This is a genomic window from Bacillus sp. FJAT-49711 (assembly GCF_018343715.1).
Taxonomy (GTDB): Bacteria; Bacillota; Bacilli; order Bacillales; family Bacillaceae_C; genus Lederbergia.
On record NZ_JAGYPL010000003.1, the window covers coordinates 317,784 to 433,126 of the forward strand.

At 37.6% G+C, this 115,343-nt stretch carries 118 protein-coding genes and 1 tRNA gene (1 of these 119 only partly in view); 52 read left to right on the plus strand and 67 right to left on the minus strand.

Annotated elements, in window-relative coordinates; all coding sequences use genetic code 11:
• Positions 1-92 precede the first annotated feature (92 nt).
• The 3 genes from istA to KHA96_RS15575 are packed head-to-tail and all read left to right on the plus strand — an operon-like array spanning position 93 to position 2,461.
• Positions 93-1,382, plus strand: a complete 1,290-nt coding sequence (istA, locus tag KHA96_RS15565; protein WP_213130067.1) for an IS21 family transposase — start codon at positions 93-95, stop codon at positions 1,380-1,382.
• Positions 1,375-2,157, plus strand: coding sequence for an IS21-like element helper ATPase IstB (gene istB, locus KHA96_RS15570; protein WP_213130068.1), 783 nt, complete (start codon positions 1,375-1,377; stop codon positions 2,155-2,157). The genes istA and istB overlap by 8 nt, the downstream gene beginning before the upstream one ends.
• Entirely contained in the window at positions 2,150-2,461 is a 312-nt protein-coding gene (locus tag KHA96_RS15575; RefSeq protein WP_213130069.1) for a hypothetical protein, read from the plus strand. The genes istB and KHA96_RS15575 overlap by 8 nt, the downstream gene beginning before the upstream one ends.
• A 370-nt stretch (positions 2,462-2,831) precedes the next feature.
• Here the strand turns inward: KHA96_RS15575 and KHA96_RS15580 are convergent, their stop codons facing one another.
• Genes KHA96_RS15580 through KHA96_RS15590 form a run of 3 tightly spaced genes read right to left on the minus strand, consistent with a single transcriptional unit; the run spans position 2,832 to position 5,483 of the window.
• Positions 2,832-3,593 (minus strand): iron ABC transporter ATP-binding protein, encoded by a 762-nt coding sequence (locus KHA96_RS15580; RefSeq protein WP_213130237.1) that lies wholly within the window; start codon positions 3,591-3,593, stop codon positions 2,832-2,834.
• On the minus strand, positions 3,590-4,540 hold the full coding sequence (locus tag KHA96_RS15585) for an iron chelate uptake ABC transporter family permease subunit (RefSeq protein WP_213130238.1): 951 nt from the start codon (positions 4,538-4,540) through the stop codon (positions 3,590-3,592). The genes KHA96_RS15580 and KHA96_RS15585 overlap by 4 nt, the downstream gene beginning before the upstream one ends.
• Entirely contained in the window at positions 4,533-5,483 is a 951-nt protein-coding gene (locus KHA96_RS15590) for an ABC transporter permease (RefSeq protein ID WP_213130239.1), read from the minus strand. The genes KHA96_RS15585 and KHA96_RS15590 overlap by 8 nt, the downstream gene beginning before the upstream one ends.
• A 220-nt stretch (positions 5,484-5,703) precedes the next feature.
• Between KHA96_RS15590 and KHA96_RS15595 the strand changes: the two genes are divergently transcribed.
• On the plus strand, positions 5,704-7,161 hold the full coding sequence (locus KHA96_RS15595) for a carbon starvation CstA family protein (protein WP_213130240.1): 1,458 nt from the start codon (positions 5,704-5,706) through the stop codon (positions 7,159-7,161).
• A gap of 224 nt (positions 7,162-7,385) precedes the next feature.
• Positions 7,386-7,766, plus strand: coding sequence for a hypothetical protein (locus tag KHA96_RS15600; protein WP_213130241.1), 381 nt, complete (start codon positions 7,386-7,388; stop codon positions 7,764-7,766).
• Between the two features lie 61 nt (positions 7,767-7,827).
• Here the strand turns inward: KHA96_RS15600 and KHA96_RS15605 are convergent, their stop codons facing one another.
• Genes KHA96_RS15605 through KHA96_RS15625 form a run of 5 tightly spaced genes read right to left on the minus strand, consistent with a single transcriptional unit; the run spans position 7,828 to position 12,571 of the window.
• Positions 7,828-8,301 (minus strand): (2Fe-2S)-binding protein, encoded by a 474-nt coding sequence (locus tag KHA96_RS15605; RefSeq protein ID WP_213130640.1) that lies wholly within the window; start codon positions 8,299-8,301, stop codon positions 7,828-7,830.
• Positions 8,301-9,137, minus strand: a complete 837-nt coding sequence (locus tag KHA96_RS15610; RefSeq protein WP_213130242.1) for an FAD binding domain-containing protein — start codon at positions 9,135-9,137, stop codon at positions 8,301-8,303. Before KHA96_RS15610 ends, KHA96_RS15605 begins: the two co-directional genes overlap by 1 nt.
• Positions 9,134-11,461 carry a xanthine dehydrogenase family protein molybdopterin-binding subunit gene (locus KHA96_RS15615; protein ID WP_213130641.1) on the minus strand — a complete coding sequence of 776 codons (2,328 nt, stop codon included), beginning with the start codon at positions 11,459-11,461 and terminating at the stop codon, positions 9,134-9,136. The genes KHA96_RS15610 and KHA96_RS15615 overlap by 4 nt, the downstream gene beginning before the upstream one ends.
• A 24-nt stretch (positions 11,462-11,485) precedes the next feature.
• Positions 11,486-11,680 carry a capping complex subunit for YIEGIA gene (locus KHA96_RS15620; RefSeq protein ID WP_213130243.1) on the minus strand — a complete coding sequence of 65 codons (195 nt, stop codon included), beginning with the start codon at positions 11,678-11,680 and terminating at the stop codon, positions 11,486-11,488.
• Positions 11,681-11,695: 15 nt separating this feature from the next.
• Entirely contained in the window at positions 11,696-12,571 is an 876-nt protein-coding gene (locus KHA96_RS15625) for a YIEGIA family protein (RefSeq protein WP_213130244.1), read from the minus strand.
• Positions 12,572-12,791: 220 nt separating this feature from the next.
• Here KHA96_RS15625 and KHA96_RS15630 point away from each other — a divergent pair, with 220 nt between their 5' ends.
• The 3 genes from KHA96_RS15630 (at position 12,792) to KHA96_RS15640 (ending at position 15,975) form a co-directional block, all read left to right on the plus strand.
• The gene (locus KHA96_RS15630) at positions 12,792-13,775 is read left to right on the plus strand and encodes an XdhC family protein (RefSeq protein ID WP_213130245.1); all 984 of its coding nucleotides are present in this window, start codon (positions 12,792-12,794) and stop codon (positions 13,773-13,775) included.
• Positions 13,772-14,371, plus strand: coding sequence for a nucleotidyltransferase family protein (locus tag KHA96_RS15635; RefSeq protein WP_213130246.1), 600 nt, complete (start codon positions 13,772-13,774; stop codon positions 14,369-14,371). Before KHA96_RS15630 ends, KHA96_RS15635 begins: the two co-directional genes overlap by 4 nt.
• Positions 14,372-14,454: 83 nt before the next feature.
• Entirely contained in the window at positions 14,455-15,975 is a 1,521-nt protein-coding gene (locus KHA96_RS15640; RefSeq protein WP_213130247.1) for a glycine betaine uptake BCCT transporter, read from the plus strand.
• A 265-nt stretch (positions 15,976-16,240) separates the two neighbouring features.
• On the opposite strand, the gene KHA96_RS15645 is transcribed toward KHA96_RS15640, so the two are convergent.
• Positions 16,241-16,699, minus strand: a complete 459-nt coding sequence (locus tag KHA96_RS15645; RefSeq protein WP_213130248.1) for a flavin reductase family protein — start codon at positions 16,697-16,699, stop codon at positions 16,241-16,243.
• A 136-nt stretch (positions 16,700-16,835) separates the two neighbouring features.
• The gene (locus KHA96_RS15650; RefSeq protein ID WP_213130249.1) at positions 16,836-18,170 is read right to left on the minus strand and encodes a hemolysin family protein; all 1,335 of its coding nucleotides are present in this window, start codon (positions 18,168-18,170) and stop codon (positions 16,836-16,838) included.
• 350 nt (positions 18,171-18,520) lie between these two features.
• On the opposite strand from KHA96_RS15650, the gene KHA96_RS15655 reads away from it, so the two are divergent.
• A complete protein-coding gene (locus KHA96_RS15655; RefSeq protein WP_213130642.1) occupies positions 18,521-19,372 on the plus strand; it encodes an undecaprenyl-diphosphate phosphatase in 852 nt (283 codons plus the stop codon).
• 266 nt (positions 19,373-19,638) lie between these two features.
• Here the strand turns inward: KHA96_RS15655 and KHA96_RS15660 are convergent, their stop codons facing one another.
• Entirely contained in the window at positions 19,639-20,544 is a 906-nt protein-coding gene (locus tag KHA96_RS15660) for a dienelactone hydrolase family protein (protein WP_213130250.1), read from the minus strand.
• Positions 20,545-20,640: 96 nt separating this feature from the next.
• Between KHA96_RS15660 and pxpB the strand changes: the two genes are divergently transcribed.
• From pxpB to KHA96_RS15685, 5 genes are all read left to right on the plus strand, one after another.
• Complete coding sequence (gene pxpB / locus KHA96_RS15665; protein ID WP_213130251.1) at positions 20,641-21,339, plus strand: 5-oxoprolinase subunit PxpB; 699 nt, start codon at positions 20,641-20,643, stop codon at positions 21,337-21,339.
• Positions 21,336-22,286 carry a 5-oxoprolinase subunit C family protein gene (locus KHA96_RS15670; RefSeq protein WP_213130252.1) on the plus strand — a complete coding sequence of 317 codons (951 nt, stop codon included), beginning with the start codon at positions 21,336-21,338 and terminating at the stop codon, positions 22,284-22,286. Before pxpB ends, KHA96_RS15670 begins: the two co-directional genes overlap by 4 nt.
• A gap of 1 nt (position 22,287) precedes the next feature.
• Positions 22,288-23,052 carry a LamB/YcsF family protein gene (locus KHA96_RS15675; protein ID WP_213130253.1) on the plus strand — a complete coding sequence of 255 codons (765 nt, stop codon included), beginning with the start codon at positions 22,288-22,290 and terminating at the stop codon, positions 23,050-23,052.
• 102 nt (positions 23,053-23,154) lie between these two features.
• Positions 23,155-24,561 (plus strand): glycoside hydrolase family 18 protein, encoded by a 1,407-nt coding sequence (locus KHA96_RS15680; RefSeq protein WP_213130254.1) that lies wholly within the window; start codon positions 23,155-23,157, stop codon positions 24,559-24,561.
• Positions 24,562-24,641: 80 nt separating this feature from the next.
• Positions 24,642-25,244, plus strand: a complete 603-nt coding sequence (locus KHA96_RS15685) for an alpha/beta hydrolase (protein WP_213130255.1) — start codon at positions 24,642-24,644, stop codon at positions 25,242-25,244.
• 518 nt (positions 25,245-25,762) lie between these two features.
• Here the strand turns inward: KHA96_RS15685 and ltaS are convergent.
• Positions 25,763-27,688 (minus strand): lipoteichoic acid synthase, encoded by a 1,926-nt coding sequence (ltaS, locus tag KHA96_RS15690; protein ID WP_213130256.1) that lies wholly within the window; start codon positions 27,686-27,688, stop codon positions 25,763-25,765.
• A gap of 259 nt (positions 27,689-27,947) precedes the next feature.
• On the opposite strand from ltaS, the gene KHA96_RS15695 reads away from it, so the two are divergent.
• The 10 genes from KHA96_RS15695 (at position 27,948) to KHA96_RS15740 (ending at position 39,464) form a co-directional block, all read left to right on the plus strand.
• Positions 27,948-28,157 (plus strand): heavy-metal-associated domain-containing protein, encoded by a 210-nt coding sequence (locus KHA96_RS15695; RefSeq protein WP_213130257.1) that lies wholly within the window; start codon positions 27,948-27,950, stop codon positions 28,155-28,157.
• Positions 28,158-28,168: 11 nt separating this feature from the next.
• Positions 28,169-30,091: a heavy metal translocating P-type ATPase gene (locus tag KHA96_RS15700; protein ID WP_213130258.1), complete on the plus strand. Its 1,923-nt coding sequence runs from the start codon at positions 28,169-28,171 to the stop codon at positions 30,089-30,091.
• 113 nt (positions 30,092-30,204) lie between these two features.
• Positions 30,205-30,903 carry a Crp/Fnr family transcriptional regulator gene (locus KHA96_RS15705; RefSeq protein WP_249315646.1) on the plus strand — a complete coding sequence of 233 codons (699 nt, stop codon included), beginning with the start codon at positions 30,205-30,207 and terminating at the stop codon, positions 30,901-30,903.
• Positions 30,904-31,010: 107 nt separating this feature from the next.
• Positions 31,011-32,360, plus strand: a complete 1,350-nt coding sequence (locus tag KHA96_RS15710; protein ID WP_213130259.1) for a spore germination protein — start codon at positions 31,011-31,013, stop codon at positions 32,358-32,360.
• Between the two features lie 71 nt (positions 32,361-32,431).
• On the plus strand, positions 32,432-33,529 hold the full coding sequence (locus tag KHA96_RS15715) for a GerAB/ArcD/ProY family transporter (protein ID WP_213130260.1): 1,098 nt from the start codon (positions 32,432-32,434) through the stop codon (positions 33,527-33,529).
• Positions 33,526-34,641, plus strand: coding sequence for a Ger(x)C family spore germination protein (locus tag KHA96_RS15720; protein ID WP_213130261.1), 1,116 nt, complete (start codon positions 33,526-33,528; stop codon positions 34,639-34,641). Before KHA96_RS15715 ends, KHA96_RS15720 begins: the two co-directional genes overlap by 4 nt.
• Positions 34,642-34,766: 125 nt before the next feature.
• Positions 34,767-35,270 (plus strand): sigma-70 family RNA polymerase sigma factor, encoded by a 504-nt coding sequence (locus KHA96_RS15725; RefSeq protein WP_213130262.1) that lies wholly within the window; start codon positions 34,767-34,769, stop codon positions 35,268-35,270.
• A gap of 186 nt (positions 35,271-35,456) precedes the next feature.
• Positions 35,457-36,161 carry a response regulator transcription factor gene (locus KHA96_RS15730; protein ID WP_213130263.1) on the plus strand — a complete coding sequence of 235 codons (705 nt, stop codon included), beginning with the start codon at positions 35,457-35,459 and terminating at the stop codon, positions 36,159-36,161.
• Entirely contained in the window at positions 36,158-37,543 is a 1,386-nt protein-coding gene (locus KHA96_RS15735) for a sensor histidine kinase (protein WP_213130264.1), read from the plus strand. Before KHA96_RS15730 ends, KHA96_RS15735 begins: the two co-directional genes overlap by 4 nt.
• A 220-nt stretch (positions 37,544-37,763) precedes the next feature.
• Positions 37,764-39,464 carry a DL-endopeptidase inhibitor IseA family protein gene (locus KHA96_RS15740; RefSeq protein ID WP_213130265.1) on the plus strand — a complete coding sequence of 567 codons (1,701 nt, stop codon included), beginning with the start codon at positions 37,764-37,766 and terminating at the stop codon, positions 39,462-39,464.
• 210 nt (positions 39,465-39,674) lie between these two features.
• On the opposite strand, the gene KHA96_RS23100 is transcribed toward KHA96_RS15740, so the two are convergent.
• Positions 39,675-40,043 carry a hypothetical protein gene (locus KHA96_RS23100; protein WP_249315647.1) on the minus strand — a complete coding sequence of 123 codons (369 nt, stop codon included), beginning with the start codon at positions 40,041-40,043 and terminating at the stop codon, positions 39,675-39,677.
• Complete coding sequence (locus KHA96_RS15745) at positions 40,015-41,067, minus strand: VWA domain-containing protein (protein WP_249315648.1); 1,053 nt, start codon at positions 41,065-41,067, stop codon at positions 40,015-40,017. Before KHA96_RS15745 ends, KHA96_RS23100 begins: the two co-directional genes overlap by 29 nt.
• A 272-nt stretch (positions 41,068-41,339) precedes the next feature.
• On the opposite strand from KHA96_RS15745, the gene KHA96_RS15750 reads away from it, so the two are divergent.
• Entirely contained in the window at positions 41,340-42,197 is an 858-nt protein-coding gene (locus KHA96_RS15750) for an MBL fold metallo-hydrolase (protein ID WP_213130266.1), read from the plus strand.
• Between the two features lie 320 nt (positions 42,198-42,517).
• A complete protein-coding gene (locus tag KHA96_RS15755; protein ID WP_213130267.1) occupies positions 42,518-43,207 on the plus strand; it encodes a DUF421 domain-containing protein in 690 nt (229 codons plus the stop codon).
• 166 nt (positions 43,208-43,373) lie between these two features.
• On the opposite strand, the gene KHA96_RS15760 is transcribed toward KHA96_RS15755, so the two are convergent.
• Positions 43,374-44,387 carry a DUF3231 family protein gene (locus KHA96_RS15760; protein WP_213130644.1) on the minus strand — a complete coding sequence of 338 codons (1,014 nt, stop codon included), beginning with the start codon at positions 44,385-44,387 and terminating at the stop codon, positions 43,374-43,376.
• A gap of 105 nt (positions 44,388-44,492) precedes the next feature.
• On the opposite strand from KHA96_RS15760, the gene KHA96_RS15765 reads away from it, so the two are divergent.
• Together KHA96_RS15765 and KHA96_RS15770 are read left to right on the plus strand one after the other, a co-directional pair.
• Positions 44,493-45,497, plus strand: a complete 1,005-nt coding sequence (locus KHA96_RS15765) for a DUF3231 family protein (protein WP_213130268.1) — start codon at positions 44,493-44,495, stop codon at positions 45,495-45,497.
• 6 nt (positions 45,498-45,503) lie between these two features.
• Positions 45,504-45,953, plus strand: coding sequence for a hypothetical protein (locus KHA96_RS15770; protein WP_213130269.1), 450 nt, complete (start codon positions 45,504-45,506; stop codon positions 45,951-45,953).
• 15 nt (positions 45,954-45,968) lie between these two features.
• Here the strand turns inward: KHA96_RS15770 and KHA96_RS15775 are convergent, their stop codons facing one another.
• Positions 45,969-46,193 (minus strand): YczF family membrane protein, encoded by a 225-nt coding sequence (locus KHA96_RS15775; RefSeq protein ID WP_213130270.1) that lies wholly within the window; start codon positions 46,191-46,193, stop codon positions 45,969-45,971.
• Positions 46,194-46,353: 160 nt separating this feature from the next.
• On the opposite strand from KHA96_RS15775, the gene KHA96_RS15780 reads away from it, so the two are divergent.
• A complete protein-coding gene (locus KHA96_RS15780; protein WP_213130271.1) occupies positions 46,354-47,436 on the plus strand; it encodes a GerAB/ArcD/ProY family transporter in 1,083 nt (360 codons plus the stop codon).
• Between the two features lie 36 nt (positions 47,437-47,472).
• On the opposite strand, the gene KHA96_RS15785 is transcribed toward KHA96_RS15780, so the two are convergent.
• Together KHA96_RS15785 and KHA96_RS15790 are read right to left on the minus strand one after the other, a co-directional pair.
• On the minus strand, positions 47,473-48,681 hold the full coding sequence (locus KHA96_RS15785) for a Ger(x)C family spore germination protein (RefSeq protein ID WP_213130272.1): 1,209 nt from the start codon (positions 48,679-48,681) through the stop codon (positions 47,473-47,475).
• Positions 48,671-50,287 (minus strand): spore germination protein, encoded by a 1,617-nt coding sequence (locus KHA96_RS15790; protein ID WP_213130273.1) that lies wholly within the window; start codon positions 50,285-50,287, stop codon positions 48,671-48,673. Before KHA96_RS15790 ends, KHA96_RS15785 begins: the two co-directional genes overlap by 11 nt.
• A gap of 214 nt (positions 50,288-50,501) precedes the next feature.
• On the opposite strand from KHA96_RS15790, the gene KHA96_RS15795 reads away from it, so the two are divergent.
• Positions 50,502-51,593, plus strand: a complete 1,092-nt coding sequence (locus tag KHA96_RS15795) for a hypothetical protein (protein WP_213130274.1) — start codon at positions 50,502-50,504, stop codon at positions 51,591-51,593.
• Here the strand turns inward: KHA96_RS15795 and KHA96_RS15800 are convergent.
• From KHA96_RS15800 to KHA96_RS15865, 14 genes are all read right to left on the minus strand, one after another.
• Entirely contained in the window at positions 51,581-52,321 is a 741-nt protein-coding gene (locus KHA96_RS15800; RefSeq protein WP_213130275.1) for a hypothetical protein, read from the minus strand. The two genes, KHA96_RS15795 and KHA96_RS15800, sit on opposite strands and share 13 nt — an antisense overlap.
• Before the next feature lie 271 nt (positions 52,322-52,592).
• Positions 52,593-53,480 carry a foldase protein PrsA gene (locus KHA96_RS15805; protein WP_213130276.1) on the minus strand — a complete coding sequence of 296 codons (888 nt, stop codon included), beginning with the start codon at positions 53,478-53,480 and terminating at the stop codon, positions 52,593-52,595.
• A gap of 115 nt (positions 53,481-53,595) precedes the next feature.
• On the minus strand, positions 53,596-54,999 hold the full coding sequence (locus KHA96_RS15810) for a sensor histidine kinase (protein ID WP_213130277.1): 1,404 nt from the start codon (positions 54,997-54,999) through the stop codon (positions 53,596-53,598).
• A complete protein-coding gene (locus KHA96_RS15815; RefSeq protein ID WP_213130278.1) occupies positions 54,996-55,697 on the minus strand; it encodes a response regulator transcription factor in 702 nt (233 codons plus the stop codon). Before KHA96_RS15815 ends, KHA96_RS15810 begins: the two co-directional genes overlap by 4 nt.
• A gap of 252 nt (positions 55,698-55,949) precedes the next feature.
• Positions 55,950-57,176, minus strand: coding sequence for a S1C family serine protease (locus KHA96_RS15820; RefSeq protein ID WP_213130279.1), 1,227 nt, complete (start codon positions 57,174-57,176; stop codon positions 55,950-55,952).
• A gap of 92 nt (positions 57,177-57,268) precedes the next feature.
• Positions 57,269-57,871: a VanZ family protein gene (locus KHA96_RS15825; RefSeq protein WP_213130280.1), complete on the minus strand. Its 603-nt coding sequence runs from the start codon at positions 57,869-57,871 to the stop codon at positions 57,269-57,271.
• Positions 57,872-57,874: 3 nt separating this feature from the next.
• The gene (locus tag KHA96_RS15830) at positions 57,875-59,218 is read right to left on the minus strand and encodes an MATE family efflux transporter (RefSeq protein ID WP_213130281.1); all 1,344 of its coding nucleotides are present in this window, start codon (positions 59,216-59,218) and stop codon (positions 57,875-57,877) included.
• A 269-nt stretch (positions 59,219-59,487) separates the two neighbouring features.
• Positions 59,488-60,651 carry a Gfo/Idh/MocA family protein gene (locus KHA96_RS15835; protein ID WP_213130282.1) on the minus strand — a complete coding sequence of 388 codons (1,164 nt, stop codon included), beginning with the start codon at positions 60,649-60,651 and terminating at the stop codon, positions 59,488-59,490.
• 14 nt (positions 60,652-60,665) lie between these two features.
• Positions 60,666-61,421: a sugar phosphate isomerase/epimerase family protein gene (locus KHA96_RS15840; protein WP_213130283.1), complete on the minus strand. Its 756-nt coding sequence runs from the start codon at positions 61,419-61,421 to the stop codon at positions 60,666-60,668.
• 231 nt (positions 61,422-61,652) lie between these two features.
• On the minus strand, positions 61,653-62,597 hold the full coding sequence (locus KHA96_RS15845; protein WP_213130284.1) for an aldo/keto reductase family protein: 945 nt from the start codon (positions 62,595-62,597) through the stop codon (positions 61,653-61,655).
• Positions 62,598-62,800: 203 nt separating this feature from the next.
• Positions 62,801-63,871 (minus strand): Gfo/Idh/MocA family protein, encoded by a 1,071-nt coding sequence (locus tag KHA96_RS15850; protein ID WP_213130285.1) that lies wholly within the window; start codon positions 63,869-63,871, stop codon positions 62,801-62,803.
• Positions 63,872-64,011: 140 nt separating this feature from the next.
• The gene (locus tag KHA96_RS15855) at positions 64,012-64,968 is read right to left on the minus strand and encodes a nucleoside hydrolase (RefSeq protein ID WP_349305791.1); all 957 of its coding nucleotides are present in this window, start codon (positions 64,966-64,968) and stop codon (positions 64,012-64,014) included.
• Positions 64,969-65,147: 179 nt separating this feature from the next.
• Entirely contained in the window at positions 65,148-66,461 is a 1,314-nt protein-coding gene (locus KHA96_RS15860) for a 6-phospho-beta-glucosidase (protein ID WP_213130287.1), read from the minus strand.
• Positions 66,458-67,444: an N-acetylglucosamine kinase gene (locus KHA96_RS15865; protein ID WP_213130288.1), complete on the minus strand. Its 987-nt coding sequence runs from the start codon at positions 67,442-67,444 to the stop codon at positions 66,458-66,460. The genes KHA96_RS15860 and KHA96_RS15865 overlap by 4 nt, the downstream gene beginning before the upstream one ends.
• Before the next feature lie 274 nt (positions 67,445-67,718).
• Here KHA96_RS15865 and KHA96_RS15870 point away from each other — a divergent pair, with 274 nt between their 5' ends.
• From KHA96_RS15870 to KHA96_RS15885, 4 genes are all read left to right on the plus strand, one after another.
• Positions 67,719-68,465, plus strand: coding sequence for a GntR family transcriptional regulator (locus KHA96_RS15870; protein ID WP_213130289.1), 747 nt, complete (start codon positions 67,719-67,721; stop codon positions 68,463-68,465).
• 213 nt (positions 68,466-68,678) lie between these two features.
• Entirely contained in the window at positions 68,679-69,422 is a 744-nt protein-coding gene (locus KHA96_RS15875; protein WP_349305793.1) for a transporter substrate-binding domain-containing protein, read from the plus strand.
• Positions 69,423-69,458: 36 nt separating this feature from the next.
• Entirely contained in the window at positions 69,459-70,121 is a 663-nt protein-coding gene (locus tag KHA96_RS15880) for an amino acid ABC transporter permease (protein ID WP_213130290.1), read from the plus strand.
• 1 nt (position 70,122) lies between these two features.
• Entirely contained in the window at positions 70,123-70,845 is a 723-nt protein-coding gene (locus KHA96_RS15885) for an amino acid ABC transporter ATP-binding protein (RefSeq protein WP_213130646.1), read from the plus strand.
• A 695-nt stretch (positions 70,846-71,540) separates the two neighbouring features.
• On the opposite strand, the gene KHA96_RS15890 is transcribed toward KHA96_RS15885, so the two are convergent.
• The 4 genes from KHA96_RS15890 to KHA96_RS15905 all read right to left on the minus strand — a co-directional run bounded on the left by KHA96_RS15890 (position 71,541) and on the right by KHA96_RS15905 (position 73,699).
• Positions 71,541-72,530, minus strand: coding sequence for a nuclease-related domain-containing protein (locus KHA96_RS15890; RefSeq protein WP_213130291.1), 990 nt, complete (start codon positions 72,528-72,530; stop codon positions 71,541-71,543).
• Positions 72,531-72,637: 107 nt separating this feature from the next.
• Positions 72,638-72,925: a hypothetical protein gene (locus KHA96_RS15895; RefSeq protein ID WP_213130292.1), complete on the minus strand. Its 288-nt coding sequence runs from the start codon at positions 72,923-72,925 to the stop codon at positions 72,638-72,640.
• Between the two features lie 5 nt (positions 72,926-72,930).
• Positions 72,931-73,323, minus strand: a complete 393-nt coding sequence (locus KHA96_RS15900; protein WP_213130293.1) for an SHOCT-like domain-containing protein — start codon at positions 73,321-73,323, stop codon at positions 72,931-72,933.
• A 13-nt stretch (positions 73,324-73,336) separates the two neighbouring features.
• Entirely contained in the window at positions 73,337-73,699 is a 363-nt protein-coding gene (locus KHA96_RS15905; protein ID WP_213130294.1) for a DUF2089 domain-containing protein, read from the minus strand.
• Positions 73,700-73,886: 187 nt separating this feature from the next.
• On the opposite strand from KHA96_RS15905, the gene KHA96_RS15910 reads away from it, so the two are divergent.
• Complete coding sequence (locus tag KHA96_RS15910) at positions 73,887-74,675, plus strand: TIGR00266 family protein (protein WP_213130295.1); 789 nt, start codon at positions 73,887-73,889, stop codon at positions 74,673-74,675.
• Positions 74,676-74,722: 47 nt separating this feature from the next.
• Here KHA96_RS15910 and KHA96_RS15915 read toward each other — a convergent pair whose 3' ends face one another.
• From KHA96_RS15915 to KHA96_RS15945, 7 genes are all read right to left on the minus strand, one after another.
• On the minus strand, positions 74,723-75,295 hold the full coding sequence (locus tag KHA96_RS15915) for a superoxide dismutase family protein (RefSeq protein ID WP_249315649.1): 573 nt from the start codon (positions 75,293-75,295) through the stop codon (positions 74,723-74,725).
• Between the two features lie 67 nt (positions 75,296-75,362).
• Positions 75,363-76,097 carry an SDR family NAD(P)-dependent oxidoreductase gene (locus KHA96_RS15920; protein WP_213130296.1) on the minus strand — a complete coding sequence of 245 codons (735 nt, stop codon included), beginning with the start codon at positions 76,095-76,097 and terminating at the stop codon, positions 75,363-75,365.
• 21 nt (positions 76,098-76,118) lie between these two features.
• Positions 76,119-76,673 (minus strand): hypothetical protein, encoded by a 555-nt coding sequence (locus tag KHA96_RS15925; protein WP_213130297.1) that lies wholly within the window; start codon positions 76,671-76,673, stop codon positions 76,119-76,121.
• A gap of 39 nt (positions 76,674-76,712) precedes the next feature.
• Positions 76,713-77,402, minus strand: coding sequence for a hypothetical protein (locus KHA96_RS15930; RefSeq protein ID WP_213130298.1), 690 nt, complete (start codon positions 77,400-77,402; stop codon positions 76,713-76,715).
• On the minus strand, positions 77,399-78,145 hold the full coding sequence (locus tag KHA96_RS15935; protein ID WP_213130299.1) for a hypothetical protein: 747 nt from the start codon (positions 78,143-78,145) through the stop codon (positions 77,399-77,401). Before KHA96_RS15935 ends, KHA96_RS15930 begins: the two co-directional genes overlap by 4 nt.
• The gene (locus tag KHA96_RS15940) at positions 78,117-79,025 is read right to left on the minus strand and encodes an ATP-binding cassette domain-containing protein (protein WP_213130300.1); all 909 of its coding nucleotides are present in this window, start codon (positions 79,023-79,025) and stop codon (positions 78,117-78,119) included. Before KHA96_RS15940 ends, KHA96_RS15935 begins: the two co-directional genes overlap by 29 nt.
• Positions 79,022-79,405 carry a GntR family transcriptional regulator gene (locus KHA96_RS15945; RefSeq protein WP_213130301.1) on the minus strand — a complete coding sequence of 128 codons (384 nt, stop codon included), beginning with the start codon at positions 79,403-79,405 and terminating at the stop codon, positions 79,022-79,024. The genes KHA96_RS15940 and KHA96_RS15945 overlap by 4 nt, the downstream gene beginning before the upstream one ends.
• A 133-nt stretch (positions 79,406-79,538) precedes the next feature.
• On the opposite strand from KHA96_RS15945, the gene KHA96_RS15950 reads away from it, so the two are divergent.
• The gene (locus KHA96_RS15950; RefSeq protein WP_213130302.1) at positions 79,539-80,282 is read left to right on the plus strand and encodes a GTP pyrophosphokinase; all 744 of its coding nucleotides are present in this window, start codon (positions 79,539-79,541) and stop codon (positions 80,280-80,282) included.
• Between the two features lie 48 nt (positions 80,283-80,330).
• Here the strand turns inward: KHA96_RS15950 and KHA96_RS15955 are convergent, their stop codons facing one another.
• The gene (locus tag KHA96_RS15955) at positions 80,331-80,867 is read right to left on the minus strand and encodes a GNAT family N-acetyltransferase (protein WP_213130303.1); all 537 of its coding nucleotides are present in this window, start codon (positions 80,865-80,867) and stop codon (positions 80,331-80,333) included.
• A 74-nt stretch (positions 80,868-80,941) separates the two neighbouring features.
• On the opposite strand from KHA96_RS15955, the gene KHA96_RS15960 reads away from it, so the two are divergent.
• Positions 80,942-81,015: transfer RNA gene (locus KHA96_RS15960), tRNA-Pro, on the plus strand.
• Between the two features lie 63 nt (positions 81,016-81,078).
• Here KHA96_RS15960 and KHA96_RS15965 read toward each other — a convergent pair.
• On the minus strand, positions 81,079-81,630 hold the full coding sequence (locus KHA96_RS15965; RefSeq protein ID WP_213130304.1) for a DUF3221 domain-containing protein: 552 nt from the start codon (positions 81,628-81,630) through the stop codon (positions 81,079-81,081).
• A gap of 229 nt (positions 81,631-81,859) precedes the next feature.
• Between KHA96_RS15965 and KHA96_RS15970 the strand changes: the two genes are divergently transcribed.
• Positions 81,860-82,750 carry a nuclease-related domain-containing protein gene (locus KHA96_RS15970; RefSeq protein ID WP_213130305.1) on the plus strand — a complete coding sequence of 297 codons (891 nt, stop codon included), beginning with the start codon at positions 81,860-81,862 and terminating at the stop codon, positions 82,748-82,750.
• Positions 82,751-83,122: 372 nt separating this feature from the next.
• On the opposite strand, the gene KHA96_RS15975 is transcribed toward KHA96_RS15970, so the two are convergent.
• The 7 genes from KHA96_RS15975 to KHA96_RS16005 all read right to left on the minus strand — a co-directional run bounded on the left by KHA96_RS15975 (position 83,123) and on the right by KHA96_RS16005 (position 90,132).
• Positions 83,123-84,349 (minus strand): ABC transporter permease, encoded by a 1,227-nt coding sequence (locus tag KHA96_RS15975; protein ID WP_213130306.1) that lies wholly within the window; start codon positions 84,347-84,349, stop codon positions 83,123-83,125.
• On the minus strand, positions 84,342-85,274 hold the full coding sequence (locus KHA96_RS15980) for an ABC transporter ATP-binding protein (RefSeq protein ID WP_213130307.1): 933 nt from the start codon (positions 85,272-85,274) through the stop codon (positions 84,342-84,344). The genes KHA96_RS15975 and KHA96_RS15980 overlap by 8 nt, the downstream gene beginning before the upstream one ends.
• 93 nt (positions 85,275-85,367) lie before the next feature.
• A complete protein-coding gene (locus tag KHA96_RS15985) occupies positions 85,368-87,242 on the minus strand; it encodes an FtsX-like permease family protein (RefSeq protein ID WP_213130308.1) in 1,875 nt (624 codons plus the stop codon).
• Entirely contained in the window at positions 87,217-87,981 is a 765-nt protein-coding gene (locus KHA96_RS15990; RefSeq protein ID WP_283248471.1) for an ABC transporter ATP-binding protein, read from the minus strand. Before KHA96_RS15990 ends, KHA96_RS15985 begins: the two co-directional genes overlap by 26 nt.
• Before the next feature lie 84 nt (positions 87,982-88,065).
• Positions 88,066-89,037, minus strand: a complete 972-nt coding sequence (locus KHA96_RS15995) for a sensor histidine kinase (RefSeq protein WP_213130310.1) — start codon at positions 89,035-89,037, stop codon at positions 88,066-88,068.
• Positions 89,034-89,735, minus strand: a complete 702-nt coding sequence (locus KHA96_RS16000) for a response regulator transcription factor (RefSeq protein ID WP_213130311.1) — start codon at positions 89,733-89,735, stop codon at positions 89,034-89,036. Before KHA96_RS16000 ends, KHA96_RS15995 begins: the two co-directional genes overlap by 4 nt.
• Before the next feature lie 79 nt (positions 89,736-89,814).
• Complete coding sequence (locus KHA96_RS16005) at positions 89,815-90,132, minus strand: cupin domain-containing protein (RefSeq protein WP_213130312.1); 318 nt, start codon at positions 90,130-90,132, stop codon at positions 89,815-89,817.
• Between the two features lie 482 nt (positions 90,133-90,614).
• Here KHA96_RS16005 and KHA96_RS16010 point away from each other — a divergent pair, with 482 nt between their 5' ends.
• Positions 90,615-90,950, plus strand: coding sequence for an MGMT family protein (locus KHA96_RS16010; RefSeq protein WP_213130313.1), 336 nt, complete (start codon positions 90,615-90,617; stop codon positions 90,948-90,950).
• A 94-nt stretch (positions 90,951-91,044) separates the two neighbouring features.
• Entirely contained in the window at positions 91,045-91,935 is an 891-nt protein-coding gene (locus KHA96_RS16015) for a DMT family transporter (protein WP_213130314.1), read from the plus strand.
• A 131-nt stretch (positions 91,936-92,066) separates the two neighbouring features.
• Here the strand turns inward: KHA96_RS16015 and KHA96_RS16020 are convergent, their stop codons facing one another.
• From KHA96_RS16020 to KHA96_RS16030, 3 genes are read right to left on the minus strand one after another with little or no spacing between them, the layout of a single operon-like run.
• Entirely contained in the window at positions 92,067-92,825 is a 759-nt protein-coding gene (locus KHA96_RS16020) for an HAAS domain-containing protein (RefSeq protein ID WP_213130315.1), read from the minus strand.
• A 1-nt stretch (position 92,826) separates the two neighbouring features.
• Complete coding sequence (locus KHA96_RS16025) at positions 92,827-93,501, minus strand: DUF1129 family protein (RefSeq protein ID WP_213130316.1); 675 nt, start codon at positions 93,499-93,501, stop codon at positions 92,827-92,829.
• Positions 93,502-93,503: 2 nt separating this feature from the next.
• Positions 93,504-93,833 carry a PadR family transcriptional regulator gene (locus KHA96_RS16030; protein ID WP_213130317.1) on the minus strand — a complete coding sequence of 110 codons (330 nt, stop codon included), beginning with the start codon at positions 93,831-93,833 and terminating at the stop codon, positions 93,504-93,506.
• 259 nt (positions 93,834-94,092) lie between these two features.
• Between KHA96_RS16030 and KHA96_RS16035 the strand changes: the two genes are divergently transcribed.
• On the plus strand, positions 94,093-95,250 hold the full coding sequence (locus KHA96_RS16035; protein WP_213130318.1) for an MFS transporter: 1,158 nt from the start codon (positions 94,093-94,095) through the stop codon (positions 95,248-95,250).
• Between the two features lie 357 nt (positions 95,251-95,607).
• On the opposite strand, the gene KHA96_RS16040 is transcribed toward KHA96_RS16035, so the two are convergent.
• Together KHA96_RS16040 and KHA96_RS16045 are read right to left on the minus strand one after the other, a co-directional pair.
• A complete protein-coding gene (locus tag KHA96_RS16040) occupies positions 95,608-96,348 on the minus strand; it encodes a ThuA domain-containing protein (protein WP_213130319.1) in 741 nt (246 codons plus the stop codon).
• A gap of 111 nt (positions 96,349-96,459) precedes the next feature.
• Positions 96,460-97,383, minus strand: coding sequence for a phosphotransferase family protein (locus tag KHA96_RS16045; protein WP_213130320.1), 924 nt, complete (start codon positions 97,381-97,383; stop codon positions 96,460-96,462).
• 159 nt (positions 97,384-97,542) lie between these two features.
• Here KHA96_RS16045 and KHA96_RS16050 point away from each other — a divergent pair, with 159 nt between their 5' ends.
• On the plus strand, positions 97,543-98,745 hold the full coding sequence (locus KHA96_RS16050; RefSeq protein WP_213130321.1) for an MFS transporter: 1,203 nt from the start codon (positions 97,543-97,545) through the stop codon (positions 98,743-98,745).
• 80 nt (positions 98,746-98,825) lie between these two features.
• Here the strand turns inward: KHA96_RS16050 and KHA96_RS16055 are convergent, their stop codons facing one another.
• From KHA96_RS16055 to KHA96_RS16065, 3 genes are read right to left on the minus strand one after another with little or no spacing between them, the layout of a single operon-like run.
• Positions 98,826-99,389, minus strand: coding sequence for a DUF4825 domain-containing protein (locus KHA96_RS16055; protein ID WP_213130322.1), 564 nt, complete (start codon positions 99,387-99,389; stop codon positions 98,826-98,828).
• Positions 99,382-100,053 (minus strand): permease prefix domain 1-containing protein, encoded by a 672-nt coding sequence (locus KHA96_RS16060; RefSeq protein WP_213130323.1) that lies wholly within the window; start codon positions 100,051-100,053, stop codon positions 99,382-99,384. Before KHA96_RS16060 ends, KHA96_RS16055 begins: the two co-directional genes overlap by 8 nt.
• Positions 100,046-100,402, minus strand: coding sequence for a PadR family transcriptional regulator (locus KHA96_RS16065; RefSeq protein ID WP_213130324.1), 357 nt, complete (start codon positions 100,400-100,402; stop codon positions 100,046-100,048). Before KHA96_RS16065 ends, KHA96_RS16060 begins: the two co-directional genes overlap by 8 nt.
• 127 nt (positions 100,403-100,529) lie before the next feature.
• Between KHA96_RS16065 and KHA96_RS16070 the strand changes: the two genes are divergently transcribed.
• A complete protein-coding gene (locus KHA96_RS16070; protein ID WP_213130325.1) occupies positions 100,530-101,441 on the plus strand; it encodes an aminoglycoside phosphotransferase family protein in 912 nt (303 codons plus the stop codon).
• 50 nt (positions 101,442-101,491) lie between these two features.
• Here the strand turns inward: KHA96_RS16070 and KHA96_RS16075 are convergent, their stop codons facing one another.
• The gene (locus KHA96_RS16075; RefSeq protein ID WP_249315650.1) at positions 101,492-102,100 is read right to left on the minus strand and encodes a Type 1 glutamine amidotransferase-like domain-containing protein; all 609 of its coding nucleotides are present in this window, start codon (positions 102,098-102,100) and stop codon (positions 101,492-101,494) included.
• A gap of 266 nt (positions 102,101-102,366) precedes the next feature.
• Between KHA96_RS16075 and KHA96_RS16080 the strand changes: the two genes are divergently transcribed.
• Entirely contained in the window at positions 102,367-102,906 is a 540-nt protein-coding gene (locus KHA96_RS16080) for a hypothetical protein (protein ID WP_213130327.1), read from the plus strand.
• A 33-nt stretch (positions 102,907-102,939) separates the two neighbouring features.
• On the opposite strand, the gene KHA96_RS16085 is transcribed toward KHA96_RS16080, so the two are convergent.
• Complete coding sequence (locus KHA96_RS16085) at positions 102,940-104,271, minus strand: (Fe-S)-binding protein (RefSeq protein WP_213130328.1); 1,332 nt, start codon at positions 104,269-104,271, stop codon at positions 102,940-102,942.
• On the minus strand, positions 104,268-105,680 hold the full coding sequence (gene glcD, locus KHA96_RS16090) for a glycolate oxidase subunit GlcD (protein WP_213130329.1): 1,413 nt from the start codon (positions 105,678-105,680) through the stop codon (positions 104,268-104,270). The genes KHA96_RS16085 and glcD overlap by 4 nt, the downstream gene beginning before the upstream one ends.
• A 176-nt stretch (positions 105,681-105,856) precedes the next feature.
• Here glcD and KHA96_RS16095 point away from each other — a divergent pair, with 176 nt between their 5' ends.
• From KHA96_RS16095 to KHA96_RS16105, 3 genes are all read left to right on the plus strand, one after another.
• The gene (locus KHA96_RS16095) at positions 105,857-106,498 is read left to right on the plus strand and encodes a DedA family protein (RefSeq protein WP_213130330.1); all 642 of its coding nucleotides are present in this window, start codon (positions 105,857-105,859) and stop codon (positions 106,496-106,498) included.
• Between the two features lie 94 nt (positions 106,499-106,592).
• Positions 106,593-107,546, plus strand: coding sequence for a C45 family autoproteolytic acyltransferase/hydrolase (locus KHA96_RS16100; protein WP_213130331.1), 954 nt, complete (start codon positions 106,593-106,595; stop codon positions 107,544-107,546).
• Positions 107,547-107,572: 26 nt separating this feature from the next.
• Complete coding sequence (locus KHA96_RS16105) at positions 107,573-108,370, plus strand: AAC(3) family N-acetyltransferase (RefSeq protein ID WP_213130332.1); 798 nt, start codon at positions 107,573-107,575, stop codon at positions 108,368-108,370.
• A 79-nt stretch (positions 108,371-108,449) separates the two neighbouring features.
• On the opposite strand, the gene KHA96_RS16110 is transcribed toward KHA96_RS16105, so the two are convergent.
• Complete coding sequence (locus KHA96_RS16110) at positions 108,450-109,211, minus strand: class I SAM-dependent methyltransferase (protein ID WP_213130333.1); 762 nt, start codon at positions 109,209-109,211, stop codon at positions 108,450-108,452.
• 256 nt (positions 109,212-109,467) lie between these two features.
• Here KHA96_RS16110 and KHA96_RS16115 point away from each other — a divergent pair, with 256 nt between their 5' ends.
• A complete protein-coding gene (locus tag KHA96_RS16115) occupies positions 109,468-109,719 on the plus strand; it encodes a transcriptional regulator SplA domain-containing protein (protein ID WP_213130334.1) in 252 nt (83 codons plus the stop codon).
• Positions 109,712-110,740, plus strand: a complete 1,029-nt coding sequence (gene splB, locus KHA96_RS16120) for a spore photoproduct lyase (RefSeq protein ID WP_213130335.1) — start codon at positions 109,712-109,714, stop codon at positions 110,738-110,740. The genes KHA96_RS16115 and splB overlap by 8 nt, the downstream gene beginning before the upstream one ends.
• Before the next feature lie 32 nt (positions 110,741-110,772).
• Here the strand turns inward: splB and KHA96_RS16125 are convergent, their stop codons facing one another.
• Positions 110,773-111,360 (minus strand): TetR/AcrR family transcriptional regulator, encoded by a 588-nt coding sequence (locus tag KHA96_RS16125; RefSeq protein WP_213130336.1) that lies wholly within the window; start codon positions 111,358-111,360, stop codon positions 110,773-110,775.
• 151 nt (positions 111,361-111,511) lie between these two features.
• On the opposite strand from KHA96_RS16125, the gene KHA96_RS16130 reads away from it, so the two are divergent.
• Genes KHA96_RS16130 through KHA96_RS16140 form a run of 3 tightly spaced genes read left to right on the plus strand, consistent with a single transcriptional unit; the run spans position 111,512 to position 114,302 of the window.
• A complete protein-coding gene (locus tag KHA96_RS16130; protein ID WP_213130648.1) occupies positions 111,512-112,399 on the plus strand; it encodes an ABC transporter ATP-binding protein in 888 nt (295 codons plus the stop codon).
• Entirely contained in the window at positions 112,399-114,003 is a 1,605-nt protein-coding gene (locus KHA96_RS16135; protein WP_213130337.1) for an ABC transporter permease, read from the plus strand. Before KHA96_RS16130 ends, KHA96_RS16135 begins: the two co-directional genes overlap by 1 nt.
• Before the next feature lie 50 nt (positions 114,004-114,053).
• Positions 114,054-114,302 carry a YkuS family protein gene (locus KHA96_RS16140; protein WP_213130649.1) on the plus strand — a complete coding sequence of 83 codons (249 nt, stop codon included), beginning with the start codon at positions 114,054-114,056 and terminating at the stop codon, positions 114,300-114,302.
• Between the two features lie 82 nt (positions 114,303-114,384).
• On the opposite strand, the gene KHA96_RS16145 is transcribed toward KHA96_RS16140, so the two are convergent.
• The gene (locus KHA96_RS16145) at positions 114,385-115,125 is read right to left on the minus strand and encodes a MerR family transcriptional regulator (protein ID WP_213130338.1); all 741 of its coding nucleotides are present in this window, start codon (positions 115,123-115,125) and stop codon (positions 114,385-114,387) included.
• 122 nt (positions 115,126-115,247) lie between these two features.
• Positions 115,248-115,343, minus strand: the 3' end of a protein-coding gene (locus KHA96_RS16150; protein ID WP_213130339.1) for a hypothetical protein. Its footprint extends 258 nt past the window's final position; 96 of the gene's 354 nt are visible here — the last part of the coding sequence; the start codon falls outside the window, past its right edge; its stop codon occupies positions 115,248-115,250.

Sequence of the window (115,343 nt, forward strand, 5' to 3'; positions counted from 1 at the left end):
TATAAATGATACGTTAAGCATGTACAAAAGTGATTGTTTAAAAATGTACAAATTCGATATTAAAACTGCATAATATTTCTGGGGTGAATATTATGCATTTACAATTAAACATAAACACAGATATTGAGATTAACAATCTTTTAGATTTACCAAAATTAAAAATGATTATGGAGAGTTTAAAGATGAAGATTAATAAAAGTAAATTGGCACGAGAGATGGGGGTGGATCGGCGGACAATTGAAAAATATCTTGAAGGTTATAAGCCGAAAAATTCCAGGGGGCGTAAATCTAATCTGGATCAGTATTATCAAACGATTTCCTTATTACTGTCTAAGGACTCTAAACAAATCTTTTATTATAAACGGGTCTTATGGCAATACCTAAAGGACAATCACGGTTTAAAGTGTGCTTCATCCACTTTTAGGGCGTACATATCAAGTAAACCGGAATTCCAAAAATACTTTGATTCCGGAAAACGAAAGAAATCCAATACTGAGGTCATTCGCTTTGAAACACCTCCAGCTGAACAGGCCCAACTGGATTGGAAAGAAAATATTCGATACATCACAAAAGATGGGGAAATTATTTATGTAAATGTTTGTGTACTCTTACTCTCTTATTCAAGGTTTCGAACCTTTCATCTTTCCCTTTCAAAGTCACAGAGCGTGCTATTATCCTTTCTTGTTGAGAGTTTTGAGGCTTTTGGGGGAGTACCGAAAACGATTGTGACGGATAATATGAAAACGATCATGGATGAATCTAGAACTGAATACTCAAAAGGGAAGGTGAATGAACGCTTTTATCAGTTTTCGAAGGATATGGGATTTGGGGTAAAGCCCTGTATAGCCGGAAGACCAAATACAAAGGCCAAGGTAGAAGCTCCAATGAAAATCATTGATGAAATTCATGCCTACCAAGGAAAATTTGATTATGAAGAACTCCATCAATTTGTACAGAATCTGTGTGATCGAATAAATCACAGTTATCATCAGGGAACAGGAAAAATACCAATACTAGCCTTTAAAAAAGAAAAAGATCTCTTATCCCCATTGCCAAATGTAAGAATAAGAGATTCCTATAAAATCGATCATATACTTGTAAAAGTAAATACTTCCAATATGATCACCTACAAGTCCAATCAGTATTCAGTTCCCGCTGGATACATAGGAAAAACCGTAGGTTTACAAGTATACGATAACCATATCTCTGTTTATTATAGCACGGATTTAATTGTCCAACATTCAATTAGCCCATTAAAAATCAATTATAAACAAGAACATTATGTAGAAACGTTGGCTAGGGGGCTTCCTCTTACAACGAACATTGAAGAACTAGCTAAGAAAAATCTTGAGGCAATTAATGAGGTGTATAAAAATGAATAGTAGTTATGCAAAACTAGTACATAATCTGGAGTATTTGAAGTTAAAGCAGATCATTACCCATCTTGATGAAACCATTGATTTTATGACCAATAATCAACTTTCCTTTGTGGATACATTGATAAAACTCACGGACTATGAAATTGATATGAAAGAAATTAACATGGTGAAGGCGATGGTGAAGGTTGGGGCTTTCCCTCACTTGAAAGAAATAAAAGATTTTGATTTTACTTTTCAACCTTCTATTAATAAGCAACAGATACTAGACTTTACAACCTTAAGATTTCTTGAGTCGCAAGAAAACATCGTTTTCTTAGGTCCTAGTGGCGTAGGAAAAACCCATTTGGCAACCGCTATTGGGATCGCAGCCGCCAAGAAAAGGACGAGTACTTATTTTATAAAATGTAATGACTTAATCATGAATTTGAAAAGGGCAAAACTTGAAAATAGGCTGGAAACCAGATTAAAACATTATGCCAAGTATAGGTTGCTTATCATCGATGAAATTGGCTATCTGCCAATTGATGCAGAAGATGCCAAGTTGTTTTTCCAGCTAATTGACATGAGATATGAAAAGAAAAGCACCATACTAACGACAAACGCCAATTTTAAAACATGGGGTGATATATTTCAGGATCCTAAGTTGGCCAATGCCATTTTGGACCGAGTCCTCCATCACGCAACAGTAGTAAATATTATTGGGGATTCTTATCGACTAAAAAATCACTTTGATAAGGAAAACGAAATGAATGAAAAAGGAGATAGACAGAATGAGTAGGTACACAGTGGAGGAAATTACTAAGTTTTTTCATTCTCATGAAGTAAAATGCCAAAGCAGTGACGTTCAAAAATGGATTAATAAAACAGGTGGCCCTAGTAACGATGAGGAACTTACGGATTGGGATATGTTTGATTTTAGTGAATGGTGGAGTTATCAAGGTACAGCATATGAAGATGGAATTGATGATAAAACAAAAATCGCAAGATTATTAGAGGAAATAGAAGATTTGAAACGTGAAAAGTACAAGCTAATGGATGAAATAAATACGCTTGAGCAACGATTAGATATTTTACCATTTTAGCTTTTTACCTCTAATTCGGGGCAAACACAATACTCAATAAGTCTTGCCCCGAAAAAACGAAAATGTACATTCTAAAACAGTCAAATATGTACATAATTTCATTGACATTTATAATGTTGACTTATCGAAGGGAAGAGGACAAGAAGTTTGCTAGTCGATGGGCGCTGAAGCTAGACATAGAAAAGCGGAAGCGCCCGTTTATCGACGTACAAACTTCAGGGACTCTACTGAGATAAAGGAAACACGAGGAGCCGATAGGACGAAGCGATGTTGACTTATCGAAGGGAAGAGGACAAGAAGTTTGCTAGTCGAGGGGCGCTTAAGCTAGACAACAAAAAAAACGACCAAGAGAATATCTCTTGGTCGGATGCTATGAATTAAAATAAACGCAAATGCGGCAGTTATTTAATTGTTGGATTGGGATATCCATATCGTAAATTTCTCTTAAAGAATCGGATTGAATGATTTCCTCCGTTGGCCCATCCTTCACGACACGTCCGTTTTTTAAAGCGACAATGCGATCAGAGTATACGGATGCAAAATTAATATCATGGAGTACAATCACTACTGTTTTTCCGAGTTCATTTACTAGTCTGCGCAAAATTTTCATAATTTGAACAGAATGCTTCATATCGAGATTATTTAATGGCTCATCAAGTAAAATATAATCTGTATCTTGAGCAATGACCATCGCAATAAAGGCACGTTGACGCTGTCCACCAGATAGTTCTTCAATATAAGCATCTTCCATATCTACCAAAGCCATATATTCAAGGGCTTCATCAACTTTCCTTTTATCCTCTTCAGTCAATCTCCCTTTGGAATATGGAAATCGTCCAAAGGAAACTAATTCGCGGATAGTCAAACGGACATTCATATAATTGGATTGCTTCAAAATCGATACTTTCTTTGAAAATTCATTAGCCTTCATCCCACGTGCATTCGTCTTATCAACAAGCACTTCTCCTGTATCTGCATCCAACAAGCGGCTCACCATTGAAAGCAAAGTTGATTTCCCCGCGCCATTTGGTCCGATAAACGAAGTAATTTGTCCTCTTTGTATATCAACTGTCACATCTTCCACGACATGTTTTTTTCCGTACAATTTTGACAAACCCCGTACTTGTATCATGTGGATCGACTCTCCTTCAGTAATAAATAGATGAAGTACACTCCACCTATGAAATTAATAATGACACTTAGCGTTGTTGAGAACGTAAAAATTCGTTCTACAACCCATTGACCACCAATCAGGGCAATTACACTCATGAGTGAGGCACCACTAATTAATATTCCGTGTTTATACGTTTTAAAAAATTGATATGATAAATTTGCTACAATTAAGCCGAAAAATGTAATCGGCCCTACAAGAGCTGTTGAAACAGAAATAAGAATAGCTGAAGTAACAAGCATTTGCTTTACAATTTTATCGTAAGCAACTCCGAGATTAATCGCTGTTTCTCTACCTAAAGACAATACATCTAAATATGGAATCGACTTCCAGCCGATAATGATGATTAATCCAATAACAAGCAACGAGAGCCAAACAAGATCTCCATTCACATTATTGAAACTTGCAAACATTCGATCTTGCACAATTTGAAACTCATTCGGATCAATTAATACTTGCAAAAAGGTTGAAATACTTTGGAAAAAGGTGCCAACGATGATTCCAATTAATAGTAAAAAGTAAATCGGACGCTGACCTTTTTTAAATAAAAACTGATACATCAGTAAAGCAAAAACAACCATTGCAAGGACGGATAGAATAAAATTGACTTGCTTATTGACAATCGTAATGTGATTAGAACCTAAAAAGAAAATAGCTAACGTTTGAATAAGTAAATAAAGTGAATCTAGTCCCATAATGCTCGGAGTTAAAATCCGATTATGTGTAATCGTCTGGAACACGACGGTTGCATAGGAAACGGCGACCCCTGTCAACACCATTGCGAGTACTTTTATTCCTCTTCTAGGCAACGCATAGTCAAAGCTTCCGTTTAACTGATGAAATAAATAAAGACCCACACAACCCGCAGCGACCAGTGCAAGTATTGTGATTTTAGTTGAATTACGCATATGCTTTCCTCCGGAACAGTAAGTAAAGGAATATACCGCTTCCGATTACCCCGACCATTAAGCTAATGGAAATTTCGTATGGATAAATGAGCACACGTCCCAAAATATCACATACTAATAAGAAGATTGCGCCCAGAAGCGCTGTATGCGGCAATGTTTTTTGTAAGTGGTCGCCTTTAAAAATAGAGACAATATTTGGAATGATCAAGCCTAAGAATGGAATCATCCCGACTGTCAATACTACGGTCGCTGTGATTAGGGCCACAAGAATTAATCCAAGATTTACAACTCGTTTATAAGCAAGGCCTAAGTTTTTGGAAAAATCCTCCCCCATCCCCGCTACGGTAAACCGGTTTGCATATAAATAAGCAATCAGAAGAACAGGAATGCTAATATATAGAAGTTCATAACGCCCTTTCATAATCATAGAAAAATCTCCTTGCAGCCAGGCAGACATATTTTGAATAATGTCAGCACGATACGCAAAGAATGTCGTAACCGAAGATAATATATTCCCAAACATTAAACCAACGAGTGGAATGAAAATGGCATCTTTAAACTTGATCCTGTCCAATATTTGCATAAAAAGCAATGTTCCACCAAGAGCAAAAGCAAAAGCAACAACCATTTTTTCTAAAGTTGAAGCATTTGCAAATAAAAGCATAGAAACGAGAATTCCGAGCCTAGTAGCATCTAAAGTCCCAGCTGTTGTTGGTGATACAAATTTATTGCGACTAAGCTGCTGCATAATAAGTCCAGCAATACTCATTCCTGCCCCCGCTAGGATGACAGCCATGAGTCTTGGCAGACGGCTAATAAGAAAAATTTGCGTCTCCTCGGACTGAAAGTTGAGAAGATCAAGAGGTGTTATATTACTGACACCAATAAATAATGATAGAATTGCTGCGAGAATTAATGCGGTAATTAAGTACCATGTTTTCATAAATGACTCCATATTATATTAATCTTATAGATTGTTAATTGAAAATCGTTATCAATACATCGAGTTTATTATAACACGAGGGTTTTTCAAGTCAACACACGCCTGATAATCATTATCAATCAACCGCTAAATGTGAACAACTTCCAACTTTTTGCTCTTTTCAAGGTAGGTTCCCAATGATAATATGAAAGCGCATCCATAATAAAAAGGAGGTTGCTCAATGATCACTTTTTTTGCTGCAATTATTTTGTTAGTTGTAAGTTATTTCACTTATGGAAAGTACGTTGAAAAGGTCTTTGGAATGAAGGAGAATCGTCAGACTCCCGCTTACACGCTTGCAGATGGATTAGATTATGTCCCAATGGGGAAACAACGCAACTCTCTCATACAATTGTTGAATATTGCCGGAGTTGGACCTATTTTTGGTCCAATTATGGGCGCATTATACGGCCCTGTTGCATTCCTATGGATTGTTTTTGGAGCGATATTCGCTGGTGCTGTCCACGATTATTTGACGGGTATGATATCGTTAAGAAATCGCGGAGCTCACTTGCCTGAACTAGCCGGCATGTTTCTTGGAAAAGCTTTTAAGCATGTTGTTAACGCGTTCTCGATTTTATTGCTTATTCTAGTTGGAACCGTCTTTGTTACTGCACCTGCAGAACTACTTGGTGATTTAACAAAAGGATGGATGTCCGTTGGGATTTGGATTGCCATTATTTTTGCCTATTATCTTTTAGCTACTTTACTGCCAATCGATAAGATTATAGGAAGAATCTATCCTATTCTTGGCTTGATCTTATTGATAAGTGCTGTTGGAATTGGGGGAGCACTTATTTTCCAAGGACACCATATTCCTGAGTTGTCTCTTGCAAATATGCATCCTGATAATCTACCGATTTTCCCAATTCTATTTATAACGATTGCGTGTGGAGCTTTATCTGGGTTCCATGCAACACAGTCACCAATTATTTCACGTACAACTAAAAGAGAATCACAAGGACGTTATATTTTTTACGGAATGATGATTGCTGAAGCCATTATCGCTATGATATGGGCTGCAGCCGCCATGTCAATTTTTGATGGAGCTTCGTTGAACCAGTTGCTTGCTGAAGTAGGACCAGCTGGGATTGTAAAAGAAGTTTCTATTACCACACTCGGTGCAGTATTTGGAACGATTGCGGTACTTGGAGTTATTGTTCTTCCGATTACTTCAGGAGATACTGCCTTTAGAAGTGCACGCATGATTATTGCAGATTATATTGGATTAGCCCAAAAGAAATTTGGAAACCGACTATGGATTACTATTCCGATGTTTGTCATTTCCATCATTCTTACGCAAATGGATTTTAATATTCTTTGGCGATACTTTGCCTGGGCGAACCAATCCACTGCCATGATTGCATTATGGGTAGGTGCAATGTATTTAGCTTTGCAGAAGAAAAATTATTGGATCGCAGCAATTCCCGCAATATTTATAACGATGACAACCTTTACGTTCATCCTCAATGCGCAGATTGGTTTTAAATTACCAATGAATGTATCCTATTTTATCGCGAGTATTATAACGATTATTATTATCGCCGGTTTCTTTTTGGGACTAAGAGCAAAACTCAATGCCGCTGAAAAAGGAATAAAGCCAATTATTCTGGATGATGGATTAGGAAAGGCGTCCTAAACCATTTTTAAAAACCCGAGCACTATTTCTGGCTGTTGACAATTATTTGGTCAACAGCCTCTTTCTGTTCCCAATTTTAATTCTTCCTATATTAACAAAAACGTGGAAATGAATGTATCGGAAAGCTGTTTTGTACATGGATAAAAAAACAATAATTTAAGAAGACTATAAGATGATTGCGAAGTTTTCAGACGCTAAATTTTATTTAGAAGGGATTGTAAATAATGAATAATCAACAGCAGGGACAAAGCTATAAGGAACAGCAAGTTCAACAACAGCAGCAAGAAATAATACAAAATCAGACACAAATGGAGCAGCAATTCCAAAGCCAAAAAAAGCAAGCACTTCAAGCAATGCAGCAAGCAGAACAAACAATCCAGCAAAGTGCATCCATGGTCGATATGCAGTCCTTACAACAAGCACAGCAACAACTCCAACAAGCTACCGGGCAGCTAAATCAAATGCAAGGACTAGCCGCTGAACAATCAACAACCCCAGAACAACAACAGCTCCAGCAAGTTCAACAACAAATTGAACAAGCAGCTCAAACCCTCCAGCTTATCCAATCCCTAAATAGCGGCAATAATAGTTTTAAAAAGGGATGAACGAGATTGTGTGTAAATTGTGTGAGAATTGCGTGAGTGCCTGGCACTCACACAATTTCACTCACACAATATCCCCTGCCTGCAATGCTGCTTTAATGGCGGTTTTAATTTCTGCGTAGCCTGTGCATCTGCAAAGGTTGGATTGCATCCATTCTTCTATTGTGGCATCGTCAGCATTGGGATGTTTGTTTATTAGTCCGTGGCAATTTATTATGAAGCCTGGTGTGCAAAATCCACATTGTATGGCCCAGTTTTCAACGAAGGCTTTTTGGATGGGTGATCCTGCTAATCCTTCAATGGTTGTAATCATTTTGTCTGTATTTTCGATTGATAAAGTAAGGCATGAATGCATAGGTTCATTGTTTACTAAAACGCTACATGCCCCACAATCCCCATTTTCACAAGCCCGCTTTGCCCCGCTTAAACCGAGTTCATTACGCAGCGTATGTAATAATGTGTCCCCTGTACGGATAACTGCTTCACGTAATTCTCCATTAATATGGAATGGGACGATTGCCTTCGTTGTTCCATCCATCATTTTTTCACCTCCAATGCTCCCAATGTTTCTAATAATGCATTTCTAAAAACAAATTCTCGATAACCGGCTGATGCGTGAATATCACTAATAATTGGGCTAGGAAGCTTACTAATAGCTAGCTCAACTTTATCCGTTTCAGAAAGAGAGGAATCATTCAGTAACGTCTCGATTTCTTCAGAACGAATTGGGTATTCACAAACCCCACTAAAGGCTGCCCGAATTCGCTGGTCCTTTACTATTGCTGCTAAGGATACAACTGGATACCCTACCTTTGAGAACTTTGTCTTTTTTAAAGTAAAGAATGGCAAATCGACATATGATTTTTCAATGTATATTTGTACTAAAAGTTGCCCTTGTTCTAATTGAAAATTCTTATTGAAAATATTATTTATGGGTAAAATTTCTTCTTCTTTTTTTCCTGCAACTTTTACTTTAGAATCAGATATTAAAAGTGGAAGTATTCCTTCCTTGTATATCAATTGACTATTTATATTGCCACCAATCGTAATTTTGTTCCTTGATGTGTGATCTGCTATACCCTTTACTTTTTGACTTAATAACGGAAAGATGTTTGAATCGGCAACTATATTCAGCGTTACAGCTGATCCAATAATGAGTTGATCATCCTTATGCTCCAATGCATGACAATCAGGAATGCCTTTTATATCAATGACGGCATCCGCATATATATCTTGAGTGCGAGCAAATGTAATAAACTCTGTCCCCCCAGAATAATAAACAACTTTCTTATTTCTTCCGCTAATGGTTTCATATATTTGAAGTGCCTCTTCAACAGTTGACGGTTTGTAATAATCAAAGTCAAATGGAATCATTTATGATTCTCCTTCATTGCTTTCCAAATATACTCTGGATGGAGAGGCAATTGATTAAGCTCTACTTCCGCAGCAGTTGAAAGACTGTTTGCCAGGGCGCCTGGCATCCCGATGACTCCATATTCACCAATACCGCGGGCACCATACGGACCGTCGGCGGAAGGCGTTTCGATAAACTCTACTACATATTCAGCAGGCTGTTCGCCAAACCGCAACATTTGATATGTTCTTAATTGAGGATTTTGGACACATCCTTGATCATCGAAAATATACCCTTCACTACTTGCAAAACTAAGACCTAAATACATTCCACCCCTCATTTGCTGTGTGGCTGTAGCTGGATTAATAATTGTTCCTCCGTCCAATACCGTAACTGCTTTTAATAATTTGTAAGTGTAGTCTTTTTTGTCCCATTCCACTTCCACTGCTTGAGCTCCTACAGACCACCAAGGGCCTGGCTTTCCAAATCCCGTTTCTTTATCCATAGGAGTTAATCTCCTTTGAATATGCTTGCCAGCTCCAATGACCTGCCCTTCAATGGAGTGACCATTCGGATACGTATACCCTAAAGCAATATCTTTAATATTGACACCATATTCAGGATTGGCCTTTAAAAAAACTCGACCACCACTTACTTCCAAATCTTCAATAGAACATTGCAAAACAGCGGAAGCCGTTTTTTTCAATTGTGCGATTGCATGATCTGCGGCAGATATTACCGCTCTTCCAGCTAGAAAGGTTGTACTGCTTGCCACCGTGCGCCACTGGTGAGGGTCATATTGTGTATTTAGCTCCATCGTTACATGTACTTTATCAATTTCCGTCCCTAATTTTTCGGCAAGAATTTGCGCAAGGATCGTTTTAGTTCCTTGCCCCAATTCAATTGCGGCGCAATTTAAGTTCACACTTCCATCTGCTTCAAATGTTAAAATGACCGCTGCTTGGGCATTTGTTGCAGTCGTTGATGTTTTCCAAAATAAAGAAATGCCCTTTGAACGAATTTTCCCGGATTTTGTTTCGATTCGTTCTCCTTTATCCCATTCAATTAATTCTTTTGCACGATCGATGCACTTTTCAGAATCACCTATATTATTCGCGGTTATTACCGCTTGAGTAGGTGATGTGTGTCCAGGTTTTATCGTATTTAGCTTTCTTAGCTGAATCGGACACATACTTAGCTCATTTGCCAGCATGTCCATCGTTCGTTCAACCGCAAATGTGAGTTCTGGATGGCCATAACCTCTAAACGAAGTACCAAATGGATGATTTGTGTACATACAATAAGAATCACACCAAACATTTGGTATATGGTAAGGACCTGTACAATCAAGTGCCGCAGCTCTCGTAATTCCTGCAGCTTGATCTGTATAGGCGCCTGAATCAATCAAATATGTATACTGCCCCGCGACAAGTAGCCCATCCTTTGTCGCTCCAAGCTTCACTGTTGCATCAAAGCCGATATGACACGGAGCTGTGATCATATCTTCTTCCCTTTCATAGTCTAGCTTTACAAGCTTGCCTCCGACTGATTTGGATGCTAAATAAGCAAGAGGTTCAAGCTGGACAGTTCCTTTCCCACCAAATGCACCGCCAACCATTGGGGCATGGACAATAATGTTTCCAACTTCAATATTAAAAAATTGATTCAATACTTTTTTAATCGTATACGGTGATTGGGTCGTTGAATGGACGATTACTTTGCCTGCTGGATTGATCTCGACTCTTGCACTCCGTGTTTCAAGTGCTGCATGATCAGAAAGATTGAAGGAAAAATTTTTAGTGATTTTCACATCACAGCTTTCCCAAGCGGATATAAAGTCGCCTTTCCTAATTTTTATATGGCTGCCAATATTTGTCCCCTGTACGGGATACACATTGCTTATTATTTTCTGATATTGTCCTGAGTTTTCATGGACTAGCGGCGAGTCCTTTTGAAAAGCCTGCTGTACCGAGTTCACAACGGGAAGCGGTTCATACTCCACTTTCACTTTTACAGCCGCCATTTTTGCTTGATATTCTTGATCCGCAACAACAATGGCCAATGGTTCACCATGGTAACGGACTTTTTCAAACGCTATTGGAGGACGATCGGCTAAAATTGGACCGATATGAAATGGAAATACTTCACCAGTCACGATCGCACGGACACCCGGAACCTTCCAAGCCTCTTTCGTGTCTATTAAAATAATTTTGGCATGCGCATGTGTACTCGTTACGAGTTTGGCGTGTAAAAGCCCCGGGATAGAAAAGTCTCCTAAGTAACGAACCGTTCCTGCTGCTTTTTCAACTGCATCAATCCGTTGCACTGCCTTACCAATATTCATATGCATTCGTCAAACCTCCACTCTTTATCTTGCTACAATAATAATCGTGTTTTCATCAATTTCACTGGCTGCTGCATCTAATATTCTCTCAAGACTCATGCTTACTTTTTGCAAAGCATCCTTATCCTTTACAATAAAAATGGGAGCTCCCCCACCTTTAATGTTTTCTTGTTTTGTCGTTACAATTGCTGCAATCGAAGTAACTTGTTCATCAGGCATTTTTTGCACTCCTAATCATTTCTTTCCCTTTTCTCCTTCACTCGGAAGCCGGATTGCACTATCAAGAACAGGAACATGCTCCAATACTTTTTTGATTTGTTTAAAATCTTTTTCCTGAGGCATCAGGAACAACCCAAGCCTTCCATCATCCATATTTCTCTTGGAAAGCGGGATAAAGCTTGACTCCCCTGAATCAAGATAGCAGCCCAATACATTGGCTACATGGTGAAGCATTGCTTGCCGTTGGCCGAGATGTGATAATGTTACGATGCTATTTTCATTTTTGGGAGTGACAATGACACCAACTGCCCGCTCCATAATGACTTCTCTATTAGCCTGAATCCCAACATTTTTTATATGGATGTCGCCTACGAATAAATTAGGGCCCTTAAAATGAATCTCGCCTTCTGAAAAGTCGGCAACCGCATTTAATAATTTTCCTGACATATTGAACTTTACGATAAAAAGCATGACAATCCCGCCAAGGATCCCGATCCATAGATTAGCAACTGTCAATAGGGTTGTAATAAGTGCTGTAAACATCACTAAATAATTCCGGCTTTCAAAAGCTTGCGCCATTCCTTCAATAAAAGGTGTTCCACGCTTTACTAACTCACTAAGATCCACTTGTTGAAGTGTGTCCCTTTCCATTTTTCGAACTTCACGGAATTGAGTAGCAGCCAGCCCAAGAAAAGTGACCGCAGTCCAATTAGATTCAAGCACGGAAGGAACAGCTACTGCCCCAATAAACGCTGCTATGAATCCAAATGATAAGTGAATGATCCTACCTTGAGGATATGTTGGGTATTGCCGGAAATCAGTACGTAATAAGACAAATCGAGAAATCGTCCCGAATGCAACGCCCATGACAACGGAAAATAAATAATTCATACCCCTGCCCCTTAAACGCTAATGATAATTAGTATGGTAACCAATAATAGTAAATAATATGTTATGAGGATGGAACAATTTGGGAAGATTTGAATAAAAAAGCGAAAGCACTTTACTTATCGACTTACATACTTCGTTGTTGTCTTATGCAGGGAGAAGAACCTTGAAATTCGCTAGTCGAAAGGCGCGGCAGAAAAAAGGAATTTGGGAGGGGAAGATTATGGAATACATACATGACATATTCGACTCTTTATTAACCGATCACATACAACCAACCGTACTAGCTCAAATTATCCATGTTGATGGATCGTCTTACCGAAGAGAAGGAACTTGGATGCTGTTAAAAGAAGATGGTTCAAAAATTGGTTTGATTAGTGGGGGTTGTCTTGAAAGTGATTTGCGACATCGGGCAGAGCGGCTTTTTTCAACTGGAGAAGAGGAAATATTAAAATATGATTTAAGCTCAGAGGATGACTTAGGTTGGGGTGTCGGAGCTGGGTGCAATGGAGTTGTGTCTGTACTATTGCGGGACATTGATGATGGATTCCGTAAATCTCTTATATTTATAAAAGAACAATTAAACAAAATGGAACCCATTTTTTATATACAGTCATTAATACACTTTGAGCAAGTAATGTTTTTTAGAGCAGATGATATTCCTTTAAAATTTAAAAACTTATTCCAAAATATAAAGCTGTTTTCCGAATATGCTCGCCTTGAAATGATAGAAAATGAACCTTTTTTCTGTCAAATCCTTTGGCCGAAACCGAATCTATATATTATTGGAGCTGGAGAAGATGTCCGGCCGCTTGCCCACTTAGCAGCAGATACAGGATATTCGGTTCACATATTAGATTGGCGTGAAGGGTACTGTTCGAAAAGCTTTTTTCCCACTGCGGCCTCACTCCTAATAGGTGAGCCTGAACAATTATTAAAAGAAATTTCATTTAATAAGCTAGATTCGGTCATCATCATGACGCATGACTTTCAACGAGATCACAAAATATTAAAGTGTATACAAGAAACACAACTTTTTTATATTGGAATTTTAGGCTCGAAGAAAAGAACAGAAAGATTAATGGGTGGAGACATTCCAAATTGGCTCCATTCCCCTATTGGCTTAAAAATTGGTGCTGAAGGACCAAAGGAAATTGCGATAAGCATTGTTGCAGAATTGATTGCGGCCCGGAGGAAGGGTACATGAAAATTGCAGGAATCTACCTTGCTGCGGGTAAAAGTTCACGTATGGGAAAAAATAAACTAGCACTACCAGTTGGGAATACTCTTCTTGGAACGATGGCACTAAAAACAGCTTTACAATCTTCCTTGGAAAAAGTTTATATCATTACAAATTCGCTAGAAGATCTATCTTGGTTAGAATCACTTATAGAACATGAAAAAGTCTCCATAATTGCGTGTCCTTCCGCACATCTAGGTCAAGCTGAATCTATCAAATGCGGTATTCGCAGTGCACAAACAGAAGAAATGGATGCCATTATGGTGCTGCTTGCTGACCAACCATATATTTCAATCAAAATAATAGAGGATATAATCCGCCAGTTGAAAAATAATCCAGCTCTTCAATTTGTCGCAGCTTCCAATCAAAATATCATTAAGCCGCCAGTATTATTTTCTGCTTCGATGTATCCTGCTCTTTTAAACCTCCAAGGAGATCATGGAGCTAAAACCCTTTTACGGGGAAAAAATAAGGGAATAGGAGAAGTATTAACATTTTCTAGCAGAAAGGCTTTTCTAGATATTGACACAGTGGATGATTATAATGAGCTTATTAAAAATTGAGATGAGGTTTGGATTAATTAAAAGAAGTAAAGATATAATAAAGGCTATCATGTACAATGGACATACTTTGGGAGGAGAACAGCATGCGAAGAATTTCCAATGTTTTTTGGATTTCTGTCATTTTACTAATGATTGCTGTCTTATTTGGAGTAATCGCACCGAATCGTTTTGAAAGTGCAACATCTATTGTAGAAACTTTTATTACTTCTCGTTTCGGATGGTATTATTTAATTCTTGTTAGTGTCATTGTTATATTTTGTATATTTCTTATATTTAGTCCTGTCGGAGCAATTAGATTAGGGAAGACAGATGAAAAACCGGAATATTCTAGGCCCACCTGGTTTGCGATGCTTTTTAGTGCTGGGATGGGGATTGGCCTTGTATTTTGGGGAGCGGCAGAGCCCATTTCTCACTTCGCTATATCTCCGCCTCTAGCAGATCCCGGAACAGATTCAGCCTTAAAGGATTCGATGAGATTTACTTTTTTTCATTGGGGGATTCATGCATGGGCCATTTATGCACTCGTGGGCCTGTGTCTTGCCTATTTCAACTTCCGTAAGGACGAGCCTGGACTTATTAGTGCGGCACTTAGTCCCATTTTAGGTAAATATTCTAAAGGGAAAATAGCTGTATTCATCGATATTATCGCGGTGACCGCAACAGTTATTGGAGTTGCCACAACGTTAGGGTTTGGTGCCGCGCAAATTAACGGCGGTCTTTCCTATCTTTTCGGTATCCCCAATACATTTTCTGTTCAAATCATTATCATCGTCATTGTCACGGTTTTATTTATCATGTCAGCATGGTCAGGTTTAAGTAAAGGTATAAAATACTTAAGTAATACTAATATGTTTTTAGCCGCTCTTCTAGTTGTACTTGTTTTTATCGTTGGTCCGGGATTATTTATTTTAAATTTATTTACGGATACGCTAGGTGGGTACTTTCAAAATCTTATTTCCATGAGTTTTAGAATTGCACCCTTAAAACCCGAGAATCGTGAATGGATTAATAATTGGACCATTTTCTATTGGGCTTGGTGGATATCATGGTCGCCTTTCGTCGGAATTTTCATCGCTCGCGTTTCTAAAGGACGAACGATTCGGGAATTTTTAATTGGAGTGTTGCTCCTTCCTACCATCGTCAGTTTCATGTGGTTTGCTGTATTCGGAACGACAGCCATTAACGTGCAACAAATCGGAAATATAGATTTAACACAATTCCCGACAGAAACAGTATTGTTTGCGGTATTTAGTGAAATGCCCTTCACTTCCATTCTTTCAATCGTTGCAATTATATTAATTGGCATCTTTTTTATCACATCAGCGGATTCCGCTACCTTCGTTCTTGGGATGCAGACAACTTATGGTTCTTTGACTCCTCCCAACAGGGTGAAAATTGTTTGGGGATTCATACTTGCGGCAATGGCAGCCATTCTCCTGTATAGTGGCGGACTTCAAGCACTACAGAATGCACTTATCATTGCGGCGTTTCCTTTTTCATTTATTATGATTCTTATGATGCTCTCATTGTACAAATCGTTAGCCCGTGAAAAAAAAGAATTAGGTTTGGGCTTTCGACCAAGAGAATTAAAAAAACGGAAATAAGAAACATTTGCATTGATGCGGTAAAGACAATAATAGGTTTGAACGAGATAAAGGAAACAAAGCGAGCTTGAAAGACGAACTGATGGTTAACTTTTCACAGGAAGAAAAGCCAAAAGTTTTTAGGCGCCTAGCTATCCGGGTACACTCCAGTTCCCTTGTGCATGACAGGAAGGACTGGATTTCGCAACAGCCTAAATTCAAAATATAGACTTAAAACAAAATTTCCCGACCACCATTCCTTTCGGAAAAAGTGCCGGGAAATTTTTCATTTTATATTTTTATACTTTCCACCATAAAACAATAATGGGTCCCCATCTTGGATTCGCAAGTCAGAAACTTCTGCTATATAAAGGGTGTGGTCCCCTGCTATCACTGAATTTTGAACTGTGCATGTCATATTGACTAATGCATCTTTTATAACATCCATGCCATTAAAAACATCGAAGTCTATCTCTCTTTCTTCCTTTATTTGATCCGCAAAATAGGCTGATAAATCTTCCTGATGTTCATTTAATATACTTATAGCAAAATTGCCGGATTCTTTTAGCAATTGATTCATATGTGCTTTTTCTCGAATTGAAACAAGTATAAGCTTTGGATCTAGTGAAACAGACACAAAGGCGTTAGCCGTCATACCGTGAACAACTTCATTAACTTTAGTCGTAATGACGGTTACACCTGTAGCAAATCTCCCCATTGCCGTTCTAAAAAGGCGATCATCCATTAAAACTACTCCTTTTTACTTTAAAATCTTTATTAACATTCTACCAAAGAAATGATCCATATGCTCAATAAAGCCCTTCAGGAAAATAAAAGCGCACTATTTTATGGTAAAAAACCACATTAGTGCGCTACTATCTTTAAGCATCCATTTCCATGAAGAGTTTTTCTTGTACTACTTCTTCTTTTTTTGCTTCAATAAAAAGAATTTGATGACCATCCAATTCTTTTACAGTAAACTGGAATCCATCGGAGCAAATACTTTCTCCTTCAGCTATATCAAAGTTTTTTGATAAAACCCAGCCGCCAAGTGTATCTACTTCCTCATCCGATAATTCTGTTCCAAGCAAGTCATTGACCTCATGGACAAGAACCTTTCCACTAAAGGAGTAATGGTTCTCATCAATTTTCGTAATTTCAGCTATTTCATCTGTATCGAACTCATCGCGAATCTCACCGACAATTTCCTCGATAATATCTTCAACTGTTACAAGACCACTAGTGCCTCCGTACTCATCCAATAAAACAGCCATATGTGTTCGTTCTTGCTGCATTTTTAATAATAAATCGTGGATTGGAATAGTATCAATAACTAGAATGACTGGCTTCAGAAATTGAGTGATTTTCATATCGGACTCAGACCCAGTTTTTTTAATTTGGGCCATTAAAATATCTTTAATGTTTATAATTCCAACGATGTTATCCTTATCTCCTTCATAGACTGGATAGCGTGTGAGCTTTTCCTTTTTAATCACTTTCATCCATTCATGAATGTCGTCTTCAGTCGATAAAGAGATCATTTCTGTACGCGGCACCATAATTTCTTTAGCAATCCGATTATCGAACTTAAAAATATTATTGACATAAGTCAATTCGGTCTGATTGATTTCCCCACTCTTATAGCTGTCAGACAAGATGATGCGAAGCTCCTCTTCCGTATGGGATTCTTCATGTTCCTTTACTGGCTGAAGACCAAACATTTTCACCATTAAACGTGCCGAACCATTTAATAGCCAAATAAACGGAAACATGACTTTATAAAACCAAGTAATGGGCTTCGCGAAAAGCAAGGTAATCATTTCAGCTTTTTGAATCGCAACGGTCTTAGGTGCGAGTTCACCTACCACAACGTGTAAAAAAGTAATGACAGAAAATGAGATGGCTACTGAAATAATCTTCGTAGCGGAAGCGCCAATTTGCCAATTTTCTAAGGTAGGTTTTAGTATACTCAAAATAGCTGGTTCACCCAGCCAACCTATCCCAAGCGCTGTGATCGTAATTCCGAGCTGGCAAGCTGATAAATACTCATCCATATGTGTCGTCACATGTTTTGCTGCTATTGCCCCTGGCTTTCCTTCTTCAACTAGCTGATCAATACGAGAACTTCTAATCTTGACAATCGCAAATTCTGTAGCTACGAAAAAAGCGGTTAAAACAATCAATACTCCAATTAAAATTAAACTGCCTATGTCCAAATGGTTCACCTTTCAAAGAAAGGTGTACACCTCCTGTATTTTTAAATTGTCCATCTAGCATACGCATAGATAGACTAATATAAAATAAATTATACTATGTAACTTATTAAGTGTATATTTTAAATTTATGTAAATTAGAAAAGCGGAAGTACTTTGCCTATCGACGCATAATTTTCAGGCGCGCTACGAGATAAAAGCACGTTAAGTTCATAAGAAGAATTAATATAGAATGAGGTCAAAAAGTTTCCAGTCGATAGGCGCTGGAGCTGGACATATAAACAAGAATGACCTTTTCTTTTTATCTAAAAAACTGTAAACTTATGAAATGTAATGAAAGTGAGGTTTGAATGATGACAGTTTGGGATATTATTGTGGCATTAATACTTGGTTTAGTAGAAGGTTTAACTGAATTTGCTCCTGTTTCTTCAACCGGCCATATGATCATTGTTGACGATATGCTATTGAAATCAGCAGATATACTTGGATCCCCCGAAGTGGCCAATACCTTTAAAGTTGTAATTCAACTCGGTTCTATAATGGCAGTTGTCATAGTTTTTTGGTCCCGTCTTTGGAGTTTGGTTGGGGTAAATATTGGCGGTGCTATGAAAAAATCACCGACTGAATCACGTTTAAAACTAACACATGTCATAGTTGGCCTTTTACCAGCAATTGTACTCGGTTTTGCTTTTGAAGATTTCATCGATACGTATTTGTTTAGAATTGAGACTGTATTACTTGCACTTATAGTCGGTGCTTTCCTTATGATTTTAGCTGACTGGAAATCAAAGCAAACGAACCATTATGAAGGAGCTTCATTAGATGAAATTACATATAAGCAAGCATTTTTAATTGGCTTATTTCAGTGTATTGCATTATGGCCGGGCTTCTCTCGTTCGGGTGCAACTATTTCTGGCGGGGTTCTAATGGGGCTAAGGCATCGTGCAGCAGCCGACTTTACCTTCATCATGGCAGTGCCGATTATGTTTGGAGCAAGTGCCGTCTCACTCATTAAAAAACTCGACTTTATGACGGCCGATGTCATTCCATTTTTTATAGTCGGTTTTGTTAGTGCATTTGTATTCGCTTGGATTTCGATCCGCTTTTTCCTAAGCCTAATCAGCAGGATTAAACTATTGCCATTTGCGATTTATCGGATTGTACTAGCTATTGTTTTAGGGATTGTTTATTTTAGTGTGATATAAGAGAAAAATCGGGCCACAGATGGTCCGATTTTTTTATTTTAGACGCACTCAGACAGCAAAAACGATTTTTGCATGGTCATGGCCACGGGCACTTTGGATGATTGAATTTTTTATCGTGACCTTCCGACTTACTTTTCCACTTCCAAGGGCACGATTAACTCATTATCGTGACCTTCCAACTTACTTTTTCGCGTCTTAGGTCACGATTAACCTCTAATCGTGACCCTCCAATTCATTTTTCCACACCAAAGGGCACGATTACCCAACTACAACCACTTATTCAAAAATTCCTTCACCTCATACCTCATATCTGCCGTTTCAAAGTGGCCAATATTATATCTAAGTAGTTTCCAGGCTTCCGGTGCACCTTGTTCCTCATAAACTTTTTTCAGATTTTCATCGATGATATCAAGCCCTTTAGGGGGTGTTAGTCGATCATAGTTTCCCGCAAGACTTAAATGAGGGCGCGGCGCTATTAAGGAGTTGATCTCTGAAGTTGTAAAATGTTTAAGGAGTTTGGGGACGTAATAATAGATTCCGTGGCCTTCAAGTCCGCGACTTTCGATCAATGACTGGAAATCACATAAGCCACATAAATCTACACATACTTTTATTCGCGGATCAAGTGCAGCGAGCCACCATGACATCGTACTTCCCATCGATATCCCCAATGTTCCGATTCGATTTTCATCAACATCAGGACGGGAGATAACATAATCGACCGCACGCAAACTATCATAAACCATTTTTCCCCACATCACTTCCCCTTTCCAAAGCATTTCCTTAAATATTTCGCCTTCGGTCCTCCCTCTTCGTTGACCGAAGCCCCAAGCATCGATACATAATACGGCATACCCCATCTTCACTAACTCCTCAGCATAAGCCGGATTTTGTAAATATACATTTCCTTTAATTAATTCTTCCTTCCCATGCTCATAAAAACCGCCATGAGAATGATTAAATATTATAGTCGAAAATGGACCTTCCCCTTTTGTTGGACGCACGAAATAAGCAGGTACGATTTCCTCTCCATTTAAATCAAGCTGCCATTCTTCTAATATGTAATGAGGCAGGCGCTCTTCTTTTAGTTTTTTCGATAAAATCGGATTGGATCTAGAAGGTAATTCGCCTAGCAAACTGAATAATTCTTCCCGTTTTTTTTCTGCTACCATCAGAATCATCTCCTTGTTATTCCCTTTTCATCAATGGTACCATTCATATAACGGACTTTCATTATGAATCTTCATTAATTGAAGCAGGTGTCAAAAATGAGAAATATATCCTTCTCCCCACTTGGCGATTGTGCCATCATGATGGATTTTGGAAAAGAAATAAACCTAAAAACAAATAAAAACATAATAGACATATATCAATCAATAAAAAGTCGGCCATTTCAGGGATTCATAGAATCCGTTCCTGCCTATACAACGTTAACCGTTTATTATGACCCCGTTTCTGTAGGAACAGAATTCCCCTATGAAACTGTAAAAAATGAACTTGAACAATGTGCCAAAAATTTGTCTGCGATTATACATACAAACAATAAAATTGTCACTATTCCTGTTTGCTATGAGGAACCGTACGCAATGGATCTAGACTTTGTCGCCACCTACAGTGGACTGACTAAAAATGAGATTATTAACATTCATAGCGAGACAACCTATCATATATATTTTTTAGGCTTTGCCCCTGGTTTTCCTTTTCTTGGAGGTATGAGTGAAAAAATTACTGCGCCGCGCCGAACTAACCCAAGATTAAAAGTTCCAAAGGGTGCTGTTGGAATTGCGGGTCAGCAAACAGGCGTCTATCCTTTTGAAAGCCCCGGCGGCTGGCAAGTAATCGGTAGAACACCATTAGAACTCTTTAATTCGAACACGATGCCTCCTTCTCTACTATTACCAGGCGACAAAGTCCGATTTACCGAAATTAGCAAGGAGGACTTTGATCTATTGGAGGGCAAACAATGACCATTACACTCATAAAAAGTGGTGCCTTTACAACGATTCAGGATCTTGGTCGGAACGGATGGCAAGCTTATGGCATGCCAGTTGGCGGTGCAATGGACCGAATGGCAGCCCGCTTTGCAAATATTCTTCTCGGCAATGACGAAAATGAAGCTGTTTTGGAAATGACTTTAGTTGGACCGACCATTCAATTTAACGAAAACACGATCATCTCCATTTTCGGAGCTAATATGGCACCAAAAATATTTGGTAAAATGATTGAAATAAGAAAGCCTATTAGCATTAAAAAAGGTGATATCATTACATTTGGCGCTGCCCAATCAGGCGTTAGAACATATTTGGCGGTTAAAGGCGGCTTCTCTTTACCTAAAATACTCGGAAGCAAGAGTACGAATGTAAGAGCAAATATTGGCGGTCCCTTACAAACGGGAGATGTAATTCAATTAAATCATTCATATTCAACAAACCATTTTTCTTGGGGATTATCTTTTAAGTTGGAAAATTATATACACGATAGACATGTCCCGATTCGTTATGTAAAAGGCCCCCAATACGATTTATTTACTGAAGAAACAAAACAAGCCCTTTTAGAATCCGCTTTTGCCATTAGTCTACACTCTGATCGAATGGGCTATCGTCTAACAGGTCCAAAGCTAAGCACAAATCAAAAAGTTGAGCTCACTACAGAAGGAACGACTTTTGGTTCGATTCAAGTCCCTCCCAGCGGGGAGCCGATCATCCTAATGGCAGATGGTCAACCAACAGGGGGGTACCCAAAAATTGGCCAAATAATAAACGTTGATCTTCCAAGATTAAGCCAAATCCGTCCGGGTGAATATATTCGTTTTAAGGAAATTTCATTAATAGAGGCACAAAAGCAAATGCTCGATCAACATAAAGAATTCACTGCTATTAAAACGGCGTGCTTAATAAAATGGAGGGATTATTAAAATGTATAGGGTGGACTTGAACTGCGATATGGGAGAAGGATTTGGGCAATACTCGCTTGGACATGACGAGGAAATCATGCGTTATATCTCATCTGCAAATATAGCATGTGGTTACCATGCAGGCGATCCCTCGACAATGAATAAAGCGGTGAAACTTGCGATTGAAAATGGTGTGAATATCGGAGCCCATCCTGGGTTTCCTGATCTTCAGGGCTTTGGACGCAGAAATATGGCTGTCTCCCCGCAAGATGTTTATGAATTGGTGCTCTACCAAATAGGAGCTTTAAGCGCTTTTGTAAAGGCACAAGGTGGTTCATTACATCACGTTAAACCACATGGCGCCTTATATAATATGGCTGCTATTGATAAAAGTCTTGCTTCCGAAATAGCTAAAGCCGTCTATCACTTTGATCCGCAACTCATTTTGTACGGGTTAGCAGGCAGTGAAATAATTAAAGCTGGGGAAAAGCTAGGACTTGCAACGGCAAACGAAGTATTTGCCGACCGTACATATCAGAGTGACGGTACTCTTACCCCAAGATCTAACCCGAATGCCCTTACTTCAAATATAGACGAGTTCATTTCGCAAGCCATCAAAATGGTGAAAGAACAAAAAGTCACTTCGACAGTTGGAATCGATATTCCCGTAAAGGCAGATACGATTTGCATTCATGGAGATGGATCTAATGCTTTGAGCTTCGTACAAACCATTAAGGAGATTTTTAGGAAAGAGAACATTTCTATAAAACCAATATTAGGTCGATAGTGGCAAACAATAAGTCATTTGCAATCCTCCACCTCCTTTTTCTAGTCTCTCAGTCATTTTTCAAGCATAGATTAGTCATATGACCAGATTAGGGGTGGTTCGATGATTATTGATGTAGTGAAAAGAGGAGATACATTATGGAGTATTGGAAATCAGTATGGAGGCACTGCCCAGCAAATTGCTGCAGCCAATCAATTACCCAATCCAAATAAGCTGCTGGTAGGTCAATCCCTTGTCATCCCAATCGGCGCAATACAACACGTTGTTCGTAGTGGGGAAACACTTTGGCAAATTGCACAAAAATATGGTGTTCCGATTCAGTCCATCATTCAAATGAATCATTTAACACATGCATCGATGCTTAATGTAGGAATTGAGCTGATCATTCCCGCTAAAACATATGTTGTCCAAGCTGGAGATACGTTGGGTAATTTAGCGCAACGCTTCGGAACGACTGTCCGAGAAATCATGAGAGCAAATCTTCTCGCACAGCCAAATGTTTTAGTAGGAACGCGCTTAATAATACCCTTTCCAAAACCAACGATAGACGTTAATGCTTACATTATCAATATGGGGGAAACTGGGGGAAGAGAGGTTCGTGAAGTAGGAGAACATTTAACGTATATGTCTCCTTTCGGCTATATCATGCAAGCGGACGGAGGGCTTTCATCCATTCAGGACGAACAGGCCATTCAAGAAGCGCGAAAAAAAAATGTCGCGCCAATCATGTGCATCACTAACTTCACCTTCCAAGATCCAGGCACTACACTTGCCCACACTATCCTATCAAATGTTCAGCTTCAAGAACGCCTTCTTACTAATGTAATCAATATTATGAATGCGAAAGGCTATCGTGGCTTAAATATCGATTTTGAAAATGTTCGCCAAACAGACCGTGAATTTTATAATCAATTTTTACAGCGGGCGGTCAATCGATTTCATCCATTAGGATATTTTGTTTCAACAGCATTAGCGCCAAAAACGAGTGGCGAACAAAAGGGTTTGTTGTACGAGGCTCATGATTACGCCGCACATGGAAGAATTGTCGATTTCGTTGTCCTCATGACTTACGAATGGGGATACCGATTTGGCCCGCCACAGGCAATCTCCCCTCTTAATCAAATTAGACGCGTTATTGATTATGCAGTCACCGTTATTCCAAGAGATAAAATTTTTATGGGCTTTCAGTTATATGCAAGAGATTGGCTGCTTCCCCATGAAAAAGGGCAAGAAGCCGAAACATTTGATATGCAAGAAGCCATCCGCCGCGCAGACAAATATAACGCTTCGATTCAATACGATCGAATTACACAATCACCGTTTTATCGTTATACAGATGAACGAGGCAGACAGCACGAGGTATGGTTCGAAGACGCCCGCAGCGCTCAAGCCAAATTTGATTTAGTAAAAGATTACGGCCTGCGTGGAATCAGCTATTGGGTGCTTGGATACCCATTCCCGCAAAATTGGCTATTGCTGGAGAATAACTTTATCATCCGAAAAGTGTAAAGTCCGAGACATTTTGTTTCGGACTTTTATTATTGTTACAATAGTATCAGACTAGAATTTGAAACATCGGAGGTTTGAAAATGAAGCATATTTTTCAACAGGGACAGAATCCTAATGCCCCTACCCTCCTTCTCCTTCACGGAACAGGCGGGACAGAACACGATTTAATCAATATTGGAAAAATGATTTCCCCTAACTCAAATTTACTCGGAGTAAGAGGCAATGTACTTGAAAATGGCATGCCGCGTTTCTTCCGCAGATTGGCAGAAGGAGTCTTTGATGAGGAAGATTTAGTGTTACGTACTGAGGAATTAATAGGATTTTTAGAGGAAAGTGCGAAGGAATATCAATTTGATCGAAATAATGTAGTGGCTATAGGATATTCCAATGGTGCCAATATTGCGGGAAGCTTGTTATTTCATTATCAGGATAGTTTGAAAGCAGCTATTCTTTTTCACCCAATGGTACCTAGGCGCGGCATCGAACTTCCTGACTTAAGCGGTACATCCGTTTTTATAGGTGCGGGTAAAAATGATCCACTTTGTCCACCTGAGGAATCAGAGGACTTGATGGAAATACTGCAAAGTGCTGGAGCACATGTACAAATTCACTGGGAACACTACGGTCACCAACTAACAAGAAGCGAAGTAGGAAAAGCGGCGAAGTGGTTTTTGTCTATATAAGTCCTTTGTTGGACAAAGAGAGCTGTATTTTTGTAATTCTGTCCACCAACGAATCTTTGATGGACAAAAGGATCTGCTTTTTCCTAGTTTTGTCCATCACCAACCCTATGATGGACAAATGCACCTCTTTCTTCGCAATTCTGTCCAACATTCGATCGTTGAGCGAACATTCACCGTATCTAGCATTCTTTCTATCCAAATTTAGGAGGCTAGAACAATCTACATCAGTATTAGTATAAAAAACCCCTCAATCATCCGTTATGTAACGAATGATTGAGGGGTTTTTGTGTCTAATTGTAGGCGTCAGTTCCTTGAGGCCATAAACCAGCGACTATAAAAGTCGAAAAGCGAACTTTATTGTCTCAGAACTTTTCTTATTGGAGTCCTACAGGAAGGCGTTGCGATGTACAAGGATGTACTAGTACGTTTGAAGCGACGGGATGTCGCTGACTGAGCCTGCCTATAGGACTTTGCACCCTTAGCCTTCCAACCAATTAAGACGTCTTCAGCTTTTCTATTTATCTTTCATTATTATTATATTGATAGTCTTCTGGATTCACCGGAACAAATCCTTCCGGTTGATAAAATCGCAGTAAATCTTTCGTGACAATTCGGTCGGATATTTCCAATTTCTCTTTAGTAATTTGATCGGATGATTCACAAGCCTGAACATCCAATTCTTCTCCTGTATCCGTTGAATAACAATTTCCATTTACTTGAGTCACTTCAGATGAAACAAAGTCTCCATTTCGGAAAGGAACCAATTCCTTATATTCGGGAGAGAAAATGTCATTCCCTATTTGTAAATAGTCATTTGTTTTTACTCCTAGTAAATGAAGAACTGTAGGCATTACATCTACTTCACCACTATATTTATGAATAACTTTTCCTTCTTTTCCAGGAATGTGGATAAAGAGTGGAACTTTTTGCAACTGTGCATTTTCAAATGGCGTAATCTCTTCACCCATCACTTGTGCCATTGCATCATTGTGATTTTCAGAAATACCGTAATGATCTCCATACATCACGATTACTGTATTGTCATACAAACCGGATTCTTTAAGATCATTGAAAAATTGCTCTAACGCTTGGTCCATATAGTTGGCGGACTGAAAGTATTGATTCACTACTTTATCGCCAAAATCACCTGCCGGGAAGTACGTATCTCCTTCATCCATTTTGAATGGGAAATGATTCGAGAGCAAGATGAAATTCGAATAAAACGGTTGTGGCAATGATTCTAATAATGGCATGGATTCTTCTAAGAATGGTTTATCCTTCATTCCATAGTTTTTAACATTTTCTGGAGTCATGCTGTAATATGTTGCATCAAAAAATTGATCGATTCCAAAGGCTTTATACATTTCATTCCGGTTCCAGAATGTTTTATAGTTTCCGTGAAAAGTAGCGGATGTGTATCCTCTTGATTTCAAGATGGCCGGAGCGGATTGGTAAGTATTTTGCGCCTTATTGATAAAAACAGATCCTTGTGATAATGGAAATAAAGAATTTCCCATCATGAACTCTGCGTCAGATGTCTTGCCTTGTCCCGTTTGGTGAAAAAAGTTATCAAAATAATAAGCTTCACCAGTACGAGCGAGAGAGTTTAAAAATGGCGTAACTTCCTGTCCATTCAATTTGTAATCGATAATAAATGACTGCAGCGATTCTAGTGAGATATAAATAACATTCATCCCTTTTGCCTTTCCAAAATAGTCAGCATCAGGTTTAGCAAAATTAGCTTTTATATTATTCTCAATCTCTGTTAGATCATCACCGCTCGCAAAAGTTCTTTGAATGGAGGATCTTGTACTAATGATTCCATCATAAATCGAGAAGTTATTGATCCCTAAATATTTTACGAGATAGTTGCGGTCAAACGATCTTGTAAGTAGTTCTGGCCGATCTGCTTCGGCTAATGATAAATTAACCATAAAGATGGCAACAGCCGCCACAAGTGGTACAAGTGCAACTTTCCTATTTGAGCGAGCTTTCAAAGAAAATACTTTAAAAACAAGCAATAGTACGAGAATGATGGTATCAGAAAAATAAAATATATCTAATGGCGACATTAATGATAGTGCACTTTCTGATTGGCCTCCATTCACTTTTAGCTGTGAAATGACCGGCAACGTAATAAAATCATCAAAAAACCGATAGTACACGACATTTGCATATAGCCAAAAGGACATCAAAAATTCAATTCCAACTAATATGGCTCCCCATCGTTTCTTTTTACTTAAAAAAGATAATCCAAGAAAAAACAACGCGGAACTGATTGGATTAATGAATAGCAAAAACTGCTGCAATTCATTATCGATTCCTAAATTAAATTCTATTCTATACGTTATATACGTTTTAATCCAAAAGAGGAAAACGGCTACTAGGAAGAATTGGAAGTTTTTGTCACCAAGACTTACTCCGAATTTTTTAAGTCTTTCCAACTAAAACACTCCTTACTCTTAAATTTCAAAACAACATAAATATTATACTGCCTTTTCAGAAAAAATCCAGAGGAAAAGGTTGGATTTAAAATTATTTTACTAATACATGCTGTTTTCGTGCACTTTTTCACCTGAATGTCAACGGAATGTTAAATATGTAAAACTTTAGCCAAACTTGATACGCGTCAAGGAAGTGTCTTAAAAATGATTTTATAATGAAGACAGAAACAAACAAATAACAATTTAGGAGGCGGTTTACATGACCACTATTAAATTTCAATTGGAGACTCTTTCTTGCCCATCATGCATAAAAAAAATTGAAACAGCTCTAAAAAAACAAAAAGGGGTAAATGAAGCAAAAGTATTATTTCATTCCAGCAAAGTAAAAACCGAATATGATGAAACCCTTGTATCAGCTGAGCAATTAAAAGATACGATTCTAAAGCTTGGTTATCCTGTTTTAAAATAGGGGTGAAGAAGATGACTAGGAATATTAAAACAAATATCGCTGTTGCCGCCGGAACCCTTCTTTTAACAGCACTTGTCTTTCATCTATCTGGATTCGGTCTAATAAAAGAAATACTTCTTATCCTATCAACCATTATAGCCGGAATTCCAATCATAATGAAAGCAATACAATCTTTGTACATGAAATCATTTAGCATTGAACTTCTCGTCTCTATTGCCATTATTGGAGCACTTTTTATCGGAGAATATGTAGAGTCAGCCGTCGTCTCTTTCCTCTTTTTATTCGGAGCCTACCTAGAAGCAAGGACACTAGAAAAAACGAGATCGTCCATTAAAAGCTTAATGGATATGGCTCCCCTTGAAGCCAGCGTGATTAAAAATGGGGAAATGGTCCGTATCAAAGTAGATGAAATCGAAAAAGGCGATCGAGTACTTGTTCAATCCGGTGAAAAAGTGGCAGTAGACGGCAAAGTTGTTGCTGGCACAGCTTTTATCAACGAGGCTATGATTACAGGAGAATCGCAGCCTGCAAACAAAAAACTTCATGATAAAGTATATAGCGGAACAATTATAGATAATGGATATATTGAAGTGATGGCGGAAAAAATTGGCGAAGATACAACTTTTGCAAAAATGATCGAGCTCGTTGAAGAAGCGCAAGAAACGAAGACAAAAACGGAAAAATTTCTAGAAAAATTTGCGAACTTCTACACTCCTGCTATCATCGTTCTTTCCATCATCGTCTTTATATTTACAAGAAACATTGAATTTACGCTAACATTTCTTGTCATTGCATGTCCTGGAGCTTTAGTTATCTCCGCGCCTGTTTCAATTGTTGCGGGAATTGGCAATGGCGCAAAAAATGGCGTTTTAATTAAAGGCGGAGAAATAATGGAAAAGTTAGCGAAAGTGAATGCAATTGTTTTTGATAAAACAGGGACGTTAACACAAGGAAAACCAGTCGTCACAGATATTAAAACTTCTACGATGGATGAAAATAATTTCCTTCAAATAGTCGCTGAGGCGGAAATCGCTTCTGAACACCATCTTGGCCAAACGATTGTGAAGGAAGCTAAAGAACGGAACTTATCACTTTCGAATGAACCTGAGCAAGTCAAAGTCATTAAAGGTCATGGAATAAAGGCATTTATAGATGGCAAACAGCTTGATATTGGTAATCGAAAACTAATGGAACAAAACAGTATAGTGCTTCCTAATGTAATGAATACGTATGCCACAGACCGAGAAAAGCAAGGAAACACGGCCATTTTTGTTGCAATAAATGGTAAAGTGGAAGGAATTATTTCCATAGCGGATCCGATTCGCCACGATGCTGCTCAAACGATAAAAAAATTACGAGCTGCTGGCATGAAAGAAATCTATATGTTAACAGGCGATAACCGCCACACAGCTGAACTCGTTGCTGCTGTCCTAGGTATTGATGAAGTGTATGCCGAAATGTTGCCGGAAGATAAAGTAGCCAAAGTTCAAGAATTGAAAAATCATGGCTTGCAAGTTGCCATGGCTGGAGACGGAATAAACGACGCTCCAGCGATTGCCACCGCCGATATAGGTCTCGCCATGGGGGTTTCAGGTACAGACGTATCGATGGAAACCGCAGATATCGTATTGATGGCTGATAAGTTAGATCAGTTAGTTCATGCTTATTCCCTATCAAAAGCAACAGTACGAAACATGAAGCAGAATACGTTTTTTGCCGTAGGAACTGTGTCGCTCCTTTTAATAGGTGTATTGCTCCAAAAAGTGTTCCTTGCAGCGGGAATGCTAATTCATGAATTAAGCGTCTTAATCGTTATCCTTAACGCTATCCGACTCGTTAGTTATAATAAGAAGAAAAGCGGAAGTACCTTGTTCACCGACGTACAAACTTCAGGGCCTTTGACCGAGATAAAGGAAACACGATCAGCCCATTAGGACGAATCGATGCTGACTTATCGTAAGGAAAAGGATAAGAAGTTTACTAGTCGATAGGTGCTGGAACTGGACAATGAAAAGCAGCAAAGCAAATACGAGAGGACGTGTGGCCATTGAGAGAGTGCGGACATCTTAATCCGAACGCTAATGAGATGCAGCAGCTTTGCATCTCACTAGTGCCGATTTTTAATCATTTGAAACCGGAAGAAATGAAAGAAATCGTCAAAACAACAAGACATGCAGCTTATGGGCGCAACCAAGAAATTTATGGACCAGGAGATCACTCTGATCATCTGTATATTGTTCACAAAGGCCGTGTAAAAATATTTCGGTTATCTGAATCAGGGAAAGAACAGCTGCTTCGAATTTTAGAGCCAGGTGATTTCATGGGCGAGCTAGCTCTCTTCTCCGCATCTACCTTTGATCACTTTGCTGTCACAATGGAAAGAACAGAGATATGTATTATGAGGCGTTCAGAATTACAATCCTTTTTAATGAAGTACCCCGCTATATCTTTAAAAATTCTTGAAGAATTTAGTCGCAGACTAGAACGCACCGAAATTCTAGTAAGTAATTTAACATCGGAAGATACAGAAAAAAGAATTGCTATGTATTTATTGGAACTACTTAGTAAGACAGAAAAGCAAACAATCACACTCCCCATGTCAAAAAAAGATATTGCCTCCTATCTTGGAACAACTCCAGAAACGGTAAGCCGAAAATTAGCGGAGTTTCAACAACGCGGTTGGCTCATACAGACTGCCCCTAAGAAAATTCAAATTATTGATAAGCTAGCATTAATGGACTTATAGGAAAACCGCCAGGCGGTTTTCTTTGTTTTTAAATACAGGCTTTACATATATTCACCATTAATCGAGAATGCTAATGAATATCACGTTTTTCGAAAAGGTGGCCCCCAATGCTTATTAAATCAAAAAACTTGGATGTCTCCTCCACTTTTCCTTGGATTATTGAAAAATTAAAACCAACATTTGATTTTACACACAAGCCACTACATATCGACGATAAACAAATCGAACTTTTATACATTAAAACTGTCGTAGATGGAGATAGACTTCATAGTACCGTTATTAAGCCTTTTTTTGAAATGCCTTCCTTAAACAATATAGAGTCCTACTTTACGTCCCTGCCTAACCAACAGGAAATTAGTTCAAAGGATCAATTATTGGTGGAATTAACAAAGGGGAGTGTCTTGATCGGAATAAAAGAAACAATTCTCTTATTTGATTTTAAAAAAGTTTATATTGATGTTCCGCTCCCGACGAATGTAGAGCCAACTATTCAAGGGCCACAATATGCTCTTAGTGAAGATTTAATTACGAATATTAATATGATTCGCCAACGTTATCATCAGCCATCTTTAAGGGTTGAAATGTATTCCGTTGGAAAAAAAGTCAATCAATCGGTTGCGATTCTCTACGATGAAGACACCGTAAAAAAAGAAGCTTTGAAACAAATTAGGTCAAAATTGAAAGAAATCGATAAAGATTTGATTCTAGCGAGTGCCGATTTAACACGATGCTTAAATAATAAAAAGCGTGCCTTATTGCCGACCACTATTTTGACTGAACGAACTGATCGTATCAGCTACAATATTTCAGGTGGGAAAGTCATTATTATGATGGACGGCGATTCAAACGCCATTCTTGCTCCAGCTGTATTTTTTGACTTCATGACCTCGATGGAAGATGAATATCATCCATATTGGGTGGCAAAATTCACCTCATGTCTTCGATATATCGGATTTTTCAGTTGTATTGCTTTACCCGGATTATATGTCGGTATAACTTCTTACAATCCTGATATTTTTCGTGCCTCACTCGCTTTATCTTTAGCAGGAAGTCGAGTAGGGGTCCCATATCCTTCTTACATAGAAGTTTTGTTAATGCTTATTGTGATGGAATTTTTAATAGAGGCTAGTATTAGACTTCCAAAAGCAGTTAGTGCAACGGCAACTACAGTAGGAGGGCTGATTCTGGGAACAGCTGTTACCGAAGCAGCGTTGGCATCCAATATATTGATTATTATTACTTCGGCTGTGGCAATTTCAATGTTCGTCATTCCTATTAACGAAATGAGTTTTGCCATTAGAGTCAGTCGTTATGTCATTTTACTATTTACAATAATAGCGGGTATGACAGGACTAGCGCTCTCTTTGATTGGATTAATTATGTGGATGGCAAATAAATCGAGTTATGGTGAAGCCTATTTTAAACTCTTTATACAAGGAAAAAAAGAAGAGACTTAGGTTAGGATATGGCGATTTTTCCACTGTTGAAAGATAAAAGTTTTATTATTTCCTGAAGTAGGGAGTAAAACATGAACCGTTATGTATACTATTTAATATATATTAATATGTTTGCCAGTATGGTTGTTTCAGTGCCAAAAATACTTTTACAAGAAAGAAAAGACGGCGCTATCATTGGAATGATGCTTGGGATTATTGCAGGTATGCTTGTGATTTATGCCTACCTTTGGTTTTTTAATAAATTTCCTGGAAAAGACTATCCCGAATTGCTCAAAAAATATTTTCCTAAGTGGCTGCAAATTCCTTTTCTACTGTTCCTTTCTTTAGTTTGGTTTACAGCTGGTCTCAATACTTTAATTAGCTACACCTATATGTTAAAGAGGTTTTTAACACCTGAGATGTCTGTTGTTTGGATAACATCAACTTTTTTAATTTTTATTTCGTTTGGCATATTAATGCATACGAAGAGCATCCTGTACACTATTGAAACAATTCTTATCATATCATCACCTATTACTATTTTTTTATCTACAAAAGCTTTAATGAGCCCAGAATTTGAGTGGGACTTTGTCCGTGAAGCTGTTATGTATGGGTACCGTTTTCCTTCATATAGTGCCTTTACTGCATCTTTATATATTTTTCTTGGAATTACAAATCTCCTGATTTTCAATCGCGCTTGGTCAACGAAAGCAGTTCAAGTTTCGGGAAAGCATGTATTTTTGATGGGTTTGGCAGGGATCATGATTTTATTTACCATCTATGCAGTACCGTTCGGAATGAATGGCTTTAGTAGTGTTGATCACCTTGTGTACCCAGCCATCACGACAAGCGATACTCTGCGAATGAAATTTGGGGTAATGGAGCGAGTCCTATATTTATTTTTATTATTCTTTTTATCCATTACTTTTCTAAACTTATTGCTTCATTGGCATGTATCCATTGAAATCCTTAAAAGTTTGTTTTGGATTAAGAAATTCAAATGGAAAGAAAATAACTTAACACCTTATGTTTTCATAATCATTTTTTGGTTGATTTCCTTAAAAACCACTACTACCTTAAGTGAATATCAATTGTTTAAATATACCGATTACTTTTTTTATTGTTTACCTTTTATAACGATAATCATAATCGTTTCTTTTTGGTTCGTTAAAAGGAGGGCAAAAGTATGAATTCCTTAATACGAAAAGTGCTGCTCCTTTTCATTTGCTTCTCCCTTGTTCTTCTATCCTCCTGTGGATTTAAAGATATCGATAAAAGAAGTTTCGTAATTGCCATTGGAATTGATTTGACGGAAAACAAGGAAAAACCTTATAAAATAACGTTGAAAATGGCGATTGCTTCGGGGGCATTAAAAGGAGGACAAGGTGGCGAAAAATACACTTATGTAACAAAAGAAAGTGAAACTCTCGCTAGAGCTTTCCGCATCATGAAGACACATGTAGACAAAGAAATGGATTTTGGTCATTCCAGCATCATTATTCTTGGAAGAAGCGTCATAGATAAGGATTTAGCAGATGTAATGGATCTTCTGATTAGAAGAAGGGATATTCAAATGATTTCGTGGGTTGGAGTAGGAGAACCATCAGCAGAAAACGTAGTAAAAACTGAACCTGCTTCTGAAATGGCAGGATCCCTCGCGCTTTCCAACTTTTTCTCCGATAACGGAGTAGAAAGTGCCTACATAGTTTCAACTTTTCTCTTCGATTTAAGAAGAAGAATGTTTGAGGGAGGTATAGATCCTATTTTGCCAATTGTCCGTTCGGATAAAAAAAAGACGAAATTAATGGTGAATGAGTCGGTCATCGCACCGAAAAGTAATAACAATATCACCCTATCCTCTAATGAAACGAAACTTTACAACTTATTAGCGAATAAAGCAAATAAAATAGATGTCCATGTTAAAAAAAATAAAAAGTCTTTTACAGTAGCACTTGATAAATCAAAGGTAAAATACAAAATTATCACTTCTCCAAATTCACAGCCAGTCATCAAAATGAACATTAAGACGGTTGGTATTATAGAGGAATCTAATGAGAGTTTGTCCCCTTCTTTATTAAAAAAATACAGTAAACTTGTAAATCAAAAAATGAAAAAAGATGTCTTACAATTACTATCCAGGTTACAAAATGAAAAGGTCGATCCATTGGGTTTCGGATTAAGATACAAAGCGACAAGACTTCATACAAAAGATACGTATAAGGAATGGAAAAACATTTATCCTAACGTAAGATTTGAAGTTATGGTTGAAGTTTCAATCAAAAGTACAGGTACAATTGAATAGATTGCTCAATTATTACAAAAAGGTTACAAGAAAAGCGAAAACTTTTACCTATTTATAACTTTTAATCTCCTTCTAAACTTTATCATAAGGTAGACAGAAAAATGATTCAAAGGGGTTTAGGGGAAATGTTAGAATCTGTATTTAATCGCTTATATCATTCTTATTATCACGATTTACATAAGTTTTTATTTTATATGATCCGCAACCGGGAACTAGCAGAGGATCTAGTCCAGGAAGTGTATGTGAAGGTTTATAAAAATTTCGAGAAATTCGAAGGGAAAAGTAAAGAAAAAACATGGCTTTATGCAATAGCCCGCAACGTTGCCATTGATTATATCCGCAAACAAAAAGGCATAAAAGAAGTACAATTAAGTGAATACGATGCTTTTCAACTTAAAGATACGAATCCGATTCCTGAAGAAGTCGTTTTACGCAAAGATGAAGTTCAACAAATCTATTCAATTAAAATGAAGCCTGATCAAAAGGTCATTCTTGATCTCAGATTTTTACTGGACTTGTCCATCTCAGAAACAGCTACCACTTTAGGCTGGTCAGAAAGTAAAGTGAAAACCTTACAGCACCGAGCGATTCAGCATTTAAAAGATAAATATCGAAAAAAGGCGGGATAAGAAACTAAAAGCGCAATCCGTGTTTAGTTCCGTACAATCTTGAGGATCGCTGGCAAAGATAAAGAACTTTTTATAAGAAATCAGGAAGCGAAAATAGCTTCCTTTTTTTTGTAAACTATTTATCTTTTTCAATTCAACATCAAATATAATAAATCTAAAGAGATTAAGTATTAGGGGGGCTTACGATTGAAGGAAGGGAAAATTCTTGTCGTTGAAGATGAATTGTCTATTCGTAAATTAATTGCTTTTAATTTGCAACGCTCTAATTTTGAAGTAATTGAAGCTGGTGACGGCAAATTGGCACTACAATTGGCAAAGGAACATCAACCATCACTTATTTTATTGGACTTAAATCTTCCAGATGCAGATGGTTTCGAGCTTTGTTCGCAATTAACTGAAAGCCAACCTGGAACCCCGATCATCATCGTATCAGCTAGAGGGCAAGATATGGAAAAAATCATGGGATTAGAGCTTGGGGCCGATGATTATATAGTAAAACCATTTAATCCGCTTGAGCTTGTCGCGAGGATTCGTTCTGTTTTAAGAAGAACTGCGAAGTCTTCGAAAGTAGAAAACCAAAGCCTAGTCAAAACAGGTCCTTTCCTCATTGAACTTAAAACGCAAAGAGTATATAAGGCGGGAAAGTTAATGAAATTAACAACACGCGAATTCCAGATGATGAAATTTTTCACAGACAAACTGAACGAACCTATTACACGTGATGAACTGTTGGATGAAATATGGGGCTTAAACTATTTCGGTGATCCGAAAACAGTAGATGTACATATTCGCAGATTAAGAGAAAAAATCGAAGACGACCCTTCCAATCCTTCATTTCTAAAAACGGTATGGGGCTATGGTTATTCCTTTTTTGATGAGGACGCACAATGAAAAAAGGTATTAAAAGAAGGCTCGTTTGGAGCTATCTAATTTTGATTATTTTTACTGTTGTTCTTTTTGAAACCATTATTTTGTCTGCCTTAATGGTGTACTACAAAGGTGGAGTCCAGCAGACACTGCGTGATCAGGGGGCTATGTTCTCCTCTTTTTATGAACAGGAGCTATTGGAAGGAAGATATGAGGAAGAAGCCGAACAGTTATTATCCCAATATAACTTTTTAGTGAATGTCCATGTCCAACTGATCGATCAAGAAGGCAATATTTTAGCTGAAACACATAAAAGCCACATTAAAAACATTAGCGATAAAGAAGATGTTCGTGTTGGACTAACTGGTACATCCGGAAACTGGACTGGACAAGCCAATGGCGAAAAGATCATGTCTGTAACATACCCGTTAATGGCGGGAGACAGCAATAAAGGGGCAATTCGACTTACAACCTCCCTTGCCCCATTGAATTCTATCTTTACCCAGAATGCACTCATTCTTCTTGCAATCGGCGGCATCGTTATTGTCTTGGCAGCTATCATCAGTTTTTTCTTGGCTGGGACTATTACAAAACCAGTAAACCATATTATTACTGCAGCCGAACAAATGGCAGCTGGAAAATTTTCTACTCGGGTTGTAAAAAAACAAGACGACGAATTAGGACGGCTAGCTGATACATTGAACTATATGGCAGAGCAAGTTGAAAAACACGAACAGCTTAAAAATGAATTTATCGCTTCTGTTAGTCATGATCTAAGAACCCCATTAACTTCCGTCAAAGGGTGGGCCATCACATTACAGTCGATGGCTAATGACGATTTTTTTAAAGAAGGTTTGGAAATCATTACAAATGAGAGTGACCGATTAACAAGCCTTGTAAGTGATCTGCTTGATCTTTCCAGTTTATCAAGCGGAAAGCTTTCTTTTATTTTTGAAGAAATTGACCTCAACTATACTGTTAAAAAAGTCGTTTCACAATTACAGCCAAGAGCAGAGAGACAAGGGGTTCAACTTGTAACAAATATTCATCCAAACATGAAAGAGATTAAAGCAGATAAAAATAGACTTATCCAAGTTTTGATTAATTTAATGGATAATGCACTTAAGTTCACCCCTAAAGACGGAACAATATCAATATCCGTCAATGAGGGAAGTGGGAAATCCGTTGTTGTTAACATTGAAGATACAGGGATTGGAATTCCAACTGACAAATTGGAAAGCATTAAAGAAAAGTTTGTAAAAGGAAAAACACAAGATTCAGGAACCGGTCTTGGTCTTGCTATTTGTGAGGAAATCATTAAAGGCCACCATGGGACATTGCATATTGATAGCCGTGAGGGGGAAGGAACAACTGTAAAAGTTGTTTTGCCTGTAACCTTTGTGTAACCTTTTTTCACATTTCATTAACTTCTATTACCCTTTATAAACGTATAGTTAATTAAAGGCTGGTTGCAAATGCTTGTTGTAAGAGCCCGCCTTCTACAACTATTAAAAATCTTACCTATTCATTTTGAGATTAAAATCCATTTTTCAACATTAAAATTCATATTTAGCAGTAATAAAGTTTGAGAAATAGACTAGTTAAAAGAACATTGGAGGATTTTCAATGAGAAGTTTTCTATTCGTGCTATCGGCCTGCCTCCTTCTTAGCGGATGTAATATGCTCCCTGAACCGGGAAGCTTGATACAAGCCCCTAAGCTTGCATCTGCCATTTCAATTGAAAATGAAAGCATACAAGCGATAGCAAAAAAATATTTGCCAAAAGGGACAACACTCATAACAGCAAATTCTCCTATTAGTACTGATTCCGTATTATACGCTGATTTAGATGGAGACGGACAAGAAGAAGCAATAGTCTTTTACCAGTCGAAAAATAGAGCTGAAAATGTCGGGATGTTCATCTTAGAAAAGCAAAAGGATAAATGGGAAAAGATGTTTGCAAAAAAAGGGTTAGGATATGATGTCAATTGGGCAAGTGCATCGGACTTTGACGGTGATGGAAAACAAGATTTATTGGTCGGATGGAAAATTGGAAGTGCCGCCGGTAATGTTCTTGAGGTTTTCACATGGAACGAAGATGGTTTTAAACAGTTGACTAAAGTAAATTACCACACCTTTGAGTCTATCGAAATTCAAGGTGATCAAAAAACAAGGCTTGCCGTGTGGAAAAAAGATGTAAATGATATTTATGACATCCAATTATTAAAATGGGAAAATGGAGCATTAATCGCTGATGAGGAGCATTATCCTACCTATTTTCCAAAGGTAGTCGATTATTATAAAAGCAGAATCGAAAGGGTGCCAGATGCATCGTACTATTGGTATTATCTAGCTGACGCACAGTTAAAATCCAATCATCCTGAACAGGCACTTAATTCCATTGAAAAAGGCATGATGCTTAAAACAATTGTACCAAGCTTTAACCAATTCACCGACTTAAAAAAGAAAATTGAAAAAAGCTTAAAGGAGTATGGCAATTCCAATTTTCAATATGAGATACGCGACGCTGATGTTACTTTAGAGATACCTAAAGAGGTTGCCTCTCATATCACCATTGAGGAAGGCAATGCTTCCATGGATGGATATGCTGTCTCTGTTTACATTTCATCAGAAAAGAAAAAAGATCTCTTATTTGCGATTTACATTCATTCAAAAAATATGAACATACCTGAACCAGACCGTAGTCTTGAAAAAATTGCAGAAAATGAACAGTACATTTATTTTGCGAAAAAAAATAAAGAAAAAATTAATCTAACGGGGCTAGATCCAGAAGTAAAGGATATTTACGAACAAAGTATTGCACAAGTCGATAAAATGATTGCGAACGTCAGGCCAGGTCTTGTTTACCCATCGTATGTGAGTTTAGAAGAATCAGGAGTAATAAAAATGGTTACTGAAGCTGCAAACAAGTATTGGTACGTTACGAGTGGCGGAAAAATTTCAGGTGCGATCGATTCATTTACGAACGAAGGTCTAGATTATCGCTATATGGGTTCAGACTTAGATACAAGAGAAAAACTAAATGCTTTTCTCGGTGAATCATACACTTCCAGCGTAATACAATCCTATATAAACCGTGCAAACATTATCAATCATAACGGAAAACTAGCTCAACCGAATGCAGATGGAGGCTCAATCGTTAATCATGAAAAAGCAATTGTCATCGGAATGCGAGATAATGGCAATGAAAAAGAAATTGATTTAAAAGCTCCGCTCGGAACAAGCTATTACTATGAATATGTACACGTAGTTTTCTCAAAAACGAAAGATGGATGGAGAATTTCTTCGGATATAGGGACGTTTTAGACAAAAGCGGAAGGCACTGGACTAGATGAAAACTCATTTCTTAGAAAGTTATCCGCAAAGTTTCCAATTTTCATTTCCTTAACAACGAAAACCGGCGAATCTATGAATATGATTTGCCGGTTTTTTCCTATACTCAAATTGAAAAAAAAATCAAAACTACACTAAATTATAGTCAGTGCTCTGTCTTTTTCTTTATCATTTATATCACTCTTATTCGTTCTTCTCTTCCATTTCCTTGATTTTCTTTGAGCCTTCCTCTTCATATTCATTATACTGTTTAGAACCGCTTTCTTCACTTTCATAGTAAGCACGGGATCCATTTTCTTCAGCGTATTTGTATTTTGTACTTCCATATTCGCTAACCATGGAATAGACTTCTGAAATTGGGTGGCCGGGTTCACTAAACCTCCTCTTTAAATAATTCTGGGCTTTCTCCATTCTTTGTTTTTCGCGAATGGCTTTTTGTACCATACTCTGTTTCGTCTTAATAGCCAGCTGTACCTTTTCCTGCTTTACATGAATCGTTGCTACCTTCCCTTCATTTTTCCATTTAAATCCATTCCAATTTAATTTCTTCATACTGAGATTTCAAATATTCCTTCAAGTCACGTTCTGAGGAAACATAAGTGAACTCTCCATTGCCTGCGCTTGCAACTTCCTTTAGCAATTTCTGCCCTTCATTATCCACATCAAAGCCAATAATATTTACAACAGTTTCAATATTATTAGTTGTCAAATCTTTAGCTGCCTTGACAGGATCACCGCCGCAAGTTTCAATACCGTCGCTAACAACATACACAACGACATCATCGGCATCTTTAGGTAAATCATCCTTCACCTTTTCAAGAACAAGGCCAATTGGAGTCCAGCCAGCAGGCTGTACTGTTTGTAAAGATTTTTGAAATTTACTTTTATCAAATGCTCCATTATAAATATTTTCCGTGCTGCTGCATGATAATTTCTTATCCGCATCACTTCCTGTTCCTTTATGCCCATATACTCGCATAGAAATTGTTGCTTCTTCAGGAATCTGCTCAGCAAACTCTAAGACAGCCTCTCTTGCGGCTTCCATCCGAGTCTTCTTTCCAGACATTGCTTTCATGCTTCCACTCGCATCTATTAAAATAGCAAAATGTGCCTTTTTTAAAGCAGGGGTAGCAATCGATTCATCTGGTCGGTCAATATTCACTTCTACATTGGAATCAAAGTGAAGGAGTGTTTCTAATTCTTCGTGATAATCTTCCGTAAATAAGAATTTGAGTTCCTCCACATATTGTTCCGGGGTTAAATTGTCGGGAAACTGATCTAGTGCTTCATTTACCTTATTATCGTCATATTGATCACCGTTAAATATTCCTGGGTGTCGAAGCAATTCTTTTTCTAACTCTGTCAGGTCGCGTCCGGGATCTTTAATATCGAAATAATTAACTTCTTTTGCGATGTATTCATCAACAGGCCCGGGAGCTGTTTCTACCTCTGCAACCTCCTTAACATTTTCTATCTGCTTCTCGGTCTTTACCGACTTTATCTCTTCCTTATCACCTGAATTGCATCCAACGAGAAGAACAGATGCACAAAACAAGCCGATCCAAATTTTTCTCATCAAACTATTTCAACCCATTTCATTTATATTCTTTCTTAAATGATATAGGAATGCTTAAGATAACATCAATATAAAGCGGTTAGTTTAGTTCTTTTCGCACATGAAACCCATTTACGGGTAGTAAAAAAGCATCACTGTAAACTTCGATCAGAACCTACCAATCATGAACAGCACATACTTTCTTATAAAGGGGCATTCAACATTCATATTTATCTCATTTTGGGGAAGAATAAACTATGTTGTAAAACAAAGTTAGATAAGAGGTGCCGTAAATGGATAAAGATATTTCCTACGGAAGTGATTACAAGTTTATTCCTGCTACATCTATCGGGAGTGGAGTTGGAATGGAGGTATTGCCAGATTTATATTGTTACACAATTCAAATTGTTAATATTATATTAGTCGGCAATCCAAAAAATCAAGAATTTGTCCTAGTTGACACGGGTATGCCTCACTCTGCCAACGAAATTAAAGCTGTTATTGAAGAGCGATTTGGAAAAGACCGTAAACCTAAAGCGATTATACTGACTCACGGGCACTTTGATCATGTAGGTACGGTCGTTGATTTAGTGAAGGAATGGCAAGTTCCAGTATATGCTCATGAACTCGAAATTCCTTATTTAACAGGGAAGAAGAGTTATCCCGACCCTGACCCTACTGTTGAAGGGGGAATGGTTGCGAAAATGTCACCGATGTTTCCGAATGAACCGATTAATTTAGGGAATCATGTAGAAACATTCCCTTCTGATGGCAGTGTTCCTCACATGCCTGATTTCAGATGGATTCATACACCTGGACATGCACCAGGACATGTATCCTTTTTTAGAGAAAAGGACCGGGCATTAATAGCAGGAGATGCATTCATTACCGTTAAACAAGATTCTCTTTATAAAGTGTTTACACAAGAACTAGAAATAAATGGACCTCCAAGATACTTAACAACTGATTGGCAAGCAGCATCGGAATCTGTAAAAAAATTGGAAGCACTAAAACCAAGTGTCGCAATAACGGGACATGGTGTGCCTATCTCAGGTGAAACTCTGACAGACAGTTTGCAAAAATTAGTCCAAAATTTCGATCAGATCGCCATTCCTGATTACGGGAAGTATGTTGATAAAAACATACATTAACTAACCCCTTCCTGAAACACGTCTACCCACTGGGCTATCGAATAATTCCCTAAAAAATCTGGAGGTAAACAGCTCGTTTTCCCCTCCAGATTTTTTATTTTTAATCGTATATACATTTATTCGAATTAGATTTAAGCATCTTGATCCTCCATGATGTCACATCCTTTTTAATGTGCTTTAACATCATCCTCCATAATAATCTTCACCTTCGTTTCTTATACGTGAGGCTACATTATTCATTACAACTGTTTCTTCAGAATTTCATGTCTGAAGATAATTCTAATGCTTTCTTGGGTATATAAGAACAGGGAGGTATGTAGATGATCTATATAGATACGGTAATGAAACTTGTACTTGGTTTATTAGCCCTGCTCATAGTTACAAGGCTTCTTGGTAAAAAAGAAATGGGTCAGTTTACACCTTTTGATTTCGTGTACGCTTTAATTCTAGGAGCTCTTTTAGAAGAAAGTTTATACGATGATAAGATTTCTATTTTTCAAATGCTGTTTGGCGTTGCGGTTTGGGGGATACTTATTTACATCGTTGAAGTGCTTGCTGTAAAAAGTAGTAAAATCAGAAGAATTTTAAAAGGAGATCCTTCCACCATCGTTCGGGATGGCAATTTAGATATGAAGGCTATGAAAAAGAATCATATTGAGATGGAACAATTACGCACAATGATGCGAGAACAAGGAGTTTTTTCCCTTAGCGAAGTGCGGGATTTAATTTTAGAGCCTGGAGGAAACATCAGCATTAAAAAACATCCACATACCGAACCACCTACAGCAAAAGTGCTAAATATCGAAGTCGCTGATGAAGCACCTTCCATCTTGCTTGTCGATGAGGGCAGGATAAAGAAAGAAAATCTGCTTTATGCAGGTAAAACATCTGAATGGCTGCAGGCAGAGTTTCAAAAAGAAGGATATTCTACTTCTGAAATCTTTTTCGCGGAATGGTCTGATACAAATGGTTTTTTTATAAAAACATTCGAAGAGTGCAACGGTGATTGATTGTGAATTTATTTTTTTGATACTTTTTCAATCGTAAAGGCGACCGAATTCCTGGTCGCCTTCCTTCATGATGACTTCCCGTTTAAATATTTGCGACTACTGGATTTGTCCTCAAGGAAAAAAACTGTATAAACTATCCGTTATACACGCTTTTTCATTTGAGCGCCTATTTCTTTTCCCTCGCCAATTTCTTGCGATCTTTTGTTCCTGGAGGCTGTTCAAGCCAACTATGTTTGATCATTGTCGTTGCTCCGTCTTTGGCAAACTGAGCAATCTCTAACGATAATCGTTCATAATTGAGTACTAGATCACTTCTTTGGCTTGCTGCTGCAGCCGTTGCATAGTTTCCAATACCTGCTGCACTTAACAACGACATTTGAAACATCATTAATTTATCCGAAAATGTTTGCGTAGTTGAATTACTAATCGCCACATCTGGTAACTGCGGTGTTTCAATGTCATTTTCTAGAAGAATCGAAGTGAAAATTTTAATATGCTTGCCTGATATCTCTTTGCCACGCAGCATGTACTCTTGTATTTCCTTCGTTGGCGAAGTTTGAGCAAAACTAAGACTTAATTTCACTCCTACCGCATTAGTCATTACATTCATATACAAATGGGAAATTTCAACCGCATTTAATGGTCTTTTGCTACTTAATGGATTTAGCCCACTTAAATATTTTTTACTATCGATATAATCGATTTCATTTGGCACTTCAATAAAAGGATGTCTTGCATTGATGCCTTTTAACAGGGCTGTATTCAGCGATTGATTGAATAAAGTGGAAGTGTTGATTAACCCTTTTGTGAAATAATCCCTTAAATCTTCTCTAGAACACATGGATACAAACCCTCCATAACCGAGAAGACCCACTTTTGCCATATGATTCACATATGTTAAACAAAATGTATCAGAATAAAGCCAAGGTGAGTTCATATGCACATCGTTTGCACCGAAACCAGTTGGAGGAGCAAATTGTTCTTGTTGAAAAATAGTCATTAACTGTTTCATATTGTTCATGGACAACTCGTAAGCAAACTGCACAATAGGTTTTATTTCCGCATCCTCAATATGTTTTAACATTTGCTCTAAAAAATATCTAGCCATACTATCATTCATATATGCAGTCCAAAGTGAAGCAATTTCTGAAGATGTTAAAGGAATTTTATTTTCCCTCATATCGTTAACCTCCAAATTAGGATGTTTTCCTTTTTTAATCATGTTCATAAGTTTTCCCTTCTTGGAAATACTATACGATGACTACCTTGACAAGGAGGCGACTTAATGACAAGTCATGACCATATAAGACTAACTTCCAGTGAATTATCCAATTTTTTTATGTCGTATTTACAAGATACATTAGTCATTTGTGTAACTTCCTATTTTTTAGAGCATGTTGAAGATCCCGATATTAAAGCTTGCGTTAAATATGCTTTGGAATTATCGGAAGCGCATGTTGACATTGATAGGAATCTTTTTGAAGCGGAAGGTCTGCCAACACCTGTCGGATTTACAGAGCAAGATGTAAATGTAAAGGCACCAAGAATTTTTAGTGACGAGATGATTCTTCAGTATGTCACAAATTTAGGAATGATCGGAATGAGTGCATACAGTACTTGCCTCGCAAATTCAACCCGACTTGATATTCGTGAACACTTCACTGCCTGTTTACAATCTTCTGCAGAATTGTATAATCGTTCAGCAAATGTATTGTTGGAAAAAGGGCTATATATTCGCCCCCCTTATATTCCATATCCTAAATTAAGTGAATTTGTTGAAGAACAGAATTTTTTAGCAGGTTGGATAGGGAATCAAAGACCTTTAACAAGCACAGAGATTTCATTTTTATTTTTAAATTTGTTTCGCAATACACTTGGAGGAGCGTATTTAACTGGATTTGCCCAAATAGCCGATTCAAGAGAAGTTCGCAAATTCATGACAAGAGGGGCAGAAATTGCTAAACACCATGGAGCGGTTTTCAGTAAGTTTTTATCTGAAAGTAATATAACAACTCCTGTTTCATGGAGTTTAACTGTAACAACTAATCAAGAACCTGTATTTTCCGATAAATTGCTTATGTTTCATACGAATGCCTTAAATAATGCTGGAATGGCTTATTATGGCCAAAGTTTAGCAGGAAGCCCGCGGAAGGATTTGGCAACTGCTTATAGCCGGTTAATGACTGAAATTGGGGAGTATATAACAGATGGAACGCAAATTATGATTTCTAAAGGTTGGTTCGAGAAGGCACCATCCGCACCTGACCGCAAAGATTTGGCAAAGGGTTAAAACGATGTGGATGCAAAAGAAAAGTTATTATGGAGCATTGCCCTCCCCGGCTTTGGACAATTATTAAACGGTAAATATATTAAGGGAATTGTACTGATTTTATTAGAGTTCATCGTTAACGTTAAAGGAAACTTCAATATTGTTATTATGTCTAGTTTTCATGGCGATATCGAAACTGCCATTAACCAAGCTAATTTTCAATGGCTCATGTTCTACCCGTGTCTTTATTTTTTTGCAATGTGGGACGCATATAAAGATGCGGGAGGCGGGAAAGAAAAATATTCATCTTTTCCTTTCGCATTTTCAGCTTACTTTGTAACGATAGGAACCATTTTTTCAACGAAGGTTAAATTATTTGGCATACTAATTGGACCAATTTGGCTACCTATCTTAAGCGTCATTCCGGGTTTACTTGTCGGTTTTATCTTAAAAAAAATATTAAAACAAAGCACATAAATAAACGGCAAAATATTAGCTTTGCCGTTTATTTATTATTTTATTTAAAATAATAAATGTGAAAATAAGCAAAGGGTAAAAGACTAGAATTACTTTTTCTACTAAGATAATGGGACTGAACGGACGAAACCAGTCATGAATGGCACTGCGCAAGCTAAAACCTAAAAAAAAGAAATCAATACTTAAGCTTAAAAACATTAAAGCCGCAATTAGCAACAATAAAATCCCTATTATTTTCAACTATGATTACTTCCCTTCCGTTCATTTCCTACTCACTAAGATTAATTTTAAGAAAGACTTAAAAAAGCTTATGATTCCTTACTTATAAAAAAAGGGTGATATGGGTAAAAAGGAAAGTGTGAACTCATTATAGAGTTTGCATAAAGGAAGTGATCAATTCGTGGAAAAAGCGAAAATTAGCCCGTTGCAATTATTTTTCCTTATTTTGTTATTTCAGCTTGGTAGTGCTTTGCTTGTTCCGCTTGCGATAGAAGCTAAACAAGACGCATGGATTTCCATTTTGCTTGCAACAGTAGGCGGTATATTCATTTTTTTAATTTATTACCGACTTTATTTATACTATCCTAAAGTGCTGCCGACTACTTATGTCCAAAAGATCATTGGTGTATTTTTTGGACGAGTTATTGCTTTTATTTATATCGTTTTCTTTTTATATCTAGCTGCAAGGGTGCTAAGAGATTTCGGAGAAATGTTGGCAGTAGTCGGTTACCGCGAAACCCCGCTCTCTGTTGACAACTTATTGCTTATCCTCGTAGTTGTTTATAGTGTTCGTAAAGGAATCGAAGTGTTGGCAAGAAGCGGTGAAATCTTTTCAGTCTTCATTTACCTTCTTGCTATAAGCGGATTTATATTAGTGATGTCTTCAAAATTAATTGATTTTGATAAGTTGAAGCCTTTTTTAGAGTATGGATTATGGCCAATTTTAAAAGTATCTTTAACTCAAGTAGTCTTTTTTCCATTCGGAGAAATATTTGCATTTTCCATGATTCTTCCTTATTTAAGTAATCCAAAAAAGGCTAAAATCACCGGTATCCTTGCCATCGTATTAACTGGAATAAACTTGGCCATCGTCATGGCCGTGAATATTAGTGTCCTTGGCGTTGATGGAGTTTCACGATCTTTATTTCCTCTTCTTGCAACGATACAAACCATTAATATAGGATTTTTAGAACGTTTAGACATTTTCTTTATGCTCGCCTTAATCATTTTAGGTTTTTTTAAGATTAGTATATATGTATATGCAGCTATTATCGGGATCGCTGATTTGTTTAACTTTAATCGACAATCAGTACTGGCTTTCCCTATTGGATTTGTTGTTTGGCTTTTCTCTATAGCAATCGCAAGCAATGTGACGGAACATATGCAAGAAGGACTAAATATTGTTCCCTTTTATTTACATCTCCCATTTCAAATCATTTTTCCACTTTTTATTTTGATCATTGCGTTTTTTAAAAATAGATGATGCCAAGTATACTGTTTTATACTTGGCATTTTTATACTATTTATTATCCATTTGATACATAAATGGACTGCTTCTTAAACCTGGTCGGATAATAGAAGCATCGACCTTAACTTTTACCTTTACATTCGGAAAGTGAGTTTCATTCCAATCATGCCTTAACGTCTTCCACGCATCAGGATGGGAACGATGTACCTTCTCACCAAATCCTAGTACATCCGTTTGGTTTTCTTGGGCTAAACGAATCGCTAAATGGATTTTCTCCTTAATTTCTTTCTCAACCTTTTTTTCAATTTCATCTTGTACCCCCTTTTCATTTAAATTAATTGGAACATTCACTTCCCCTAAATCCCCCTTCACTTTAATTAAAATTGAAAAACTCGGCTCACCATTATCCACATTAACTGAAAATTTCACCTTGTCGCGCATTACCTGGTATGTAATGATTCCTTTGTTTTTCCATCTTATAGATACATTTGTTTCTTCTATTTTATCTAGTAGCCACATAATTCCTATAGCTTTATTTTCAGGAACAAAGTCAATTAATTTCTCCCCTTTAAAAAGAGCCATTCCGTCAGCTTCAAGAGTTGTCTTAGGCTTAGTACTATGTAAATTTTCTAATTGCATTCCGTCTTTTACATCTCCATTAATTTTATAGACGGGGACGATAGGCTCTTTACCCGTAGCAGTTAAGTTTTCAATCATATTACGAACACTGACTGCCATATTCCCTCCCCATCTTCTTTGAGAAAATGTAAGAGTTTCAATAATTTTGGTGGAGGGAATTTTATCGATTGGCGTTGTAATAGATAGTAAGTCTTCAGCTGTTGTTCCATGGGCAATAACTAATTTGGTTGTAGTACGAAACTGGACATCCCGATCCAAAGCATCTAATATTTCTGTTACTCCTTCTTCTTTTGCAAATTCCTCGCCTATCACAACGAGGTTTGTATGGGAATAATATAATAATCTGGATGCTTTAGTAGATGCGTGTCTGCTCACTTCTACGACGCTTTTTCCAGCTGCTGTATAAACTGTCACAGCTGCTCCCTCACCTGCAGAACCACCCTGCAGACCCCCGGCCACATTTGATGGGTTAACTATTTGAAATGTTCCTATTAATTCTCCGTCTTCACCTTTATCGATGCCGAGTGCTGTAACAAAAGCAATATCTGTCAATTCTTTTTGGCTTCCACATCCCGAGAGCAACATAACAAGAACAAGTAAAAAGGTCATTTTAATTTTCATTTTTGTCACCTTTGCTTTTATTCCGTTTATACATTCCCCGGTTGATTGGAGGCCTCGGCCTCGGCATATGTGCACCGTGTAGATTTTCTTCCGGATTCATAATTAAGTTAGCCCTTTCCCTTGTTACCCATATTGGCATTTTTATAAAAGTATCACCCAAATTACCAGGAGACAATGGGGCAAATGGTGTCATGTAAGGAACCCCAAAAGAACGTAAACTGCATAAATGAACAATTAATATAATGATGCCAAGAATAACACCGTAAAACCCAAATATCGCAGCTACCCCCATAAATAGAAAGCGAACCAATCGCGCTGATATTGCCATAGCAAAGGATGGAGTTGCAAAATTGGCGATCGCTGTAATTGAAACAATGATTACCATTGCAGGTGAGACGATTCCTGCTTGAACGGCGGCTTGCCCAATTACAAGCGCACCCACAATGGAGATCGCTGAGCCGACAGCCCTTGGCATTCGAACTCCAGCTTCTCGCAATATTTCAAAGGTAATTTCCATTAACACGGCCTCAACAAATGCTGGAAATGGCACCGACTCACGCTGAGCTGCAATAATAATGACTAACTGGGTAGGAATCATTTCCTGATGAAAGGTCGTCCCCGCGATATATATAGCTGGAGCCATAATGGAGATAAAAAAAGTTAGAACCCTTAACAAGCGTAACGCGCTTGCAATATCAAAGCGGGCATAATAATCTTCCACAGCTTGAAAAAACTGTATAAATACGGCGGGAGCAATAAGAACAAAAGGCGTACCATCAATAAAGATGGCAATTCTCCCTTCAAGAATATTTCCAGATATAGCATCAGGTCTTTCGGTATGGTACAACGTCGGAAAGGTAGTCATCGTTTGATCTTCAATTAATTGCTCAATATAACCAGATTCCAAAATACTATCAATTTCAATTTTATTTAATCGGCTCCGAACTTCTTCTACAATTTTTGGATTAACGACTCCGTTTAAGTACATGATTGAAACATCTGTTTTAGTTTGTTTCCCAATTTTCATGCTTTCAACCCATAATTCTGGGTTCCTGATCCGACGTCTTACAAGAGCTATATTCGTCTCGATGGATTCTGTAAAACCATCCCTCGGCCCACGAACAGACACTTGGCTCTCGGGTTGCTCGACAGACCGTTGGTTGCCACCTCTCGTACTGGCAATTAATGCTTTATTCTCACCATCGACCATGATCAAGGTGTCTCCATCCATTAATGATTGAAACAATCCATCCCAACGGCTCGCTATATTTAATGCACCAAGTGTTACGCCATGGGCAGCTAAAAAATTTAATAAGTGTTGTGGGGAGCCACTATACGTTTCCTGATTGTCCATAATGGGCTCAACAACAAATTTATTGATTGTATCTTCATCAACAATTCCCTCAACGTACACAATCGCAATTTCTGTTTTTGGTTCTACACCAGGATTCAAAGTCCTTATTGTTATATCTGGACTATTACCTGTTTTATTTTTAATCATCTCTAAATTATCTTTTAAAGACGCATATAGCCCTTGTTCCAATTGATTATTTGGTTTTGCATATTCTTGTTGTTTTTGATTATTTTTTTTGAAAAATGAGGGCATGTTTTTCGGGACCTTTCATTGGCTTTTATTCATCGTTTTATCCATATAAATGAGTTAATATACAATAGTGGACTAAAGAAACATGTACTTTGTTGGCTTACCTCTAGTCGGATTTACATTAGTGGGTGTAGCCAAATCAATGCTGGATTTAGACTGTGATTAGTTTGGCACTACAATTGTGACAACCACTCTGTTTACTAAGCGGATCAAGCTCTTGCACACAACAATTGTGACAACCAATCTGTTTACTGAGCGGATCGAGCTCTTGCACACATCAATTGAGGCAACCACTCTGTTTACTGAGCGGATCAAGATCTTGCGCACTACAATTGTGACAACCACTCTGTTTACTAAGCGCAACGAGCACTTGCGCTCAACAATTGTGACAACCACTCTTTTTACTGAGCGGATCGAGCTCTTGCGCTCAACAATTGTGACAACCAATCTGTTTACTGAGCGCAACGAGCTTTTGCGCACTACAATTGTGACAACCACTCAATTTCCTGAGCGGATCGACTCCTTGCGCACTACAATTGTGACAATCACTCTTTTTACTGAGCGAATCAAGCTCTTGCGCACTACAATTGTGACAACCACTCTTTTTCCCGAGCGGATCGACTCCTTGCGCACTAAAATTGTGGCAACCACTCTGTTTACTGAGCGGATCGAGCTCTTGCACACATCAATTGAGGCAACCACTCTGTTTACTGAGCGGATCAAGATCTTGCGCACTACAATTGTGACAACCACTCTGTTTACTAAGCGCAACGAGCACTTGCGCTCAACAATTGTGACAACCACTCTGTTTACTGAGCGGATCGAGCTCTTGCGCTCAACAATTGTGACAACCAATCTGTTTACTGAGCGCAACGAGCTTTTGCGCACTACAATTGTGACAACCACTCTGTTTACTGAGCGGATCGAGCTCTTGCGCTCAACAATTGTGACAACCACTCTGTTTACTGAGCGCAACGAGCTTTTGCGCACTACAATTGTGGCAACCACTCTATTTACTGAGCGGATCGAGCTCTTGCGCACTACAATTGTGACAACCACTCTGTTTACTGAGCAGATCGAGCTCTTGCGCACTACAATTGTGACAACCACTCAATTTACTGAGCGTATCGACTCCTTGCGCACAACAATTGTGGCAACCACTCGATTTTCCTTGGCGTATCTATCGATTAAAGCATCTAAAGTACCTTTATCTATCCCACGTGGTATTCGAGCAAAGTGGTTTTTAACTTCCACCAAAAAAATAAAAGGAGCTCCCGGTAGAAAGCTCCTTTCTTTTTATTCTCCGTGATGATTTTCTCTAAAGAAATAGATTTTTTCTTCTTTAAAAGGGAACAGCTTCATTTCCCTTGCCTTTTCACCATGATTCATCATAATTTCGTGGAAGATCTCTTTTGGAGTTTTACCTTCTGTATCAACTCCTAGTTTTTCCGCAGCATTATAAATCATCTTATCATGGACTTCTTTACCCAATTCGTTTATATCTTTTCCTTCTGTAGGAATACCCATTTCTTTAGCATATTTTAAAACTTTTGCTTTATAAATTTCTCGTTTGATTTGTTTAAAGTCCTTACCTTTTGTTGAAATCCCAAATTCCTGTGCTTCTTTTTTGAGTTTTGCCTCTTTTACTTCCTTCATAATTGTTTTATCATCTTTGCCTTTTGTACTAATCCCCCACTCTTTCGCAATCTTCATTGTCCATACATGACGGATTTCTTTCTTTAATGTTTCTATATCTTTTCCTTCTGTACTGATTCCGAGTGCTTCAGCATGCTTTTTAATATACGCTTCCTTCAATTCCTTATGAAGAGTTTGCGCATCTTTGCCTTCGGTTGAGATTCCCATTTCATTTGCTTTTTGTTTTAGCAGCTCAAGATCGTGGGTAAATTCACCTTTATGATGATAGTTCCCGATTTTTTTGTGTACTTGACTTCCATCTTCCGCATATACAGTTCCAGTTGATACTATTCCTAACAATAGTGCAACAGAAAGTATATACGCCAAACCTTTCATTTTCATCTTGCCATTCCTCCTTCATTAATCAATTTCACATTTTTTAGCATGCCCGAGGTTCTTAACAAAAATGTTTGGAATTGGAAAATTTATAGAAATAATGAAGGATTGAACATAAAATTGGAGGTTTAGCTTAATTTGTCTGATTCAAAAACTGAATTAAGGAGCCGCTGCTTTTCATTTTCAGGTTTAACCTTCTTTAATAGAAAAAACCTGATACGCTTTAGTCGTTTTTGACTTTTTGCGTATCAGGCACATTTTCGAAAGCTTAGTCCCTTTAAGAAACCTTTAAATTATTTTTAATATCATATTTGGCTTTTATTCCTTCAAGCCATGGTTGGTATTCAGTTTGGAGCTTTTGGTTAAACAAAGTATCTTCAATTTCTTCTTTATGATCTTCGTATTTTGCTTCTTTTGCTGCTTTTTTGCCTGTTACTTTGATGATATGGTAACCATGTTCAGATTTGACGGGATCACTGATATCTCCAATTTCCATCGAAAAAGCGGCATCCTCGAATTCTTTTACCATTTTCCCTTTTGCGAAGTAGCCTAAATCTCCACCGTTTTCGGCACTACCAGTATCAGTTGAATATTCTTTTGCAAGTTCTGCGAAATCTTTTCCTTCTTTAATTTTTTTCTCTACTTCCTCAGCTTTCTTTTCATCTTCAACTAAAATATGGCTAGCTTGTACTTGTTCTTTTTCGTCAAAAGAATCTTTATTTTCATCAAAATATTTTTTCATTTCATCTTCAGTTATTTTTATTTTCGGTTCTAGCATTTTTTTAATGGATAAATATTGAACGACTTCCTCTTCAATATTTTTTTTCGTAATTCCACTTTGCTGAAGAGCTGCTTCAAACGCGTCTTTCCCGCCATATTGCTCAACATAAGAATCCATTTCTTTCTGTTTTTCCTTGTCAGAAATCGATATCTTTTCCTTTTTAGCTTCCAATTCAATGACTTTTTTCTCAATCATTGAATTCAGAGTATTTTGTCCATACTGTTTTACAAGTGCATCATTCAATTCGGCTTGAGTGATTTTTTCACCGCCAACATTAGCAACGATTTCCCTTTTTGAAAAAGCAGCCCCGAAAATAGCAGCTAGTCCTATTACAATTAATATAATGACACTAATCGTGAATTTTTTACTTGATTTTTTCTCCATCCTTTTTCCCCCTTAAGACCTCAATAAAATTAGCATATCTAGAAAATATGAACAAAGTATTAACAAGATTTTAAATCAATATGAAGAAAAGCGGAACCCCCACTTTTAACTTTTTCTATTTAAACGGAAATTTTAATATAAACTTTGTTCCTTTTTCTTTTTCACTAGACACTTCTATTTCACCATTATGCAAATTTACTAACTGCTTTACGATCGATAATCCAAGACCAAACTCTCCGTAAGGATTGGTCGTTCTTGAAAGCATGGCTTTGTAAAATCGCCCCCAAATTTTCTCTATTTCTTCCGGATCAATGCCGATTCCGTTATCTTCAATTTCTATCACTGCTTGGTCAGACTCCGTTCTGCCTCTTAGTATAATAAGTCCATTTTCAGTGAATTGGATGCTATTTTTAATAATATTGATTAAAATTTGTGTAAGTCTATCGTAATCCGCATGAACGACTGCATCTTCATCTGCTTCAACAATGATTTTATTATGTTTTTCCTCTGCTAATATGTCTAGCTGTTCTTTAATGATTTCAAGCATTTCTTTTAATTGAATATCTTGTTTATACAGCTTGATTTGATTAGAGCGAATTTTTTCATAGTCAAGATTTTCATTTACAAGACGGATTAGCCTTTTTGTTTCATTGCTAGCAAGCTGCATTCCTTTTTCCTTTTCAGACTCGGGGATCATATCATTTCGAATACCTTCAATGACACCGCTAATGGTCGTAAGCGGGGTTCTTAATTCGTGTGAAACATCCGCCATAAACTGACGCCTGCGGTTCTCGAGACTTTCAATCTCTTCCATTGAAATATTTAATTTCTCTACCATTTTATTAAAATCTTTGGAGAGCTCTCCGATTTCATCGAAATCCGATGAAGGTATGCGAACGGAATAATCCCCGCCCGCAACAAGTGAAGTTGCTTCTCGGAGCCTTTTAATTCTTTTCACATGAAAAGCCGCCAATATCCAGCTAAGCATTAAAGCTACGACCGAAGCAATCAGTACAGTGTATAATAAGAACTCATTAATTTGCGAAATTACTTGCCTTGATCCTTTTATGGGTGAGGCTAGCAATATCCCTCCAACGAATTGATTATTATGAATATACGGAAGCAATACAAATGTAACTCCTTCTTCCAACCGATTAAAGTCTTGTTTAACATCAACCTTGTAACCTTGTTTAATTTTATTCCATTCTTCATCCTTCAATTCGACAATTGGAGTTCTTCCTATTGAGTAAATGATGGCTGAGCTTTGATCAAACAGGCTGTATTGGATGTCGCGGCCGGCGAGTACACGTCCATATTCTGAAAGGATCGTTTGAGAATTCCCTCGATTTCTTTCCAAATCTCGTAATATATTTTGACCGTATGAAGTTAGCTCATCAATTTTATTTTCGTAAACAAAGTTTTTCATAAAATGAGAAAAGAGAAGGCTTAATATTAAAAAAGCAATAATGATAACACCAACGTGACTTGCTAGCTGCTGATATAAGTATTTAATTCTCATGTTCGAGGATAACTTCCTTCTTCAAATTTGTATCCAACACCCCATACCGTCTGAAAAAAAGAATGATCAGCATTATCAATTTTATTGCGCAAGCGCTTAATATGGACGTCAACTGTACGGTCATCTCCGTAAAATTGATATCCCCAAACTTTTTCGAGAAGCTGTTCACGAGAAAAAACTTGCCGTGGATGCTGGACAAAGTGATACAGTAAATCAAATTCTTTTGGAGTTAAATTCGTTATAGGATCACCGTCAAGAAATACCTCTCTCGTATTTTTATTAATTTTAAAATGTGCTGTTTCAATAACATCGGTTTCTATTTTTTGATCCTTTTGCGGATGGTACCTCCTTGAAACAGCCTTGATTCTAGCCATAAGCGCCAATGGGCTAAACGGCTTCGTCACATAATCGTCAGCTCCCATTTCCAGACCAAGCACTTGATCCGATTCACTGTCTTTAGCGGTCAACATAATAATCGGAACTGATTTATTTTCCTGCCTAATTTTGCGGCAAATTGTCACTCCATCCATATTTGGCAACATCCAATCTATAATTAAACAATCCCATTCCTCATGAATGGCGCGATGATAACCTTCCAAACCGTCCTTTACAAATACTCCATTAATATTTTCTTTTGCAAAAAACATTTCAATCATCGAGGCGACACTTTCGTTATCTTCAATTACTAATATTCTCATTGCGGCTACACCACCTTGACCCTTTCCTTTTAACTTAAAACGAAATCTAAAATTTAGCAAGAAAAGCATAAACGAATGTTTAGCGATGCATAGACCCACCGGAAGCAGGTCATTCTAGGAAAACATAAAAACGCGAAGATTTCCTTTTTTTAAGGAAACAACTACACAACATAAAATAAATATACTAGGTGCTAGGCACTAAGCTAAGCAGCAAGAAGACCTCTTACTTATGAAGCAAGAGGTCTATCCATGCTATTTACTAGCAAGAGTAATATTAATCGTTTTTAATTTTCCATCCCTGTAAACTTCCAACGACACTTTATCTCCTACTTTTAGCTCTGTGTATAAATATCTGCGTAATTCACCTGAATTTTTCACTTTATTTTTATTAACTGAAACTATAACATCCTTTACCTCTAGCCCTGCTTTTTCTGCAGCAGAATTCTGCTCAACCGCTGCAACCATCACACCATCTTCGACATTTAATGGAACAGCCCGCAAATATTGCTGTGGAACTTGATCTAAGTCTGCTAAGCTTACTCCCATGTATGGACGCTCAATTTTACCAGTTTTTATTATTTCATTAATTATTGGAACCGCATCATTAATTGGTATAGCGAACCCGAGTCCTTCCACTCCACTTTCGGAGATTTTCAAGCTATTAATCCCAACGAGTTCACCATCAGAATTGATTAACGCCCCGCCACTGTTTCCAGGGTTAATGGCTGCATCCGTCTGGATTGCATTTAAATCCCACTCACCCGCTGAGGTAGTTACGCTCACTGTTCGATTAACAGCACTAACAATCCCTTGAGTCACAGTACGTGAAAAATCAAGGCCTAGCGGATTTCCAATCGCAACCACTTGATCACCAGCACGCAATGCATCAGAATTACCAAACTTTAATACGGTATCTGCATATTTTCCATCCACTTTTAAAACAGCTAGGTCGGTTAATGCATCTGCTCCAACGAGTTCCGCTGTAGTCTTTTCTCCATCATAAAAAGAAACTTCAACTTTTTCAGCCCCATCGATTACATGGTTATTCGTCACGATGTACGCATCATTGCCCTCTTTTTTAAAGATAACCCCGGAGCCAGATCCCGCTTCAACACTTTCCTCGATCGGAGAAAGTTGACTTCTTTTATTTTGAAAATTAACAACTCCCACAATGGCTTTCGAAGTACCTTCCACCATATCAGCAAGTGATTTCGTACTAGCCGATACTTTCTGAACTGAATATGGATCATCGTTTGCCGTTTGCACAGTAGATGTTGGAATATCCTTTTCACTTTCCGTATTCGCGTCTTGCAATATTGGAGTATACGTTACAACGGTCAGTGTTAAAACTGAGCCAATTATACCAGCACCTACTGTTGAAAAAAATCTTTTTAATCCTGTTTTTTTAGGACTACGATAAGGCTTTGCTCTTTCTGTTGTATTTGAAACTTCTTGATTTGAATCATTCATTTCTGTCATCGTTTCTTCCTCCTAACGATTGATTGCTTATTTTCATCTTAGCTAGGAGTTATTAACAAATTATGAACGATTGTTTACTAGAAGATAAATAATCATGAACGAAGTGCTACTTTATAAAAGGGAATTTTTAATAAAGCATACATACTATATCCAATCAAAACGCCGATCACATTTAAAATCACATCGTCAATATCGGTGCTGCGTCCAATAAATAATTGAATTAATTCGATAAAACAAGTGATACCTAACCCTAGAAATAGTATTTTCGAAAAGGAGCGCATCCTGCTCCAAAGGATAGGCACAAATATTCCAATCGGCGAAAATACAAGCATGTTTCCAACAATATTCACAAGTGATAAGCCGCCCCAATTATCCACATTTACATTCGTTGTAAAAAAGTATTGACTGATTGTATGAAAGGGTATCAGATTAACGTGTGCAATCCCATTGTATAAATAAACATCAAAATAAAGTTTTCCGGTATCAGCCATCATTCCAGCATCCCATCTTGGAATGATCGTTTGCGAAGCAAGGCCAACTATGTATAAAACGAATAAAGCTAACATCGATTCACGCATCAATTCTACTCGTTTTTTCTTCCTTTTTAAAAAAACCACTCTGGCAATCAAATAAAATGGCAATGCCACGATCATATATCCAATCATATTTATTACGTACATTTTTATTAGACCCATATCTTATCCACCCTGTTCTTCGAATAAATCCTTCCTCTGCCACTTTCCAAACCGATAATATCCAAAGGCAAAGAAACTGCTAATGAAAAAGCTGACTCCCATTCCAAGTGCAATTCCTCTTTCTCCGAAAATGTCGGAAAACAAGTAGGTTAATGGATAACGCAGCAGCCAGAAGGATATTATGTTCAACACAAGTACTTGAACTGCTGCTCCCGATGCACGTACGACCCCATTCCAAACAAAATTGAATCCTAAAAATGGAAAGAAAAAGGCAACTAGTTTAATATAGTCGGTCCCAAACTTTACAGCTTCGGCTTCTGAAATAAATAATCGAATTCCCATATTAGCTAAAAAGAAAATGGCCGTAGAAGCAATAAGCATTGACCCTAAATTTAGTAAAGTCGCATATAGCGTAATCTTATGCACGCGATCCCATTTACCTGCTGCAATGTTTTGGCCAGCCATACTATTTACTGCGGTTCCTAGTGCAGAAGCTGGAAGCATGATGATGCTTTCAAGGCGTTGCGCAGCTCCAAATCCAGCTACCGTGTCACTGCCAAAACCTGTAACGACACTCATAATGGCAGCAGAACCTGCAGAAATCACCATCATTTGCAATCCGGACGGAATGCCTTGCCCTAATATAAGAGAAACCTCATCTTTCTTAGGAATGGACGGCAATGAAAACGGGATTAATTTATGATGTAAACTTATAAACAAACCATACATAAAGGCAAAACCTTGAGCAATAATCGTTGCATAGGCTGCTCCTTGAATCCCCCAATCAAACACGTAAATAAATAATGGGTCCAAGACAGCATTTAGAATGACTGCTATCATGACAAATCTTAATGGGGTTTTACTATTACCAAGTGCACGAAATACCGTCGCGATAAAATTATAGCCAAATAAAAAGAGTATCCCTAAAAAGTTGATTTTTAAATAACTCGACGCATCCGCCATCATGGCATCAGGAGTTCCAAGGATTTTTAAAATATTTTCCGTAAAAACAAATCCGATCACTCCAAGAATAATCGCCATCGTCCCAAGAATGACCGTAAAGGCATTCACATAGCTCCTTAATCCCTTAGGGTCATCCTTCCCTTTTAATTGTGACAATATCGTCAATGTAGCATTATTAATTCCGATAATAAAAGATAATACCGTAAAAATAACAGTACTCGATACCGCAACAGCTCCAAGTGCATCAGCACCTAGTAAATTACCAACCCATAAGCTATCTATAAATTGATAGGAGATTTGCAGAAGATTAGTTACCATAATTGGAGCCGAAAACGTAATGAGCTGCCTCCATATACTCCCAGTAGTAAAATTGTGTTGTTTCAATCAAAACAGCTCCTTTACGAGCATATTTAAAATCCGGAGAGACGTTTCATCTCATCCGGATTTTATTATCGTTTGGGAATTTATCAATTGGACATTTTGTGGATAACTTTCTAGGAAATAGTTTCCGTACCACTACAGCCACTAGCAAACTTTCAGTTTTGTCCTACGATAATACAACTCCAGCTCACCTTGTTTCCTTTATCTCGTTAGGATCTCTGAAAAGTTTGTATGACGTTGAACAGGCCCTTGCGCTTTTGTTTATCATATCATTAATGAGTACCACTTACATCTAAAGTGAGATTCTTGGCGCTCGCTTCATTAAAATTAGACTGCTGTATTTTTTCTTGCAGCTTTTCGTAAAAAAGATCTTCATTTATTGGCATGTCGACCCAGTCATCCGTCCAGCTTGATAAATAAACAGCATTTGAGATTGCCAGACTCTTAATGCCTTCAGCACCCGGGGCAAGTAGCTCCGCACCATTTAAAACGGCATCCACCCAGTTATTCATAATACCTAAATGATCTGTCGCCTTACCATGAATAGGAATATCAATTTCCCAGCATTCCGGTTCGCCAAATCCGCCTTTATATGTGCGATTGAATTCACGTTCTGACTGTCTTAATCGTGAAAAGGTCAGTTTATTATCTTCTACAACGAGTTTTCCACGGTCGCCTGCAATTTCAAATCGATTTGTGCCTGGCGCCTCCCCAGTTGAAGTGATAAATACTCCGGTAGCTCCATTTTCATATTCCACATAAGCTGTAACATCGTCTTCCACTTCAATATCATGATATTTGCCAAAACCGCTAAATGCGCGAACACGCTTCGGCATCAAGCCTGTTGTCCACTGCCAAAGATCAAGCTGATGGGGGGACTGGTTAATCATAACCCCGCCGCCTTCACCTGCCCATGTAGCGCGCCAGCCGCCAGAGTCATAATAGCTTTGCGAGCGGTACCAATTTGTAATAATCCAATTTGTTCGCTTAATTTCACCAAGCTCGCCGGAAGATATTAGCTCTCTTACTTTCTGATAAAGCGGATTTGTTCGTTGGTTAAACATCATACTAAACACTTTTCCACTTTTTTCAGCAGCTTCATTCATTTGCCTTACATTTTTAGTGTAAACCCCTGCTGGTTTTTCAGACAAAACATGTAAGCCACTTTCAAAGGCCTTAATGGCAAGTAGAGGGTGATCATAATGTGGCGTCGCAATAATGACACCATCAATATCAGCATTTGAAAGAAAATCGTCGTAGGAAGTGAACCGCTGCACCTGATCTCCAAACATATCCTCTGCCCACTGAAGTCGATCCGGCCTCTCATCACAAATCGCTGCTAAGATGGCCCCTTTAACATGCCCGTCAAAAATATTTTTTGCATGACTTGACCCCATATTTCCCATTCCGATGATTCCAATTTTCATTTGGTTCATAAACACACCTCCACTTATACTCTCTCTTTTAATTTCATTAAATTCTCTAGACTAATTTTCAGGCTATCCATTGGATTCCCTGGGCAAACATCTTGTTCTACTGCGTACCATTCGACGCCAGATTTTTCACCCCATTGTAAAATTGGAACGAAATCAATTTGTCCGGTTCCGACTTCCGCAAACACTTCTTTATCATCATTCGTCATATCTTTTAAATGAATGATTGGCATTCTATTAGTGTATGGTTGGATAAAGGATAACGGGTCACGTCCACCCTTTTTCACCCAGTACACATCCACTTCAGCTAAAATCAGATTATCATTTGCAGGCTCCAATATGTATTCAAGAGCAGATACTCCATTAATTTCCGTATCAAATTCAAAAGCGTGATTATGATAGCTGATTCGATATCCAGGAACTTTTCTCGCAATGGCATTTAGGCTTTCTTTTACTCTCGTATAACCTTCTTGATTCCAATATTCTTGTGGAAGATAAGGGCAAACAATATCTTTTGTACCATAAAGATCCGCCTCATTAACAACATTGTCTAAATCATTCTCAAGTCGATCAAGTGAAATATGCATTCCTGCCGTTCCTAAACCGGTCTCTTTTAGTATGGCTGCAATTTCATGCGGATCATGACCTTCTGGAAGCGCGGAAATCTGGACTCCCGCCCACCCCATTTGTTTTAATTCCTGAAATACGGGTTTGATTCCTTTTGCTAACTCCTCACGTACCGTAAATAGTTGTGCAGCAAATTTTTGTTCCATTTAAACCTCTCCCTCCGTATAAGTAAAATATTAATTGCATTTCGCTGTTTAGTTTCAGCACCAATCGACTAGCAAACTTCGTGTGGCGCGCACATCGATGAGCAAGCAGCTCCCGCTTTTATATCAAAAAAGAGGCGTTCCAAAGATAGGCGGGAAATACCATCTCCTACCATTATTCTATACATGGTGTGGAGAGGACCAACCAAAGCACTTTGGAACATCCTCCAATTTTTAAGCTAAAATCTCTTCGATTCTATCAATTACATCACTTGATAATTGCAAGCTTGCCCCTTTTACATTTGCTTCCATTTGCTCAGGACGACTTGCACCAACTAATGCACTCGCTACATTTGGTTGACGCAAAATCCATGCAATGGCAAGAGCTGGTAAAGTTGTATCTAGCTCTTTCGCCAATGTATCTAATTCAGACACTTTCCTTTGAACATCTTCGTTTAAGAAGCCTTTTACAAACATATTAATATCATCATTTGCAGCACGGCTATTTTCCGGAATATTGCCGCTTAAGTATTTTCCTGTTAACACGCCTTGTGCCAATGGTGAGAATACAACTTGGGAAATCCCGTATTTACTAGAGACAGGAATAACTTCATCTTCAATATAACGATGCAGCATATTGTATTGAGGTTGGTTTACTACGATTCTATCTAACAAGTATTTATCTGCAATTCCAACTGCTTCTTCAATTTGTGCAGCGGTCCATTCACTGACACCAGCATAAAGAATCTTGCCTTGGCGAATTAAATCATCGATGACACGCAATGTTTCATCTACTGGAGTTTCAGGATCATAGCGGTGGCAATAAAAAATATCAACGTATTCCAATTCCATACGCTTTAAGCTATTATGCAGCTGCTCAAATACATGCTTTCGAGATAGCCCTCTATCATTCGGCCCATCACCCATTGGCCAAAAAGCTTTTGTCGTGATCACATATGATTCTCGAGGAAATTCTTTCAATGCTTTCGCCATAACGATTTCGCCTTGCCCACGTTCGTAAACGTTTGCAGAATCAAAAAAGTTAATTCCTAATTCATATGCTTTATGTATAGTCTTTTCCGCAGTATTATCTTCTACTGACTTACCATATGTCAGCCAGCTGCCTAAGCTTATTTCACTTACCTTCAAACCCGATCTCCCTAGTCGACGATAATTCATCTAGACATCTCCCTTTCATCGTAAAAATGGTTCACATTTTTCCAGTGATTCACACTTTTATAATCATGTATTTAGTAGTATGTGTCAAGCGTTCTGTATCGATATCTGTACAACGGATTATGTCACAATAGATAGGACTATTTTAAGAATTAATTGAAGTAGTAAATTAAGTTATATCTGTAACAACAGTTAAGTAATCTTGTTCAAGATACCAGTTTCTCAACAATCATTTTGAATAGTTTTAAATCTTCCTTGAAGTCTTCTGGCGTCGTTTTTGGCGTTTTCCCCTCGGTTACTACATCATAGAAATATTCTAATTCTGCTACATAAGCATCTTTAAATGTAGGACGTAATTCCCTCTCCTCAAATGCTTCTCCTATGGTTTCCTTTATTAGTAGAGTAGTAGGTAATTGACGAATATAAGGAGTATTGTATTGAATTTTAACTTGCTTCGTATCAGAGAATACTTCTAAATGTGCATCGAATCTTCTTTGTTGATCCACACCTGTCTCAAACGCAGTATAAAAGCCATCATGTTCGAATATTGCATTTATATATCCACCGTCATTCCATTGGACAGCAGATACAACTTGTTTAGGGAAACCAATCAATTCCCTCATAGCGGATAAATCATGACTGCTTAAACCGCATAGCAATCTATAAGCATTCTTAATATCATCCGAAGCATCACCAATTGCTTCTTGTACCATACTTGCTGCCCTTTTCCAGCGTTCCTCCATCGCCGATTGTGGGATATCATTAAATCGATGGACATTATGGGTTTGCTCAATAAATTTATTATTTGGTCCAATAATATCTCTTACTTTCGCATATTTAATCTTGTTCATCATTTTAACTTCTTTGACACCTTCTATAAAGGCTGGAGCAAAACGTCGCATGTAGCCTACCATTACTTGAACACCATTTTTATCCCTTGCTTCGATAATCTTGTCAGCATCCTCCATCGTTAAGCACATTGGCTTTTCTACTAAAATATGTTTCTTATTTTCTGCAGCGGCCACAACGCAATCAGTGTGATACTCGTCGCTATTAAGGACAAATACGACATCAAGATCTTCTTGCTTTGTTAGTTCCACTGCATCTGTATAAAGATTTGCTACACGGAATTGTTCGCCTAACTTTTTTAATAATTTTACTGAGATATCGCATAAAGCACTGATTTCATATTTACTTGATAGCTGTTGCAGTATTGGCAAGTGAACGGTTTGGGCTACTTCTCCCAATCCAATTATCCCAACTTTTAATTTTGTCATTTTAAATCCTCGCTTCCTCAATTTCCGTTAAGTATAGTACATTGTTCTTTTCAATTTTAATTTAATATGAAGTGCTTCTAGGCTGATAAAATAGATTTGGCATTTCTACATCACTAGGATGATTTCTTTCCTCTCCGCCTTTAATTTTTGAGTAATTTGCCAAGTAAAATCTGATTAAATTTTTCACTTTCTACATCTAAACAAATATCTACATTACCATTCGGATCTAGAACTGAAATTGTTTGACCGGTGACAGGACGATGATCATATTCGATAATCACCTTTGCTTTTTCTGTTTTTACTAGCGTTGGATCTAGTAATAGCGAGATAGCTAATGGATCATGCATTGCGGAATGATCCATATTAATAAATTCAAACCACTTTTCTATAAGCTTCGACAAAGCGATATTCAAAGGATCTCCAGATTCCTTTAACATATTTTTGTCATCGTTATTAATTAGCACCTTCATTGTCACATCTAAACCGACCATCGTAATTGGTGCCCCACTTCCAAATACAACTGATGCTGCTTCGGGATCACATTTAATATTATGTTCTATGTACGGCAGTGAAAGAGCATTATTTCCTAATCTCGTTACGCCCGCCATCATGATGATTTTTTTAACCTTTTTTGCAACCTGAGGTTCTCTAATAATAGCTGCAGCGATATTCGTAAGAGGTCCTATAGGAACTAATGTAATTTCCTCCGGATTTTCCATGACTGCTTTAATAATAAAATCAACGGCATGCATGTCTTCTATCTTATATTCCTTTTGTGGATCTAGGACTCCTTCACCTTCATGCCCTGCCCACCAAACTTCTCGATTTTGGAGAATCGTTTGTTCAAGTCCTTTATACACTTTCACATCGGATCTATTACCTAAGTTTAGTAATTCCGCAGCCAATTGCGCACGAACTTCAACATCTCCATACACCGTCGTTACACCCTCAATCATTAGCTCCCGAGAACGCATTGCTAACGCCAGCGCCATTGCATCATCCACATCTGAACCAATATCCGTGTCAATAATAATTCTTTCCATTCTAGCACCTTCTCCTCCAATAAAAATAGCGGAACCTAATGCAAGCGATTTCACACGTTTCAAAAAAATATATATAAAAAATGATTGTAACTGCCTTCATTTTCAAGATTACTTTAAGGCTATTAAGCTGTCAATCATAGGAAATCTGAATGATTGACTGCTCCAAAAGCCTCTTTCAACAGCATACAAAACAATCCGCAGACAGAAAGTCCCACGGATTGTTTTTATCATTATTACTTATTGAATTGCGGTAAATAATCTTTGTTAGCTTCTAAAATTTCGTCTAATAACGTTTTTGCAAGTGCCGCGGAAGCTACTAGTGGGTGAATTGTCAATGCTTGAAGAGCTTTTTCATAATCACCGTGCACTCCAGCTTCAACTGTTAATTCTTCATAAGCTTTAACTACTTGCAGCAACCCTCTAATTTGTGGTGTCATTTCAGCTTGCAATTGAATTGGATGTGCACCTTGAGAGTCGATTACACAGTTAATTTCTATAGAAACATCATCTGGCAAGCAGGCGATGGCCCCATTGTTACGGACGTTAACTGTTTGAATATCACCTTTGTTTAAATAAATAGAACTCATAAGATTCAGTGCAGCTTCTGAATAGTAGGCTCCACCGCGTTCTTGTAATTGTGGCGGTTTAATAGCAAGCTCAGGATCTTTGTAAAGTTCGAACAATTCAGCTTCGACTCTTTTTACGACATCTGCGCGTGTACCGTTCTTTTCTAGTGATTCTAATTGCTCTTTTAGCATTTCATCTTTCATATAATAGTAGCGATGGTAGCCACATGGCAATGCTCCTAAAGATTGAAGGAATTCTTTATCCCAGCCAAAGTCAGGAATATTCTTCATTGTTACGCCTTTAGCCTCTGACACTTTTGATAGAACTTCATTTGTGATATCATTGCCATCCACTACAATTCTAGTAGTCCAGTTAAGATGATTAATACCCATCATTTCAATATATACTTTGTCGAGCTCAACATCACATAATCTAGCAATTTGCATTCTTGTTCCGATTGGTAGGTTACATAGACCAATTGATTTTACATTTGTATATTTAATGACAGCTTCTGTGACAATACCCGCTGGATTAGTAAAGTTAAATAGATATGCATTTGGAGCTAGTTCTTCAATATCTTTACAAATATCAAGAATGACTGGAATTGTACGAATCGCTTTAGCAAATCCGCCTGCACCTGTTGTTTCTTGACCGATCACATTATGTTTAAGTGGGATATGCTCATCGCGCTTACGTGCATCAAGCAAACCGACGCGAAGCTGAGTTGTAACAAAATCTGCATCCTTAATCGCTTCTCTACGATCAAGAGTTAATTTTACATCGATTGGAACTCCTGCTTTTTCAACCATTCTTTTAGCAAGTGCGCCGACAATCTCTAGTTTGTGTCTACCTTCTTCAATGTCTACTAAATAAAGTTCTCTGATAGGCATTTCATCGTATCTTTTAATAAAACCTTCCACAATTTCCGGTGTGTAGGAGGAGCCTCCTCCAATAACTGCAACTTTTAATCCCTTTTTCATACTTCATAGCCTCCATACGAATTAAATTTTTCATATATATCATCCGTTGCGGTGATACCTAAATGATCCATCCCTAGTAATACTGCTCCATAAACCGGTTCCATTTCCGGAATGACTAATTCAATTTGTTTAAGATGATCCGCTTCTATCGTTTTTCTTAGCGCTTCAAGCAAGTATTTATTTTGCCCTTTTTGAACTATGCTTCCCGTCAATACAATTGGAATCGGTTGATCAAGGTCTCCAAGATTTTTAATGACAGCACTTGCCGCCAATCCTAATTCATTGCCCATCTTTTCCATTAGACTAATTGCTAATTTATCGCCTTTATCTGCCGCCTCATGAAGAATAAGAGCAAGATTATTGGGTGCATGATAAATATCGTGGTCTAGAAAATGGTTAAATAATTCTTCCATATCTTTATGGCCGAAAAACTTTGGTACCATTTCCGTCAATACAGAGGGTTGTTCTCGTTGTTCCCATGAACGTACCGCAGCACGGAATGTCTCTTGAGCCATGGCACCTCCGCCTGCAAAATCACCAAAGAAGTAGCCGAATCCACCCACTTGCACTTGCTTCCCATCCCTGTTTCTACCAGCTGCATTTGTCCCTGTTCCACATACTAATACGACACCGGTATAGTTTTTAGAACCAATCCTTAAACCTTCCATTGTGTCACAAACAAGGTCCCATTTCTCAAATGGAATTCTTTTCAAGCCGGAATCCAGTATAGCGATATCCTTTGGTCGATCAGCACCTGCAAGGCCATATTGAACAAAATCAATATCCTTATAGTCAAGTTCTGCGGATTTCAACGCGGCTTCAATCGACGCTGTAATGTTTTCAACTGCTTTATCAATTCCGACAGTTTGATAGTTTCCACCGCCTCCGCCAGAAACTCCTTTTCCGAGCAGATTCCCATTCTCATCAGAAATAACGGTAAATGTTTTACTTCCTCCACCGTCAACACCCATAATAATTGACATTCTCATCCCCCTTCTCTACATTTTTTGAGAGCGTTTTCTATAATTTGAATAACACACATCACCGATAGACGAATCATGTTGATTTAAAAAATCCACTTAAAATATTGTTACTATCTTTAATTTACACTTGTTATAACAAATAGTCAATATGAAACTTATTGCATTCTATCTATATCTTTTACAAAAATAAATGCTTATAATAGATTTTAATCCGAATAATATACGATTTATTTAGTTGTTATGACCATTTTTGAAGAAAATTGGGGGAGTGCATATGGATTCTGTCAAAGAACAAGCGGCTTTATATAATATTGTAAAAAATAAGATTCTTGATCAAATTAAAGCAGGCAAATATGAAGTTGGTGATAAACTTCCGACTGAAATGGAATTATGCGAGGAATATAGCGTCAGCCGCACCACTGTTAGAATCGCCTTGCAACAACTTGCTCTGGAAGGAAGAATTCATAGAATTCAAGGAAAAGGTACTTTTGTATCTAAGCCTAAGATTCAGACATCTTTAACAACTACCGAAAAGGGATTCGCCAGTCAATTAATTGAACAAGGTTATCAACCAAAAACGAGCATTCTGGATCTTAGAGTGATTCCTGCTGATCAAACACTAGCTGTAAATTTACAAATTAATGAGAATGATCCTGTTACGAGGTTAACTCGGATTCGTTATGCGAATGACGAACCACTATTCTATTCTATTTCATATATACCATGGCAATTTGCTCCAGGACTAGTCAATGATGAAGAAGGATGTAAAAGCTCATTGTTCCAACTTTTACAAGAAAAATATAAAGTAGAAATTCATAAAACAATCGAAACGATTGAACCCATACTTGCAAATGAGACAGTAAGTGAATATTTAGGAATCCCAGAAGGGTCACCCGTTTTTTCCTTAGAAACACTTACTTACAATGACGATATGAAACCAATTGAGTTTTCAGATTCCGTATTTAGGGGCGATCGATCAAAATTTACAATTGAAAGGTTTTATACTACTTCGACTATATAATATTATTGTAATTTATGAGTTGTAAAATTTTATCTGAAAGCGTTGTCAATTACTAGAGTCTTTTCCTTTAATGGGAAAGGCTCTTTTGTCTTTTGCGATTATCTTGTCGAAAATAGGGTAAAGAAAAATGTCTAACGACTAAATCATAAAGGTCGAAAAACATAGGAGGGGTCCATTATTTTTAGGAAAAAGATTGTACTTTTTATTGTTTTTATTTGTCTATTAGTTCCTCTTGCAGCATGCGGCAACAGCGGGGGAGGGAAAAAGTATACAGTCGCAACAGATTCAAATTTCAAACCTTTCGAATATTTAAATCCTAAAACCGGTGAGCTAGAAGGATTTGATATTGATTTATTAAAGGAAATTGCGAAGAGAGCTAAGTTTGAAGTCGACTTTGAAACAATGGATTTTGATGGTGTGCTCGCCGGTATGCAGTCAGGGCGTTATCCAATTGGAATTGCGGGCATGTCTATAACAGAAAAACGAAAAGAATCAATTGACTTTTCAATTCCATATTATGACTCTGGAATGATTATGATGGTACCAGAAAACAGCGATATTCAGTCAATTGATGATGTCGATGGGAAGAAAATTGGTTCTCGTCAAGGATCGACAAGTCAAACGTATTTAAAGGAAAATACAAAAGCAAAAGTAGAGGCCTTTCCAGAAATCGTTACTGCCTATCTTGATGTAAAGGAAGGTAGACTGGATGGAGCATTATATGATTTACCGAATGTAAAATACTATATTGCTCAAGAAGGAGAAGGCAAGTTAAAAACGGTAGGTGAAGTATTGCAAGGGGAATCGTATGGAATCGCCTTTACGAAAGGATCAGAAATCGTTGACGATGCAAACAAAGCGTTGCAAAGCATGATCGATGACGGCACATATGCGAAAATCTTTGAAAAATACTTCGGCGAGCCTCCAGCAGAGAAATGGTTAGGAAAAGAGAAATAGGATACTTCATCTTTAGCCAAGGGAGAGATTTATTGAATGTTAGATGCTTTTATTGATAGTCATTATATACAAAGTCTACCCTTCCTACTAAAGGGTTTAGTTTGGACAATCTTTATTACGGTAGTTGGTCTTATTCTAGGATTTATCCTAGGCGCCCTAGTTGGTTTAGGAAGGCTCTCAAGTAAAAAATACATCCGGATCTTATGTACAGTGTATGTTGAAGTCATCCGTGGAACTCCTATTCTCGTACAAGTTTTATTCATTTATTTAGGGTTAACCGAGCAAGTGATCGGGGTTAATATTGATAAGGTTACTGCCTCTATCATTGCTATTTCAATTAATGCAGGTGCATATATAGCTGAAATTGTTCGCGGCGCAGTCGATTCGATCGATAAAGGTCAACACGAAGCCGGAAGATCCATCGGCCTCTCCAAGAAACAAACGATGCGCTATATCATTTGGCCCCAAGCTTTTAAACGCATGATTCCCCCATTAGGAAATCAATTTATCATTAGTTTAAAAGATACATCCCTTTTTTCGGTTATTGCGGTCGGTGAACTTTTATATATGGGTAAGCAATATTACAACGTAACTTATACACCCTTTCAAACATTAACTATGGTGTGCGTTCTTTATTTACTTATTACAATACCAACTTCATATTTTTTAAGAAGACTAGAAAGGAAGATGGATGTCTAGTATGATCACTGTAAACAATTTGCATAAGTACTTTGATGAGCTGGAAGTGTTAAAAGGAATCAATGCAGACATTGACGAAAATGAAGTGGTATGTGTCATCGGTCCATCTGGTTCTGGTAAGAGTACCTTTCTTCGCTGCTTGAATTTGCTTGAGGATATAACTTCTGGTGATGTGATTATTGATGGTGAGAATCTTACCGGAGAAAAAGTAGACATTAATCGTTTACGCTCTCAAGTCGGGATGGTATTCCAGCATTTTAATCTTTTTCCACATATGACGGTACTGGAAAATATCACATTAGGACCTATGAAAGTTAAGGGGATTTCTAGCGAAGAAGCGAAACGAGAAGCCTTTCCACTATTGGAGAAGGTTGGATTAGCCGATAAAGCAGATGACTTTCCTGATAGTCTATCTGGGGGACAAAAACAACGAGTGGCGATCGCCAGAGCACTCGCGATGAATCCTAAAGTGATGCTGTTTGACGAACCGACATCCGCGTTAGATCCAGAGCTTGTCGGCGATGTCCTCCAAGTCATGAAAGACTTAGCCAAAGAAGGCATGACCATGGTCGTCGTCACCCATGAGATGGGATTCGCTCGAGAAGTCGGCGACCGAGTAATCTTTATGGACGAAGGAATCGTAATGGAAGAAGGCGATCCCGATCAAATTTTTGATCGACCTGAAAATCCGAGAACACAGGAATTTTTGAGTAAGATTTTGTAGCACAAAATAAAAACCATGAAGAAACAACCGCCTTTTTAGAGAAATCTCAAGGCGGTTTTTCTTTTGGAAGTATTCTTTGCTGTAAATAGCTAGCTGTCTAATCGAGAACTGGAAATTACTGCGTAATGCGGTCCTATTAGATGCCTTTTGTGATTCTAACAGATGTTTTTGTGTTTCTATTAGACGTTATGCCCAATCTATTAGCTGTCTTTCGTATCTATTAGCCGTTACGCTCGGGCTATTAGCCGTCTTTCGTTTCTATTAGCCGTTACGCTCGGGCTATTAGCTGTCATTCGTTTCTATTAGCCGTTATGCTCGGGCTATTAGCCGTCTTTCGTTTCTATTAGCCGTTACGCTCGGGCTATTAGCCGTCTTTCGTTTCTATTAGCCGTTATGCTCGGGCTATTAGCCGTCTTTCGTTTCTATTAGCCGTTATGCTCGGGCTATTAGCCGTCTTTCGTTTCTATTAGCCGTTACGCTCGGGCTATTAGCCGTCTTTCGTTTCTATTAGCCGTTACGCTCGGGCTATTAGCCGTCATTCGTTTCTATTAGCCGTTATGCTCGGGCTATTAGCCGTCATTCGTTTCTATTAGCCGTTATGCTCGGGCTATTAGCCGTCATCAATTTCTATTAGCTGTTACACTTGGAATGTTAGCCTCCTATTAGTTTTACACATGATTCTGATTATTTATAAATCACATATCTGATAGCTTTCGAAGTTGTTCTACACTTAATTCATATTCCCGATGTCTAAGCTCACCTTTATATGGGAGATTGAGTGATTTTAATATTTTTGAAGCCATATGAACTGACGTTACTCCTGCAAACTCCCTGAACTTGCTGTTAGAAATTCTGGAATCTAAAAGTAGCGTATAATCAAATAATGTTTTGAATAATGCTTTTATATCCGTTTTTTTACAGATAATACATCTCCAATTTCTTTGGATTCTTTTAACTGACAATCGTTTACAATCCAAGCAATACATTCCTGGCAACAGCTCATCTTCCATTATTCCAAACTTCGCCATTACATCCGGCCATGCGGGAGTGTGCAGTTTTAACAGCAAACGTGTAATTTTCTGCATATCTTTTTTATCCAGTACGGGATTACGGGATTTATTAGTAATTAGATCTAGTTTCGATCGAATAGCAGGTGGGCGTATGACCTTTTGGGAAACGGCGAGATAATTCGGATTCGGTTTAATAATGGATTTTGAGTTGGTAATGACAACAAATGAGGCATTCGGTAATCGAGGGATAGCGTGTTTTTCCAACATAACTGCTAAGAAATATTGTTGATTTTCGGCTTGGAGAATTGGATTGGGGAATATATCTACTTTATCGTCTAATCTACGTTCTAACTGATTGGGATCGAAAAATAACTCGCCTAGAATGTTTTTCCCTTCCAAAATCGCGAAAAACCTAGTGCTTATTATCAAGGTATCGATTTGAAAGAACTTTTCATTTGAAATCGGTAGGCGTATATCGTGAAAAATAACATACTCTTCACGACCAGGAATACTTTCAACATAATAATCTAGACTTTGCTCTCCACGAAATCCTGCCCAGCGCCTGGACAATTCTTCTTCGATTTCAACTCTTTTAGGATGGTTTTGCGGAAGCCTGATTAAAAGTGCCTCGAGCATAAAAATAATAATAGGAACGGTTCGTATTTTCTTAGCCAATTCATCACCTCAAAAAATGATAATTAATGATATGCTTCTACAAAACTCCTATTTATCCTCTTTTGAAAAAACTAAAAAGGCATCCCAGCCTATGGAATGCCCGTCAGCTATAATCTTACAACCACTTCAGTTCCATCTTTATCTTTCACTTCTACAATGGTTAGCCCACGATATCGTTTTATTTCTCTTAATAATTTCTTGACTTCTTTTCGATCTATAGACGCAGGGATATAAGATTTCGCATTTTCTTCTATGTTTTTCTGAATAACCTTATTATTAACAAATTTCCAAAGCAAAGGTGAAGATGCAATCCAACCCCCTGCATGTAAAAGAGCATATGGTAGAGGGACAGTAAATTCACGTTTATCTTTTAGTTTTACCTTAACTTTTAACATGGCAATCACTCAATGACAACAGAGACTTTTTCGCCTTTTGAGCTATTCACATCGACTATTTGGCCTGATAATTCATTTTCAATTGCTTCTAAAATTAAGTCAACATCAAGTACATCGATATCTTTCACATACTTTGCGGATTCAGGAATCGTTGAAGCAATGCTAAGTCCTGTTTTCAACGCTACCTTAATTAACCGCAATGGCAAATTGACACTTACATTATCGCCTTCTTCAGACGCCACTCGTATTTTCAGCATTTTATCCAAATAATTCGATCCTTTTATTCTAGCTGGAGTTGCGTCTTTTTCCTTTAATGCTTGAATTAATTTTCCAGCCTCTTCTGAATCAAGTTTTCCTTCCTGAACCATTGTTAAAACTCTCGTAATTTCATCTTTCATTTCCATTTCCTCCTTAGTCTCCCTTTATTATTTTTAATGCTTCATCAGGAGTAATCTCTCCTTTTTCAAGCATTGAAATAACTTTTCTTTCATCTACTTCGCTTTTCTTTTCGACGTACCCCATAGCGGCTACAATATCGTTTAATTTACCACGTACAGTTGGATAAGATATTCCTAATTCTTTCTCAACTTCTTTAATGTTACCGCGGCTTTTGAGGAATATTTCAATAAAGTAAAGCTGTTCTTGAGTAAGAGTTGCCAATTTAGATAGTTCAAATTCATTTTCAATCGTTGTATGGCAATGGGTACATTGCAGCTTTGTGATTTTCAATGCTTCTCTGCATACAGGACAATTTGTTATAACGGGATATGCCATAATCTTCTCCTCTCTTAATGTTGTTAATATCATAATACATAAAATTAAAAATGTAAATCATTAAAATTAAAATAATTAATAACGTTATTAAAATAATTAATTTATCGTTAGGATTACATTTAAAAAATCAACTTTTGAATCCTTTTTTGAGAGAAATCCGTACTATTACAAAAGGATGGTGGAATGAATGAATAATCATGAGATTGATTATGAAATCTTTGGTGATGACATGCAGTTTGTACAAGTAGAGCTTGATCCAAGCGAAACTGTAGTTGCTGAAGCGGGTAGTTTAATGATGATGGATGACGGTATTAGAATGGAAACAGTTTTTGGCGATGGATCTAATGAAGGTAATGGATTCATGGGAAAAATAATGGGTGCTGGAAAAAGGCTTCTTACAGGTGAAAGTTTATTTATGACGATGTTCACAAACGATGGGGCAGGTAAAAAAAATGTATCATTCGCCTCGCCTTATCCAGGGAAGATTATTCCTTTGGATTTAAGTGAATATGGTGGTAGAATCATCTGTCAAAAAGATTCGTTTCTTGCTGCTGCTAAAGGTGTTGCTGTCGGAATTGCATTTCAAAAAAAACTTGGTGCGGGCTTTTTCGGTGGTGAAGGATTCATCATGCAGAAACTTGAAGGCGACGGGATGACTTTCGTTCATGCAGGTGGAACAATTCACAAAAAAGTTTTAGGTCCTGGTGAAGTATTAAGAGTAGATACGGGGTGCCTCGTGGCTATGACAGGCGACGTTGACTACAATATTGAGATGGTAAAAGGTGTAAAAACCGCTTTATTTGGTGGCGAAGGACTATTTTTCGCGACCCTTCGCGGACCTGGAACAGTATGGATTCAATCTCTTCCTTTCTCACGACTTGCCAGCCGTGTGTTTGCAGCAATGCCTGCGGGCGGTGGTTCGAAAGATGAAGGAGGAATTGGGGGCTTGTTTAATATTTTAGGTGGAGATCGATAAAATAAAATGGAGCCTCCAATAAAATTGGACAAGCCCCGTTTTTTATTTTATTTTTTGCCAATAACTCCACATACAAGACGATCCCCGGCATTGCCAGCTGGATTCGTTTTATAATCATCCGCTTGGGCGTGGATTACAAGAGCACTTCCGTCTTCATCAATCAACGTATTTTTTTCTCCTTGTTTAAGGGTTACATTTGTAGCAGTAATTTCGACATTCACAGTCCCTTTATCCGTTACTTTTATGTTTGGCAAGTCGCCTGCATGAAACCCTTTCGGATTGTCAAAGCCATGCTCTCTTTGTCCGGGATTGTAATGCGCCCCTGCTGATTTAAAATCTGGAGCTTCACATTTTCCTGTTTCGTGAATATGGATCGCTTTTGTCCCTGGCTCAAGTCCCTCTGCTTCAAGATGGATTTTTACCCCTTCTGTTGTTTCCGCAAGAGTCGCTGTGCCTACTTTTACTCCTTCACTGTTAACCATATTGGAAGTAATCGGAGTATGACTCGTAACCGGAATAGCCTCTTCCTGTTGATGTGGATTCACTTCTTTGTCAGAGGCACAGGCCGTTAAAGCAATTGTAAAAATCAAAGTTGTCATGAGCATTATTGCTTTTTTCAAAATAAAAACCTCCTGTGTTTTAAATCCTTAGCATGATTGCCAAGAATTTAAATTTTAAACACAGAATTTATTCCGCGTACATCATTTTTCGAGTCATTCCCCCATCTACTACTAAATTAATACCTGTTACAAAATCGTTCAATGGGTTCGTTAAATAAAGGCATGCTCGAGCGATATCTTCTGGCTTCCCTACTCGCTGGGAGAGATGCTGCGTATGATCTATTTCTCTTAAAGCTGTATAATCACCCGTTTCAATCCAACCTGGTGAAATCGCGTTTACGGTAATACGATCTACGGCGAATGACGCTGCAAGGGCATGAGTCAAAGCAACAATCCCACCTTTTGAAGCTGCATATGCTTCCGAATTCGGTTCCGACATTAACGCACGAGTAGAGGCAATATTGACAATTGCTCCACCTACTTCATTATCCTTCATATATTTCGCAGCTTCACGAGCACAAAGGAATGCGCTTCGTAAGTTAGTATTGATGACATCGTCCCATTCTTCGACTGATAAATCGTATGGAGATCGGGTTATACCTTTTCCAGTATTGTTAATTAAAATATCAATTTTACCGAAGTGTTCCACTGTTTTTTTCATAAGCTGCACGATATCATCAGCGTTGCGGACATCCGACTGTTGAAACAAGGCGCACGGTCCTAACTTTTCTGCCAAAGCCTCCCCGCTCTTCATATCAATATCCGCCAAAACCACTTTCGCACCTTGTTCGGCATAAGCTTTTGCAATTCCTTTTCCAATCCCATTTGCAGCACCTGTAATGACAACGACTAGATTTTGCACTACATTCACATCCTAGTATGGTTATTTAGATTCTACATAACGATGGTAAAAATCATCCGTTAATTCACTTGCAAATCCTAATGTAACAAGCGTGTTTCGAATCGATCTTCTCAAAGTCTTCCTATCTAAAAATTGATGCTGTATGTCTTCGAGCCAGTTTTCAGTTGTTTCGATCGTATCAATTACCTTTAATAGATCTTGCCTAGATTCTGCTATCAATTCAACATTATCGTCTGCTAATAATTTTGTAAAAGATTTTCTGTTTTGCTTTAACGTCGTTTCAAGCGCAGCTAATTCTTGCACAGAGATCGACTGCTTTCCTAATTCAACAATAAACGAATTATCAATCGTGTTATAGAAATCCCCCACCGCAAGAGATATTTTATCCACATCTTGTTCCTTAGCAAATTCCTTAGCAACTTTATATTTTTCAAGGAATTCCTTTCCAGAAACATTATCTTGATCGTACGAATAAGACTTATTTATGCTTGCCCAAGAATATGGATAAAACCAATTCGCCAAAAGGTATACAATGATTAAAGCGATTATTGGCATGGCTAACTTTATACTTTTCAAAACGATTTCTCCCTTGTAGGCAAAGAATACTTACCTCTCTTATTCATCTATATAGTTGATCCAAAGATCCTCATCTTCAACAATTTCTAGATCTCTCGGGATTTTTAAAAATACGTACCTAGCCTCTCCGAATGAACCCGCTGAACCTAAATTTTGATCAATTCCACCTGTAAACTGGTTAATCACAAATTCTTTTTTATAAGTTGTGAAACTAATTCCTCTTTGTCTAGATTTGAAACTTAGATTTAAGTTATTATTTTGAATCTCGGCATTCAAAGGCGACATCTCGTCTGTTACATCGAATCCATCTAGGTTACTAGCGGCTATATATTTTAATTCTATTAATCCATCACTTTCAGGCTTTCTATCTACTATAATCGTACCATCGAAATAGCCTTCCACCTGACGTATTTGCAACTCTTTATCACTATAATCAAACTTCCACTCTTCACGAATGAGGGAAGGATCAATATCTTCGATTCTTCCATTAAAAACATCAGAGTCTAATGTATCTAAATTAACCACTTTGGCCTTCGGAAGTTCCTTGATTTCATGAGGGAGCATTTCATACACAAAAACAGATAACACCAAAAGAGCGGCATATGTGAATAAAAAGATTTTTACGAACTTATTATTTTTAAAGATGTATTTAAATCGACTACTTACAAAAAGCCAAGTAAGGAGGACAAGAAGGACAAGAAATGGTCCCAATATTATTAAGTTTGTCATTTCCTAACCTCCATTCTGTTAGATAACGCCGCAGCACCCGCAAAAAGCAAGCCTGAAATGCCGACCACTTTTATGAGGAATAATGAAAAAACGGACTCTCTAAAAATAAAATCAAATACAGCTTTTACCATGCCTTCATTCGTAATTCCTAAGAAAATGAAAGCACCAATAATTAGACAAGGGAGTAACACAATGAAAATTTTGTTTATTTGAACAAGCATACCGAACATATATCCAATTGAGCTGAATAAAAGCATATACAAAACAGCTGCCAAAATCCCAAGAAAAAACTCCTTTGGTGCCCCGATTAGCCCACTATCAATACCGTATTGAACATCGGAGGTGAAATACGTAATGACTCGAAGTAAATATCCAGACAGCATAGCTGAAGTTCCGCCGATAACACTCGTTGATATTAGAAACAAGGCATTAGCAATATTACTGCTTACACGATTTGATACGAATGAAAAGTCATCATATCTTGCCGCTCTAGATGTAATCAATATGGCTGTAAGAAATGCCCATAAAAACGTAAAAATAAGAACTGTTTCCGCAGAATAATACGAAATATGAATGGAATAATGTTCACTAGAAAATCCCATTCCTCCAGAACCACCTAATGAAAATACCAACCCCAATAATTGCATAAAAGCAAGGGAACTAAAACTACCAAAAAAAGCTCTTAATTTAAATTGATATTGCTTTTTTACGACGTCAGATAGACTCAATTCGATTAAAGACATCGTCAATCCCCCCTTTATCCGAGTTCGTCAAATATACACATACATCACTGGATGAAACTGGCTTAAGTTCTATTCCGTCGAGCTTTATACTTTGAATATCACTTTCGGAAAAATCATTACGTACAACTGTAAAAGTACGATTTTGACTTTCTTGCTTGTAAATGATTTCCCTTCCATGCGTCCAACCGGCGACTGCTGATTTTTTCCCCTGAATACCTACTGCATATTCCTTTAATTCCGAGATAGATAAATGAAGATGAGCTTTTCCGTCTTTAATTAAAAGTACATCTTCCAAAAGATCTTCAATTTCATTCAAATGATGGCTTGAAATAATAATCGTACGTGGAAAAGCGATATAATCTTTCAGCAAGGCGCGGTAAAAATCTTTGCGAACCGCCGCATCCATTCCTGTTGTTGGTTCATCAAATATAGTAAGTGCACATCTTGATGCCAGGCCGAAAATCATATTGAACGTACTTTTCATCCCTTTTGAAAGATTGTTATGGAGCTGCTTTGGATTAAGAGAAAAATAGTTAAAAAGCCCCTCCGCAAGTTCCATATTAAAGTTTCCGTAAAAACGGGCGGCTTCATTTAAAATTCTTGCTAGATTCATAGAGGGCGGAAATGTCATTTGATCATCAATATGAATACTATTTGCTGAGACGAGCAAATTATTGAATGGGGTTTCGGAAAAAACTTCAATCTGACCTGAAGTCTCATGAATAAACCCTGAAATAATGTTAAGTAAAGTCGTTTTCCCTGCCCCGTTTCGACCAATCAAGCCTGTAATTTTATTTTCTTGTATCGTAAAGGACATATTATTCAAAACAGTATGCCGACCATACTTTTTCGTTAAATTCACGCATTGTATTACATTCACTTTTCCTCACCCTTTCTTCTACTTGTTTCTTGAATCATTTTAATTAACTCCACGTCAGAAACACTTAAACGCTTTGCTTCTATAACCAATGCTTCAACCAATTCTTTTAACGTTTCATTTTTTCGTTTATCAAGTATTCGTGCTCGTGCACCTTCAGACACAAACATTCCAAGGCCACGTTTTTTATAAAGAATTTGCTCTTCCGCCAAAATATTCAACCCCTTTGCAGCTGTAGCTGGATTAATATTGAACAACTCTGCAAGCTGATATTGTGAGTACATTTTGTCATCAGTATTAAAATTTCCGCTAATAATTTCGTTTTCTAGCCATTCTGATATTTGCACATAAATCGGTTTAGAACTGTCCGAGTTTAATATCACACAGCTACCTCCTCTCTGACATAGTGCATTACTGTTGTAATGTACTATATAATATTATGTTTAAAAATGCAAGATGCAAATTAAATATGGTACGATGTTTCTAAAGTAGTCAGCAAGAAGGGAAGATCTTCTAATGGAAAATGATCATATTATTGACCTCAATCGTTTTAAAGAAATGCGAGTGGAACTGACTCGTTTTATGATGGCTTATAAATTTGCATGCGATGAAATCAATACAAAAATCAATATTTTATCAGATGAGTTCAACTATATTCACGATTACAATCCAATTGAACATGTGAAATCCCGTGTCAAATCACCTGAAAGTATTTTTAAAAAAATGCAGCGGAAAGGATACGACTTATCTCTAGTTTCAATCAGGGAAAAAATTAGGGATATTGCGGGAGTTCGGATTACGTGCTCATTTATTTCTGATATTTATGTCCTTAGCGAAATGCTGCAAAATCAAGGAGATATCAAGGTTATTGAGTTAAAGGATTATATAAAAAACCCGAAGCCTAATGGTTACCAAAGTCTTCACATGATCGTAGAAATTCCAATTTTTATGTCAGATCGAACCGTCAATACATATGTAGAAATTCAAATTCGTACGATTGCAATGGATTTTTGGGCGAGTTTGGAGCATAAAATTTATTACAAATACAACAAGGATATTCCTGAAAGGCTCGCAAATGAACTTCAAAATGCCGCCTTGGTCGCTGCCGAGCTTGACCGTAAAATGGAAAGGCTCCACAAAGAAGTGTCTGCAATTAAAGAGGAGAATAAAGAAGACATGGGACTTGCCTTCCTGGAAAATGGGGATATACCTGCTTTCCTTTTGAAAGCTTTGTCGGAGTATCAGAAAAGAATTGAATAAAGATTGCATATAAAAACGCCTAGAGAACCTGCACTCTGGGCGCTTGTTTTAGAAAGGCAAATCATTAAGTTTTATAGGCGTTTGTTCTTTGTTTTCCCAATCAGTTCGAATAATGGCATAGCAGATAGAGTCAGAAACACTTCCATCCTTATTCTCCCATGCATTTCGTAAATATCCTTCTTTTACAAACCCACAGTTTGTGAGTGTTTTCCTCATAGCAAAGTTATCCCTTCGGGTATACGCTTCTATCCTTATCTTTTTGTCCGGTAAACTAAAAATATAATCCGTCATCCATCTAACAGCTTTTGTTCCAATCCCTTTGCCCCTGGCATTCCTGGCTAAACGAATATCGAACAAAGGAATGGTATCGTCTATATCATGAATGATAATCAGTCCGATTTTTTCATTGCAGTTTTCAACCCAGTATGTTTCCCTGCCCTCTTGATACCAACCATTATGGAACGCTTTAACAATTGATTCAGTTGAAGGTTTTGGGTCTGCGTGATATTCCCAAGTATTATTTGTCATAAAGGAAACCAAATCATTTATTTCATTTTCGAATTTATAAAAACGTAGTTTGTCCATATTTTCACCACCTAGCATTAAATTAAGAAGCATTGTATGTTTTTTACTAGTATCATATAATATTATTGAATGTTCGGGATGTAGCTCAGCTTGGTAGAGCACTTGCATGGGGTGCAAGGGGTCGCAGGTTCAATTCCTGTCATCCCGATTCTTGATAAAGCTAATAAATAACAAAGTCCGCGAAAACATGCATGTGCTTCTACGGATTTTTTTATTGTTCAACCTTATCTTTAATCACTAGTTCATACTCATTTTCTTCCTGCTTAATTCCGACCTTCCAAATATCCCCCTCTTCCTCGTATTCAACGTACCGAATCGCTGGAAACCATTTTGATTTTGTGTCGGCAATTTTTATAGCTTCCCTTACTACTTGTACTTCTGTTAAGTCAGCTTTATCAGGTTTATACGTAGGCAGGATTTCAACTTTTCCTGCTTTTGCTTGCGCTGGATATGATTCCATAATAGGACCATCAACTTCGATCCACACTCTTTGTCCAATTTCTAATTTCTCCTTTATATTGGAAAACCCAATGGCACTATAAAATTCTTTTTCACCACCCGTCGCACTAAAATCTTGCGGTTTCGCGTCTACTACCAAGACACTTTCGCCCTCTTTTTTGACGACATAGGCATCTTCTTTTGACGGTTTATTTACTGTATTAACCTCGGAATCAGCCTTTGCAATTGTATCATCGGATGAGCAGCCAGCTAGAATGAAAAGAAGAAAAATAACCATAGGAAACAACAAAAATCGAACTTTCATCTTCTCACCTCTTTTTCCCTTTATTCAATTAGACGGCAACGAATTAGAAACGTTCCATTTTCATTTAATCAAAGCTTTGATTAAGGGATTGTCCCTATATATCTTCTATGCTACGATTTAACTACTATATTTAAAGGAGGAAATAAAGATAAGAACAGTAAAATTTAAATCCGAAAGTCTCGGTCTACAAGGTTTAGAAGTTGCTCGCAGCCGGTTATCTGAGGGCCACGTGTTACTTCCAACCATCACATCAAAATTAGCATCTGCAGAAGCAGGAATTGCCGGCGAGTCCCGAGTAGCAGACGTACTTCTTCGAAACTCATTCTCCATTGAACACCGCATTTTCCATGACCTCTCACTTACTTCCGGTACACAATTTCAAATGGACACATTATTTTCAACCCGCCTATTCGCATTAATTTTGGAGGTGAAAAACATCTCCGGCATACTTGAATTCAGGGAGAATCCCCCTCAATTAATTCGAACAAAATTGGATGGTACAATTGATGGATTCGATTGCCCAGCCGCCCAAGTAGAACGTAATGTTATATTGCTTAAAGAGTATTTAAGCCAGGTGGGAGTTGATATTCCAATTATCGGTGTCGTTGTCTTAGCATATCCAAAACAAATCGTAAAAGTTGCGCCAACACGTACAAAAGTTTTATTCCCAAATTTAGTTCCACAATACATCAAAACCCTCTATCCTCTCCCACAGAAAATAGATGTCAAAACTTTGGACTTCCTAACATCTCAACTGCTTGAAAGTCATCAACCCTATATCCCGAAACCAATTTGTGAAATATACGATATCCTTAAACATGACTTTAGAACGGGGGTGGCATGTCCTTCGTGTGGCTTTTTAGGGATGATCAAATATAAAAAAGGCTGGGTTTGTTCCCATTGTAAAATCACAAACAAATCCGCCCACATAAAAGCTATAAAGGATTGGTTTCTTTTGTATGGCGGCAAAATGACAAACAAAGATTGTAGAGAATTTCTACATCTTGAAAAGCCGCAAACTGCTACGCGTATTTTGCAAGGTATGAACCTCTCTAGCGAGGGAACATATCGAAATCGAACGTATCAAATAAATTTTTCAGAATTAGAATTTTATAGATAAAAAAGCAAATCGGTAATAACGGGGTGCTAGTCGGAAGTAAACTTGTAACAATTGGTAATAACATACCGAGATTCGGTAGTATTACTACAATAATCGGTAGTAAATTCGCTTCTTGCGGAAATAAAGTGATAGATACTGATATTGGGCAGCTTCCTTCAACTAGTTGGTGTGCTTTTGTCCAACGGTACTATTACACTTTAATCGGTAGTAATCTTTCATTTATCGGTAGTAAATAGGTATTAATCGGTAGTAACATCACTACATTCGGTAGTAATACTTCAATAATCGGTAGTATCTTGCCTTTAACGGATATATACAGAACGAAAAAACTCTCGGGTTCAACATTGCCCGAGAGTTTCTGCCCTTATATCCCTACGCCCACAACCATTTCCAAATTTCTTTCGGAGTGGCGTTTTTTCCGTACATGAGAATTCCAATTTTAAATACTTTGCCTGCCGCCTTCATCATAAACCAGATGGTAACGAACAGAATGGCTAATGCTATTACGATTTCAATCCATGGCCATTCTTCCAGCATAGAGAGGCGGATGATCCAGACGGCTGGTGATGTAAGCGGGAAAAAAGAACCGACTTTGGCGATGATTCCGCTTGGGTCTCCTATAATAGGTCCGATAAATATTAGTGGTAAAAATGGGAGCATCATGACTAGCCCTTGGAAATTGCTTGTAGCGGTCATATCCTCGACTGTGGCGCCAATTGCAACAAAAATTGCCGAGAATAATAGATACCCAGATATGGCCAGAACTAGTAATAATAATAATTCTGGAACTAATAAGTATTCCATCAACGGCAAATCAAGCTTCCAAGCTACGAGCGGCAGCCCCACGGCTAGCCACACTACTACTTGTGTAATTCCTAATACGAAGTAGCCGATGATTTTCCCTTGCATTAATTCACCTGGAGTAACGGAAGACAAGATGATTTCCGCTACTTTCTCTTTCTTTTCTTGGGAGGCAGAAGTAAATATCATCATACCTGTCATGACAATTGAAAACAGTATAATTCCTGCAAAAGCTCCTGGAATTACTCTTTTAAGTGGATCACTTTCATCGGATACAGCTTCCCCACTTTCAACAGGTTCGCCCGTGTCTGCTTGCTGTACAGAGATGCCTTTTGCAATCACATTTTTTTGATCCTCCGACAATCCGAGCCTATCAATTTGGAGTTGGCGTAAAGGAGCTTCCAATGTGTAAGCTTCATAAGTGAAATTTTCTCCAACGTCTTCACTCATATATAGGTTGATCAAACCTTGGTCTAATGTTTTTTCTGTAAGCGGAATATATACTGTATTTTCGGTTCCAGCTATCTGATCCTGCATCTCTGACTCAGTTAGATCTGTTAACTGTAATTTCCAGTTTAACTCCTGCGACTCTACAATAGCTGTGACGTCATCCCAAACCTGTAGTTCGTCCAGAATAAAGACATTAACTTCGTCCGTACTCTCCCCGCCACTAAATAATTGTGGTACAAAAAAGAAAAACATAAAGAGGGCCGGAGTTAATAAAAGAGAGATAATAAACGATTTATTCATCATATTTCTTTTAATCTCCCATTTTGCCACTTTTAAACTATTACGCATTCACGAAACCCCCTTCGTTCACGACATGTTGATCCGTTGCTACATCGATAAAAATTTCATGCAGTGAAATTCGATCAATGGATAATTCCTGGATATTCAATGTTTCAGGCAATTGTCTAAGCCATAGAGGGACAACCACATCCTGCGTCAAATAAATAACGGAAACATCACCTTTTTGCTCAACGCGACTTACGTGAGAAAGCTTCTCCAATAACGAAATTTCATTTTTCCCACGGATGGTGCATTTAAAATTCGCATATTGGTTTTTGACATCTTCCAGCGTTCCATAAATCACTTTCTGACCTCGGTGGATCATAAACAAACGATCACATACTTCTTCTACCATATTCATTTGATGGGAAGATAACAAGATCGCTGTTCCATTATTCGCAAGGTCATTAATTTCATTCTTAAAAACTTCCTGGCTTACCGGATCTAGCCCTGAAAAAGGCTCGTCTAAAATCAACAGTTCTGGTTCGTGAATAATTGATCCGATAAATTGAACTTTCTGTCCCATCCCTTTTGATAACTCTTCAACAGAAACCTTCTCTTTCCCTTCAAGACCAAGCTTCGCTAAATACTCAAGTGCCCGCTCTTTAGCTTTTTTAATCGGATAATCCTTTAACTCGGCTAAATATAAAATCATGTCCAAAACCTTGACATTCTTATATAATCCTCGCTCCTCCGGCAGGTAGCCAATTTTATTGCGAGGAATCTCTCCGGCAGCATAGTTATGAAAATTTACAGAACCCTCGTCAGGATACATGATTCCCATAATATTTCTAATTGTTGTTGATTTCCCAGCACCATTTGGACCAAGAATAGCCATGATTTCTCCTTTTCTTACATCAAAGGAGATATCTCGAATTATTTGTGTTTGCTTGAAAGACTTTCCCAGTCCTTCGACTGATAATATAGTCTCCATCGTATTATTTCACCCTCTCATTCATCTACAATATCTTCTACGAACGGATACCAAAAAAGTTCCAGAAAAAAAGCACTCAAAACAAATGAGTGCTTAAATCGAACGTCTAATTTTCCGTATATAATTGGTACGAATAAATAGAAAATAGATGATTTGAATTAACCCGAAGCTGCTGAGGACCAATGTTGATTCCTTTAATAAGCTAAAGCTGAACATATGCTCCAAAGCTGTCAGGGCAACGGCCCCATGAATCATAGCCACAATAATTGGAACAAAAAACAACAATGCCAACTGAATCGTAGTAATTCTAGACAATTCTTTATCCGTCAACCCCAGCTTCCTAATTGCAGAAAACTTCCTCTTTTCATCTTCGAAATCGGCATATAATCGGAAGTATAAAAAGCTTCCGGCTGATACGAAAAATACGGCCCCAATAAATAATCCTATAAATAAAACTGCACCATACATCTGATTGATTTCATGCCATGTAAAAGCTAGTGAAAAATATTCATACTTTCCCTCTGGATCAAATTGGGCAATTTTTTTAGCTAAATTCTTCCCCACTTCTATTGAGCTTTTCCAATCTTTAATATAAAAAGCATGATAAGTTTCTTTTCTTTCATAGTCTTTCATCTGTTCAAATACTTTATCAGAAACCACTAAAAAATTTCTGTATGACGGAAATACATTAGTGGGAACTGCTTCTTTCTGTTCTAAAGCTAGGTTACCAAAAGTAATGGTATCTTGTTGTTTAACCCTAGTCTCCATATCAAGAGCACTTTCGTAAAATAACATTATTGCTTCATTTTCTTTAAGATCGACTTGCTCAGCATCATTGCCTAATGTTGTAAGAAGTTGATTGTATCCAGATTGACTAGTTACATTATATGAATCATTTGCCGATAGCATTTTTTTAATATCCGCACTTGCTTCTCTGTAAGGCGAATTTTCAAGTTCATGTCTGATGAGTTGGATATGCTCCGTTTCCAACTTATTTCCTTCTTCTGATGTATATTCAAAAGCAAATGGGTTATTTTTTAACAAATCCGCCGTTATCATCGTTCTGAACCCAACGAGTGTACCAATCGCAGAAAATGCCACGGTTGAAACAATGGCTACGAAGAAAAAGGCTCTTGCGTTGTCTTTCATGCGATAAGCTAGGTCGGACATAACGACTATATTTGTTTTTCTCCAAAAGAAAGGTTTGCTTTTTCTTAATCGATTAATCGTGAACACACTAAGCTGTGTAAAAAGAAAATATGTGCCAATGATCACGACAATGGTAACAGGAATCATTGCCACAACGACCTGCAAACCATCAGCTATTAAAGCACCTGCGTAGCCAATAGCGATAAGGAAAATGGCTAATAATGATAACGCAATTGATGCTTTCGGTTCTTTTTTAGGAGCTGAGCTTCCTTTAATTAAATCTACAAGCTTATTCCCTTTAAGAACAGAAACTGTGAAAAAGGAAATAGTAATAAATAGAAACAAAAATGCTACAAACGTCAACACTATTGCGTTAACTGGCCAATAGAAAGGCAAGACTTCGTCCAAATTCAAAACGTTTTCCGCAGCTAATAAAATCATTTTAGAAAAAACAAAGCCTACTAGCATTCCAAATACGGTCGCAAAAAAACCGATAAAGACATTTTCTAAAAAGACCATTTTACGCAGCTGCATATTCGACATCCCATGCATAACCATAAGACCGAATTCTTTCTTCCTTGATTTTAAAAACGCGCTCATCGAGACTAGCACAAATATGAATGAGAAAACATAAATTACCCCTTCTGCAAAATGCAGGCCAACTGCAACATTCGGATTAATATTCTTAAGTGCAGGATGAAATGCAAATACAGCATAAACAAAAAACACTAATACAGAAAACATACTGCTTAAAAAGTAAGCCGCATATGTCCTTTTGTTTCTAAATACATTGTTAAATGCGAACTGTCTGAAGGTCACTTGAATCCCCTCCTAACAGAGAAAGCACATCGATGATTTTTTGGAAAAAGGCTTGACGATTGTCACCACGATGAATTTCGTTGTAGAACTTTCCATCTTTTATAAATACAACTCTGTCACTGAAGCTTGCGGCAATCGGGTCATGTGTAACCATCATCATCGTCGTTTTATCATTTTTATTAATGCTTCCCATCATTTCCATTACAGCTTTTGAAGCTTTCGAATCGAGATTTCCCGTCGGCTCATCCGCCAACACCATTTGAGGAGAGTGAATTGTTGCTCGTGCAATCGCCGTTCTTTGGGCTTGCCCACCAGAAATTTCGTAAATCCGTTTTTTCAAAATATCCTTTATCCCTAATTTTTGCGCAATGGCATCTACTTTTTCATCCATTACTTTTACACTTACTCCGTCCAATGTAAGCGGCAGGACGATGTTTTCTTCAACCGTAAGCGTCGGAAGCAAATTGAAGTCTTGAAAAACGAACCCTAATTGTCTGCGTCTAAACAATGCAAGATCATTTTGCTTTAAACGAAATGGATCTTTTCCATTAATTAAGAGTGACCCAGAAGTTGGCTGATCAATAGTCGCCACCATATTTAAAAGGGTCGTCTTTCCGCTTCCGGAAGGACCCATAATTCCAACAAATTCACCTTCTTCAATTGTTAAGTCGATATCTGAAAGCGCCTTATACGCAACTTTTCCATCATACACTTTACTTAAATTTTTGATTTTCAGCATTTCCATTGTAAAAACCCCTTTCCATCTATTGTTATTGTAGATGAAAAGAAGAATCTTCAACCATCTATTTACCTTTCAATTTCCTTACATCTTTGTAAGAAACGTTATTTTTACCATTGTACCTTTTCCAACCACTGATTCTATCTCAATGTTGTGGCCAAGTCGATCGCAAATTTCTTTCACTAAGTATAATCCCATCCCAGTTGATTCTCGGTATAACCGTCCATTTTCCCCGGTATAAAACGGATTAAATACTCGCTTAACATCTGATTTGGGGATTCCGATGCCGTTGTCCCATACTTCGAAGCACACGTCTGAACCTAGTATAATGATTTTTTGCGATTTTCCTGATGAATATTTTACAGCGTTCGTAATTAACTGATTCAAAATAAACATTAGCCATTTTTCATCTGACTCAACAAAAATGTCCGGAGCAATTTGAATTTCTGGATATACACGATTTTTAATAAAGAGACGTTTATTTTCTGTAACTGCTAGTTCTGCTATTTTTCTCAAGTTAACCGCTCCTACTTGAAAATCATGTTCGAAAGCCTCAAGTCTAGCAGCATATAAAACCATATCCAAGCCTTTTCCGATTTTATCTACTTCCTCTTGAATACTTGTGAAGCGCTCGTCTTCCTCCTCTTGCGTAATCAGCTGGATGACCGAAAGCGGCGTTTTCATTTGATGCACCCACTGATTAATAAAGGTTAAATGATCACTTCGCTTCCTCTCCTGGAGATGAAGATCATTCATATACTTTGTATGCAGGGATTTTAAAAGGTGAGTTAACGCTTCTGGGAGTGGAGCAAATCCTAATATTTCATTTACTTCATCAAGCTTGTGAATTGGATTAGATAGCCTTCTGTAAAAATCTTTATGCGTAAAATAGCTATAGAATAAATATGCGGAAAGCAAGAAGATTCCGATAAATAAAGAATAAAGGGCCGTTAAATAATTCCGATAGCCATCCATTAAGTAGATAGACAAAACCGCTATCATTTGTAGGATATTAACAATGATGAGTGGTAGATGCTCACGGAGAAACAACCTCATCTTGCTTCCACCCAATTAGAGACTAACCGATATCCTGCTCCACGCACGGTTTCAATCGCATCATCAATTCCAAGCCCCTGCAGCTTTTTGCGGACACGAGTCACATTAACATTTAGTGTGTTTTCATCTACGAATGATTGATCGTCCCATAGTTTCTCTAAAATCACCTCACGACTTACGACACGAGGAGATCGTTTCATAAGCGTTTCAAGCAAAATGGCTTCTTTTTTAGTTAAAGTAACGATCTTTTCTCCCATTTGTGCCTCCATTCGTTCCATATATAGAGCAAGTCCGTTCAGTTCTACCTTTCGTTCTTCAACCTTTGGTGCATATTCTCCATAAGCTCGCCGCAATTGACTTCGAATTTTCGCCATGACCACCTCATAATGGAACGGTTTTGTTATAAAATCATCTCCACCATTTTCCAAAGCCATTACTTGATCCATCTCACCCGATCTAGCCGATATAAATAAAATGGGACATGTTGATATTTTTCGGATTTGCCTGCACCAATAATATCCATCATAACTTGGCAAATTCACATCTAGTAGCACCATGTCTGGATTGATCTTAGTGAAAAGCTCCAAAATATGATCAAAGTCTTCTGTCAGTGTTACATGATAGCCATATTTTTCAAGATGATTGTGAAGCAGCTTCGCTATCTTCGGATCATCCTCCACGATTAAGATTTCCGCCATATTGATCTTCCTTTTAATAATTTATTATCTTTCATTTTACAAAAAATCCTCATTAATATTAACGAGGATTTTTAAAAGCCTATGATTTTTTTGCTAAAACAACATAAATGCTAAGCGGAGCATGCCCGTTATTTTCCACACTTAAAATTTGTTTATCTTCGCAATGAATCACATCTTTAGCTGAAATATCGTGTTTTTCATTGTCAATCGTACAAATCCCGCTGCCTTCCATGACGAATAAATATACATGTGCACCCGGGTGGGGATGTGGCGGCAATGTTTGACCCGGGAGGAAATTTAAAATGAATGCTGTCGTTCCTTCTTCCTTGAATAAAATATTCTTTGTAAACCGAGCATCATTAAATGTTTGCGATTCTTCAGCCTTTTTAATAGTCATTTATATAGCCTCCTTGTTTACTTTAAGAATTAAGATAGCATATCCTAGTTTTAGTTTACCATTTGTGGCTTGCTTTGACTGTCCCGTGCCTATCGACTAGCAAAATTCTTGTCCTTCTCCCTACGATAAGTCAACATCGATTCGTCCTACCGGACTCATCGTGTTTCCTTTATCTCAGTCAGTGATCAAAAAAGGAACGTCGACTAAAACCGCCACTTCCTGTGGCGACGTCGACGGACCCACATCCTGTGGGCCTATACGTCGATGAGCTAGGCGCTTGCGCTTTTCTTTGTCTAGCTCCAGCGCCTATCGACTAGTAAACTTCCTGTTCACTTCCCTACGATAAGTCAACATCGATTCGTCCTAGCGGACTCATCGTGTTTCCTTTATCTCAGTCAGTGATCGTGAAGTTTATACGTCGATGAGCTAGGCGCTTGCGCTTTTCTTTAATGTTATACTAAAAAAGATTGGAGAGGGTAAAATTGAATCCTTTTACGGAAAAAGTGATCACCATTTTAAAAACAATTCCCAATGGCCGTGTCGCAACATATGGACAAATTGCACGTCTAGCCGGAAGTCCCCGTGGAGCAAGGCAAGTTGCAAGAATTTTACATACAATGAGTGCCAAGTATGAACTCCCCTGGCATCGCGTCGTGAATGCTAAGGGAGAAATTGTAATCGGTGATGCAGAGACAGCCTACCAGCAGCTGATACTACTAAAAAAAGAAGGAATCGAGCTTATTTCAGAAAAACAAGTTAATCTTCAGCTCTATCGCTGGGAACCGACCGAATTACATTGGGAATGGATAGAAGGCTGATAAAAACAATATCATCAATCTGTCATATTTTACTATGCACCCTTAAGTATTTAAAATAGAAAAGTTAGTATTTTGATAAAGGATGGATACAACTATGTTTAAAGCATATTCATGGCTAACTTTTTGTGTAGTGGTATGGGGAAGCAACTTTGTATTTGGAAAGATTTTGGTTCAAAGTTTCTCACCGGCTCTATTAACATTCCTCCGACTTGTCTTTATTGTATTATTTTTAATTTTATTGTCCTATAAAACAAAGCTGCAACGTTTAAATAAAACAGATGCAGCGATTATTTTTTTTCTAGGATTGATCGGTGTATTTATTAATCAATGGTCCTTTTTTGAAGGATTACAAACAGCTGACCCAACCACCTCTGCATTAATATTAGCAACTACTCCTATTTTAACTAGCTTTTTAGCCGCTATCTTCTTAAAAGAAAGATTAACTATTCGTATGATATTTGGATCTATTGTAGCGGTAATCGGAATATTTTTCGTTGTAACAAAAGGGAGTTTATCAACTTTGCATGTTGATGCAGGGCTTATATGGATTGTAATTACAATGATTACCTTCGCCATCATGATCATTATGACGAGAGCACTCTCACAGAGAATCGATCCGCTGCTCATCACTTTATATTCAAATATTGTAGGCTTGGTGATCGCGGTATTTTTTGCTTTTACAATCAACAGTCCGCTGCGAATAAGCAACACCTTCAATGATTGGGGACTATTAATTGGAACAGCCATTATTGTCCATGGTCTTGCCACGCTAATTTGGAATAGTAATATACGTCATGTAGATGCTTCCAAAGCATCCATTTTGTCTAATTTAGAGCCATTTGTCGCAATGGTTTTTGGATTTATATTATTGGCCAAACCCATTACAGGTGTAGAGATAATCGGCTCCATTTTTATCGTTGGTGGAGTAGTACTGTCTACTTATCAGCGAAAACAGCTTTACGTCCAAAAGGGAACTGGTGAATAGGATTCTATTCCCACTTATACCAGTTTCCCTGCATTTGGATTTGTCGTTTTTTCATTTTACTATAAATGTTATTTCCATATTAAAATCCATATGACTTATCGAGTCACAAGTGATTAACATTCCAAACAAACTTAGCTTATTCCCTTAATACGCTTATTTTTTTCGGCCACCAGAACACTAATAATAAGAAAAACAAAAACAAGAATAAAAGATACAAAAGAAATAATCAGAAGCGTTTCTTCATTCAAATTTGTAAAACGCGAAAGGAAATCAGAAACAAATAACAATGATGGCATCCAAATAGGGAACCAGGTTTTTGTCCATAATGCACCTCCAATAAAAATACTTGTGCAAATGGCGACAACCGTCCAGTTTCCAGTAGTATTCGCTTTATAAAACGGTTCAAGAAAAATCGCACTTCCCAATAAAATCATAAATAGTAATATTACACAAAAACTTGCAAACATGGAGCCTAGGAAAAACTTTTTCTTTGAATATTGCTTTTTCCCTGCCCTTTGTAAAAAGAATACATAAATAAAAAATCCAATAATGGCTGAAATCGGAAGTCCGGCAACTTGAACAATATTCAACTCAAAATGGTTCCTTATCGCTGGGCCCATCATTAAGTATGCAATGATCCAAATAAAATAGAAGGGCAGTTTTTTAAATATTCCTTTATAATCAGTTTTCATTTCTACTTTCAATGAATCCATGTATTGTTCAGGAGTACAATCAATAATCCCCTCAATACTTTTTCCGTGTTTCTCTGATTCAATTAAGTGATCCTTTAATTCCTCTGTCAGGTCATTTACTTCTTTTTCTTTTTTTCCGGAAGTTACTAAATACAATCGAAGATTTTCAATGAAGCTTTCACTTTTGGCAGATAACATTTCATTTACTCCCTATCTTTTTTATTGTGAAAAGGATGAGCCATAAAACTCCCCCAGTAATTAAAGATGCCCACCATGAAAAATCAAATGAAGGTCCAATATCTGGGGTAAACTTTGTTACAGCCAACACAACAGCCATGCTCGCTGCAGCAACTAAACCGACCTTAATCATATCCATTTTTGTATTTCGTTTTTCTTTAAATAATGAATTTCTAATCAATTTAAAAATAAACCAAATTGTGAAGCTAACGAAACAAGCGATGATTAATGCAATAACAAAAGTCTTGATCACATAAACTTCGGTTCTAACCTTTGTAAACTGTGACAATACGAGAAAAACAATTCCTCTAATCATTAAAACCCAACTGACAATATTGGCTGCTATTCCAGCAACAAAAGGAATCACCGCCCTTTTTTTCTCTTTTGGCAATTGCTCAATGATTTCATCTGCAAAAGCTTTTGGATCGTCGCCGAATATGTCATTAGCGGATTTCCCATCCTCTTGGGCTTCCAGCAAATGATCCAGCATTTCCATCAACACTTCTTCAGATTGTTGTTCCGAAAGTGACATTTGTAGTCGAATATAAATCATCATATCGCTATAATAAGCTTCATTTTTCTTAGTCAATAACTCTCTTTTACGATTATTTTCTTCTATTAGCTTTTTAGCATTCATGGTCAAATTTCCCTCCTTTTGAACAATGCATTGATTGGTTCACTAATTTGGTTCCATTCTTCCTTAATAGTGAATAAAGCCTCTTCTCCGTCCTTAGTTAAAAAATAATACTTACGATTAGGGCCTGAATCTGAAGGCCTCATCTCTCCTCTTATCAATCCATTTTTTTGAAGTCTTAACAATACCGGATAAATAGTCCCTTCACTTACATCTTGCAGTCCAATATCCTGGAGTTTTTTCGAAAGTTCATATCCGTAAACGGGTTCTTTCTCGATCACGGCCAACACACATCCATCTAAAATTCCTTTTAACAGCTGGCTTCGTATCGACATAGACATCATCCTTTCCAACTATATTGTTAAACAAGATAGCTAATCAAAATAAAAAGATACAAATATCATTCGCTATTTTGCTAAACAAGATAGCTGTGTTAAAAGCAACTACTTGGTTATACAAAGTAGTTGCTTTAACAATAAATCTTTTAAAAACTATTGTCAATAATTATTTTAAAATTAAAATTGAATTTCTTGCCTATTTCCAGCGAAAGAGAGATGATAGACATAAGTTTAATAGTTGGAGGCTCTAGCATTTATGAGGATTTTTGTTTATATGATCGTCTTTTTTTCATTTTTTGATTTGTTTACCCAACTGCCAATTATGACCCCTCTTGCAACGTCACTTGGAGCTACTCCTTTTTTAACGGGATTGGCCGTCGGGATGTACTCTTTTTCTAATACAATTGGAAATGTCATTTCTGGATTTTTAACAGATAAAAAAGGTCCCTTTGTTATTTTATTATTAGGTTTAATATTTACTGGAGCCATGCTTTTTTCTTATTTTCTAGCCATAGACGCATGGTCCCTTCTTCTTATTCGCTTTTTACACGGATTAACAGCAGGATTAATTGTGCCAGCGGCTTTTACCTACTTAGCAAATTCAGTGAAATCCGAAAAAAAGGGGAAAGGGGCTGCCCTTTCAGGTGCATTTGTCGGACTAGCTGCTGTTATAGGCCCAGCATTTGGCGGGATTGTCGCGAGTAAGTACAGCGAAACAACGGTTTTAAGCGTAACAGCATTTTTCATGATTTTATTAGGAGTTCTTTCCTTAATTTTCTTGAGAAGCAAAGTAATTGAAAAAGGTAGTAAAGGTAAAATAGATACGCTATCAGTAAAAGCCTTTTTCAAAAACTCTCTTATCGTGAGAGCTTTTTCTGGAGCGTTTTTCTTAATGTTTTCTCAAGGAGTTCTCGCGTATATGCTTCCATTAAAAGTAATGGAACTTGGACAGGATTCTCAAACGAGCGGGCTTCTTTTAAGCACGTTTGGCATCGTCGCCATTCTTGTTTTCGTTTTGCCGATAAATAATTTATTTGACATCATTAAACCCGTGAAAACTGCAACCTTTGGAATGGCTGCAATGGGAGTGGGCTTGCTTCTCATTAGTTTTGGCAATAGTATTCCATTCTTATATGTAGTTATGGGAATCTATGGAATTGGCTTTGCTTTTCTATTCCCATCACTGAATTCACTTTTAATTGAAGCGACGGAACAAACACATCGTGGGAAAGCATATGGATATTTCTACGCATTCTTTTCTATAGGTGTTGTCTTTGGCTCAGGCTTAACGGGATTATTAAATTTATCTGCAAATCAAGGCTTTCTTTTTACAGGAGTTTTGTTGATTGGTGGAGCATCCGTGATGATTCTCTTAAAAAATACCTCTCAGCCTAAAAAAATGGAACTGTTGTAAAGGCAGTTCCACTTTTTTTTACTATTTGTTTTCTAAATTAATTCAAAATCTCCTACATGTTTTTCGATAATTTATTATCAGATTTCAATCTTAACGTATAGCGATATTTCTAACCTTATTATACGAAAAATTCTCATTCCCAATTATAGAAAAAGGAACTGTCTTAAGTAACTAACACCTGACAGTTCCTTTTTCCTTATGGATGTTTTCTTAAAATTTGTTGTTTGTAAAATCCCAAAAGCCGGCTTTCATAACCTATTTGTAAAGTTCAATGGTTCTCATAAAGTTTAAGCTCTTCCTCATTTGGATTATGCATTTTGAGAGAGATTAATTATCATATGGCAAGATAGACTTTTATCAGTCCTGGCTATCTCCCATTCCAGTATAGGAACGAACATTACCTTCCGATAATTTTGCTCCCAATTCGCTATAAAGAGTTTTTCCTTCAGCAGCCCATAAGAAGCCTCTTCTCATTATTTCGGTCACTTCTGGCATGGCCACGATATCTGCTTGATGGCCTAATGAACAGTAAAAAACGCGGCCTGCTCCCCAACGCTTTGTCCATACAACCGGCATATCGACTGCTTTATTCGTTGAATGGGGGCCTTCGAAAACAGGAAAACGAGTTGTTGCTAATACTTCAACTGCTGGATCAACATGTAAATAATATTGCTCACTCACAACTTTGAAATCCGACATTCCTTCCAAAAGTGGACTTGATGAATGTTTAATATTTACCGTATATTCAATTCCATCATTTCCAGGATGAGCAACCCAATTGCCTCCTGTCATAAACTGCCAGTCCACATTATTCCGGAAAGAATCACACATACCGCCATGCAATCCTGCTAAACCGACACCACTTACAATAGCTTCGGAAATATTGAGAGCATAGTTATTTTTAATTTGTCCCATTGTCCAATGCGGAACAATTAAATCAAACGCTTTCATTTTTTCCGTATCTGCATATGAATCTAGTGAATTAGAAACTTCTACATTAAAATTCTCTTCTTCTAAGATTCCCTTAAATATTTGCGCAACTTGTTCCGGTTGATGACCATCCCATCCGCCCCATACAATCAGTGCTTTTTTACTCATACATTCCACTCCCTACTATGTAATGTAAAAATTTATCAAATAAGCTATCTTCATTTTAACAAACATAGGGTTTCCTGTACATTGTTTAACCGCTAAATTAAGTTAAAATTCTTAAAAGCGGTTGATTAAACTAACCATATAGGCATCCAAGCGTTCCTTAATTATTTGAGCCGTTAATCCTGTAAAGCCTAGGTCGGTCCACCCTGGATACACTTCAGGATCCTCCAAAGGAAAATCAACGAGGGAAATGATATCCCAATATGGATCATACTTAAATTTTGGCCCAGCATACAGCTGATAATATGATAAGAAAAGATCCGCTTCCTTCACCCCATATAACTGAGCAAGATTGACCCGGCAATGACCAACATCTACCCCTGCTGGACCTTTACATGCATTGAGCCAATCCACGATTCCGCTTACTGAATCCCTTGACCATAGCACATTAGTTGGATGGTAATCACGATGGATAAAGCATTCTTTGAATTCTGGACGCGGGCCTTTTATAATGGCAAGAACTTTTTTCCATTCTTCCTCCAAGCCCGACCATGCAGGAATTTCGAATGTATTAGGGTCCTGATATGTATAGTAATAACGCGGAAAATCAGCTTCTACTTTATGTATTTGCACAAGTGCTCGGGCAAGTCCACTTAGCCAAGATTTCTTATCATCCGGTTCGAGAACAACCTTGCCTTCAAGCTTGGTCATGATAGAAGCATAAGAACCAAAAAGAGTCTTTGTCTCTTCAATCGCAATGATCTCAGGTGTCGGAAGTTTATGTAGCCTTGTAAAGCGGAGGTTCTCAGCTTCATTAATGACTAAATCTGGACTATTTTCATTCCAGCCTTCTGCGAAATGTAAACGGACAACATACTCGTTTATCCCCCCATTCTCCAGTAGTCCAACATTAAAAACAAGAGAAGATATTCCTCCCTTTAATTGACTAATAGATTCAATCGCAGCTTCTGGATTAATAGAATCTATTACCCACTTTTGTACCTCTTCTGGCAACGTCTTTTTTGTTACTGAATCCATCCTATACTCATCCTTTTACCTCTCTAATTTTGTTCTAGTTGTTAATTCAATACTACCTTCATGCAATCCTCTATTATATTCTATTAAGATTCTTACTATAGACCTTTTTTACCTTAACTGATAAGATAACTTGGACATCATTATGTATAGGAGAATAATATGAAGAAGTTTGTATTTTTTGCTTGTCTAATCTATTGCTTGAATGGGTTTGGTCATATTATCATTGGCACAGTTCTCGAACCAATGGTGCAATCTTACGGTATTCATTATGGAGATGGCGGCCAGCTCATTATGAATCAATTTTTAGGATTTCTAGTCGGAGTATTATTTGCACCAGCGATTGTAAAAACGATCGGTCGCAAAAATACTCTTTCCCTAGCTCTACTCTGTTTTGCAGTTTCACAATTTGTACTCGGTTCTGTTTCGAATTGGAATTTTCTATTATTCACGGCTCCTATTGGCGGAGCTGGAATAGGTATTGCAGAGACCGTCGTAGCAGCCCTCATCGTCGGGCATTTGAAAGAAAAAAAAGCTTCTACGCTTGTACTTTCTGAAGTGTTTTTTGGAGTCGGAGCACTCGTTATACCGATCATTTCTGCCTTTTTTATTTTAAACGGCATGTGGAATGCTTCTTTTACAGTCGTTGCCATCATCACGAGCGCAACATTGATTGGCTGGTTCTTCCTTTCATTTGGAGAAATGGACCCTATTTTAAAAAAGCAGGTCAAAGTCCATACACTAAATAAAGAGAAAATAAAGAGAAATCAATATCCACGAAAACAAATTCCTCTTTTAGTAATCGGAGCGTTCTTTTTCTTTATGTATGTTGGGACAGAAATGGTATTACCCAATTATCTGCCTACGATTATGAGTAAAACAACTAACTTAGATGCTTCATCCCTTGCGTTGAGTATAACTGTTTTTTGGTTGGCCATGACGGTTGGAAGACTTTGTATGACTTTCGTTATTGATAAAATTGGTTATACTAAACTTTTTGTTATAAGCTGTATAGGCCAATTTTTCGCTTTAATCATTTTTGCTCTATCGCCTTCAATCATCGTTAGTTATGTGGCTATCTTTTTAACAGGTTTATTAATGGGCGGGATATTCTCTATTGGATTGTTGATCATTAACGAAAATTCTGCTGGGCTAGAAGAATGGACGACAAGTTTACTTGTGGCGATGGGTGGATTAGGTGGAGCCTTCTTACCTAAACTAGCCGGAGAATTAATCGATCGATTCCCGATATCAGTGACGTTATGGGCTCTTGTACTTTTTGGATTCCTCCTTGTCGTATTGATGGGGGCTATCTTTTACTTTAGAAAAGAGACAAATGAAGTGGCGGAAAAAGCCACGGTTTGAATGTTCTTATGTGGGTTAGCAAACCCCCTTTATTGAAGGAGAAGGAGCCATATAGTTGGCTTCTTCTCCTTTCTCGTATCTTATTTATATTCGACTGAAATTTCTTGTATAAAATCCTTTACATACTCATGATCTTTTAATGGGCTTCGTACCTGTTCATTCCATGTTTCTGTACTCTCTGTTAACTCGTTAAAATTCTCATATCGAGTTTCAATGCTTTTTCTATTTACCTCAATTGTTTTATCCGCAAAATAATATTCAATTTTTTCAAGGTTTCCGATTAATGCGAATGCAGCCGTAGAATTATAGATGAGAGATTGATCTAATAGTTGCGTATTGATGCCAGTCGTACTCTTATTGAAGTTTACGATCACTGTTAGATCATCTGATTTCAGTTCAAAATCCTTCAACATATCATATAATGGTAGATGACCAAAAAGCTGTGTAGTATTTGCTGCATTTCCCATATAAGGGTTTTTATATTGTTTTATATACTCCACATCATGTGTAAGTGGCTTTTTTTGATCGACCAAATACTGTTCCGCGGCTGCATTTTGTTTGGGAATGATTACGAACTGAACAGCAGCAAATAATATCAATCCAAAGACTAGTAACACAATGATCCATTTCCCTAACCTACTCATGTTGTTCCCCCACTTCGAATTGTGGAATTATTTTCCCCCAGGTTGTAAAAATGAGCGGAATGATGATTGAAATAAATGGCAAAGCATATCTTGCTACTAACACACCAAATTGGTAGGGTCCTTCTAAATGAATAGGTCTTGCAAACCAAATATTGCTCCCAAACAAAATGGCCGTAATGCAACCCAAAATAATGAATATAAATAGAAACCATAAAAGCCATATTACTTTCTTTATCCTTATAAAGGACACTATGTTTAACCGTCCATTTCTTTCTGGATTAAGTGTTTTTCTTAAAAACAAATTGATGACGAAAAGAACAAAGACAACCAAAAGCAACATGAAATTAACAATAATTCCGATTCCAACGATCGTAAATGGAATTGTGATAATCCAAGCAACAATAAAATATAAAAAAACAATTTGATAGGATTTATAAATAAATTGATTGATCTTGATTGGAATATTGCTATCAATGAGGTCATCTATATTGGTTATGCTGCTCTTAGCTTTAGCAACTGCACTTTTTTCATCTTCACCTTCTGCGACGAGATGCGAAACCTTCGCTTCCAAATTCCCTAAGATTTCTTCCTTCAATTCAGCAATATCGCGATGATCTTTATATTTTTTAAATAAATCGTCAACATGCAACTTTAATTCATTCATCATTTTCACCTCTTTTTACAATCAACAGATCAATTAGTTCCTTTGCATTAAGCCATAAATCCACAGCCTCTTTATAAGACATCTCTCCAGCATCCGTGATTTTATAATACTTTCGCCTTCCCCCTTGGCTTTCGTCTCCCCAATAAGCCGAAATGAACTTTTGTTTCTCTAATCTTTTCAAGCTTGTATAGAGAGATGGCTCTTTTAATTCAAATGTTCCATTGCTTTGCTCAAAAATGGTTTTAATAATGTCATATCCGTAATTATCCCCTTCAGATAAAACCCGCAATATGATCGTATCAATATGCCCACGAATCAAATCGCTGCTGATGGGAGAAGCCTTATCCATAAAAACCCTCCTCTTACCTTTGCATTGTAACACATATTACTATGTGTGATGAAGTACCCTTATAAAAGTTACCATTAATAATTTTGTTAAGTTGGTATAATAAGGGAGAAGAGAGGTGGATAGAATAATGAAATCTTTTAAACTAGATATGGATTTAACTACTGCCATTACGATTATCCAAAACATCATAAATGATTCAGTATCCCATGTTGAGGCCATCAACTTCGGCGAACTGAGCAAAGTCTTTAGTTATAACAACAAAGGCAAAGATTATATCATTCATTTTAATAAGAACGGTGAGAGATTTATAAAAGACGAGTATTTATATGAAAAACTATCAAAGTTAGGCATTCCCATACCAAGAATTGAAAGAAACGGTAAGTTTAATGATTTAGCATTTTCAATATCAGAAAAAGCTTCTGGACAATCGTTAGTTGCTTATCCTGAAAATAAAGTTAGGAAAGTTTTACCTTCGCTAGCTATTGAATATAAGAAAATGACCGAAATTCTACTTGATTCAACTGAAAAGTATGGAGCAATTGACCATAATGGAGAAGCAGTTTTTGATACGTGGCAACAATATATTGAATCATTTTTTCAAAGAAATCAGGAGGGGTTTTGGAAGGATTGGTATGCCCTCTTTGAACATAGTTTCTTGGAAAAAGAGGTTTTTGACTATTATTACGAGATGATGATGGAATTATCATTATCTACCCCAAAAGAAAAATATCTAGTTCATGGAGATTTTCACTTAGGAAATATTATTTCAGATGGCAAGGATATTACCGCCATTGTTGATTGGGAAATGGCAATGTATGGAGACTTTATGTTCGATATTGCTAACCTGCACTTCTGGGCTCCTCAATTACAAATTCCTCAAGTCTTTCTCGCAGCCTGGGATGATGAAGGTATACCTAATTTCAGAGAACGATTAAAGTGTGGGATGCTATTTAAAGGGATAGATGGTCTCAGGTTTTTTGCAAAAAAGGAAGATAAAGCGGCATATGAAATGATAAAGAATAAACTCTCTTCCATATAATTAAAATAACCAGTTGGCTGGTGCCCCTTCCAACTGGTTATTGAAACTTGTTAATTTATCTTATTTATTATTCCATTTTCTAATTGATAAACACCTTCACCATCAGTAGATTCAAGATGTCCGTTTAAAAAGTACATGCCCGTACGTTCATCAATCCCATAATTCACATGATTGCTGAAGTGGCTGGCAGCATTTCTTAAATGATCCTCATCATTCCATTCAGAATAATGTACAGCTATTAATACATTTGATAGTAAGCCCAATCCTCTTCGATGTTGAAATTCGTTTTGTACATTATCATTAGGAGAAATCACGCATAGCTCCGGACTAATTAATGCGCCAGCTGAAAAACCAGCTACTGGGGCACCTTGTTCATATCGATTTTTTAGCACCTTAGAAATCTCGGTATCAACGATATAATCCGCATATAAATTCGTATCTCCTCCACCAATCACGATTCCTGAACTATTTGTGATGCATTTGACCGCTTGTTCAATCGGAGTAGTTCGAAGGGGCAAATAATGAAAGTTATGAATGCCTAATTTCTCTAATTCCCCTGTATAAACCGGCATATATTCCTCCCAACCTTCTCTTTCTACAAATAAAATAGAGACGGGTTGATTTGAACAGGAAGCTTTTCTTACAAATAAATTTGCCATATTGCTGGTGAAGGGAGGTCCGCCACCGAAAAGAAATAAATGTCTGTCCATTACTACACCTACTTAGCACTTATTTTTTCCATTCATAAAATTAATTGTCTCTGATGACTTTTCATTTTACCACTTCCGTCGTTATAATGAGGAATATGGTTCCACCCCTTCCATTATGTGTAATTATTATATCAAAATATGTATTTCATTTACCCAATTAGATTTTATCATTAATAATCTAGTATAATCCTATGCTTAAAAAACGAGGTGTTTTTTTGAATTTAGTAGCTTGGTTAATTGTTGCGAGTGAAATTGGTTTTTGGGTATTGATTATTTTAGGACTTGTCACAAGGTATATTTTAAAAAGGAAAAAGCTTGGTTTACTATTCTTGGCCTTAACTCCAGTCATAGACTTAATTCTATTAATTGCAACGAGTGTCGATCTATATCGCGGTGCCACTGCTACGGCTGCACATGCACTAGCTGCGATTTATATTGGGGTCTCGATAGCCTTTGGTAAAAGTATGATTCAATGGGCTGATATTCGCTTTCAATATTACATTACGAAACAAGGGCAGAAACCAACACGCCGTTATGGATTAGATTATGCGAAACATTACTTTAAAAGTTGGGGTCAGCATGTGCTCGCTTATATAATAGGGGCAGGTTTTTTAGCAGGGCTTATCTTTTTGATTAAAGATTCTGCAAGAACAGAGGTATTGGCGGGATTTATAAAAGTTTGGACAATTGTACTAGGAATCGATTTTGCAATCTCCATTAGTTACTTCCTTTCCCCAAAAAAAGCAAAAGAATGACGAGCGAATTTGATTACGCTTGCCATTCTTTTTTTATTCGTTGCACGCCTCTAACAACAAATCAACAATATGGACAGCGCGAACGCTATCTGACAATCCTTCTCTTTCAATTCCAAGCTTCATTTGAAGAAGACAACCAGGATTGGCTGTGACAATGGTATGGGCTTTTGTGTCGGCTACCTTCTCCATTTTATGATCTAAAATTTGCATCGACATTTCCGATTCTATGATATTATAGATTCCCGCAGATCCGCAGCAGCTATCTGCCTTTTCCATTTCCTTAAAATCCACACCTTGGATTGCTGCAATCAATGCTCTTGGTGCAATAAATGTTTTCATCACATTGCGAAGATGGCAGGAATCCTGATACGTAATAATTTGATTTTTAACGGAAAGTGATACCTCATTATGGAAATTAAGTTCATACAATATTTGCGATATGTCCTTCATTTTAGCTGTGAAGGCTTTTGCACGATCAGCAAAATGAGGATCATCTTTTAGCAGGTGATCATAATCGATTAAGAAGGCGCCACATCCGCCAGCATTAACAATAAAGTAATCTGCTTGGGTTTTCTCAAATGCTTCAATATTCCTCTTTGCAAGTTCCTTCGCTATATCCTTTTCACCGCTATGGCCATGCAGTGCTCCGCAGCAATTTTGTCCTTCTGGAATGACGATTTCACAGCCCGCTTTCTGGAGAAGCTTTAAGGTCGCATCGTTCGTCTCCATAAACATCGTATCCATCAAACATCCGCGAAAGAAAGCCACTGTTGCTTTTACTTGTTTCGTCTTCGCTGAAAGATTTGATGGTCTATTTTTCATCACTTTTTTTGAAGGCACTTCAGGCAATGACTGTTCCATTTGTCTAAGATTTTCAGGAAAAAGTCTCATAAAACCTATTTTTCGAGCAGCAGTTTGTAAGCCGCTTTTTTGGTAAAAGTTAAGTAGTCCTACAGCGTTTGCCATTCTATTCTGATAGGGAAAAATTCCTTCGAACACTGTTTTTCGTAGTGCCTTTACTGAAAGAGAATGACGATTATAATCATTAAATATATCCCTTGCTTCCTCAAGCAAATGTCCATATTGAACACCAGCAGGACAAACGGGTTCACATGCACGGCATCCAAGACAAAGATTTAACGATTTTTCTACATCGTCATCTGGACTAATTAAACCATCGTGGACTGCTTTCATTAAAGCTATGCGACCACGAGGTGAATGCGTTTCATCAAATCCAGTTTCAATATAAGTTGGACAAGCAGGCAAACAAAAACCGCAGCGCATACAGTTTAGTAATTCCGTCTCATCCATTCTGTCTGTAAATGCTTCTTGAATCGCCTTTTCCCTTTTTGTCATTTCAATCATCGGCTAACCACCAGCCGTTTCCGCGTTTCTTTTGCAAAGATTTTTCCGGGATTCATAATATTATGAGGGTCAAAAGACTGTTTGATTGCTCTCATGATTAAAATACCTTCAGTCCCAAGCTTCCATTCCAGAAAAGGTGCCTTCATCATACCGACCCCATGTTCACCCGTAATCGTCCCACCGAGTTCAATCGCTTTAGCGAAAATATCTGCAAAAGCTGCGTCTACCCGCTTCATCTCCTCTTTATCTCTTACATCTGTTGGACAAGTCGGATGTAAATTCCCATCACCAGCATGACCAAACGTACAAATCGTAACATTATGTTTCTTTGCAATCTCGTTAATGGCCTTCACCATATTAGCAATTTCTGAACGAGGAACGGTTGCATCTTCAAGAATCGTCGTCGGCTTCAATCTTGCCAATGCAGAAAGAGCTGATCTGCGAGCTTCTGTTAGTGCCAATGCCTCCACTTCTGTTTCAGCAATTTTTACAGAAACAGCTCCTTGCGCCGTGCAAATATCTGCCATTTTCTTTATATCACGTCCAACAATTTCATGCGGTCCATCTTGTTCAATCAACAAGACAGCCTCTACATCCGTTGGAAGGCCTATTTTTGCAAAATCTTCAACTGCTTTTAATGTTGGCTGATCTAAGAACTCGAGTGTAGCCGGAATAATTTTTGCAGAAATAATTTCAGAAACAGTTCGTGCTGCCTCATCCATACTTTGATAAAGTGCAAGCATCGTCTGTTTTGTTTCTGGAATTGGTATTAGTTTCAATGTAGCTTCTGTAATAATCGCAAGGGTTCCTTCTGAGCCCACAAGAAGCTGTGTCAAATTATAGCCTGCCACATCTTTGGCAAGTTTCCCGCCTGTACGAATGATATCCCCATTTGGCAAGACAGCCTCAAGCGCCATTACATAATCAGCAGTTACTCCATACTTCAGTCCACGCAAGCCCCCAGAATTTTCATTAATATTGCCGCCAATCGTTGATATTTTCATCGAACTTGGATCGGGAGGATAAAACAATCCTCGCTTTTCCACTTCCCGTATCATATCCTGTGTAATTACACCCGGCTGAACCGTTACTGTGAGATTTTCCTCATCAATTTCAAGTATGTTGTTCATATGTTTGAATAAAAGTACAATCCCCCCCTCAGTTGGCACAGTTCCTGCACATAAATTTGTGCCCGAGCCACGAGGGATAATAGATATTCTCTCATTGCGGCAAGCGTTTACAATTTCAGCCACTTCTTTCGTATTACGCGGAGCAACAACCAAATCTGGCATAGATTGATAATTCGGTGTGGCGTCGTAAGAATATACAAGGCGGCCAGCTTGAGAATCGATGACATTTTCTTTACCAACAATAGAGGCTAGTCTCGCCTTTATTTGATCTTTAATCATCTTTCACACCCTTTTCTATTATTTCTATCAATCTACTACATATTAACTACATTTTACTAAAAAAATAAGACACGATATACCCATTATTCGTTTAGCACTTGATGTATTAACGTAAAAAGGTGATAATGTGTTGTGGACATCATTTTCTATTACATTATATAAAAGGATTTGGAAACGTGGATATTATAAAAAGTTTAATTAGTTTTATTTTACATATAGATGAACATTTAATCGACATCATTCAAATATTTGATATATGGTCTTACCTCATTTTATTTTTAATCGTCTTTGTTGAAACAGGTGTCGTTATTTTTCCATTTTTACCTGGCGATTCTTTATTGTTTGCAAGTGGAGCTTTTGCTGCAGTTGGTGCTTTTAATATCGTATTACTGCTGATCGTCTTTTTTACAGCTGCAGTTATTGGGGATACTGTCAATTATCATATCGGAAAAAAAATTGGTACATCGATTCCTCCAAAAAGCTGGATTGGCAAGATGATTAATAAAGAAAAAATGGAAAAAGCAGAGGAATTCTTTAATAAGCACGGTGGTAAAACCATCATATTCGCCCGTTTCATGCCATTTATCCGTACATTTGCTCCATTTGTTGCAGGGGCTAGCCGGATGAACTACCGCTATTTTATCACCTATAATATCGTCGGTGGTGCCATTTGGGTGCTGCTCTGTACAATCGCTGGCTATTTCTTTGGGAATATTCCTATTATCAAGGATAACTTTTCAACTGTCATACTGCTCATCATCTTTATATCCGTTCTGCCTGCTATTATCGGTATAGTAAAAGAACGATTTTCTAAATAAAACCTGAAACGGACTTCATCGAGCAATTGAAGTCCGTTTTTTTCTTATACATTATGATACTATTTTTTTATAACCTTATTAAAGGAGTGATTAAGTGATACCTATCCAACCTTTAGTGTTTTCTGGAAACTACTACGATAATGGCCTATCCATAGGTTCCATGGTAAAACAATCAACAGCGATGCAAACACAATTCAAAGAGTTACAAAAAGTATATCCGTTGCAACAAAATATTGATGAAATCAAAGAAATTCTGAGCACGTATTGTCCTCCCCTTCTAGAGGAACTGCAAGGCATCGTCGATGGATCCGGATTTCCTGAGGTAGACATCCTTCGCTTGCTTGCTGGGTATGACATGCCACAGCTTGCAGAATTAGGATGTACGAGTTTTATAACGAGTGATTTTTATGTAAGGAATTATGATTTTAGCCCGAAGGTTTATGATGGCTTATTTATTAAAAACGACACCATCTATGGTAATTCCCAATTTCTAGTTGGTCGTTTGGACGGAATGAATCGGAACGGTCTAGTAGTCGGTTTGCATTTTGTTAATAATAATTTTTATAAAAAAGGCTTTGTTTGCAGCACTATTGTTAGAATTGTCTTGGAAATGTGCATAGATGTGGATGAAGCAATTCAATTATTAAAGAAATTGCCACATGCTGCTTGCTATAATTATTCTTTACTCGATCAAAAAGGGAATATGGCTGTCGTTGAAGCATCCCCTGAACAAGTTCAAATCTTAACTACACCAAACGAGCTTGCTTGTGTAAACAAATTCCAAACGAAAGAAATGGAAGCATTTAACCGGAAGCGGGTAGGCTCATCAGATAATCGTTTAGCTGCATTAAGAAAAGCTAACCCTTTACAAACTGTCGAAGATTTTCACGAATGGTTCAGCCAAACAGAGTCTCCTTTGTTTTATACGGATTATGATCAATTTTTTGGCACACTATACACTGTATCGTATGTTCCGAACGAAATGAGGATCTTACTTACTGCTGCTGGAAGTAAAGAACGACTTTTGTTTGGTATGAAAGTCGATTAAATCAACAAGAAAGAAAGGAATCATATATGTATACGAAAGAAAGCTTGCTAAAGGATTTGCATAATATAGGAATTAATTCGAAAGGTACATTGCTGGTCCATTCGTCTTATAAAAAAATTGGTCCTGTTGCGGGAAGAGCGGATACGGTTTTAGATGCTTTCCAAGAATATATGAAAGACGGTCTTCTCGTTTTCCCTACACATAGTTGGTCGTATATTAATACGGAAAATCCTATTTTTTCAGTTAACGACTCACCTTCCTGTGTAGGCATTTTGACTGAATTATTTCGAAAAAGACGTAACGTTTCACGCTCCGCACACCCTACCCATTCTGTTGCTGCTTTAGGAAAAGATGCTGAAGCCTTTACATCCGGCGATGAATATTGCAAAACTCCTTGCGCACGTGACTCGGCATGGGGAAGGCTGCTGGATCGCAATGCTCAAATACTGCTTGTTGGGGTAGATTTAACAAAAAACACATTCATCCATGGAATTGAGGAATGGGCTAATGTCCCTGGCCGATTGACCGACGTGTATAAACCCCTCAAAACAATCATGGAGGATGGCCGAATCATAGATGTTCCATCTCGAAGGCATAGTGGTGAAACTTGGTCTGATTATTTTTGGAAGGTCGACGATATTCTCTTAAGCCGCAAAGCCATGGTCTTAGGAAAGTTCGGAAATGCGGAAACAAGGGTATGTGGTGCCAGGAAAACTTACGAAGTATTAACGGAAATGCTCCAGGACATGCCTAATTTATTTTCGAATAATGAACCACTTAATGAAAAAACAGTCAGCAAATATTCCTCCAACAGAGGATTGTAAGAGCATAGGACTGCACCTAAAGTAAATTAGGTGGAGAAAAAACTTATTTTTATCCACCTTTTTGCATATTCCCCAAGCTCTATGACTGTAATTCTGCTTCAAATGTAATTATTTCATCCGGACTTGTTGGGTATTTTCCATAAACATACCCTGATGAAATGGAGACATTCTTAAATCCAATTTCATGTAAAATGAGCTTAAATTCTTCAATTCCATACCATCTCATGACTAATCTTTGAAGCTCCGTATCTATTAACTTTCCATCTTTCCATTTTTCATACTTAATATGTGTTACGGTCCTTTGCTGCACCCAATCATGTTCGATTGATTTACTTTCAAGCGTGATTCCTTCACCATTAGGGAAAGAAATAGCACTTGTATTCATGTCTCCTACTTTAAAATCATACGGCAATGAAATGTCGATAATAATTCTCCCGCCAGGCATCAAATGACTTTTAAAGCATGTTAATGCATTCAACGCAGCTTCCCTTGTTTCTAACAAGCAAAAAGTTCCAGTCGGCATAATAATCGCTTCGAACTTGTTTGGCAGATGAAAATTCTCAAGTTTGCCTTCAAATAATTCGGGATTTAAATCTCTACTTTTACAACGATTTTTACAAGACTCCAGCATATCCGCGGAATAGTCTAAGCCATGTACAACAAATCCTTTTTCCAAAAGCGGAATTAAAAATCGGCCTGACCCAACTCCTGCTTCTAAAACTCTTCCTTTAACATGTTTTAATCGTTCAACGTAATATTCAAGATCCCCGTCAATTGATTTCCCCACCGGCTTTGTAAAATCATAAAACTCTGTACAAAGCTTTCCGTAATGACTGAACATTATGTACTTCACCTTCTTTTTTAGATTTTCAATCGCTTTAAATCTCATTATAAACGTAATATTTTATTAAAATCAGTGAAGAGTATAATTATAATTATTTTTTACCGTTTAAAAGGAGAGTGACGATGCTTTGAACAATGAAAGCATTGTAAAAGAGCTTAATGCTGATGAACTAAATAGCATGATGTGTGAATAAAGTTATAGTTTTAATACATAGTATAAACATCTTTATCACTTATAAGGGAGCATGCGGAAAATGCAAAATAATTATAATCCTGGGCAAATCGTATATGTTATTTACCGGAATCCCCATACACAGGACGTTGCCAATATTCAAGAAGCGGCTGTCGTTCATTCACCTGAGCATCCGAATCAATTAGCGCTTTTTCTATATGAGACGTATTATCCCATTTCAGAAGAATTGGCTATTTTTCAATCAAAAGAAGAGGCAGAACAAGCGTATGGAGAGGCTTTCGGCTTCGCTGATATAGAGGAATACTATGGTTAAACCCTTTGTTCCTCAACTAGTCTATTTCGAACCAGGCGCTCTAGAATATCCACTCGGAAAGACATTAGTCAATAAATTTAAAGAAATGGGAATTGAAACGAGACAAACGACATCACACAACCAGATCCGCAATTTACCTGGCGAAAATCATTTTCAAAAATACAGAATTGCTAAATCAACGCTTGTTGTAGGCGTTAGAAAAACACTGAAATTTGATACATCAAAACCATCTGCCGAATATGCCATCCCCTTTGCAACTGGCTGCATGGGGCATTGCCATTATTGTTACTTACAAACGACGATGGGAAGTAAGCCATATATTCGAACTTACGTAAATGTCGATGAGATTCTGGAGTCCGCAGAAAACTATATGCAAGAACGCGCTCCCGAGGAAACAAGGTTTGAAGCATCGTGTACGTCCGATATTGTGGGAGTCGACCATTTAACCCATACGTTAAAAAAGGCTATTGAATATTTTGGCCAATCTAAACATGGAAAGCTGCGTTTTGTTACAAAGTTTGCCCATGTTGATCATCTTTTAGATGCAAATCATAATGGAAAAACCCGTTTTCGTTTTAGCATTAATGACGATTACATCATTAAGTACTTTGAACCAGGAACCTCACGCTTAAAAGAAAGAATCGAAGCCGCAATAAAAGTAGCAAATGCCGGCTACCCGTTAGGATTTATTGTAGCACCAATTTATTTGCATGAAGGCTGGAAAGAAGGATATGGAGAAATGTTTCAAAAGCTTGAAGCAGAACTTCCAGGCTTTGCTAAAAAGAACTTAACCTTTGAATTAATTCAACATCGCTTTACAATGCCCGCAAAACGAGTTATTCAAAAAAACTACCCCATGACCAAGCTTGAACTTGACGAAGCAAAAAGAAAATACAAATGGGGAAAATACGGCATCGGAAAATATGTATACAAGGATGAAGAACAAGAGGATATTAAAGATACCCTCGGCGGATATTTGAAAAAATACTTTCCAGAAGCAAAAATGGAATACTTCACTTAGGATACGGTATTGCTTTCCGTATCCTTTTTTCGCTAATCCCGTCTTTCTCCCATAATCCCATAAAATAATAGCCTCACTATATCTTCTGTCATCGGAAGAATCTTCTGATAAACATCCTCACGCTGCATATACTCCTTTATCATTTGTATATAAAATAAAATCGCTTCATTCGATAAGGCAGGATCAATATATCCCTGCTTTTTCCCTTCATTAAATAAATCAACAAAGCTTGGTACTGTCTTTTCAATATAAAGATTTTCGATATAACTCATCCCTGCCGCGTATTCCCTCATAAAGTATTGATAAAAATCTTCATGAATCCTATTGGCTGTTTCTTTTTTATTAAAAATAATTTTTTTAATTTTTTCAGGAAAAGGAATATCTTTTTTAAGTAATTGCTCATATTCCAACCACTCTTTATCTATGTAAAAAATGATAACCTCATGAACTAAATTATCCTTGCTTTCAAAATAATTATATATAGTCACTTGTGACACTTTTGCTTTCCTCGCAATTTCTGCGATGGACACTTTCTGTACACCAAATTCTATAAATAATGCCAATGCAGTATTCAGGATATCCGCTTTCTTCATTTCTTTACGACGTATAAATCCATCCAATCTCTTTCACCTCATTTTTAGTTTAATGAAAGTTTTGTAATAAAACAATAAATATATTTCATAAGTATATTGAAACAATATCATTTTATATATATTATGAACTATGTAGAGTGAAATATTTCAAAACTTAGGAGTGGTGAGTGGGTTGAACATGTTGAAAACATCCAATTTAACAAAAAGATTTGGAAATTTTACTGCATTAGACGGAGTTAATATAGAAGTGAATGAAGGGGAAGTCTTCGGATTCATCGGGCCAAATGGTGCGGGAAAATCTACAACTATTCGTGTGTTGCTCGGGATTTTAAAAGCAACCGAAGGTGAGGCAAGGATTTTCGGGAAAGACGTGTGGAAGGATGCTGTTGAGATTCATAAACGGATTGCCTACGTTCCTGGAGACGTAAATTTATGGCCGAATTTGACTGGTGGGGAGGTCATTGATTTATTTGTAAAGCTACGCGGAACAAATCATAAAAGTAGACGCGAAGAGCTGATACAAAAGTTTAATTTAGACCCTTCAAAAAAATGCAGGACCTATTCAAAAGGAAATAGACAAAAAGTTGCATTGATTTCAGCTTTTTCTTCGGAGGCTGACCTTTATATTTTAGATGAGCCCACTTCAGGCCTTGATCCATTAATGGAAAAAGTTTTTCAAGAATGTGTGATGGATGCTAAAAAAGCCGGAAAAAGTGTACTGCTTTCCAGCCACATTTTATCTGAAGTTGAAAAACTATGTGACCGAGTCGGTATTATTCGAGAAGGAAAAATCATCGAATCAGGTTCATTAAATGAATTGCGTCATTTAACAAGATTGAATCTTGTCGTTGAAACGAAACAACCAATAACAGCTCTCCAAGAGTTAAAAGGTGTTCACGATATTAAACGAAAAGAACAGTCTCTTTCATTCCAAGTAGATTCAGAAGAATTAGACACTGTTATGATATATATCAGTCAGTTTGGGATCGTAAGATTGGAAAGCACACCACCGACATTAGAAGATTTATTTATGCGCCATTACGAAGGGTCTCGAGGTGAAGCTTAATGGCAAGTAAGTATTATAACGAGACGGGCAGCCTTACTCGCTTTATCATCCGACGTGACCGTATTCGAATACCTATTTGGCTGCTCTCTCTATCTTCGGTTACCTATTTAACAGCGATTGCCTTTAAAGATTTATATGCAACTGATTTAGATAGGCAGGCAATTGCTGAAACAATGCGGAATCCGGCCATGACGGCAATGGTCGGAAAAGGATACGGATTAGACAATTATACGAATGGAGCGATGATGGCTCATCAAATGTTGCTTTTCACTGCTATCATCGTGGGACTAATGAGTATTTTACTCGCTGCCCGCCATACAAGAGCTGACGAAGAAGAAGGCCGTATCGAATTAATTCGTTCATTGCCTGTTGGGAGACTATCTAATTTAAGTGCTACTATTTTAGTTTTAGTTGGAACGAACGTACTGTTAGCACTATTAATTGGATTCGGATTGTACGCTTTAAAAATTGAGAGCATCAATTTAAATGGTTCTCTTTTATATGGGGCAGCAATAGGTGTGGCGGGAATTTTTTTCACTGCTATTACAGCCGTATTTGCGCAACTTGCCGAAAATTCACGAGGGACCATTGGATTAAGCTTTGCTGTTTTAGGGGCATCATATTTAATTCGTGCAATTGGCGATGTTAGCAATGAAATGATGTCTTGGTTTTCTCCATTTGGATGGATCCTTAGCTCAGAAGTGTATGTAAACAATTACTGGTGGCCAATTTTACTGACGGTTGGGGCATCTGTCGTTTTGTTTATTTTTGCTTACTATTTAAATTCGATTCGGGATTTAGGTGCGGGATTTTTACCATCTAAGCCAGGGAAAAAGCATGCATCTGTATTATTACAAAGCCCTTTAGGTCTTAGTTTTAGGTTACAGCGGACCGGAATCATCGCTTGGACCATCGGTATGTTTATTTTAGGGGCGTCGTATGGATCAGTTTTAGGCGATATTGAATCTTACTTTAAAGACATAGATATGTTGAAAGAGATTTTAACACCTACCGAAGGATTTTCATTAACTGAACAATTTGTTTCGATGATCATGTCCATTTTAGCGATGATAAGTACCATTCCAGCATTAATGGGGATCTTAAAGTTAAAAGGTGAAGAAGGAAATAATCGTACTGAACATCTACTTAGTCGTTCAGTTTCACATTCAAAATTATTAGCCAGTTATTTGGCCGTTTCAGTTGGAAGCAGCTTTCTCATTATATCAATGACTGCCATCGGACTATGGTCTGCAGGAGCGTCTGTAATGGATGATGGAATTGCTTTTAGCACGATTTACGAAGCTGCTCTTGCCTATCTTCCCGCGATATGGGTGATGATTGGCCTAGCGGTACTATGTAGTGGCTTGGCTCCTAATTTAACTGGGCTTACCTGGATTTACCTGCTCTATTCATTTATCGTTGTTTATTTGGGAGGGTTGCTTCAATTCCCAGACTGGATGAGCAATCTATCACCATATGGTCATATCCCCCAACTTCCTGTTGAAGACATGGACTTAACGAGTGTTGCAATATTGACAATCATCGCGATTGTTTTGTCTGTGACAGGTTTCATTTTTTACAATAAGCGTGATATTCACGGGTGAATATTTCAATGATAAACAGGAAAACTAGATTGGAAAGGGAGGTGTGCTTTGTGGCTAAAATCGGTATTGAACCCGCTTTGACAAACGTACAGCAAGCACTTCAGGAAAAAGGTTACGAAGTAGTTCCGGTCCATAACGAATCTGACATTAAAAACGTAGATTGTTGTGTTGTATCAGGTCTAGATTCCAACTTCATGGGAATACAGAACATTTCTATGGAAGGTTCTGTCATTGATGCGAATGGCATGTCTGCTGAAGAAGTCTGTCGGGAAGTTGAGAATAAAATTAAACTACATTAATTCAAGTGCAAAGAGCTTGGCGTGTATCCAAGCTCTTTTATTAATCTTAATTTGTGACGTAAGTGCCGTCTTGATTGGATTATTATCTTTTGTTCTCATCTGCAAAAACCGCCATCGCATCACACATAAATTGTGCTAAGCCTTTCCCAAACTGATCAATATTTTTTGTAAACCGTTCATCATCGACATACATTTGCCCCAACCCTTTGAACGCTTCCAAAGAATAACTCCCCATTAAATTTAAAAACTCAAACCATTCTTTTATTCCTTCTTGGGCTTCTTGCGAATCAGGTGCAGTATGACGAATCGCAGCAAGTTTTTGATAGATTCCATTGAATCTTTCCTCTAAATTCTTCTTTTCATTTTTTGACATACTGCCTACTTTTTGATTAGCTTTATCGACAGCTTCTTTTCCCCAACGTTCGCGAGCTTCTTGTTCGTACGGATTATGACTAAAGTCAAAACCTGCGAACTTTTCATTATTTGACATTTTAATTTCTCCTTTCATATGCTTCATCGTTTTCTCAACCGTCTCAATCATTCGATCCAGCCTGCTTCGTCTCTCAAGCAACATCTTTCTATGCATCGAAAGAGCTTCCTCTCGGTCAAAAGACGGGCTATTTATAATTTCTTTAATCTTCTTTAAAGGGAAGCCTAGCTCTTTAAAAAACAAAATTTGCTGCAGCGTCTCAAGATTATCATCTGAATAAATTCGATACCCAGATTCGGTTGTTTCTTCCGGAATCAACAACCCAATTTCATTATAATGATGCAGTGTGCGCACACTAATTCCAACTAAATCAGCTACTTCCTTCACTTTCAACCTATTGTGCCTCCCTTCATTTATAACTATAAAGTATCACGTTGCGTGAGAGTCAATATACATTTTTAATTTTTCCCATAAAAAAAGCAACGCACATCTTTTAGATGCAACGTTGCTTTTGATTACGCGAATGTTTTTATAACTATACTATGCTGAGATGGTAGGTCAGGTAGAATTGGTCCTGCTAGAATGGGTTTTACACTATGTTGAGACGGTAA

Bases quoted from the DNA above. Each gene is read 5' to 3' on its own strand.
- KHA96_RS15655 (WP_213130642.1), top strand. From the start codon at position 18,521: ATGACAGTTTGGGATATTATTGTGGCATTAATACTTGGTTTAGTAGAA.
- KHA96_RS15635 (WP_213130246.1), top strand. From the start codon at position 13,772: ATGAAAATTGCAGGAATCTACCTTGCTGCGGGTAAAAGTTCACGTATG.
- KHA96_RS15975 (WP_213130306.1), bottom strand. From the start codon at position 84,349: ATGCGTAATAGTTTAAAAGTGGCAAAATGGGAGATTAAAAGAAATATG.
- KHA96_RS15630 (WP_213130245.1), top strand. From the start codon at position 12,792: ATGGAATACATACATGACATATTCGACTCTTTATTAACCGATCACATA.
- KHA96_RS16060 (WP_213130323.1), bottom strand. From the start codon at position 100,053: ATGAATGAATTAAAGTTGCATGTTGACGATTTATTTAAAAAATATAAA.
- KHA96_RS15580 (WP_213130237.1), bottom strand. From the start codon at position 3,593: ATGATACAAGTACGGGGTTTGTCAAAATTGTACGGAAAAAAACATGTC.
- KHA96_RS16075 (WP_249315650.1), bottom strand. From the start codon at position 102,100: ATGGCAAATTTATTTGTAAGAAAAGCTTCCTGTTCAAATCAACCCGTC.
- KHA96_RS15965 (WP_213130304.1), bottom strand. From the start codon at position 81,630: ATGAAAGTTCGATTTTTGTTGTTTCCTATGGTTATTTTTCTTCTTTTC.
- KHA96_RS15950 (WP_213130302.1), top strand. From the start codon at position 79,539: ATGGAAAATGATCATATTATTGACCTCAATCGTTTTAAAGAAATGCGA.
- KHA96_RS16035 (WP_213130318.1), top strand. From the start codon at position 94,093: ATGAGGATTTTTGTTTATATGATCGTCTTTTTTTCATTTTTTGATTTG.
- KHA96_RS16105 (WP_213130332.1), top strand. From the start codon at position 107,573: ATGTATACGAAAGAAAGCTTGCTAAAGGATTTGCATAATATAGGAATT.
- pxpB (WP_213130251.1), top strand. From the start codon at position 20,641: ATGAGAAATATATCCTTCTCCCCACTTGGCGATTGTGCCATCATGATG.
- KHA96_RS15575 (WP_213130069.1), top strand. From the start codon at position 2,150: ATGAGTAGGTACACAGTGGAGGAAATTACTAAGTTTTTTCATTCTCAT.
- KHA96_RS15905 (WP_213130294.1), bottom strand. From the start codon at position 73,699: ATGGCATATCCCGTTATAACAAATTGTCCTGTATGCAGAGAAGCATTG.
- KHA96_RS16065 (WP_213130324.1), bottom strand. From the start codon at position 100,402: ATGGATAAGGCTTCTCCCATCAGCAGCGATTTGATTCGTGGGCATATT.
- istB (WP_213130068.1), top strand. From the start codon at position 1,375: ATGAATAGTAGTTATGCAAAACTAGTACATAATCTGGAGTATTTGAAG.
- KHA96_RS15815 (WP_213130278.1), bottom strand. From the start codon at position 55,697: ATGAGAATATTAGTAATTGAAGATAACGAAAGTGTCGCCTCGATGATT.
- KHA96_RS16045 (WP_213130320.1), bottom strand. From the start codon at position 97,383: ATGGATTCAGTAACAAAAAAGACGTTGCCAGAAGAGGTACAAAAGTGG.
- KHA96_RS16040 (WP_213130319.1), bottom strand. From the start codon at position 96,348: ATGAGTAAAAAAGCACTGATTGTATGGGGCGGATGGGATGGTCATCAA.
- KHA96_RS15715 (WP_213130260.1), top strand. From the start codon at position 32,432: ATGAACCGTTATGTATACTATTTAATATATATTAATATGTTTGCCAGT.
- KHA96_RS15910 (WP_213130295.1), top strand. From the start codon at position 73,887: ATGAATAATCATGAGATTGATTATGAAATCTTTGGTGATGACATGCAG.
- KHA96_RS15995 (WP_213130310.1), bottom strand. From the start codon at position 89,037: ATGAGGTTGTTTCTCCGTGAGCATCTACCACTCATCATTGTTAATATC.
- KHA96_RS15615 (WP_213130641.1), bottom strand. From the start codon at position 11,461: ATGAATATTGGTAAGGCAGTGCAACGGATTGATGCAGTTGAAAAAGCA.
- KHA96_RS15735 (WP_213130264.1), top strand. From the start codon at position 36,158: ATGAAAAAAGGTATTAAAAGAAGGCTCGTTTGGAGCTATCTAATTTTG.
- KHA96_RS15595 (WP_213130240.1), top strand. From the start codon at position 5,704: ATGATCACTTTTTTTGCTGCAATTATTTTGTTAGTTGTAAGTTATTTC.
- KHA96_RS15865 (WP_213130288.1), bottom strand. From the start codon at position 67,444: ATGTCAATTATTATGGGTGTTGACGGTGGAGGAAGTAAAACATTTACC.
- KHA96_RS15850 (WP_213130285.1), bottom strand. From the start codon at position 63,871: ATGACAAAATTAAAAGTTGGGATAATTGGATTGGGAGAAGTAGCCCAA.
- KHA96_RS16115 (WP_213130334.1), top strand. From the start codon at position 109,468: ATGCAAAATAATTATAATCCTGGGCAAATCGTATATGTTATTTACCGG.
- KHA96_RS15885 (WP_213130646.1), top strand. From the start codon at position 70,123: ATGATCACTGTAAACAATTTGCATAAGTACTTTGATGAGCTGGAAGTG.
- KHA96_RS15745 (WP_249315648.1), bottom strand. From the start codon at position 41,067: ATGAGAAAAATTTGGATCGGCTTGTTTTGTGCATCTGTTCTTCTCGTT.
- KHA96_RS15625 (WP_213130244.1), bottom strand. From the start codon at position 12,571: ATGAATTATTTATTTTCCGTTGTCATGGGCGTTGCATTCGGGACGATT.
- KHA96_RS15760 (WP_213130644.1), bottom strand. From the start codon at position 44,387: ATGAGGGAAAATAAAATTCCTTTAACATCTTCAGAAATTGCTTCACTT.
- KHA96_RS15590 (WP_213130239.1), bottom strand. From the start codon at position 5,483: ATGAAAACATGGTACTTAATTACCGCATTAATTCTCGCAGCAATTCTA.
- KHA96_RS16005 (WP_213130312.1), bottom strand. From the start codon at position 90,132: ATGACTATTAAAAAGGCTGAAGAATCGCAAACATTTAATGATGCTCGG.
- KHA96_RS15670 (WP_213130252.1), top strand. From the start codon at position 21,336: ATGACCATTACACTCATAAAAAGTGGTGCCTTTACAACGATTCAGGAT.
- KHA96_RS16070 (WP_213130325.1), top strand. From the start codon at position 100,530: ATGAAATCTTTTAAACTAGATATGGATTTAACTACTGCCATTACGATT.
- KHA96_RS15845 (WP_213130284.1), bottom strand. From the start codon at position 62,597: ATGAATTATCGTCGACTAGGGAGATCGGGTTTGAAGGTAAGTGAAATA.
- KHA96_RS16025 (WP_213130316.1), bottom strand. From the start codon at position 93,501: ATGAATGCTAAAAAGCTAATAGAAGAAAATAATCGTAAAAGAGAGTTA.
- KHA96_RS15600 (WP_213130241.1), top strand. From the start codon at position 7,386: ATGAATAATCAACAGCAGGGACAAAGCTATAAGGAACAGCAAGTTCAA.
- KHA96_RS15750 (WP_213130266.1), top strand. From the start codon at position 41,340: ATGGATAAAGATATTTCCTACGGAAGTGATTACAAGTTTATTCCTGCT.
- KHA96_RS15685 (WP_213130255.1), top strand. From the start codon at position 24,642: ATGAAGCATATTTTTCAACAGGGACAGAATCCTAATGCCCCTACCCTC.
- glcD (WP_213130329.1), bottom strand. From the start codon at position 105,680: ATGATTAAAGATCAAATAAAGGCGAGACTAGCCTCTATTGTTGGTAAA.
- KHA96_RS15895 (WP_213130292.1), bottom strand. From the start codon at position 72,925: ATGTTAAAAGTTAAGGTAAAACTAAAAGATAAACGTGAATTTACTGTC.
- KHA96_RS16085 (WP_213130328.1), bottom strand. From the start codon at position 104,271: ATGATTGAAATGACAAAAAGGGAAAAGGCGATTCAAGAAGCATTTACA.
- KHA96_RS15610 (WP_213130242.1), bottom strand. From the start codon at position 9,137: ATGATTCCATTTGACTTTGATTATTACAAACCGTCAACTGTTGAAGAG.
- KHA96_RS16110 (WP_213130333.1), bottom strand. From the start codon at position 109,211: ATGTTCAGTCATTACGGAAAGCTTTGTACAGAGTTTTATGATTTTACA.
- KHA96_RS16055 (WP_213130322.1), bottom strand. From the start codon at position 99,389: ATGAGTAGGTTAGGGAAATGGATCATTGTGTTACTAGTCTTTGGATTG.
- KHA96_RS15620 (WP_213130243.1), bottom strand. From the start codon at position 11,680: ATGCCTGATGAACAAGTTACTTCGATTGCAGCAATTGTAACGACAAAA.
- KHA96_RS15680 (WP_213130254.1), top strand. From the start codon at position 23,155: ATGATTATTGATGTAGTGAAAAGAGGAGATACATTATGGAGTATTGGA.
- KHA96_RS15840 (WP_213130283.1), bottom strand. From the start codon at position 61,421: ATGGAACAAAAATTTGCTGCACAACTATTTACGGTACGTGAGGAGTTA.
- KHA96_RS15805 (WP_213130276.1), bottom strand. From the start codon at position 53,480: ATGGAGAAAAAATCAAGTAAAAAATTCACGATTAGTGTCATTATATTA.
- KHA96_RS15810 (WP_213130277.1), bottom strand. From the start codon at position 54,999: ATGAGAATTAAATACTTATATCAGCAGCTAGCAAGTCACGTTGGTGTT.
- KHA96_RS15675 (WP_213130253.1), top strand. From the start codon at position 22,288: ATGTATAGGGTGGACTTGAACTGCGATATGGGAGAAGGATTTGGGCAA.
- KHA96_RS15765 (WP_213130268.1), top strand. From the start codon at position 44,493: ATGACAAGTCATGACCATATAAGACTAACTTCCAGTGAATTATCCAAT.
- KHA96_RS16020 (WP_213130315.1), bottom strand. From the start codon at position 92,825: ATGTTATCTGCCAAAAGTGAAAGCTTCATTGAAAATCTTCGATTGTAT.
- KHA96_RS15605 (WP_213130640.1), bottom strand. From the start codon at position 8,301: ATGGATGGAACAACGAAGGCAATCGTCCCATTCCATATTAATGGAGAA.
- KHA96_RS15900 (WP_213130293.1), bottom strand. From the start codon at position 73,323: ATGAAAGATGAAATTACGAGAGTTTTAACAATGGTTCAGGAAGGAAAA.
- KHA96_RS15645 (WP_213130248.1), bottom strand. From the start codon at position 16,699: ATGGATGATCGCCTTTTTAGAACGGCAATGGGGAGATTTGCTACAGGT.
- KHA96_RS15935 (WP_213130299.1), bottom strand. From the start codon at position 78,145: ATGTCTTTAATCGAATTGAGTCTATCTGACGTCGTAAAAAAGCAATAT.
- KHA96_RS15980 (WP_213130307.1), bottom strand. From the start codon at position 85,274: ATGGAGACTATATTATCAGTCGAAGGACTGGGAAAGTCTTTCAAGCAA.
- KHA96_RS15740 (WP_213130265.1), top strand. From the start codon at position 37,764: ATGAGAAGTTTTCTATTCGTGCTATCGGCCTGCCTCCTTCTTAGCGGA.
- KHA96_RS23100 (WP_249315647.1), bottom strand. From the start codon at position 40,043: ATGAAGAAATTAAATTGGAATGGATTTAAATGGAAAAATGAAGGGAAG.
- KHA96_RS15725 (WP_213130262.1), top strand. From the start codon at position 34,767: ATGTTAGAATCTGTATTTAATCGCTTATATCATTCTTATTATCACGAT.
- KHA96_RS15930 (WP_213130298.1), bottom strand. From the start codon at position 77,402: ATGACAAACTTAATAATATTGGGACCATTTCTTGTCCTTCTTGTCCTC.
- KHA96_RS15710 (WP_213130259.1), top strand. From the start codon at position 31,011: ATGCTTATTAAATCAAAAAACTTGGATGTCTCCTCCACTTTTCCTTGG.
- KHA96_RS15835 (WP_213130282.1), bottom strand. From the start codon at position 60,651: ATGAACCAAATGAAAATTGGAATCATCGGAATGGGAAATATGGGGTCA.
- KHA96_RS15755 (WP_213130267.1), top strand. From the start codon at position 42,518: ATGATCTATATAGATACGGTAATGAAACTTGTACTTGGTTTATTAGCC.
- KHA96_RS15700 (WP_213130258.1), top strand. From the start codon at position 28,169: ATGACTAGGAATATTAAAACAAATATCGCTGTTGCCGCCGGAACCCTT.
- KHA96_RS16135 (WP_213130337.1), top strand. From the start codon at position 112,399: ATGGCAAGTAAGTATTATAACGAGACGGGCAGCCTTACTCGCTTTATC.
- KHA96_RS15820 (WP_213130279.1), bottom strand. From the start codon at position 57,176: ATGACAGAAATGAATGATTCAAATCAAGAAGTTTCAAATACAACAGAA.
- KHA96_RS15585 (WP_213130238.1), bottom strand. From the start codon at position 4,540: ATGCGTAATTCAACTAAAATCACAATACTTGCACTGGTCGCTGCGGGT.
- KHA96_RS16000 (WP_213130311.1), bottom strand. From the start codon at position 89,735: ATGGCGGAAATCTTAATCGTGGAGGATGATCCGAAGATAGCGAAGCTG.
- KHA96_RS15800 (WP_213130275.1), bottom strand. From the start codon at position 52,321: ATGAAAATGAAAGGTTTGGCGTATATACTTTCTGTTGCACTATTGTTA.
- splB (WP_213130335.1), top strand. From the start codon at position 109,712: ATGGTTAAACCCTTTGTTCCTCAACTAGTCTATTTCGAACCAGGCGCT.
- KHA96_RS15860 (WP_213130287.1), bottom strand. From the start codon at position 66,461: ATGAAAAAGGGATTAAAAGTTGCAGTTATTGGAGGAGGCTCCTCCTAC.
- KHA96_RS15720 (WP_213130261.1), top strand. From the start codon at position 33,526: ATGAATTCCTTAATACGAAAAGTGCTGCTCCTTTTCATTTGCTTCTCC.
- KHA96_RS16030 (WP_213130317.1), bottom strand. From the start codon at position 93,833: ATGTCGATACGAAGCCAGCTGTTAAAAGGAATTTTAGATGGATGTGTG.
- KHA96_RS15785 (WP_213130272.1), bottom strand. From the start codon at position 48,681: ATGAAAATTAAAATGACCTTTTTACTTGTTCTTGTTATGTTGCTCTCG.
- KHA96_RS15870 (WP_213130289.1), top strand. From the start codon at position 67,719: ATGGATTCTGTCAAAGAACAAGCGGCTTTATATAATATTGTAAAAAAT.
- KHA96_RS15990 (WP_283248471.1), bottom strand. From the start codon at position 87,981: ATGCTGAAAATCAAAAATTTAAGTAAAGTGTATGATGGAAAAGTTGCG.
- KHA96_RS15660 (WP_213130250.1), bottom strand. From the start codon at position 20,544: ATGGTAGCAGAAAAAAAACGGGAAGAATTATTCAGTTTGCTAGGCGAA.
- KHA96_RS15790 (WP_213130273.1), bottom strand. From the start codon at position 50,287: ATGCCCTCATTTTTCAAAAAAAATAATCAAAAACAACAAGAATATGCA.
- istA (WP_213130067.1), top strand. From the start codon at position 93: ATGCATTTACAATTAAACATAAACACAGATATTGAGATTAACAATCTT.
- KHA96_RS15880 (WP_213130290.1), top strand. From the start codon at position 69,459: ATGTTAGATGCTTTTATTGATAGTCATTATATACAAAGTCTACCCTTC.
- KHA96_RS15955 (WP_213130303.1), bottom strand. From the start codon at position 80,867: ATGGACAAACTACGTTTTTATAAATTCGAAAATGAAATAAATGATTTG.
- KHA96_RS15825 (WP_213130280.1), bottom strand. From the start codon at position 57,871: ATGGGTCTAATAAAAATGTACGTAATAAATATGATTGGATATATGATC.
- KHA96_RS15695 (WP_213130257.1), top strand. From the start codon at position 27,948: ATGACCACTATTAAATTTCAATTGGAGACTCTTTCTTGCCCATCATGC.
- KHA96_RS16130 (WP_213130648.1), top strand. From the start codon at position 111,512: ATGTTGAAAACATCCAATTTAACAAAAAGATTTGGAAATTTTACTGCA.
- KHA96_RS15640 (WP_213130247.1), top strand. From the start codon at position 14,455: ATGCGAAGAATTTCCAATGTTTTTTGGATTTCTGTCATTTTACTAATG.
- KHA96_RS16050 (WP_213130321.1), top strand. From the start codon at position 97,543: ATGAAGAAGTTTGTATTTTTTGCTTGTCTAATCTATTGCTTGAATGGG.
- KHA96_RS16015 (WP_213130314.1), top strand. From the start codon at position 91,045: ATGTTTAAAGCATATTCATGGCTAACTTTTTGTGTAGTGGTATGGGGA.